Annotated in this window: 104 protein-coding genes, 1 tRNA gene and 1 pseudogene (1 of these 106 running past the window's edge); 73 read left to right on the top strand and 33 right to left on the bottom strand. The window is 65.9% G+C overall.

Going from position 1 to position 115,343, the window contains the following annotated elements; all coding sequences use genetic code 11:
• The 16 genes from rsmH to lpxC form a co-directional block, all read left to right on the top strand.
• A protein-coding gene (gene rsmH, locus BG61_RS10980) for a 16S rRNA (cytosine(1402)-N(4))-methyltransferase RsmH (protein ID WP_035927429.1) crosses the window boundary here: on the top strand, window positions 1-70 show its end. It extends 884 nt beyond the left edge of the window; 70 of the gene's 954 nt are visible here — the last part of the coding sequence; its start codon lies off the left edge, out of view; its stop codon occupies window positions 68-70.
• Complete coding sequence (gene ftsL, locus BG61_RS10975; protein WP_035927432.1) at window positions 67-411, top strand: cell division protein FtsL; 345 nt, start codon at window positions 67-69, stop codon at window positions 409-411. The genes rsmH and ftsL overlap by 4 nt, the downstream gene beginning before the upstream one ends.
• On the top strand, window positions 408-2,261 hold the full coding sequence (locus BG61_RS10970; RefSeq protein WP_035927434.1) for a peptidoglycan D,D-transpeptidase FtsI family protein: 1,854 nt from the start codon (window positions 408-410) through the stop codon (window positions 2,259-2,261). Before ftsL ends, BG61_RS10970 begins: the two co-directional genes overlap by 4 nt.
• Window positions 2,258-3,802 (top strand): UDP-N-acetylmuramoyl-L-alanyl-D-glutamate--2,6-diaminopimelate ligase, encoded by a 1,545-nt coding sequence (locus BG61_RS10965; protein WP_035927437.1) that lies wholly within the window; start codon window positions 2,258-2,260, stop codon window positions 3,800-3,802. Before BG61_RS10970 ends, BG61_RS10965 begins: the two co-directional genes overlap by 4 nt.
• Window positions 3,799-5,232, top strand: coding sequence for a UDP-N-acetylmuramoyl-tripeptide--D-alanyl-D-alanine ligase (locus BG61_RS10960; protein ID WP_035927440.1), 1,434 nt, complete (start codon window positions 3,799-3,801; stop codon window positions 5,230-5,232). Before BG61_RS10965 ends, BG61_RS10960 begins: the two co-directional genes overlap by 4 nt.
• Before the next feature lie 15 nt (window positions 5,233-5,247).
• Window positions 5,248-6,417, top strand: coding sequence for a phospho-N-acetylmuramoyl-pentapeptide-transferase (gene mraY, locus BG61_RS10955; protein WP_035927442.1), 1,170 nt, complete (start codon window positions 5,248-5,250; stop codon window positions 6,415-6,417).
• Window positions 6,418-6,441: 24 nt separating this feature from the next.
• Complete coding sequence (gene murD / locus BG61_RS10950; protein WP_035927445.1) at window positions 6,442-7,950, top strand: UDP-N-acetylmuramoyl-L-alanine--D-glutamate ligase; 1,509 nt, start codon at window positions 6,442-6,444, stop codon at window positions 7,948-7,950.
• Window positions 7,947-9,257 carry a putative lipid II flippase FtsW gene (gene ftsW, locus BG61_RS10945; RefSeq protein ID WP_035927448.1) on the top strand — a complete coding sequence of 437 codons (1,311 nt, stop codon included), beginning with the start codon at window positions 7,947-7,949 and terminating at the stop codon, window positions 9,255-9,257. Before murD ends, ftsW begins: the two co-directional genes overlap by 4 nt.
• Window positions 9,254-10,396: an undecaprenyldiphospho-muramoylpentapeptide beta-N-acetylglucosaminyltransferase gene (murG, locus tag BG61_RS10940; RefSeq protein WP_035927450.1), complete on the top strand. Its 1,143-nt coding sequence runs from the start codon at window positions 9,254-9,256 to the stop codon at window positions 10,394-10,396. The genes ftsW and murG overlap by 4 nt, the downstream gene beginning before the upstream one ends.
• Window positions 10,393-11,793, top strand: coding sequence for a UDP-N-acetylmuramate--L-alanine ligase (gene murC / locus BG61_RS10935; protein ID WP_035927453.1), 1,401 nt, complete (start codon window positions 10,393-10,395; stop codon window positions 11,791-11,793). The genes murG and murC overlap by 4 nt, the downstream gene beginning before the upstream one ends.
• Window positions 11,794-11,861: 68 nt before the next feature.
• Entirely contained in the window at window positions 11,862-12,803 is a 942-nt protein-coding gene (locus BG61_RS10930) for a D-alanine--D-alanine ligase (protein ID WP_035927950.1), read from the top strand.
• Window positions 12,804-12,812: 9 nt separating this feature from the next.
• A complete protein-coding gene (locus tag BG61_RS10925; protein WP_035927456.1) occupies window positions 12,813-13,565 on the top strand; it encodes a cell division protein FtsQ/DivIB in 753 nt (250 codons plus the stop codon).
• A 27-nt stretch (window positions 13,566-13,592) separates the two neighbouring features.
• Entirely contained in the window at window positions 13,593-14,825 is a 1,233-nt protein-coding gene (ftsA, locus tag BG61_RS10920; RefSeq protein ID WP_035927459.1) for a cell division protein FtsA, read from the top strand.
• Between the two features lie 148 nt (window positions 14,826-14,973).
• Window positions 14,974-16,167: a cell division protein FtsZ gene (gene ftsZ, locus BG61_RS10915; RefSeq protein WP_035927460.1), complete on the top strand. Its 1,194-nt coding sequence runs from the start codon at window positions 14,974-14,976 to the stop codon at window positions 16,165-16,167.
• Between the two features lie 270 nt (window positions 16,168-16,437).
• A complete protein-coding gene (locus BG61_RS10910) occupies window positions 16,438-16,941 on the top strand; it encodes a peroxiredoxin (protein WP_035927463.1) in 504 nt (167 codons plus the stop codon).
• A 265-nt stretch (window positions 16,942-17,206) separates the two neighbouring features.
• A complete protein-coding gene (gene lpxC / locus BG61_RS10905) occupies window positions 17,207-18,124 on the top strand; it encodes a UDP-3-O-acyl-N-acetylglucosamine deacetylase (protein ID WP_035927465.1) in 918 nt (305 codons plus the stop codon).
• A 47-nt stretch (window positions 18,125-18,171) separates the two neighbouring features.
• On the opposite strand, the gene BG61_RS10900 is transcribed toward lpxC, so the two are convergent.
• Window positions 18,172-18,666 carry a DciA family protein gene (locus tag BG61_RS10900; RefSeq protein WP_035927468.1) on the bottom strand — a complete coding sequence of 165 codons (495 nt, stop codon included), beginning with the start codon at window positions 18,664-18,666 and terminating at the stop codon, window positions 18,172-18,174.
• A 265-nt stretch (window positions 18,667-18,931) separates the two neighbouring features.
• Between BG61_RS10900 and secA the strand changes: the two genes are divergently transcribed.
• The 4 genes from secA (at window position 18,932) to BG61_RS10880 (ending at window position 24,437) form a co-directional block, all read left to right on the top strand.
• Entirely contained in the window at window positions 18,932-21,733 is a 2,802-nt protein-coding gene (gene secA / locus BG61_RS10895) for a preprotein translocase subunit SecA (RefSeq protein WP_035927470.1), read from the top strand.
• A gap of 164 nt (window positions 21,734-21,897) precedes the next feature.
• Window positions 21,898-23,139, top strand: a complete 1,242-nt coding sequence (gene argJ / locus BG61_RS10890; protein WP_035927474.1) for a bifunctional glutamate N-acetyltransferase/amino-acid acetyltransferase ArgJ — start codon at window positions 21,898-21,900, stop codon at window positions 23,137-23,139.
• 9 nt (window positions 23,140-23,148) lie between these two features.
• Window positions 23,149-24,012: an ATP-binding protein gene (locus BG61_RS10885; RefSeq protein WP_035927476.1), complete on the top strand. Its 864-nt coding sequence runs from the start codon at window positions 23,149-23,151 to the stop codon at window positions 24,010-24,012.
• Window positions 24,009-24,437, top strand: a complete 429-nt coding sequence (locus BG61_RS10880; protein WP_035927479.1) for an NUDIX domain-containing protein — start codon at window positions 24,009-24,011, stop codon at window positions 24,435-24,437. The genes BG61_RS10885 and BG61_RS10880 overlap by 4 nt, the downstream gene beginning before the upstream one ends.
• A 50-nt stretch (window positions 24,438-24,487) precedes the next feature.
• Here BG61_RS10880 and BG61_RS10875 read toward each other — a convergent pair whose 3' ends face one another.
• From BG61_RS10875 to BG61_RS10835, 9 genes are all read right to left on the bottom strand, one after another.
• Window positions 24,488-24,679: a DNA gyrase inhibitor YacG gene (locus BG61_RS10875; protein ID WP_035927481.1), complete on the bottom strand. Its 192-nt coding sequence runs from the start codon at window positions 24,677-24,679 to the stop codon at window positions 24,488-24,490.
• Between the two features lie 68 nt (window positions 24,680-24,747).
• Window positions 24,748-25,503, bottom strand: a complete 756-nt coding sequence (gene zapD / locus BG61_RS10870; RefSeq protein ID WP_035927484.1) for a cell division protein ZapD — start codon at window positions 25,501-25,503, stop codon at window positions 24,748-24,750.
• A 155-nt stretch (window positions 25,504-25,658) separates the two neighbouring features.
• Window positions 25,659-26,279: a dephospho-CoA kinase gene (coaE, locus tag BG61_RS10865; protein WP_035927487.1), complete on the bottom strand. Its 621-nt coding sequence runs from the start codon at window positions 26,277-26,279 to the stop codon at window positions 25,659-25,661.
• A gap of 17 nt (window positions 26,280-26,296) precedes the next feature.
• Window positions 26,297-27,193 (bottom strand): prepilin peptidase, encoded by an 897-nt coding sequence (locus BG61_RS10860; protein WP_129572072.1) that lies wholly within the window; start codon window positions 27,191-27,193, stop codon window positions 26,297-26,299.
• A 31-nt stretch (window positions 27,194-27,224) separates the two neighbouring features.
• Window positions 27,225-28,430, bottom strand: coding sequence for a type II secretion system F family protein (locus BG61_RS10855; protein ID WP_035927492.1), 1,206 nt, complete (start codon window positions 28,428-28,430; stop codon window positions 27,225-27,227).
• A complete protein-coding gene (locus BG61_RS10850; RefSeq protein WP_035927495.1) occupies window positions 28,427-29,635 on the bottom strand; it encodes a GspE/PulE family protein in 1,209 nt (402 codons plus the stop codon). The genes BG61_RS10855 and BG61_RS10850 overlap by 4 nt, the downstream gene beginning before the upstream one ends.
• 83 nt (window positions 29,636-29,718) lie before the next feature.
• Window positions 29,719-31,008 (bottom strand): HlyC/CorC family transporter, encoded by a 1,290-nt coding sequence (locus BG61_RS10845; protein WP_035927498.1) that lies wholly within the window; start codon window positions 31,006-31,008, stop codon window positions 29,719-29,721.
• 184 nt (window positions 31,009-31,192) lie between these two features.
• Window positions 31,193-31,269 (bottom strand) — tRNA-Pro (locus tag BG61_RS10840).
• Window positions 31,270-31,308: 39 nt separating this feature from the next.
• Window positions 31,309-32,301, bottom strand: a complete 993-nt coding sequence (locus BG61_RS10835) for a polyprenyl synthetase family protein (protein WP_035927500.1) — start codon at window positions 32,299-32,301, stop codon at window positions 31,309-31,311.
• Between the two features lie 315 nt (window positions 32,302-32,616).
• Between BG61_RS10835 and rplU the strand changes: the two genes are divergently transcribed.
• The 4 genes from rplU to proB all read left to right on the top strand — a co-directional run bounded on the left by rplU (window position 32,617) and on the right by proB (window position 35,724).
• Window positions 32,617-32,928, top strand: a complete 312-nt coding sequence (gene rplU / locus BG61_RS10830; RefSeq protein WP_035927503.1) for a 50S ribosomal protein L21 — start codon at window positions 32,617-32,619, stop codon at window positions 32,926-32,928.
• A gap of 18 nt (window positions 32,929-32,946) precedes the next feature.
• The gene (rpmA, locus tag BG61_RS10825; RefSeq protein WP_035927505.1) at window positions 32,947-33,207 is read left to right on the top strand and encodes a 50S ribosomal protein L27; all 261 of its coding nucleotides are present in this window, start codon (window positions 32,947-32,949) and stop codon (window positions 33,205-33,207) included.
• 233 nt (window positions 33,208-33,440) lie between these two features.
• Window positions 33,441-34,550, top strand: a complete 1,110-nt coding sequence (gene obgE, locus BG61_RS10820; protein ID WP_035927508.1) for an Obg family GTPase CgtA — start codon at window positions 33,441-33,443, stop codon at window positions 34,548-34,550.
• A 55-nt stretch (window positions 34,551-34,605) separates the two neighbouring features.
• Entirely contained in the window at window positions 34,606-35,724 is a 1,119-nt protein-coding gene (gene proB / locus BG61_RS10815) for a glutamate 5-kinase (RefSeq protein WP_035927952.1), read from the top strand.
• 58 nt (window positions 35,725-35,782) lie between these two features.
• On the opposite strand, the gene BG61_RS10810 is transcribed toward proB, so the two are convergent.
• Window positions 35,783-36,343 (bottom strand): CNP1-like family protein, encoded by a 561-nt coding sequence (locus BG61_RS10810; RefSeq protein WP_035927510.1) that lies wholly within the window; start codon window positions 36,341-36,343, stop codon window positions 35,783-35,785.
• Between the two features lie 125 nt (window positions 36,344-36,468).
• Window positions 36,469-37,116: an RNA pyrophosphohydrolase gene (locus BG61_RS10805; protein WP_035927513.1), complete on the bottom strand. Its 648-nt coding sequence runs from the start codon at window positions 37,114-37,116 to the stop codon at window positions 36,469-36,471.
• A gap of 227 nt (window positions 37,117-37,343) precedes the next feature.
• Here BG61_RS10805 and BG61_RS10800 point away from each other — a divergent pair, with 227 nt between their 5' ends.
• Complete coding sequence (locus BG61_RS10800; RefSeq protein WP_035927516.1) at window positions 37,344-39,080, top strand: proline--tRNA ligase; 1,737 nt, start codon at window positions 37,344-37,346, stop codon at window positions 39,078-39,080.
• 12 nt (window positions 39,081-39,092) lie between these two features.
• The gene (locus tag BG61_RS10795) at window positions 39,093-39,692 is read left to right on the top strand and encodes a MarC family protein (RefSeq protein WP_035927519.1); all 600 of its coding nucleotides are present in this window, start codon (window positions 39,093-39,095) and stop codon (window positions 39,690-39,692) included.
• 50 nt (window positions 39,693-39,742) lie between these two features.
• Here the strand turns inward: BG61_RS10795 and BG61_RS10790 are convergent, their stop codons facing one another.
• Together BG61_RS10790 and ffh are read right to left on the bottom strand one after the other, a co-directional pair.
• Complete coding sequence (locus BG61_RS10790) at window positions 39,743-40,294, bottom strand: hypoxanthine-guanine phosphoribosyltransferase (RefSeq protein ID WP_035927521.1); 552 nt, start codon at window positions 40,292-40,294, stop codon at window positions 39,743-39,745.
• A 124-nt stretch (window positions 40,295-40,418) separates the two neighbouring features.
• On the bottom strand, window positions 40,419-41,786 hold the full coding sequence (gene ffh / locus BG61_RS10785; protein ID WP_035927525.1) for a signal recognition particle protein: 1,368 nt from the start codon (window positions 41,784-41,786) through the stop codon (window positions 40,419-40,421).
• A 101-nt stretch (window positions 41,787-41,887) separates the two neighbouring features.
• On the opposite strand from ffh, the gene BG61_RS10780 reads away from it, so the two are divergent.
• From BG61_RS10780 to BG61_RS10765, 4 genes are all read left to right on the top strand, one after another.
• Window positions 41,888-42,799 (top strand): cytochrome C assembly family protein, encoded by a 912-nt coding sequence (locus tag BG61_RS10780; RefSeq protein WP_035927527.1) that lies wholly within the window; start codon window positions 41,888-41,890, stop codon window positions 42,797-42,799.
• Between the two features lie 30 nt (window positions 42,800-42,829).
• Entirely contained in the window at window positions 42,830-43,168 is a 339-nt protein-coding gene (locus BG61_RS10775) for a PP0621 family protein (RefSeq protein ID WP_035927531.1), read from the top strand.
• Window positions 43,165-43,767: a 1,6-anhydro-N-acetylmuramyl-L-alanine amidase AmpD gene (gene ampD / locus BG61_RS10770; protein WP_035927534.1), complete on the top strand. Its 603-nt coding sequence runs from the start codon at window positions 43,165-43,167 to the stop codon at window positions 43,765-43,767. Before BG61_RS10775 ends, ampD begins: the two co-directional genes overlap by 4 nt.
• Window positions 43,768-44,261: 494 nt before the next feature.
• A complete protein-coding gene (locus BG61_RS10765; RefSeq protein WP_035927536.1) occupies window positions 44,262-47,267 on the top strand; it encodes a ribonucleoside-diphosphate reductase subunit alpha in 3,006 nt (1,001 codons plus the stop codon).
• A gap of 470 nt (window positions 47,268-47,737) precedes the next feature.
• Here the strand turns inward: BG61_RS10765 and BG61_RS10760 are convergent, their stop codons facing one another.
• Window positions 47,738-49,135 carry an MFS transporter gene (locus tag BG61_RS10760; protein ID WP_035927538.1) on the bottom strand — a complete coding sequence of 466 codons (1,398 nt, stop codon included), beginning with the start codon at window positions 49,133-49,135 and terminating at the stop codon, window positions 47,738-47,740.
• A gap of 116 nt (window positions 49,136-49,251) precedes the next feature.
• On the opposite strand from BG61_RS10760, the gene BG61_RS10755 reads away from it, so the two are divergent.
• The 5 genes from BG61_RS10755 to BG61_RS10740 all read left to right on the top strand — a co-directional run bounded on the left by BG61_RS10755 (window position 49,252) and on the right by BG61_RS10740 (window position 53,648).
• The gene (locus tag BG61_RS10755; protein ID WP_035927955.1) at window positions 49,252-49,464 is read left to right on the top strand and encodes a DUF3820 family protein; all 213 of its coding nucleotides are present in this window, start codon (window positions 49,252-49,254) and stop codon (window positions 49,462-49,464) included.
• 737 nt (window positions 49,465-50,201) lie between these two features.
• Window positions 50,202-51,449: a ribonucleotide-diphosphate reductase subunit beta gene (locus BG61_RS10750; RefSeq protein ID WP_035927541.1), complete on the top strand. Its 1,248-nt coding sequence runs from the start codon at window positions 50,202-50,204 to the stop codon at window positions 51,447-51,449.
• A 100-nt stretch (window positions 51,450-51,549) separates the two neighbouring features.
• A complete protein-coding gene (locus tag BG61_RS43905) occupies window positions 51,550-51,864 on the top strand; it encodes a hypothetical protein (RefSeq protein WP_075584145.1) in 315 nt (104 codons plus the stop codon).
• Window positions 51,865-51,893: 29 nt separating this feature from the next.
• The gene (locus BG61_RS39970; RefSeq protein WP_035927957.1) at window positions 51,894-52,601 is read left to right on the top strand and encodes a histone H1-like repetitive region-containing protein; all 708 of its coding nucleotides are present in this window, start codon (window positions 51,894-51,896) and stop codon (window positions 52,599-52,601) included.
• A 306-nt stretch (window positions 52,602-52,907) separates the two neighbouring features.
• Window positions 52,908-53,648, top strand: a complete 741-nt coding sequence (locus tag BG61_RS10740; protein WP_051672420.1) for a hypothetical protein — start codon at window positions 52,908-52,910, stop codon at window positions 53,646-53,648.
• 116 nt (window positions 53,649-53,764) lie between these two features.
• Here BG61_RS10740 and BG61_RS10735 read toward each other — a convergent pair whose 3' ends face one another.
• From BG61_RS10735 to BG61_RS10690, 11 genes and pseudogenes are all read right to left on the bottom strand, one after another.
• Entirely contained in the window at window positions 53,765-54,241 is a 477-nt protein-coding gene (locus BG61_RS10735; protein WP_035927544.1) for an outer membrane lipoprotein, read from the bottom strand.
• A gap of 16 nt (window positions 54,242-54,257) precedes the next feature.
• A complete protein-coding gene (locus BG61_RS10730) occupies window positions 54,258-55,196 on the bottom strand; it encodes a carbohydrate kinase family protein (protein ID WP_035927546.1) in 939 nt (312 codons plus the stop codon).
• A gap of 116 nt (window positions 55,197-55,312) precedes the next feature.
• Window positions 55,313-55,813: a thiol peroxidase gene (gene tpx, locus BG61_RS10725; RefSeq protein WP_035927549.1), complete on the bottom strand. Its 501-nt coding sequence runs from the start codon at window positions 55,811-55,813 to the stop codon at window positions 55,313-55,315.
• A gap of 97 nt (window positions 55,814-55,910) precedes the next feature.
• Complete coding sequence (locus tag BG61_RS41260; RefSeq protein ID WP_232256024.1) at window positions 55,911-57,323, bottom strand: DUF3426 domain-containing protein; 1,413 nt, start codon at window positions 57,321-57,323, stop codon at window positions 55,911-55,913.
• Between the two features lie 363 nt (window positions 57,324-57,686).
• Window positions 57,687-57,752, bottom strand: a pseudogene (locus BG61_RS43900) (MJ0042-type zinc finger domain-containing protein); the annotation flags it as partial.
• Window positions 57,753-57,799: 47 nt separating this feature from the next.
• Entirely contained in the window at window positions 57,800-58,702 is a 903-nt protein-coding gene (gene prmA, locus BG61_RS10715; protein WP_035927551.1) for a 50S ribosomal protein L11 methyltransferase, read from the bottom strand.
• Window positions 58,703-58,717: 15 nt separating this feature from the next.
• Window positions 58,718-60,088, bottom strand: a complete 1,371-nt coding sequence (accC, locus tag BG61_RS10710; protein ID WP_035927554.1) for an acetyl-CoA carboxylase biotin carboxylase subunit — start codon at window positions 60,086-60,088, stop codon at window positions 58,718-58,720.
• A gap of 176 nt (window positions 60,089-60,264) precedes the next feature.
• Window positions 60,265-60,753 (bottom strand): acetyl-CoA carboxylase biotin carboxyl carrier protein, encoded by a 489-nt coding sequence (accB, locus tag BG61_RS10705; RefSeq protein ID WP_035927556.1) that lies wholly within the window; start codon window positions 60,751-60,753, stop codon window positions 60,265-60,267.
• Between the two features lie 81 nt (window positions 60,754-60,834).
• Window positions 60,835-61,287, bottom strand: a complete 453-nt coding sequence (aroQ, locus tag BG61_RS10700) for a type II 3-dehydroquinate dehydratase (protein ID WP_035927559.1) — start codon at window positions 61,285-61,287, stop codon at window positions 60,835-60,837.
• Window positions 61,288-61,490: 203 nt separating this feature from the next.
• Window positions 61,491-62,024 carry a TlpA family protein disulfide reductase gene (locus BG61_RS10695; RefSeq protein ID WP_035927561.1) on the bottom strand — a complete coding sequence of 178 codons (534 nt, stop codon included), beginning with the start codon at window positions 62,022-62,024 and terminating at the stop codon, window positions 61,491-61,493.
• A gap of 15 nt (window positions 62,025-62,039) precedes the next feature.
• Window positions 62,040-62,693, bottom strand: a complete 654-nt coding sequence (locus tag BG61_RS10690; RefSeq protein WP_035927563.1) for a hypothetical protein — start codon at window positions 62,691-62,693, stop codon at window positions 62,040-62,042.
• Window positions 62,694-62,875: 182 nt separating this feature from the next.
• Between BG61_RS10690 and mpl the strand changes: the two genes are divergently transcribed.
• The 16 genes from mpl to pyrF all read left to right on the top strand — a co-directional run bounded on the left by mpl (window position 62,876) and on the right by pyrF (window position 80,551).
• On the top strand, window positions 62,876-64,282 hold the full coding sequence (mpl, locus tag BG61_RS10685) for a UDP-N-acetylmuramate:L-alanyl-gamma-D-glutamyl-meso-diaminopimelate ligase (RefSeq protein WP_035927566.1): 1,407 nt from the start codon (window positions 62,876-62,878) through the stop codon (window positions 64,280-64,282).
• Window positions 64,279-64,878, top strand: coding sequence for a YqiA/YcfP family alpha/beta fold hydrolase (locus tag BG61_RS10680; RefSeq protein ID WP_035927568.1), 600 nt, complete (start codon window positions 64,279-64,281; stop codon window positions 64,876-64,878). Before mpl ends, BG61_RS10680 begins: the two co-directional genes overlap by 4 nt.
• Before the next feature lie 293 nt (window positions 64,879-65,171).
• Window positions 65,172-67,268: a ribonuclease catalytic domain-containing protein gene (locus BG61_RS10675; protein ID WP_035927572.1), complete on the top strand. Its 2,097-nt coding sequence runs from the start codon at window positions 65,172-65,174 to the stop codon at window positions 67,266-67,268.
• Entirely contained in the window at window positions 67,265-68,119 is an 855-nt protein-coding gene (gene aroE / locus BG61_RS10670) for a shikimate dehydrogenase (RefSeq protein ID WP_035927575.1), read from the top strand. Before BG61_RS10675 ends, aroE begins: the two co-directional genes overlap by 4 nt.
• Before the next feature lie 37 nt (window positions 68,120-68,156).
• On the top strand, window positions 68,157-68,879 hold the full coding sequence (gene mtgA, locus BG61_RS10665; RefSeq protein WP_035927577.1) for a monofunctional biosynthetic peptidoglycan transglycosylase: 723 nt from the start codon (window positions 68,157-68,159) through the stop codon (window positions 68,877-68,879).
• Between the two features lie 406 nt (window positions 68,880-69,285).
• The gene (locus tag BG61_RS10660) at window positions 69,286-70,245 is read left to right on the top strand and encodes an IclR family transcriptional regulator (protein ID WP_035927580.1); all 960 of its coding nucleotides are present in this window, start codon (window positions 69,286-69,288) and stop codon (window positions 70,243-70,245) included.
• A complete protein-coding gene (locus BG61_RS10655; RefSeq protein WP_035927583.1) occupies window positions 70,242-71,252 on the top strand; it encodes a 2-dehydro-3-deoxygalactonokinase in 1,011 nt (336 codons plus the stop codon). Before BG61_RS10660 ends, BG61_RS10655 begins: the two co-directional genes overlap by 4 nt.
• A 16-nt stretch (window positions 71,253-71,268) precedes the next feature.
• On the top strand, window positions 71,269-71,985 hold the full coding sequence (locus BG61_RS10650) for a 2-dehydro-3-deoxy-6-phosphogalactonate aldolase (RefSeq protein ID WP_051672418.1): 717 nt from the start codon (window positions 71,269-71,271) through the stop codon (window positions 71,983-71,985).
• Window positions 71,982-72,761, top strand: a complete 780-nt coding sequence (locus BG61_RS10645) for an SDR family oxidoreductase (RefSeq protein ID WP_035927586.1) — start codon at window positions 71,982-71,984, stop codon at window positions 72,759-72,761. The genes BG61_RS10650 and BG61_RS10645 overlap by 4 nt, the downstream gene beginning before the upstream one ends.
• A gap of 268 nt (window positions 72,762-73,029) precedes the next feature.
• Window positions 73,030-74,043: an arabinose ABC transporter substrate-binding protein gene (locus BG61_RS10640; protein WP_035927589.1), complete on the top strand. Its 1,014-nt coding sequence runs from the start codon at window positions 73,030-73,032 to the stop codon at window positions 74,041-74,043.
• Between the two features lie 72 nt (window positions 74,044-74,115).
• Window positions 74,116-75,630 carry an L-arabinose ABC transporter ATP-binding protein AraG gene (araG, locus tag BG61_RS10635; protein ID WP_035927592.1) on the top strand — a complete coding sequence of 505 codons (1,515 nt, stop codon included), beginning with the start codon at window positions 74,116-74,118 and terminating at the stop codon, window positions 75,628-75,630.
• Between the two features lie 28 nt (window positions 75,631-75,658).
• Window positions 75,659-76,675, top strand: a complete 1,017-nt coding sequence (gene araH, locus BG61_RS10630) for an L-arabinose ABC transporter permease AraH (protein ID WP_035927594.1) — start codon at window positions 75,659-75,661, stop codon at window positions 76,673-76,675.
• Between the two features lie 36 nt (window positions 76,676-76,711).
• A complete protein-coding gene (locus BG61_RS10625; RefSeq protein WP_035927597.1) occupies window positions 76,712-77,503 on the top strand; it encodes an SDR family NAD(P)-dependent oxidoreductase in 792 nt (263 codons plus the stop codon).
• Complete coding sequence (locus BG61_RS10620) at window positions 77,503-78,393, top strand: SMP-30/gluconolactonase/LRE family protein (protein WP_035927969.1); 891 nt, start codon at window positions 77,503-77,505, stop codon at window positions 78,391-78,393. The genes BG61_RS10625 and BG61_RS10620 overlap by 1 nt, the downstream gene beginning before the upstream one ends.
• A gap of 88 nt (window positions 78,394-78,481) precedes the next feature.
• Window positions 78,482-79,588 carry an aldose 1-epimerase gene (locus BG61_RS10615; protein ID WP_035927599.1) on the top strand — a complete coding sequence of 369 codons (1,107 nt, stop codon included), beginning with the start codon at window positions 78,482-78,484 and terminating at the stop codon, window positions 79,586-79,588.
• Between the two features lie 150 nt (window positions 79,589-79,738).
• The gene (gene pyrF, locus BG61_RS10610; RefSeq protein WP_035927602.1) at window positions 79,739-80,551 is read left to right on the top strand and encodes an orotidine-5'-phosphate decarboxylase; all 813 of its coding nucleotides are present in this window, start codon (window positions 79,739-79,741) and stop codon (window positions 80,549-80,551) included.
• Window positions 80,552-80,647: 96 nt separating this feature from the next.
• On the opposite strand, the gene BG61_RS10605 is transcribed toward pyrF, so the two are convergent.
• From BG61_RS10605 to thiL, 3 genes are read right to left on the bottom strand one after another with little or no spacing between them, the layout of a single operon-like run.
• Window positions 80,648-81,148, bottom strand: coding sequence for a CinA family protein (locus BG61_RS10605; protein ID WP_035927605.1), 501 nt, complete (start codon window positions 81,146-81,148; stop codon window positions 80,648-80,650).
• A 40-nt stretch (window positions 81,149-81,188) separates the two neighbouring features.
• Window positions 81,189-81,722: a phosphatidylglycerophosphatase A family protein gene (locus BG61_RS10600; RefSeq protein WP_174479717.1), complete on the bottom strand. Its 534-nt coding sequence runs from the start codon at window positions 81,720-81,722 to the stop codon at window positions 81,189-81,191.
• Complete coding sequence (gene thiL, locus BG61_RS10595; RefSeq protein ID WP_035927607.1) at window positions 81,712-82,728, bottom strand: thiamine-phosphate kinase; 1,017 nt, start codon at window positions 82,726-82,728, stop codon at window positions 81,712-81,714. Before thiL ends, BG61_RS10600 begins: the two co-directional genes overlap by 11 nt.
• Before the next feature lie 34 nt (window positions 82,729-82,762).
• Between thiL and BG61_RS41825 the strand changes: the two genes are divergently transcribed.
• The 4 genes from BG61_RS41825 (at window position 82,763) to BG61_RS10580 (ending at window position 86,791) form a co-directional block, all read left to right on the top strand.
• Entirely contained in the window at window positions 82,763-82,957 is a 195-nt protein-coding gene (locus tag BG61_RS41825) for a hypothetical protein (RefSeq protein ID WP_035927610.1), read from the top strand.
• Window positions 82,935-85,274 carry an NADP-dependent malic enzyme gene (locus BG61_RS10590; RefSeq protein ID WP_233469192.1) on the top strand — a complete coding sequence of 780 codons (2,340 nt, stop codon included), beginning with the start codon at window positions 82,935-82,937 and terminating at the stop codon, window positions 85,272-85,274. Before BG61_RS41825 ends, BG61_RS10590 begins: the two co-directional genes overlap by 23 nt.
• A 448-nt stretch (window positions 85,275-85,722) precedes the next feature.
• Complete coding sequence (locus BG61_RS10585; protein ID WP_035927615.1) at window positions 85,723-86,211, top strand: ribonuclease; 489 nt, start codon at window positions 85,723-85,725, stop codon at window positions 86,209-86,211.
• Between the two features lie 16 nt (window positions 86,212-86,227).
• On the top strand, window positions 86,228-86,791 hold the full coding sequence (locus BG61_RS10580) for a barstar family protein (protein WP_035927976.1): 564 nt from the start codon (window positions 86,228-86,230) through the stop codon (window positions 86,789-86,791).
• A 164-nt stretch (window positions 86,792-86,955) separates the two neighbouring features.
• Here the strand turns inward: BG61_RS10580 and BG61_RS10575 are convergent, their stop codons facing one another.
• Window positions 86,956-87,693 carry a 16S rRNA (uracil(1498)-N(3))-methyltransferase gene (locus BG61_RS10575; RefSeq protein WP_035927618.1) on the bottom strand — a complete coding sequence of 246 codons (738 nt, stop codon included), beginning with the start codon at window positions 87,691-87,693 and terminating at the stop codon, window positions 86,956-86,958.
• 143 nt (window positions 87,694-87,836) lie between these two features.
• Entirely contained in the window at window positions 87,837-88,250 is a 414-nt protein-coding gene (locus BG61_RS10570) for a VOC family protein (RefSeq protein ID WP_035927620.1), read from the bottom strand.
• A 460-nt stretch (window positions 88,251-88,710) separates the two neighbouring features.
• Between BG61_RS10570 and tkt the strand changes: the two genes are divergently transcribed.
• Together tkt and gap are read left to right on the top strand one after the other, a co-directional pair.
• Window positions 88,711-90,765 (top strand): transketolase, encoded by a 2,055-nt coding sequence (gene tkt, locus BG61_RS10560; RefSeq protein ID WP_035927626.1) that lies wholly within the window; start codon window positions 88,711-88,713, stop codon window positions 90,763-90,765.
• A gap of 65 nt (window positions 90,766-90,830) precedes the next feature.
• Complete coding sequence (gene gap, locus BG61_RS10555) at window positions 90,831-91,841, top strand: type I glyceraldehyde-3-phosphate dehydrogenase (RefSeq protein ID WP_035927628.1); 1,011 nt, start codon at window positions 90,831-90,833, stop codon at window positions 91,839-91,841.
• 81 nt (window positions 91,842-91,922) lie between these two features.
• On the opposite strand, the gene BG61_RS10550 is transcribed toward gap, so the two are convergent.
• Window positions 91,923-92,618, bottom strand: a complete 696-nt coding sequence (locus BG61_RS10550; RefSeq protein WP_035927632.1) for a FadR/GntR family transcriptional regulator — start codon at window positions 92,616-92,618, stop codon at window positions 91,923-91,925.
• A 237-nt stretch (window positions 92,619-92,855) separates the two neighbouring features.
• Between BG61_RS10550 and BG61_RS10545 the strand changes: the two genes are divergently transcribed.
• Genes BG61_RS10545 through BG61_RS10535 form a run of 3 tightly spaced genes read left to right on the top strand, consistent with a single transcriptional unit; the run spans window position 92,856 to window position 95,742 of the window.
• On the top strand, window positions 92,856-94,172 hold the full coding sequence (locus tag BG61_RS10545; RefSeq protein ID WP_035927979.1) for a C4-dicarboxylate transporter DctA: 1,317 nt from the start codon (window positions 92,856-92,858) through the stop codon (window positions 94,170-94,172).
• 37 nt (window positions 94,173-94,209) lie between these two features.
• On the top strand, window positions 94,210-95,220 hold the full coding sequence (alc, locus tag BG61_RS10540; RefSeq protein ID WP_035927635.1) for an allantoicase: 1,011 nt from the start codon (window positions 94,210-94,212) through the stop codon (window positions 95,218-95,220).
• A 6-nt stretch (window positions 95,221-95,226) separates the two neighbouring features.
• Window positions 95,227-95,742: an ureidoglycolate lyase gene (locus tag BG61_RS10535; RefSeq protein ID WP_035927637.1), complete on the top strand. Its 516-nt coding sequence runs from the start codon at window positions 95,227-95,229 to the stop codon at window positions 95,740-95,742.
• A gap of 101 nt (window positions 95,743-95,843) precedes the next feature.
• On the opposite strand, the gene fur is transcribed toward BG61_RS10535, so the two are convergent.
• A complete protein-coding gene (gene fur / locus BG61_RS10530; protein WP_035927640.1) occupies window positions 95,844-96,272 on the bottom strand; it encodes a ferric iron uptake transcriptional regulator in 429 nt (142 codons plus the stop codon).
• A 155-nt stretch (window positions 96,273-96,427) separates the two neighbouring features.
• On the opposite strand from fur, the gene BG61_RS10525 reads away from it, so the two are divergent.
• The 13 genes from BG61_RS10525 to BG61_RS10465 form a co-directional block, all read left to right on the top strand.
• Window positions 96,428-97,273 (top strand): outer membrane protein assembly factor BamE, encoded by an 846-nt coding sequence (locus BG61_RS10525; RefSeq protein WP_035927642.1) that lies wholly within the window; start codon window positions 96,428-96,430, stop codon window positions 97,271-97,273.
• A 115-nt stretch (window positions 97,274-97,388) separates the two neighbouring features.
• On the top strand, window positions 97,389-98,186 hold the full coding sequence (gene dapB / locus BG61_RS10520; protein WP_035927645.1) for a 4-hydroxy-tetrahydrodipicolinate reductase: 798 nt from the start codon (window positions 97,389-97,391) through the stop codon (window positions 98,184-98,186).
• Between the two features lie 20 nt (window positions 98,187-98,206).
• Window positions 98,207-98,872: a MotA/TolQ/ExbB proton channel family protein gene (locus BG61_RS10515; protein ID WP_035927648.1), complete on the top strand. Its 666-nt coding sequence runs from the start codon at window positions 98,207-98,209 to the stop codon at window positions 98,870-98,872.
• A 5-nt stretch (window positions 98,873-98,877) separates the two neighbouring features.
• Entirely contained in the window at window positions 98,878-99,306 is a 429-nt protein-coding gene (locus tag BG61_RS10510) for an ExbD/TolR family protein (protein WP_035927651.1), read from the top strand.
• Window positions 99,307-99,635: 329 nt separating this feature from the next.
• The gene (leuS, locus tag BG61_RS10505) at window positions 99,636-102,230 is read left to right on the top strand and encodes a leucine--tRNA ligase (RefSeq protein ID WP_035927653.1); all 2,595 of its coding nucleotides are present in this window, start codon (window positions 99,636-99,638) and stop codon (window positions 102,228-102,230) included.
• A gap of 82 nt (window positions 102,231-102,312) precedes the next feature.
• Complete coding sequence (locus BG61_RS10500; protein WP_035927981.1) at window positions 102,313-102,864, top strand: LPS-assembly lipoprotein LptE; 552 nt, start codon at window positions 102,313-102,315, stop codon at window positions 102,862-102,864.
• A gap of 9 nt (window positions 102,865-102,873) precedes the next feature.
• Entirely contained in the window at window positions 102,874-103,974 is a 1,101-nt protein-coding gene (gene holA / locus BG61_RS10495) for a DNA polymerase III subunit delta (protein ID WP_035927657.1), read from the top strand.
• A 137-nt stretch (window positions 103,975-104,111) separates the two neighbouring features.
• Window positions 104,112-105,383: a glutamate-5-semialdehyde dehydrogenase gene (locus tag BG61_RS10490; RefSeq protein WP_035927660.1), complete on the top strand. Its 1,272-nt coding sequence runs from the start codon at window positions 104,112-104,114 to the stop codon at window positions 105,381-105,383.
• A 28-nt stretch (window positions 105,384-105,411) separates the two neighbouring features.
• The gene (locus BG61_RS10485; protein WP_035927663.1) at window positions 105,412-105,828 is read left to right on the top strand and encodes a CopD family protein; all 417 of its coding nucleotides are present in this window, start codon (window positions 105,412-105,414) and stop codon (window positions 105,826-105,828) included.
• Between the two features lie 642 nt (window positions 105,829-106,470).
• Window positions 106,471-108,819, top strand: a complete 2,349-nt coding sequence (locus BG61_RS10480) for a type I secretion system permease/ATPase (protein ID WP_063740971.1) — start codon at window positions 106,471-106,473, stop codon at window positions 108,817-108,819.
• A gap of 98 nt (window positions 108,820-108,917) precedes the next feature.
• Entirely contained in the window at window positions 108,918-110,093 is a 1,176-nt protein-coding gene (locus BG61_RS10475; RefSeq protein WP_370818046.1) for an HlyD family type I secretion periplasmic adaptor subunit, read from the top strand.
• Window positions 110,094-110,099: 6 nt separating this feature from the next.
• Window positions 110,100-112,238 (top strand): TolC family protein, encoded by a 2,139-nt coding sequence (locus BG61_RS39715; RefSeq protein ID WP_081868032.1) that lies wholly within the window; start codon window positions 110,100-110,102, stop codon window positions 112,236-112,238.
• A gap of 600 nt (window positions 112,239-112,838) precedes the next feature.
• The coding region (locus BG61_RS10465) for an ESPR-type extended signal peptide-containing protein (RefSeq protein WP_035941649.1) at window positions 112,839-115,343 on the top strand (2,505 nt) is incomplete at its 3' end.

The raw sequence follows: 115,343 nt of genomic DNA, 5'->3' as shown, positions 1-115,343 counted from the left end.
GGCTGAAGTCGCTGCCAATCCGCGCGCCCGGTCCGCCGTGATGCGCGTCGCGGAGCGGATCGCGCCATGAACCGTCTCAATATCTTCCTGCTGATCGTCGTGCTCGGGTGCGCGCTTTCCGTCGTCAGCGCGACCAACCAGCAGCGGCAGATCTTCATCGAACTGCAGCGGGCTCAGTCGCAGGAGCGCCAGCTTCAGCAGGATTATTCGCAGTTGCAGTATCAGCAAAGCGCGTTGTCGAAAACCTCGCGCATCGAGCAGTTGGCCACTAACTCCCTGAAGATGCAGCCCGTGACGACCGGCCGCACGCAATATCTCACCTACGATCCGGCGACCTCGAAGGCCGCCGACGCCCCCATGCCGCCGCCGCTGCCGGCGTCGGCGCCTCCTGCGCGCGGGGCCAAGCGATGAAGAAGTCCCCGAAGCAGAAGGGAGTTGCCTTCACGCCCAATCCGATCCTCTCGGTGCGCCTGCCCATGTGGCGCTCGAAGTTCGTCGTGTTCCTGCTGTTCATGGCGTTCGTCGCGCTTGCCGCGCGCGCGTTCTGGATTCAGGGCCCGGGCAACGCGTTCTTCAAGAAACAGGGCGAGAGCCGCTATCAGCGCACGCTGGAATTGCCGGCCACGCGCGGCCAGATCAAGGACCGCAACGGTCTCGTGCTCGCGACGAGCCTGCCGGTGAAGGCAATCTGGGCGATTCCGGAAGCGGTGCCGAACGATCTCGGCGCGGACAAGCTCACCCAGCTCGCGAAGCTGCTCGACATGACCGAGAAGGAACTGCGCGCGAAGCTGTCGGTGGACAAGACGTTCGTCTACGTGAAGCGCCAGGTGCCGCTCGAAACCGCGCAGAAAGTCGCGGCGCTCGACATTCCGGGCATTTATTCACGCGGCGAATACAAGCGCTTCTATCCGGAAGGCGAAATCACCGCGCATCTGATCGGCTTTACTAATATTGAAGACAAGGGTCAGGAAGGCGTCGAGCTCGGCGACCAGCACGTGCTCGCTGGCACGCCGGGCATGCGCCGCGTGATCAAGGACCGGATGGGGCACATCGTCGAGGATGTCGACGAGCAGGTCGTGCCCCATAACGGCACGGACGTCGATCTGTCGATCGACAGCAAGATCCAGTACATCGCGTACACGAACCTGAAGGCGGCAGTCGAGAAGTCGAAGGCGAAGGCAGGCGCGGCAATCGTGATCGACGTGAAGACGGGCGAGGTGCTCGCGCTCGTCAACTATCCCACTTACAACCCGAACGACCGCTCGCGGATGACCGGCGAGCAGTTGCGTAACCGCATCCTCACCGACACGTTCGAACCCGGCTCGATCATGAAGCCGTTCACGGTGTCGCTCGCGCTGGACCTGCATCGCGTGACGCCGAACACGCTTGTCGAAACGGGCGGCGGCGTGTTCGTGCTCGACGGCGCGCGCATCACCGACGACGCCGGTTTCGGCACGCTCACCGTCGGCGGGGTGATCCAGAAGTCGAGCAACATCGGCGCGACGAAGATTGCGATGCAGCTGAGGCCCGAAGAGATGTGGAACATGTACACGAGCATCGGGCTCGGGCAGGCGCCGAAGGTCGGCTTTCCGGGCGCGGTGACCGGGCGTCTGCGCCCGTGGAAGAGCTGGCGGCGCATCGAGCAGGCGACGATGTCCTACGGCTACGGCCTCTCGGCGTCGCTCTTTCAGCTCGCGCGTGCCTACACGGCGATCGCCCACGACGGGCAGGTGCTGCCTGTGTCGATTTTCCGCACGCCGGGCGAGCAGCCGGTGCAGGGGCCGCAGGTGTTCTCGCCGACCACCGCGCGTGAAGTGCGCGCGATGCTGGAAACCGTGACGGCGAAGGGTGGCACCTCGCCCGATGCGGCGGTGCCGGGCTACCGGGTCGGCGGCAAGAGCGGCACGGCGTACAAGCATGCGGGCCGCGGCTACGACAAATCGAAATATCGCGCGTCGTTCGTCGGCATGGGTCCGATGCCGAATCCGCGCATCGTGGTGGCGGTTTCCGTCGATGAACCGACGGTCGGCAGCCACTTCGGCGGCCAGGTCTCGGGTCCGGTGTTTTCGGCGATCGCCGGGGATACGCTGCGCGCGCTCAACGTGCCGCCCGACATGCCCGTCAGGCAGATGGTCGTGAACGACGAATCCGGCGCGGCCTCGCAGCCTGCCGCGACGGCTCCCGCCCAAAACGGGCAGAACACGCCGAAGAAGCTCGCCGTGTCGAGCAGCACGAAGAGTCACCCTGGAGTCGTGCGATGAGCGCGTCGAGCAGGCAACCGAAGGCGCGCAAGGACGTCGCGCAGGCCGTGCAGTGGCTGCGCGCGCACACCGGCGCGGGCGCGGAGCTGCACGCGGACACGCGCTCGCTCAAGAGCGGCGACGTGTTTCTCGCCTACGCCGTGGACGGCGCGGACAACCGCCAGTACATCGATACGGCGCTCGCGAACGGCGCCGCGGCCGCGCTGTATCAGCCGGAGAACTTCGGCGCCAAGCCGGACGCCGCGAAGACGCTCGCCGTGAAGTCGCTGAACGAACTCGCCGGGCCGATCGCAGCCGCGTGGTACGGCGAGCCGACCGAGTCGATGCTGACCGTCGGCGTGACCGGCACGAACGGCAAGACCTCGTGCAGCCAGTGGCTCGCAACCGCGCTGACCGCGCTCGGCAGCCCGTGCGCGATCGTCGGCACGCTCGGCATCGGCATGCCGGGCAAGCTCGTCGCGAGCGGCTTCACGACGCCCGACGCGCCCCAGTTGCAGCGCAATCTCGCGCAGCTGAAGGCGGCCGGCGCGCAGGCCGTCGTGATGGAAGTGTCTTCGCATGCGCTGCATCAGGGGCGCGTGAACGGCACGAACTTCGACATCGCCATCTTCACGAATCTCACGCAGGACCATCTCGACTATCACGTCACGTTCGACGCGTACGAAGCGGCCAAGGCGCGCCTCTTCGCGTGGCCGTCGCTCAAGGCGGCGGTGATCAACCGCGACGACGCCGCCGGCCAGCGCCTCATCGAGTCGCTGCGCGGCACGGTGCGCACGATCGCCTACGGCGTCGGCACGCCGGCCGAAGCCGCGCCGCGCGCCGACGCAACGCTCTTTGCCACCAACGTCCGCGCGACCGCGAACGGCACGGCGTTCCATCTCGCGTCCGGCTGGGGCGAGGCCGACGTCGAAGTCGGCACGCTCGGCGCCTTCAACGTGAGCAACCTGCTCGGCGTGCTCGGCGCGCTGCTCGAAACCGGCGTGCCGCTCGACGCGGCGCTCGCGCAGATCGCGAAGCTCGAACCGGTGAACGGGCGCATGCAGCGTCTGGGGGGCCGGCTGCAGAACGACGAGCCGCTCGTCGTGATCGACTACGCGCACACGCCCGATGCGCTGGAAAAGACGCTGGACGCGCTGCGCCCGATCGCCGAGGCGCGCGCCGGGCAGCTCGTCTGCATGTTCGGATGCGGCGGCGACCGCGACGCGACCAAGCGTCCGCTGATGGGCGCGATTGCGGAAAAGCTCGCTGACCAGGTGGTGATCACGAGCGACAACCCGCGCAGCGAAGACCCGCTCGCGATCATCGACCAGATCGCGGCCGGCATGAGCGATGCGTCGCACGCGCGGCGCATCGAGGACCGCGCCAGCGCCATCCTTCAGGCGATCCGCACGGCGGCCCGCGAAGACGTGGTCGTGCTGGCCGGCAAAGGGCACGAGGCAACGCAGGAGATCATGGGCAAGAAGCGCGCTTTCTCCGATCAGGATCACGCGCGCCTCGCGCTCGCCGCCCGCGCCACGCAGACACGCGGAGGTGGCGAATGACGATATTCACGTTGCGCGAAGCCGCCGCGCTGATCCCGGGCGCCATCGTTGAGGGTGATGAAAACGTCGCGTTCGACCGCGTCTCGACCGACAGCCGCACGGCCGCCGCCGGGGATCTGTTCGTCGCGGTGAAGGGCGATCGTTTCGACGCGCATGATTTCCTCACGCAGGTTGCCGGGCGCGGAGCGTCGGCGGCGCTCGTGTCGCGCATGCCCGCCGGGTCCGATGGGTCCATCGGGACGCTGCCAGTCATCAAGGTAAAGGACACGCGCGCTGCGCTCGGTGCGCTTGCACACGGATGGCGCAAGCGCTTCACGATGCCGCTCGTCGCCGTGACGGGCAGCAACGGCAAGACGACCGTCAAGGAAATGATCGCGTCGATCTTCGCGGCCGCGGTGGGCGAAGCCGCGCGCATGGCGACCGCGGGCAATTTCAACAACGACATTGGCCTGCCGCTCACGCTGTTTCGCCTGAACGCGACGCACCGGCTCGCCGTCGTCGAACTCGGCATGAACCATCCGGGCGAGACCGAAGTGCTCGGCCGGATCGCGGCGCCGACGGTCGCGGTCGTGAACAACGCGCAGCGCGAGCATCAGGAATTCATGGCGACCGTGGAAGCGGTGGCGCTCGAGCATGCGTCGGTGATTCACGCGCTCGGCGAGACCGGCACGGCCGTCTTTCCCGCCGACGACGCGTACGCGAGCATCTGGCGCGTCGCCGCGACGGGCAATCCGATCATCGATTTCGCGCTGTCCGACGACCCGTCGAAGGCTGCGGTGACCGGGCGCATCGCGGGAACGAACGTCGAGATCACGACGCCCGAAGGTCCGCTCACGGTCGCCCTGCGCGTGCTCGGCGAGCACAACGCGCGCAACGCGCTCGCGGCCACGGCGGCGGCGCTCGCGGCGAGCGTGTCGCTCGATGCGATCCGGCGCGGCCTCGAAGCGTTCGAGCCGGTGAAAGGGCGCCTGCAGGTGAAGCGCGCGGCGTTTGCGCCAATCGAAGGCGCGACCGTGATCGACGACACCTACAACTCGAACCCCGATTCGATGCGCGCGGCCATCGACGTGCTGGCCGCACAGCCGTCGCCGCGCGTGCTGGTCATGGGCGACATGGGCGAAGTCGGCGATCAGGGGCCGGCGTTTCATCGCGAGGTGGGAGCGTACGCGGCCGAACGCGGCATCGACGCGCTCCTCGCGCTCGGCGACGCCAGCGCCGATTCGGCGAAGTCGTTTCATGCGGTGTCGAACAGGTCGGCGAAGCATTTCACCGATGCCGCCGCACTCATTGCAGCAGTGACCCACGCCGGTTTCGGGCCCGGCGCTACGTTTCTCGTGAAAGGCTCGCGTTTCATGCAGATGGAACGCGTGGTGGACGCCGTGACGAGTCCACAACAACCCGCGGCGGGCGTTGCGCCCGCGGCGCACTGAAAGAGAAGGACCAGCATGCTACTCGCACTCGCGCAATGGCTCCAGAATGACGCCAGCTTCATGCGCGTGTTCACATACATCACGTTCCGCGCCGTGGGAGCCACGGCAACGGCGCTTCTGATCGGCCTCGTCTGCGGCCCATGGGTGATCCGCAAGCTCACCGCGATGAAGGTCGGCCAGGCCGTGCGCAAGGACGGCCCGCAGACGCACCTGATCAAGTCCGGCACCCCGACCATGGGCGGCGTGCTGATCCTGCTCGGCATCGCGGTATCGACGCTGCTCTGGGCCGATCTCACTAACCGCTTCGTGTGGATCGTGATGCTCGTCACGTTCGGCTACGGCGTGATCGGCTGGGTGGACGACTACCGCAAGGTGGTCCACAAGGACCCGCGCGGCATGTCGTCGCGCGAGAAATACTTCTGGCAATCGGTGATCGGCCTGTTCGCCGCCGTGTATCTCGCGTTCAGCGTCTCGGAGGCGAGCAACGCGCGCGTGTTCGACCTCTTCATGGCGTGGGTGCGAAGCGGCCTCTCCATGGGCCTGCCGGCGCGGGCCGACCTGATGCTGCCGTTCGTCAAGGCGATCAGCTATCCGCTCGGCGTGTGGGGCTTCATCGCGCTCACGTATTTCGTGATCGTCGGCGCGAGCAATGCCGTGAATCTCACCGACGGCCTCGACGGTCTCGTCATCATGCCGGTCGTGCTGGTGGGCGCTTCGCTCGGCGCGTTCGCCTACGTGATGGGCAGCTCGGTGTACTCGAAGTACCTGCTCTTTCCGCACATTCCCGGCGCGGGCGAACTGCTGATCTTCTGCTCGGCGATGGGCGGCGCGGGGCTGGCCTTCCTCTGGTACAACACGCACCCCGCGCAGGTGTTCATGGGCGACGTCGGCGCGCTCGCGCTCGGCGGCGCGCTCGGCACGATCGCCGTGATCGTGCGCCAGGAAATCGTGCTCTTCATCATGGGCGGCATTTTTGTCGCGGAAACGCTCTCGGTGATGCTCCAGGTGTTCTGGTTCAAGTACACGAAGCGCCGCTACGGCGAAGGGCGGCGCGTCTTCAAGATGGCGCCGCTGCATCACCACTATGAATTGTCGGGCTGGACGGAAACGCAGGTGGTCGTGCGTTTCTGGATCATCACGCTGATGTTGTGCCTGTTCGGTTTGTCGACGCTCAAGCTGCGTTAATTGTTGTCAGAGAAAGGTAAAGCGATGTTTGGCGAGAAGTTCGTGGATCGGCAAAGTCCGATGGTGCTCGTGCTGGGGCTCGGTGAATCCGGCCTCGCGATGGCGCGCTGGTGCGCCAGGCACGGTTGCCGGCTGCGGATCGCCGATACGCGCGAGGCGCCGCCGAACCTTGCCGAACTCGCCGTTCAAGGGATCGACGCGGAGTTCGTCGGCGGCGCGTTCACGCCGGCGCTGCTGGACGGCGGCATCGAGATCGTCGCGATCAGCCCGGGGCTTTCGCCGCTCGCCGCGGACCTGAAGCCGCTGATCGACGCCGCGAAAGAGCGCGGCATTCCGGTGTGGGGCGAACTCGAACTGTTCGCGCGGGCGCTGAAGTCGCTCGGCGTGAACGGCTACGCACCGAAGGTCGTCGCGATCACCGGCACGAACGGCAAGACCACGACCACCGCGCTCACGGGCCTCCTCTGCGAGCGCGCGGGCAAGACAGTGGCCGTCGCGGGCAACATCAGCCCGGCGATGCTCGACAAGCTGCTTGACGCCATCGACAACACCGCGCTGCCCGACGTCTGGGTGCTGGAACTGTCGAGCTTCCAGCTCGAAACCGCGCACACGTTCGCGCCGGATGCCGCCGCCGTGCTGAACATCACGCAGGACCATCTCGACTGGCACGGTGGCCTCGACGCCTATGCCGCCGCGAAGGGCCGCATCTTCGGCGCCGGCACCGTGCGCGTGCTCAATCGCGATGACGCCCGCACGATGGCGCTCGCGCAGGGCTCGACGAAGGTGGTGACCTTCGGGCTGAACGAGCCCGCCCGCGTGGGCGATTACGGACTTCTGCGCGACAACGGCATCGTCTGGCTCGCGCAGGGCCACGACCGCGACGCGAGCGACGAGCCCGCGCCCACGCGCCGCCGCAAGCATGAGGCGGCAGCGGCGCCGGACCTGTTCTCGAAACGCCTGATGCCCGCCGACGCGCTGCGTATCCGCGGTCTGCACAACGCGGCGAACGCGCTCGCGGCGCTCGCGCTCGCACGCGCGATCGACCTGCCGCTCGCGGCGCTGCTGCACGGCCTGCGCGAGTATCGCGGCGAGCCGCACCGGGTGGAGGTGATCGCGCAGATCGACGGCATCGATTACGTCGACGACAGCAAAGGCACGAATGTCGGCGCGACGGTCGCGGCGCTCGACGGCCTCGCGCAACGCGTCGTGCTGATCGCGGGCGGCGACGGCAAGGGGCAGGACTTTTCGCCGCTCGTCGCGCCCGTCGCGCGCTGGTGCCGCGCGGTGATGCTGATCGGCCGCGACGCGCCGCGCATTCGCGCCGTGCTCGAAGAAACCGGGGTCGAATTGCACGATCACGCGACGCTCGAAGCCGCGACGCAGGCCGCCGCGCAACTCGCGCAGGCAGGCGACGCCGTGCTGCTCTCGCCCGCGTGCGCGAGCCTCGACATGTTCAGGAACTATGCACATCGCGCGGACGTGTTTCGCCACGCGATCGAAGAAATCGCCGCCGTGCGGGGAGTGATGCTATGAGCTGGTCCGAACGCTTCGGGTCGAAACTGTCCGGCAAGCAGAGCGCGGTCGCGAACGACAGCGCCGCGCTCGGCGGCCGCGTGAGCCGCACGAGCAACCTGGGCGAGCGTTCCGCGGCGCGCGCGGACGGCATTTCGAGCGCCGTGAACGGCGTGCGTCCGATCCGCTCGCGCATGCTCGACTACGACCACTCGCTGCTCTGGGTGACGATCGCGCTGCTCGGGCTCGGCATCGTCATGGTGTATTCGGCGTCGATCGCCATGCCGGACTCGCCCAAATACGCGCAGTACCGCGACTATCACTTCCTCGTGCGCCACCTGATCTCGGTGACGACCGCGATCGTCGGCTCGATCATCGCGTTCAAGATTCCGATATCGGCGTGGGACAAATATGCGCCGAAGCTCTTCCTGATCGCGCTCGTGATGCTGGTCATCGTGCTGATTCCGCACATCGGCAAGGGCGTGAACGGCGCGCGCCGCTGGATTCCGCTCGGCATCACGAACATGCAGCCGTCGGAAATCATGAAGCTCGCGGTGACGATCTACGCCGCCAACTACACGGTGCGCAAGCAGGAGTTCATGCACAGCTTCGGCCGCGGCTTCCTGCCGATGGCGGTCGCGGTCGGCGCGGTCGGCGCGCTGCTGCTGCTCGAACCCGACATGGGCGCGTTCATGGTGATCGCCGCGATCGCGATGGGCGTGCTGTTCCTCGGCGGCGTGAACGGCAAGCTGTTCGGCGGGCTCGTCGCGACGGCGGTCGGCACGTTCGCGCTGCTCGTGTGGGCGTCGCCGTGGCGCCGCGAGCGGATCTTCGCGTATCTCGATCCGTGGGACGACCGCTACGCGCAGGGCAAGGCGTATCAGCTGACGCACTCGCTGATTGCGTTCGGGCGCGGCGAGTGGTTCGGCGTGGGCCTCGGCGGCAGCGTCGAGAAGCTCAACTATTTGCCCGAAGCGCATACCGACTTCATTCTTGCGGTGATCGGCGAGGAACTGGGCTTTGTCGGCGTGATCGTCGTGATCCTGCTGTTCTACTGGATCGTGCGGCGCGCGTTCGAGATCGGCCGCCAGGCGCTCGCGCTCGACCGCACGTTCGCGGGCCTGATGGCGAAGGGCGTCGGCATCTGGTTCGGCGCGCAGACGTTCATCAACATGGGCGTGAACCTCGGCCTTCTGCCGACCAAGGGCCTCACGCTGCCGCTCGTGAGCTACGGCGGCTCGGGCATCCTGCTCAACTGCGTCGCGCTCGCGGTGCTGATGCGCGTGGACTACGAGAATCGGGTGCTGATGCGCGGAGGGAAGGTATGAGCGCTGCTGGCGCGTCCACTTCGCGCACGCTGATGGTGATGGCGGGCGGCACCGGCGGACACGTGTTCCCGGGGCTCGCGGTCGCCCACTGGATGCAGTCGCGCGGCTGGCGCGTGGTGTGGCTCGGCAACGCGGCGGGCATGGAAGCGACGCTCGTGCCGAAGCACGGCATTCCGATGGAGTACGTGCGCTTTGGCGGCGTGCGCGGCAAGGGCCTGAAGACGAAGCTGATGCTGCCGGTGAACCTCCTGCGCGCCTGCTCGGAGAGCCTCGCCGCGCTGCGCCGCGTGAAGCCGGACGTCGTGCTGGGCATGGGCGGCTACATCACGTTTCCGGCGGGCCTGATGACGAAGCTTTCGGGCTGCCCGCTCGTGCTGCACGAACAGAATTCGATCGCGGGTCTCGCGAACAAGGTCCTCGCGCATCTCGCGAAACGCGTGCTCGTCGCGTTTCCGAACGCGCTGCCGAACGCGGAATGGACGGGAAATCCGATTCGTGCGGAACTTGCGCGCGCGTTGCCACCCAAAGAACGCTACGCCGCTCGCAGCGGAGCCCTCAATGTTCTGATCGTTGGCGGCAGCCTGGGGGCGGCGGCATTGAATGAAACCGTGCCGAAAGCCATCGCCATGCTCGATCCCGCGGCGCGTCCGCGCATCGTGCATCAGGCGGGCGCGAAGCATATTCAGGCACTCGAAGCGAACTACGCCGCGGCGGGCCTGCAGCGCGGCGACGATCTGCAACTGGTGCCGTTCATCGAGGACATGGCGAGCGCGTACGCCAGCGCCGATCTCGTGATCTGCCGCGCGGGCGCGATGACGGTGTCGGAGATCGCGGCGGTCGGCGTGGCGGCGCTTTTCGTGCCGTTCCCGTTCGCCGTGGACGATCACCAGACCACCAACGCCGCGTTTCTCGCGAAGAACGGCGGGGCACAACTGATACAGCAGCGCGACCTGTCGGCGGAAAGCCTCGCCGGCTGGCTGCGCAGCCAGACGCGCGACTCGCTCGCCGACATGGCCGCGCGTTCCCGCGAACTGGCGAAACCCGACGCAACGGAGCGCGTCGCGAGGGTATGCGCCGACGTCGCCGGCGCGAGCATGGGCATGGGCGAAAGCGCCGAGGCGCTGAAGGATTCGAAATGAAACACATCGTCAAGCATATTCACTTCGTCGGAATCGGCGGCGCCGGGATGAGCGGCATCGCGGAGGTGCTGCTCAATCTCGGCTATCACGTGAGCGGCTCGGACCTGTCGAAGAATGCCGTGACCGAGCGCCTTGCGGCGCTCGGCGCGCGGGTCGAGATCGGGCATCACGAGCAGAACATCGAAGGCGCGAACGCCGTGGTGGTATCGACCGCCGTGCGCTCCGACAATCCGGAAGTGCTCGCCGCGCGCCATCGCCGCATTCCGATCGTGCCGCGCGCCGTGATGCTCGCGGAACTGATGCGCCTGAAGCAGGGCATCGCGATCGCCGGCACGCACGGCAAGACGACCACGACGTCGCTCGTCGCGAGCGTGCTCGCCGCGGGCGGGCTCGATCCGACCTTCGTGATCGGCGGGCGGCTCATCAGCGCGGGCGCGAACGCGCGGCTCGGCACGGGCGACTTCATCGTCGCGGAAGCGGACGAATCCGATGCGTCGTTCCTGAATCTTTTCCCGGTGATCGAAGTCATTACGAACATCGATGCCGATCACATGGACACCTACGGCCACGACTTCGCGCGCCTGAAGCAGGCGTTCATCGAGTTCACGCACCGGCTGCCGTTCTACGGCATCGCGGTGCTCTGCGTGGACGATCCGAACGTGCGCGAGATCCTGCCGTTCGTGTCGAAGCCGATCATCCGCTACGGGCTCGGCGCCGAGGCGCAGGTGCGCGCGGTGAACGTGGAGGCGCGCGGCGGCCGCATGCATTTCACGACGCTGCGCGAGGACGCGCCGCCGCTCGACGTGACGCTGAACCTGCCGGGCACGCACAACGTGCAGAACGCGCTCGCCGCAATTGCGATTGCAACTGAACTTGAAGTGGCGGATGCCGATATCCAGAGGGCGCTCAGCGAATTCAACGGCGTGGGCCGGCGCTTCCAGCGCTACGGCGAAGTGAGCGTCGCGGACGGCGCGTACACGCTGATCGACGACTACGGCCATCACCCGGTCGAAATGGCGGCGACGGTGGCGGCGGCGCGCGGCGCGTTTCCCGGGCGGCGTCTCGTGCTCGCGTTCCAGCCGCACCGCTACACGCGCACGCGGGATTGCTTCGAGGATTTCGTGAAGGTGCTGTCCACCGTCGATGCGCTCGTGCTCACCGAAGTCTATTCGGCGGGCGAGGCGCCGATCGTCGCCGCCGACGGCCGCGCGCTCGCGCGGGCGATCCGCGTCGCGGGGAAGGTCGAGCCGGTGTTCGTGGAGACGGTCGATGAAATGCCGGACGCGCTCGCGACCGTCGCGAGGAACGGCGACGTGGTGATCACGATGGGCGCCGGTTCGATCGGCGGCGTGTGCGGGCGGATCACGCAGGAACAGCAATCGCAAGAGCAGAAATGAACGACGTGACGGGCGAAGCAGCGGGCAATCAGGCGGGCAATGAAGCGGGTAATCAGGCGGACAAGAACGTGAACGGGATCGATCCGAAGGTATTCGGCAAAGTGGCGGTGCTCCTCGGCGGCAATTCGGCCGAACGCGAGGTGTCGCTGAATTCGGGGCGGCTCGTGCTGCAGGGTCTGCGCGACGCGGGCGTCGACGCGCATCCGTTCGACCCGGCCGAGCGTCCGCTTTCCGATCTGAAGGCGGAGGACTTCGTGCGCGCGTTCATCGCGCTGCACGGCGGCTATGGCGAGAACGGCCAGTTGCAGGGGGCGCTCGATTTCTACGGCATCCGCTACACGGGCAGCGGCGTGCTCGGCTCGGCGCTCGGCATGGACAAGCTGCGCACGAAGCTCGTGTGGCAGCAGACCGGCGTGCCGACCCCGCCGTTCGAAACCGTCATGCGCGGCGACGACTACGAAGCGCGCTCGCAGGAGATCATCGCGAAGCTCGGCTTGCCACTTTTCGTGAAGCCGGCGAGCGAAGGATCGAGCGTCGCGGTGATCAAGGTGAAGAGCGCCGGGACGCTGGTGCCGGCGCTCGTCGAAGCGGCGAAGTTCGACAAGATCGTGATCGTGGAGAAGAGCATCGAAGGCGGCGGCGAGTTCACCTGCTGCATCGCGGGCGACCTCGATCTGCCGGTCATCAGGATCGTGCCGGCGGGCGAGTTCTACGACTACCACGCGAAGTACATCGCGAACGACACGCAGTACCTGATTCCCTGCGGCCTCACGCCTGCCGAAGAAACACGCATGAAGCAACTGACGCAGCGCGCCTTCGACATGCTCGGCTGCACCGACTGGGGCCGCGCCGACTTCATGCTCGACGCGCAAGGCAATCCGTATTTCCTGGAAGTGAACACGGCGCCCGGCATGACCGACCACTCGCTGCCGCCGAAGGCGGCGCGCGCGGTCGGGATCAGCTACAAGGATCTCGTCGTGAAGGTGTTGTCGCTCACGCTCAAGGACTGAAGCCGAAACATGTGGAACAACGTTCGCCAACTCAACCTCGCCGCCAACGCGCTGCACGTGCTGCTCGTGCTCGTGCTGCTGGCCGCGGCGGGTTACTGGGCGATCCAGCGTCCCGAGTTTCGCCTGCGCGAGATCCAGATCGACGGCGACACGGCGCACATAAACTCGCCAACGGTGCGCGCGAGCGTCGTGGGCCGGTTGAAGGGCAATTTCTTCACGGTGGATCTCGACACGGCGCGCACCGCATTCGAGCAGATGCCGTGGGTGCGTCACGCGAGCGTGCGCCGTGTGTGGCCGAACGCGCTCGCGGTGACGCTCGAGGAATACAAGCCGCTCGGCACGTGGGGCAGCGATCAGCTGGTGAGCGTGGACGGCGAGCTTTTCACGGCGAACCAGGGCGAGCTCGACGACGACCTGCCCGCGTTCGACGGACCCGAGGGCACGGCGAAGGAAGTGGTCGCGCGGTATCACGATTTCACGAAGTGGTTTGCGCCGATCGATGCGCATCCCGAAGAGGTGCTTCTGTCGCCGCGTTTCGCGTGGACGGTGAAGCTCTCGAACGGCACGCAGATCGAACTCGGGCGCGAGCGCAATCAGGACACTTTATTCGACCGCAGCCGGCGCTTCGTGGCGGCGTGGTCGTCGGTGACGGGGCGGTGGGGGAATGACATCGAATACGCCGATTTGCGCTATCCGAACGGTTTCGCGATACGGGCCGCCGGCATGCGTTTCATCAGCGACACCGACAAGGCGAAGAAGTAAGCAGACATCACAGGCAATGAGCACGCTATGAGCAAAGACTACAAAGACCTGCTGGTCGCCCTCGACATCGGGACGTCGAAGGTGGTGGCGATCGTCGCCGAACTGAAAGGCGAGGGCCACTACGAGGTGATCGGCCTCGGCCAGAGCGACTCGAAGGGGTTGAAGAAGGGCGTCGTGGTCAACATCGAGGCCACCGTGCAGTCGATCCAGCGCGCGCTCGAAGAAGCGGAGCTGATGGCCGACTGCAAGATCACCAACGTGTTCACGGGGATCGCGGGCAGCCACATCCGCAGCTTCAATTCGAGCGGCATGGTCGCGATCAAGGACAAGGAAGTCACGCAGACCGATGTGGCGCGCGTGATCGAAACGGCCAAGGCGATCAACATCCCGACCGATCAGCAGGTGCTGCACATCCTCACGCAGGAATTCATCATCGACGGCCAGGAAGACGTGCGCGAGCCGATCGGCATGAGCGGCATCCGGCTCGAAGTGAAGGTGCACATCGTGACGGGCGCGGTGAGCGCGGCGCAGAACATCGTGAAGTGCGTGCGCCGCTGCGGGCTCGAAGTGAACGACCTGATCCTGCAGCCGCTCGCCTCGTCGCTCGCCGTGCTGACGGAGGACGAAAAGGAACTGGGCGTCGTGCTCGTGGATATCGGCGGCGGCACGACCGACATCGCGATCTTCAGCGAAGGGGCGATCCGTCACACGGCCGTGATTCCGATCGCGGGCGACCAGATCACGAGCGACGTCGCGATGGCGCTGCGCACGCCCACGCCCGACGCGGAAGACATCAAGGTGAGCTACGGCATCGCGAAGCAGGCGCTGGCCGACCCGGACGAAATGATCGAAGTGCCGGGGCTCGGCGAGCGCGGTCCGCGCACGCTGTCGCGCCAGGCGCTGGCGGCGGTGGTCGAGCCGCGTGTCGAGGAACTGTTCTCGCTCGTGCAGCAGGTGGTGCGCGAGTCGGGCTACGAGGAACTGCTCTCGAGCGGCGTGGTGCTGACTGGCGGCGCGTCGATGATGCCCGGCATGGTCGAGCTCGGTGAAGACATCTTCCTGAAGCCGGTGCGCATCGGCGTGCCGGAATACGCGGGCGGTCTCGCCGATGTGGTGCGCAATCCGCGCTATTCGACGGCGATGGGCCTGCTCGTCGAGGGACGCTCGCAGCGCATGCGCGGGCGCAAGGTCGCCGTGCAGTCGGGTTCGATGGGACAGGTGTTCACGAGGATGAAGGACTGGTTCCTCGGCAATTTCTGATTACAGGTTTGACGAGAGTTGCAACGCGTGCCTTCGATGGTCACGTGGCAAAAGACGAATTCGCGCCGGTGCCGGCGGCTGGCGCGCGACAGGGGGTTGCCCGATCTCCTGCCGAATAACGCCGATTTTCATTCTTGACGGAGGCAACATGGATTTCGAAATGCTGGAAACGGAAACCAACGGAACGATCATCAAGGTCGTCGGTGTTGGTGGCGCTGGCGGCAATGCCGTGCAGCACATGATCAACCGCGGCGTGCAGGGCGTCGATTTCATCGTGATGAACACCGACGCGCAGGCGCTCGCACGTTCGCGCGCAACCACGGTGATCCAGCTCGGCAACACGGGGCTCGGCGCCGGTGCCAAGCCGGACATGGGCAAGGCGGCGGCGGAAGACGCGCGTGAGCGCATCGCCGACGCGCTGCGCGGCGCGCACATGGTATTCATCACGGCGGGCATGGGCGGCGGCACGGGCACGGGCGCGGCGCCGGTCGTGGCGCAGATCGCGAAGGAAATGGGGATTCTGACGGTCGGTGTCGTCAGCAAGCCGTTCGAGTTCGAAGGCGGCCGGCGCATGCGCGTGGCGGAGGCGGGTTCGCAGCAACTGGAGGATCACGTCGACTCGCTGATCGTCGTGCTGAACGACAAGCTGTTCGAGGTGATGGGTGACGACGCCGAAATGGACAAGTGCTTCCAGTGCGCTGACGACGTCCTGAACAACGCGGTTGCCGGCATCGCGGAAATCATCAACGTCGACGGTCTCGTGAACGTCGACTTCGAAGACGTGAAGACGGTGATGGGCGAGCAGGGCAAGGCGATGATGGGCACGGCGACGGTTGCCGGCGTCGATCGCGCGCGTCTCGCCGCGGAACAGGCGGTCGCGAGCCCGCTGCTGGAAGGCGTGGACCTGTCGGGTGCGCGCGGCGTGCTGGTGAACATCACGTCGAGCCGTTCGCTGCGTCTGTCCGAAACGCGCGAAGTGATGAACACGATCAAGAGCTACGCAGCGGAAGACGCAACGGTGATCTTCGGTGCCGTCTACGACGACGCAATGGGCGACGCCCTGCGCGTGACGGTGGTGGCAACGGGGCTCGGGCGCTCGGCGAAGAACAAGCAGGCCGCACCGATGACGCTCCTGCGCACCGGCACCGACAACCAGCCGATCTCGCACGCGCAGCACAGCTATGCGCCGCAGCAGTCGCACGCGACGGATTACGGCGCGCTCGATACGCCGGCGGTGTGGCGTTCGTCGCGTGAAACGGCGGCTTCGCACGTGCAGGCGCTGCAGGAAAAGGGTGTCGACACGTACGATATTCCGGCGTTCCTGCGCAAGCAGGCGGACTGACGCCGCGGCGGTACCGATACGCGCCGCATGCATTTTGCTACACGGAAAGTGCGGCTTGCCGCATGCGTGGAGCAGAACGCGCGACGTGACGGATCTGGCTGCCTGGGGCGACTGTCCAGGGCCGCGTCCATTGCCGGACGCCGGGCCATGGCCAGCCGACCTCCGCGAATTGGCGAGCGGTACGGCAAATTTGAAGCGGATCGCGTCGCGGCTCGCGCGGCATAAGATGTATCGTGAGGGTGCACAGCACTGACGAGAGAAGGACCGAACATGATCAAGGTGGGTGAAACGTTGCCCGACGCGCGCCTCTTCGAGTTTGTCGAAGTGGCGGGCGAGGGCTGCGCCGTGGGACCGAACGGGTTCTCGGCGCGCGAGCGGACTCAGGGCAGGCGCGTGGTGATCTTCGGATTGCCGGGCGCGTTCACGCCGACCTGTTCCGCGAAACACGTGCCGGGTTATATCGAAGCGGCGGAGCGCCTGCGCGCGGCCGGCATCGACGAAATCTGGTGCGTTTCCGTCAACGACGCGTTCGTCATGAACGCGTGGGGACGCGATCTTCAAGCCTCGGGCAAGGTGAAGATGATCGCGGACGGAGCCGCGCGCTTCACTCAGGCACTCGGTCTGGATCAGGACCTGTCGGAGCGTGGCATGGGAATCCGTTCCCAGCGTTACGCGATGGTGGTCGACAACGGCGTGGTCAAGACGCTCAATGTCGAAGCGCCCGGCAAGTTTGAAGTCAGCGACGCTGAAAGCATCCTCGCGACGTTGCGCTGATTGCAGCGGTGTCACGTTGCGGTAACGCAACGGTCACGACACCCTCGCAACGCAGCCGCAACTGGGGCCGATGCCCGGAAATGCCTCCATTCCGGTCATCGGCCCGCTCTGCCTCCTTGATCCGCTTACCTGGGTAACACAGGGAAACAGACTGATACGTTCCCTATCAGGACGAACCGAAACGAATGGAGTATAATTCGGCCTATTGAATGCATATTAACGATTAATTCTCTTAATAGAGAATTCAAATCGAAGCGAAAAGATCATGTTGAAGCAGAGAACAATCAAAACCATCGTCAAAACCGTCGGCATCGGCCTGCATTCCGGCCGCAAGGTGGATTTGACGCTCCGTCCGGCGCCCGCAGGCACCGGAATCGTGTTTACGCGTATCGATTTGCCCACGCCGGTGGAAATCCCGGCTTCGGCAATGGCGATCGGCGACACGCGTCTCGCGTCCGTGCTGCAGAAAGACGGCGCGCGTGTTTCGACGATCGAGCATTTGATGTCGGCCTGCGCGGGTCTGGGCATCGATAATCTGTATGTCGATGTTACTGCTGAAGAAATTCCGATCATGGACGGAAGTGCCGCTTCGTTCGTGTTTCTGATTCAGTCGGCGGGAATCGAACAGCAAAATGCGGCGAAGAAATTCATCAAGGTGACGAAACCCGTCGAGATTCGCGACGGCGACAAGTTCGCGCGCCTCGATCCGTATTTCGGTTTCAAGCTTAGTTTCACGATCGATTTTCGCCATCCGGCGGTCGATAAAACCGGCCAGGCGCTGGAAGTCGATTTTGCGAACACGTCGTATGTGCGCGAAATCGCGCGCGCGCGCACGTTCGGTTTTGCGCACGAGGTCGAGATGATGCGCGAACTGGGTCTCGCGCGCGGCGGCAGCATGGACAACGCGATCGTGCTGGACGAATACCGCATTCTGAACAACGACGGCCTGCGCTACGACGACGAGTTCGTGAAGCACAAGATGCTCGATGCGATCGGCGACCTGTATGTCGTCGGCCATCCGCTGCTTGCGTCGTACACGGCGTATAAGGGCGGTCATGCGCTGAACAACATGCTCCTGCGCGAGCTGCTCGCGCACGAAGAAGCGTATGAAGTCGTCACGTTCGAAGACACGCAGAACGCACCGCGTGGTTTCGGATTCGACACGCAGACTGCGTTTGCCTGAAACGGGCTGAGATCAGAACGCTGGATGAGCGGCCGCGCGAGCGCCGCTCATTTTTTTTGCGCGTTCGATTGATGGCGCGCCGCCATTCTGGCGAGCGCCTGCTGAAGCGGAGACGGATCGAGCGAGTCGGCAAGCGTCTTGAGCGCCGCCGCACCCGCGGGCGACACGCGCGCGTGTTTGGGCGGGGCGCTTTCCGCCATCGGCTGCGGACGCACGCGGATCTTCAGCGAATTCACCGCCCAGCCGCGCTGCTGCAAATCGGAAAGCAGGCGCGGCTCGATGTGCCGCAGCCGCGCGGCCAGCGCGTTGTGTCCCGTAAACAGCGCCAGAACGCCGTCCTTGACGAAACCGGGTTCGACGCTCGACGCAAGATAATCGGGCAGGAGCGCCGACAGGTCCCGCTGCAGGGCCGCGATCTGCTCGACGCCCGCGCGCAGGGCGAGAAAGGCGTCGGTGCGGCCGAGCACGTCGGAAATCGCCTGCGGCTTGCGCGGGTCGAACCGTTGCGGCGGCGGCCTTGAATTCGGCGAAAAACGGCTCATTTTTTGATCGGCGGGGGCGCGATGGCGACCAGTCGATTGTACCGCGCGAGGCCCGCCCGCAAACGGTGTCGGCGAGGAAGCTTTCAGACCGTTGACAATCGCCTCCGGCGGGGCTGGCCGGCTCGACGCCGACACAGGCTCGGCCGGGCACGCGTGCTAAAATCCCCGATTCGATTTCACCCATGGACTTAAGCCGCCGAGGTCCGCCGTATTCGGGCGCATCCAGCGTGCGCCCAGCCGACACCGCGACGCAGACACTGATCCGATGACCACCGGTTTCCTTCAAAAGATTTTTGGCAGTCGCAACCAGCGGCTGGTCAAGCAATATCAAAAGACCGTTGCGGCGATCAATGCGCTCGAGCCGACGATCGAAAAGTACACGGACCAGCAACTGCGCGCGAAGACCGACGAATTCCGCCAGCGGGTCGCGAGCGGCGAGTCGCTCGACGTGTTGCTGCCGGAAGCGTTCGCCGTCTGCCGCGAGGCCAGCAAGCGCGTGCTGAAGATGCGTCACTTCGACGTCCAGCTGATCGGCGGCATGGTCCTGCACTACGGCAAGATCGCGGAAATGCGCACCGGCGAAGGCAAGACGCTCGTCGCGACGCTCGCCGCGTATCTGAACGCGCTGTCCGGGCGCGGCGTGCACGTCGTGACGGTGAACGACTACCTCGCGCAGCGTGACGCCGAGTGGATGGGCCGCCTCTACAACTTCCTCGGGCTGTCGTGCGGCATCAACCTGTCTCAGATGGAGCATGCGCAGAAGCAGGACGCCTACGCATCCGACATCACATATGGCACGAACAACGAGTTCGGCTTCGACTACCTGCGCGACAACATGGTCTACGAGACCAATGCGCGCGTGCAGCGGCCGCTCAATTTCGCGATCGTCGACGAAGTGGACTCGATCCTGATCGACGAGGCGCGCACGCCGCTCATCATTTCCGGCCAGGCCGAGGATCACACCGACCTCTACGTGCGCATGAACGCGCTGCCGCCGCTGCTCGAGCAGCAGATCGGCGAGGAGAAGGCGGACGGCACGGGCGTCGAAAAGCCGGGCGACTACACGCTCGACGAAAAGGCGCGCCAGGTGTTCCTCACCGAACAGGGCCACGAGAAGGCGGAGCGTCTGCTCGCCGAGTGGGGCCTGATCGGCGAGGGCGAGAGCCTGTACGCCGCACAGAACATCACGCTGATGCATCACGTGTACGCCGCGCTGCGCGCGCACACGCTGTTTCATCGCGACCAGCATTACGTCGTGCAGGGCGGTGAAGTCGTCATCGTCGACGAGTTCACCGGGCGCATGATGACGGGCCGCCGCTGGTCGGACGGCCTCCATCAGGCGGTCGAGGCGAAGGAGCACGTCAAGATCCAGAACGAGAACCAGACGCTCGCGTCGATCACGTTCCAGAACTACTTCCGCATGTACGCGAAGCTCTCCGGAATGACCGGCACGGCCGACACCGAAGCGTACGAATTCAACGAAATCTACGGCCTCGAAACGGTCGTGATCCCGACCAACCGGCCGCCGAAGCGGGTCGACAAGCAGGACCAGATCTACAAGACCGCGAAGGAGCGCTACGACGCGGTGATTCGCGACATCCGCGAGTGTGTCGAGCGCGGGCAGCCCACGCTCGTCGGCACGACGTCGATCGAGGCGTCGGAACTGCTGTCGACGCTGCTCACGCAGGCCGGCATCAGGCACGAGGTGCTGAACGCGAAGCAGCACGCGCGCGAAGCGGCGATCGTCGCCGAAGCGGGCCGCCCGAGCGTCGTCACGATCGCAACCAACATGGCCGGCCGCGGCACGGACATCGTGCTCGGCGGCAATGTCGAGAAGCAGGCATCGTTCATCGAAGCCGATCTCTCGATCCCCGAGGACGAAAAGCAGCCGCGCATCCAGAAGCTGCACGACGAATGGCAGGCGCTGCACGATCAGGTCAAGGCCGCGGGCGGGCTGCACATCATCGGCACGGAACGGCACGAGTCGCGCCGGATCGACAACCAGTTGCGCGGCCGCGCGGGGCGTCAGGGCGATCCGGGTTCGTCGCGCTTCTATCTGTCGCTCGACGATCCGCTGTTGCGCATTTTCGCCGGCGACCGCGTGCGCTCGATCATGGACCGCCTGAAGATGCCGGAAGGCGAGCCGATCGAGGCGGGCATCGTCACGCGCTCGATCGAAGGCGCGCAGCGCAAGGTCGAGGCGCGCAACTTCGATATCCGCAAGCAGCTGCTCGAATACGACGACGTTTCGAACGACCAGCGCAAGGTGATCTACCAGCAGCGCAACGAACTGCTCGAAGCCAACGACGTGCAGGAAACGATCGCCGCGATGCGCCACGGCGTGATCACGGAAATCGTGCGCAGCTTCGTGCCGGCGGGCAGCATCGAGGAACAGTGGGACGCGCCGGAACTCGAAGAAGTGCTGCGCAACGAATGGTCGCTCGATCTCGCGATCCAGGAAATGATCAACGAGTCGAACTCGATCGACGCGGACGAAATCCTGGAAGCCGTGCTCGCCGCCGCCGACGAAGCCTATGAGGCGAAAGTGACGCTCGTCGGCCGCGAATCGTTCAGCGCGTTCGAGCGCTCGATCATGCTCCAGACGCTCGACAGCCGCTGGCGCGAGCATCTTGCCGCGCTCGATCACCTGCGCCAGGGCATCCATCTGCGCGGCTATGCGCAGAAAAACCCGAAGCAGGAATACAAGCGCGAGGCGTTCGAACTGTTCGCCGCGATGCTGGATTCGGTGAAGCAGGAAGTCACGCGCGTCGTGATGAACGTGCAGATCCAGTCGCCGGAGCAGCTGGAAGAAGCCGCCGAACAGTACGAAGAGAAGGGCAGCCACCTCGAGAACGTCGCGTTCACGCACGCCGATTTCGCCGAGGCGGCCGCCGCGCCCGCCCCTGCCGACGCCACCACGCAAATGGTCAACCAGGCCATGGCCTACGGCGACGACACCACGGTCGCCACGCGCGTCGCCGACGACGTGCCGAAGGTCGGCCGCAACGATCCGTGCCCCTGTGGCAGCGGCAAGAAGTACAAGAACTGTCACGGCAAGCTGGTGTAATTGCACGCGGTTCATGGGCAGGGGCAAGCGACGCAGCAATGCGTCGTTTGTCTTTGCAGATTCGGTTTTTCCTGGCGTCGAATCGTTTTTCTGAGACGGCGCCCGTTCATTCATCCCGTGCCGGGCCGCAAGCCGGCGCGCGCCACATTCAGCGAGTCGCGAACATGGCTGTCAATTTCCCCTCGATCGATCCCGCACAGATTCATCCCGTCGCCGGCGTCACGCTAGGCTGGGCCGAAGCGAACATTCGCAAGCCGAATCGAAAGGATCTGCTCGTCATTCAGCTCGAAGAGGGCGCGACCGTGGCGGGCGTGTTCACCCTGAACCGCTTCTGCGCGGCGCCGGTGACGGTGTGCCGCGAGCATCTCGCGGCCGTGCGCGCGGGCGGCAAGGGCATCCGCGCGCTCGTCGTGAACACCGGCAACGCGAATGCGGGCACGGGCGAGCCGGGCATGGCGCACACGCGCGAAACCTGCGCGGAGCTTGCGCGCCTTGCCGGCCTCGATGCGCAGCAGATCCTGCCGTTCTCGACCGGTGTGATTCTCGAGCCGCTGCCGGTCGACCGGCTGAAGGCGGGCCTTCCCGCCGCGCTCGCGAACCAGAAGGCCGCGCACTGGTACGACGCCGCGCAGACCATCATGACCACCGATACGCTTCCGAAAGCTGCATCGCGTAAAGTGCAGATCGACGGGCACACGGTTACGCTCTCGGGCATCAGCAAGGGCGCGGGCATGATCAAGCCGAACATGGCGACCATGCTCGGGTTTCTCGCGTTCGACGCCGCAGTCGCGCAGCCGGTGCTCGACGAACTGGCGAAGCACGTTGCCGACCGCTCGTTCAACTGCATCACGATCGACGGTGACACGTCGACGAACGACTCGTTCATCCTGATCGCATCGGGCAAGTCGAGCCTGCCGGCGCTCACGTCGACGGACTCGGCCGCCTACGCCGCCTTGCGCGACGCCGTGACGGCCGTCGCGCAGGAACTCGCGCAACTGATCGTGCGCGACGGCGAGGGCGCGACCAAGTTCATGACGATCACCGTGGAAGGCGGCAAGGACGTGGCCGAATGCCGCCAGATCGCGTACGCGATCGGCCATTCGCCGCTCGTGAAGACCGCGTTCTACGCTTCCGACCCGAACCTCGGCCGCATTCTCGCCGCGATCGGCTACGCGGGCGTGACCGACCTGGACGTCGACAGGATCGACCTGTATCTGGACGACGTGCTCGTCGCGAAATCGGGCGGGCGCAATCCGGCGTACCGCGAGGAAGACGGGCAGCGCGTGATGAAGAAAAGCGAGATCGCGATTCGCGTGCTGCTCGGCCGGGGCGGCGCGCAGGCGACTGTCTGGACCTGCGACCTTTCGCACGATTACGTGAGCATCAACGCCGACTACCGCTCGTAAAGCACTCTCATGGACAAACTCGAACAGTTCCTGACTCGCGCCGAAGCCGTTCTTGCGCGCATCGAAGGCATGCTGCCGCCGGCGGCGCCGCAAATCGACTGGGAGGCGGCCGTCGCGTTTCGCTGGCGCAAGCGCCAGGGCCGCGGCTATCTGCAGCCGGTGCCCGCCATTTCGCTCATTTCCTTCGACGACCTGCAGAACATCGATCGCCAGAAGGCGCTGATCGATCAGAACACGCGCCAGTTCGTCGCGAAACTGCCGGCGAACAACGTGCTCCTGACGGGCGCGCGCGGGACGGGCAAATCGTCTCTCATCAAGGCGTGCCTGAACGCCTATTCGAGGGACGGCTTGCGGCTGATCGAAGTCGACAAGGACGATCTGCACGATCTGGGCGACATCGTTGATCTGATTTCGGCGCGGCCCGAACGCTTCATCGTGTTCTGCGACGATCTGTCGTTCGAGGAAGGCGAGTCGGGCTACAAGGCGCTGAAAGTCGCGCTCGACGGCTCGGTCGCCGCGCAGTCGGACAACGTGCTGATCTACGCGACGTCGAATCGCCGGCACCTGATGCCCGAATACATGAGCGACAACGAAAGCTACAAGCACACGTCCGATGGCGAAATCCACCCGGGTGAAGTGGTCGAGGAGAAGATTTCGCTCTCCGAACGCTTCGGGCTGTGGGTGAGCTTCTATCCGTTCAAGCAGGACGATTACCTCACGATCGTCGGACACTGGCTGAAGCATTTCGGCGTCGATCAGGCCGAGATCGAGAGCGCGCGGGGCGATGCGCTCGTCTGGGCGCTGGAGCGCGGCTCGCGTTCGGGGCGCGTCGCCTGGCAATTCGCTCGCGACTGGTCAGGGCGCAAGGCATGAGCGCGGCGTCGGGTGAGACCGTCGTGAACGGCCGGAAAGTCACGGAAGTCGCCGTCGGCGTAATGGTGCAGCCGGACGGGCGCTATCTGCTCGCGCAGCGCCCGCAAGGCAAGCCGTACGAAGGCTACTGGGAATTTCCCGGCGGCAAGATCGAGCCGGGCGAGAGCGTCGAGGCGGCGCTCGGGCGCGAACTGCACGAGGAACTGGGTATCGACGTGAAGGCCTGCGAGCGCTGGCGCACGCTGGAGCACGACTACCCGCACGCCTACGTGCGGCTCTTTTTCTGCAAGGTGACGCACTGGAACGGCACGCCCGCCGGACGGGAAGGCCAAGCGCTCGCCTGGCAGCATTTGCCGGTGGAGGTGGCGCCGCTGCTTCCCGCGGCGATTCCCGTGCTGGAGTGGCTCGCGGCCGAATCGGCGTGAGCGGTTTCGGTGGCTGGTGGCGCGGCGCCTGAGCGCCAGCCGCTTCGGCGCTAGTTCAGGCCGCCGTGCGAATCGTCATCGGGCGGCGTTTCCTGCGGATTGCCCGCGATCTTGTACTTTTCGGTTGCCCAGGCGCCCATGTCGATCTGCTTGCAGCGCTCCGAGCAAAACGGACGAAAGCGGTTTTCGGGCAACCAGCGCACTTCCTTGCCGCAGGTGGGACATTTGACGACGGTGACCATACTGTCAGACGTTATTGAAAATTGCCGAACCGCATAGATGAGGCCGGCCGGCGGGTTTCAAAGACCTATCAGAGACTGCACAACGTGAGGTGAAACGGCACGTCGACATCGACGGCACGCGGACGCAGATCGCCGTCCTGCACCGTGAAGCGCACCCACAGCATGTACTTGTTCGCACTCGCCTCCGGGATCACCCGCACCTCCGGCGACACGCGCACCTGCATCAGCTGATACGTCCGGCCCGAGAGCATCTGCTGGTAGCTGCCCTGCATCGCCATCACCTTCGACGCCTGTCCCGATTCGCGCGCGAGACGCAGCACGATGGTCGCCGCGTCGCGCAATGCCAGCATCGGCATCACCCACTTCGCGATGTCCTGGCGGCGCTGCTCCACCGGCAACTGCTGCCACGCGAAATACGACGGCAGGTCGAACTTGCAGGTTCCGCCCGGGATGATCGTGCGGCTGCGGATACTGGCGAGCCATTCGTTGTCGGCGAGATGCTGACCCGTCTTGCCCTGCATCTGCGAGAGCCCGGCGAGCGTCTGCTCGATTTCGCCGAGCACCGCCTCGAGTGCTTCCTGCTCGATGCCGGGATTGCCGCGGAACGGTGCGAGCGTCTGACGCTGGCGCTCCAGTTCCTTCATCAGATCGGCTTTCAGATCCGTGCGCCCCGCAACTTCGGCGATTTCGAAGAGCGTCGTCAGCGCGACGTGGTGCTCCCTCGGATCTTCCTGAGTCAGAAAGAACGTGAAGCGCTCGAACAGATCTTCGAGACGCAGCAGCGTTCGGATTCGCTCGTTGAAGGGGTACTCGTAAAGGATCAAGCGCGCTCGCCTCGGCGTTGGTCGGTTGCTTCGTGGACAGAAAGTCAGGGGACATTCTAATGCCGCAACAGTACCCTAGCAAATCCATGCAAAAAGGGGTTGCTGGCGCGCATTTTCTTCGCCGTTCGACGCCGTTCTTAAGCGTTACATTCGCTTCAGGTATGGGTGTTGCTGTCGCCCGCGAGCGCGAGATAGCGCGCGTGCAGCGCCTGGACGCGTTCGTCGAGCGATTCGAGCGTCGCGTGTTCGTCGTTGACGGCGACATCGTCCGCTGCCGCGAGGCGCGCCTCGCGCGTCGCCTGGCGCGCGATGATCGCAAGCACCTGTTCGCGCGAGAAGCCGTTGCGCCGCATGACACGCGCGATCTGCGTCTCGACCGGGCAGTCGACCACCAGCACGCGCTGCACACGCGCGGCCCAGCTGCCCGATTCCACCAGCAGGGGCACGACCACGACCTGATACGGTCCGGACGCAGCGCCCCGCTGGCGCTCGGTCTCCGCGCGGATCAGCGGATGTGTGATCGCTTCGAGGCGCGCCTTTGCGGTGTCGTCCGCGAACACGTGCGCGCGCATCTTCGCGCGGTCGAGCGAGCCGTCTGCGGCGACGTACTCGCGGCCGAACTCGCTCTCGATCAACGGCATCGCGACCCCGCCCGGCGCGGTGATCTGGTGCGCGATGAGATCGGTGTCGATCACCGCGACGCCGCGCGCCGCGAAGAGGTCCGCGACCGTCGTCTTGCCGCTGCCGATACCGCCAGTCAGGCCGATGCTGTACATCCGTGGCTCCCCCGAATTCATCCAAACAGTGCGTAGAGCGGCGTACCGAAAAAGAGCGTCGCAACGCCTCCTATGGCGAGAAACGGCCCGAAAGGCAGCGGTTCCTCGAAACGCATGGTGCCGCGCCATGTCGCGATCAGGCCGACCAGCGCGCCGGCGATCGCCGACACGAGCACGATCTGCGGCAGCGCCATCCAGCCGAGCCACGCGCCGAGCGCGGCGAGCAGCTTGAAGTCGCCGTAGCCCATGCCCTCGACGCCGCGAACCAGCCTGAAGAGCCAATATACGCACCACAGGAACAGATAGCCCGTGATCGCGCCGATCACCGCATCGCGCAGCGACACGAAGCCGCCCTCGCCGAGATTGACGATCAGCCCGGCCCACAGGAGCGGCAGGGTGAGCGTGTCGGGCAGATATTTCGTGTCGAAGTCGATGACGCTCGTCGCGAGCAGCGTGGCGCACAAGCCGAACGCGGCGACCGCGAGCCAGTCCGGTCCAAACGCATAGAGCGAAACGGCTGCGAGGAGCGCCGTCGCGAGTTCGATCAGCGGGTAGCGCGCGCTCACCCGCGCGCCGCATTTCCCGCAGCGCCCGCGCAGCAGCAGGTAGCTGATGACGGGAATGTTTTCCCATGCGCGCAGGACGTGTCCGCAATGCGGGCACGCGCTGCGCGGCACGGCGAGGTTGAACGGGGCGGGTTTGGCATCCTTGCCTCCTTCCGCCGATTCGATCTCCGCTCGCCACGCGCGCTCGAGCATGATTGGCAGCCGGTGCACGACGACCGTCAGAAAGCTGCCGATCACGAGTCCGAACACGATTGCGAAGCCATACTGCGCCGCCGCGGGCAGCGCGGCGAACGCCAGCAGGACGTGGCTCGCGGGGCCCGCGGCGGAAAGGTCGAACGAAGGCGTCATGGACGGTGTCGGAATGAATTCGGCTGGCATGCTACACCACGTTGCCCAGTTGGATGATGGGAAGATACATCGCGATCACGAGTCCGCCCACGAGCGCGCCGAGCACGACGATCACCACCGGCTCGCAAAGGCTCGCGAAAGCGCCGATCTTCTCGTCGACCTGGCGCTCGCCGAGGGTCGCGAGATCCATCAGCATCGAGTCGAGCGCGCCGGATTCCTCGGCGACGGCGATCGGCTGCACGACCTCCGGCGGGAAGCAGCCGAGGGCGCGCATCGCGGCGGCGAGCCGCTCGCCATGCCTGAGGCGTGTGGCGATTTCGAGGGTCGCGCGGTCGAAGATCCGGTTGCCGGTCGCGTTCCCGAGCGAATCGAATGCATCCGACAGCGGCGTACCGGCCGCGAGCAGCGTGCCGAGCGCGCGGCTCCAGCGGGCGACGGCGAGCGAGCGCAGCAATGCGCCGACGAGCGGCAGCGCAAGTGTTGCCCGGTCGAACGCTGCGCGGGCGGACGGCACGCGCCTGAGCACGCGCGACGACGCGACGCCGAAGCACACGCACGCGATCGCGAACGGCACGCTCCAGCGGGCGACGCCGTCCGACAGCGCGAGCACGAAGCGTGTCGGGGCCGGCAATGCTGCGCCGAAGCCGTCGAAGATCGTCTTGAAAGTCGGCACCACGCCGACGAGCAGCCCCGCCGTGATCAGCAGCGAAAGCAGCAGTACCATCACCGGATACGTCAGCGCGCCTCGCAGCCGTGCGCGCTGCGAGGCGGCGCGTTCGCGGTCGTCGGCGAGGCGCGCGAGCACCGTCGGCAGCGCGCCCGCCAGTTCGCCGACCGCAACAAGCTGGCAGTAGAGCGGCCCGAAACAGGCAGGATGCCGGGCGAGCGCGTCGGAAAACGGCACGCCCTGCGTGATGTCGCGCGCGACGTGCCGCACGATGCGCGGCAGGCCGCCGCGCACGGGCGTCTGTGCGATCAGCTCCAGCGCGGGCGCGAGCGGCAGCCCCGCGCGCAGCAGGCCCGCGAGCTGCCGCGTGAACAGGGTGATGTCGGCGTTCGTGGCTTTCGGCGGCGGCGCGTCGCCGAGGGCGGTGAGTTCGAGCACGGTCCAGCCATTGCGCTTGAGCGCCGCGCGGGCCGTTGCGGGATCGGCGGCGATCGTCCTGCCGCGTTTGGGTGCGCCGTTCGCGTCGACGCCGCGCCATTCGAAACGCGTGTCCGCAGTTGCACGCGTCATGCGATCTCCGTCGCTTCGACGGCTTCCGCGACGCTCGTCACGCCGTCGCGCACGCGCTGAAACGCGGCGTCGCGCAACGCCGGCATGCCCTCGGCCTGCGCCTGACGTGTGACGGCGTGCGTGGCGGCGCGCGCGACGATCAGTTCGCGCAACGGATCGGAAACCGGCATCAGCTGATGCACGCCGACGCGGCCGCGATAACCGATGCCGTGGCACGCCGGGCAGCCGCGCGGCTCGAACGGACGGGTGCCGTCGTCGAGCGCGAGTTCGGCCGGCGCACGGCACGCTTCGCAGAGCTTCCTCACGAGCCGCTGCGCCGTGACGAGCCGCAGCGCCGACGCCAGGTTGTACGGCGCGACGCCGATATCGATCAGCCGCGCGATCGCGGCGGGCGCGTCGTTCGTGTGCAGCGTGGAGAGCACGAGGTGGCCGGTCTGGGCGGCTTTCACGGCGACGTCGGCCGTTTCGGCATCGCGGATTTCGCCGACCATGATGACGTCTGGGTCCTGCCGCATGAACGCGCGCAACGCGACCGCGAACGTGAGTCCGGCCTTCTCGCGCACGCTGACCTGATTGATCCCGCCGAGCTGGATTTCCGCGGGGTCCTCGACCGAGCAGACGTTGCGGGATTCCGCGTTGAGCATCTGCAGGAAGCAGTACAGCGACAGCGTCTTGCCGCTGCCGGTCGGCCCTGTGACGAGAATGAGGCCGTGCGGCGCGTGGATCGCGGATTCGACGACACCGCGCTGCCGGGCGTCGAGCCCGAGCGCCGCGAGCGACAGGTCGGGCGGCAGCGCTTCGAGCCGGCGCAGCACGAGCTTTTCGCCGAAGAGCGTCGGCAGCGAGTTCACGCGATAGTCTTCGAGCTGCCCGTTCGGAAGCGGCAGCCGCAGCCGCCCGTCTTGCGGCACGCGCCGCTCCGCGATGTCCATCCGCGCGAGCACCTTGATGCGCGTGATGAGCGCGTCACGCAGATGGAGCGGCGGGCGTTGCAGCACGTGCAGCGCGCCGTCGATGCGCAGCCGGATGCGCCACTCGTGCTCCGCCGGTTCGACGTGGATGTCCGAGGCGCCGCGGGCCGCGGCTTCGCGCAGGGTGTCGGTGAGGAGCATGACGGCCGGCGCGTCGTCCTGCGGCGCTTCGATCGGCCGCTGGGGCAGACGCGCGAACGTGTCGCGGGAAGGCGAGGGTGAGCGTGAAGGCATGTGGGCATCGGCGTCGAGCCGTCCGTGTTCTGGATGACCCGATCATCGCGCGCCCCCGCGCGCCTTCCAATTCGGCCGGACGGCTAACGCTGCGGCCGAAGCGAGCCGGCGGCGGGCCGGAAGATCTTGACCGTGCGGATCGCCTGGTCGTCGCTGCGCATCACTTCGAAAGTGACGCCTGCGATCTGCACCGACACGTCTCCGTCGGGGATCTCCTCGAGCGTCTCGAGGATCAGGCCGTTGAGCGTTTTCGGACCGTCGGTCGGCAGCGTGAGTTGCAGCCACCGGTTCAGCTCGCGCAGCGGCATGCTGCCCGGCACGATGCACTCGCCGTGGTCGTCCCAGCCGCCGCGCGACGTGGCGCCGCGCGGGATTGTGGTCGTGAACTCGCCGATCAGTTCCTCGATGATGTCTTCGGGTGTGACGAGCCCCTGCAGTTCGCCGTATTCATTGACGACGATCGCAATCCGCTGGCGGCTCTCCTGGAAATACTGCAACTGCTGGAACACCGGCGTGCCCGCGGGAACGAAGTACGGCTCGGCGAGCAGTTCACGCAGCGTCTCGCGCTCCAGTTCCTGGTTGTGCAGCGCCGCCAGCGTCTTGCGCACGTGCAGGATGCCGAGCACGCGGTCGATGTCGCCCTGATACACCACCAGCTTGTTGTGATAGCAGGTCTCGAGCTGGTGGAGGATCTGCTCGAACGGCGAATCGAAGTCGAGCGCTTCGATGCGCCGGCGCGGAATCATCACGTCGTCGACGGTGATGTTCTCCAGATCGAACAGGTTCAGCAGGATGCTGCGGTGCTTGGTCGGCATGAAGCTGCCGGATTCCAGCACGATGGTGCGCAGTTCCTCGGTGGAAAGGCGCTGGTCGCGCGCCCCTTTCGTGTTGATCCGCAGCGTCCCCAGCACGGCGTTCGCGAACAGGTTGACGAACCAGACGAGTGGCCGCGCGATGCGCATCAGCGGCGCGAGAATCAGGCTCGCCGGCAGCGCGACCTTTTCGGGATACGTTGCGCCGACGATCTTCGGCGTGATTTCCGCGAACACGATGATGAGGAACGCGACGAGGCCCGTCGCTATCGACAGCACGACGTTGTTGTGGCCGAACGTGTGCAGCGCGATCGACGTGGTGAGCACGGGAATGATCGTGTTGATCACGTTGTTGCCGATCAGGATGACGCTCAGAAGCTGATCGGTTTTGGCGAGCAGGCCTTGCGTCGTGCGCGCGCGCAGCGACCCCTGGTTGGCGAGGTGCTTCAGGCGATGGCGGTTCAGCGCCATCATCGAGGTTTCGGAAATCGAGAAGAAGCCGGAGAGAAAGAGAAGCAGAAAAATGGCGCAAATTTGCGCCCATAAGGGAAGGTTGTCCACGCGACCGATGAAAGAAGGGGAGGGATGAAAGCGACTATAGCAGACGAGGCCGCGAAAGCCCGCCACGCTGGCCGATGCGCGGGCGGCGGCCGTATATACGGCCTCTCGCGCCTTTTCCCGATCTGCAGCGGACCGGAAAGAAAAAAGCCGCACAGCGGACTGTGCGGCTTTTCATCTTCAATTCTGGTCGGGGTGAGAGGATTCGAACCTCCGGCCTCTACGTCCCGAACGTAGCGCTCTACCAGGCTAAGCTACACCCCGAATCTTTACTGCTGGACTCTTACGGCGCTTCAGTCTTGTTTAAGACTGTCTTGCCGTCGAGTAAGAACATAATTCTAGCAGGCTTTCTTTGTAAATGGAATCGGGAAACGATGAAATTGCGTTCGCGGCCGCCTGGGCTTCCTTGCGCGCGCATTCCAGCGTGTGATCGAGCGCGCCCGAGCCCGTGATCGCTTCGAAAATCGTCTCGAAGCGGTCCGTGCCGCCTTGTTCGATCGCTTCGCGCGCGAGCGCGGCCTGCTCCGGCGTGCCGTGCTCCATCAGATAGATGAGCGGCAGCGTTGGCTTGCCTTCGCGCAGGTCGTCGCCGGCGTTCTTGCCCATCGATTCCGCCGTGCCCGTGTAGTCGAGCCAGTCGTCCATGATCTGGAATGCGGTGCCGATGCGGCGTCCGAACTCGGCGGCGGCGGCTTCCGTCCTCGCGTCCGCGCCCGACAGCACGGCGCCCAGCTGCGCGGCGGCTTCGAAGAGCTTCGCGGTCTTGTAGCGGATCACCTGCATGTAGCGCGCTTCGTCGACGTCCGGATCGTGCATGTTCAGGAGCTGCAGCACTTCGCCTTCCGAAATCACGTTCGTCGCGACCGACAGAATCTCCATCACGCGCATCTTGCCGACGCCCACCATCATCTCGAACGAGCGCGAGTAGAGAAAATCGCCGACCAGCACGCTCGCCGCATTGCCGAAGAGCGCATTGGCCGTCTTGCGGCCGCGGCGCAGGTCGGATTCGTCGACGACGTCGTCGTGCAGCAGCGTGGCCGTGTGAATGAATTCGACGACGGCCGCCAGTTCATGGCGATGCCCGGTCGTGTCGCCGAGCGCTCCCGCGACGAGCAGCAGCAGCGCGGGCCGCAGCCGCTTGCCGCCGGCGCCGATGATGTACTCCGAAATCTGGTTGATCAGCATCACTTCTGATGCCAGGCGCTGCCGTATGACGCGATTGACCTGCTGCATGTCCTCGGCAATCGGGGCAAGCAGGATGGCGGCGTTGGGGGATGAAGTGGCGGTGGACGACATGATCGGCAAATAGGGTAGTGCCGCGAATTATAAGGCGAATCGGCCCATCAGACGGAGTTCCGCGGGCAATGCGACGTTGCGCGAGGCGGGATCGCCTGCGTCGGGGACCGATTTTGCGACTGACGGCGCTATCCTCCGCGGAATGAGGGGCGCAATGAACGGACGATTGGGATGCACACTGCCGGGCGCCGTTCGGCGGAAGTCGTGCCTCGCGTGAAAAGGTCAATGCGCTTTGACGGCTCCCCTAACTCTCTGTATAATCACGCGTTTTCCCCGCACGGTGCGCGGAAAAATGAATTCAGAGTGAGGTTCTCAATGTACGCGGTCATAAAAACCGGTGGCAAGCAGTATAAGGTTGCCGTCGGCGAAAAATTGAAAGTAGAACAGATACCGGCAGACATTGACGCTGAAATCACGCTCGACCAGGTTCTCGCAGTAGGCGAAGGTGAATCGATTAAGTTCGGTGCACCGCTGGTGAGTGGGGCTTCCGTCAAGGCTACCGTCGTGTCCCAGGGTCGTCACAAGAAAGTGACCATCTTCAAGATGCGCCGCCGGAAGCACTACCAAAAGCACGCTGGCCATCGCCAGAACTATACCGAACTGCGTATCGACGCGATCAACGCGTAAGCGGCAAGGAGTAATCACATGGCACACAAAAAAGCAGGCGGGTCTTCCCGCAACGGCCGCGATTCCGAATCGAAGCGCCTCGGCGTGAAGGTTTACGGCGGCCAGGCAATCAATGCGGGCGGCATCATCGTTCGCCAGCGCGGCACGCGCATGCACCCGGGCGAAAACGTCGGTATCGGCAAGGATCACACGCTGTTCGCCCTGACCGACGGCCACGTCCAGTTCACGACGAAGGGCGCAGCCAGGAAGCATCTGGTCAACGTCGTCCCGGCAGCCTAAGGCAAGACTGGCACGGGCTTCAGGACCGACAAAAGGCCCCGCGAAGTTCGCGGGGCCTTTTTTATTTGGTTTGATTTATCGGTGACTGGCATCGGCCTGTCACGGCAAAATAGCACACAGAGTGAATCGGCTGGAGTCGGCGTGTCGACCGGAGTCAGGGCTTTAGCGCTTGCTCCGTTCCCATCGCGCTGACTCCGGTCCCACACAGCGTCAAACACGGGACGGAGCAACGCATGAAGTTCATTGACGAAGCGAGAATTGAAGTCATCGCCGGCGACGGAGGGGATGGCAGCGCGTCGATGCGCCGCGAGAAGTTCGTCCCGTTCGGCGGACCGGACGGCGGCGACGGCGGCCGGGGCGGCAGCGTATACGCGGTCGCGGACCGCAACATCAACACGCTGATCGACTACCGGTACGCGAAGAAGCACCAGGCGCGCAACGGCGAGAACGGCCGCGGCTCGGATTGCTACGGCAAGGGCGGCGACGACATCACGCTGCGCATGCCCGTCGGCACGGTGATCGCGGACATGGACACGGGTGAGCTGATCGCCGACCTGACCGAGCACAACCAGGAAGTGCTGATCGCCAACGGCGGTGCGGGCGGCCTCGGCAACCTGCACTTCAAGTCGAGCACGAATCGCGCGCCGCGCCAGAAGACGGAAGGCAAGCCCGGCGAGCGGCGCATGCTCAAGCTCGAGCTGAAAGTGCTCGCGGACGTCGGCCTGCTCGGCATGCCGAACGCGGGGAAATCGACGTTCATTTCGTCGGTGTCGAACGCGCGGCCGAAGATCGCCGACTACCCGTTCACGACGCTCGCCCCGAATCTCGGCGTCGTGCGCGTGGGGCCGAGCAAGAGCTTCGTGATTGCGGACATTCCCGGCCTGATCGAAGGCGCGGCGGAAGGCGCGGGCCTCGGGCACCGGTTCCTGCGTCACCTGCAGCGCACCGGCGTGCTGCTGCATCTCGTCGATCTGGCGCCGTTCGATGAAGCCGTCGATCCGGTCGCGGAAGCGAAGGCGATCGTCAACGAACTGCGCAAGTACGACGAGGCGCTGTTTCAGAAGCCGCGCTGGCTCGTGCTCAACAAGCTCGACATGGTGCCGGAGGACGAGCGCGAAGCGCGCGTCGCCGATTTCCTCGAGCGCTACGAGTGGGACGGCCCCGTATTCGAGATCTCGGCACTGACCGGCCAGGGCTGCGAAGCACTGACCTACGCGATCTTCGATTACATCTCGCAGAATTCGGACGCGTCGCGGGCGGCGGAAGCGGAAGACCTCGCCGCCGACGTCCGGTTTCGCGACGAGGCGGCCGCCGCACCCAGGCCCGCGCGGGAAGAAGAGTAATCACCTCCCTGCGCGTTCCCGCGCAGGGTTCGCCACTCCGAGGAGAATGCGCACGATGCGTTCTGTCATCGCTCTTTCGAAGCGTCTGGTAGTGAAAGTGGGATCGAGCCTCGTCACGAACGACGGCCGCGGTCTCGACCATGCGGCGATCGCCCGCTGGGCGTCGCAGATCGCCGCCTTGCGCCAGCAGGGCAAGGAAGTCGTGATGGTCAGCTCGGGCGCGATCGCGGAAGGCATTCACCGCCTCGGCTGGACGCAGCGCCCGCGTGAAATCGACGAATTGCAGGCCGCCGCCGCGGTCGGCCAGATGGGGCTCGCGCAGGTCTACGAGAGCAGTTTCGGCGCGCACGGCATCCGTACCGCGCAGATTTTGCTCACGCACGCCGATCTCGCGGACCGCGAGCGCTATCTGAACGCGCGCTCGACGCTTCTCACGCTGCTGCGTCTGGGCGCCGTGCCGATCATCAACGAAAACGACACCGTCATCACCGACGAAATCAAGTTCGGCGACAACGACACGCTCGGCGCGCTGGTGGCGAACCTGATCGAAGGCGACGCGCTCATCATCCTCACCGACCAGCGCGGCCTTTTCACCGCCGACCCGCGCAAGGACCCGACGGCGACGCTCGTCGAGCAGGCGGACGCCGGCACACCCGAACTCGAAGCGATGGCGGGCGGCGCGGGGTCGAGCCTCGGCCGGGGCGGCATGCTCACCAAGATCCTCGCGGCGAAGCGCGCTGCGCACAGCGGCGCGAACACGGTGATCGCAAGCGGCCGGGAGTCCGATGTCCTCACGCGGCTTGCGTCAGGCGAGATGATCGGCACGCAGCTGATAGCACGGACCGCGCGCATGGCGGCGCGCAAGCAGTGGATGGCCGACCATCTGCAGGTGCGCGGCCACGTCGTGATCGACAATGGCGCGGTCGAAAAGCTCACCGAAGGCGGCAAGAGCCTCCTGCCGATCGGCGTGATCGACGTGAAGGGCGCCTTTGCACGCGGCGAGGTGATTGCTTGCGTGAGCGCGCAGGGGCGGGAAGTCGCGCGCGGCATCACGAACTACAGCAGTTCGGAGGCGCGGCTGATCCATCGGCGCCCGAGCGGGGACATCGAATCCGTGCTCGGCTACATGCTGGAGCCGGAGCTGATTCACCGCGACAATCTGGTGCTGGTGTGAAAAAAAACCCGCCGACTCGAAAAGTCGGCGGGTTTTTGATTGAGCGGCGGACCGGAGCTTACCGGTATAGCTGCGATGTCGCTGGCCGCTTGTACTGGATGTTGCTCACGATCTGCTTGGCCGTTCCCGTCGGCAGCTTGTTCGCGCAAAAATAATCCTGATAGAGCGCCGCGTGATACGCATTCAGCTCGCCGTTCTCGATGCGGCGGAAATCATTGGCTACCGTGCGGTCCCAGGCGTTCTGGTCGTCGTTGATGCTGGCATAGAGGCGCCACTCGTAGTTGTCGCAGCGGATGCCTTCGTAATTGACGTTGCGCGCGCCCGCCGGGCTCGTCACGACCACCGTGTAGCGCACCACGCCGTCGCTGCCGACGGAAACCGAGTTCCTGTCGATCGCGAAAACGAGCGGCGTATTCTGGGAAACGTTGAACGGCAGCAAGTCCGACGCATTCGGCAACGGCGGCAGATTCTCCACCTTGTTCTCGGTCCACTCCGACTTGCGGTCCAGGAGATAGGTGAACTCGCTGTCGTCCTTGTTGGACGGGCCTTTGGAACTGGAACAACCGGCGAGCACGGCAAGCACTGCCGCGGATGCCGCAAACAAGGCGATGGCTTTCAATTAGGTCTTCCCGGAAACAGCCGCGCGGCCCGGACGCAGCGCGCCGTGCGGAAAAAAAGCGGGACACGTCGCCGTGTCGCCGCCTGGAATCATGCTGAGCAGAAAAGTGTGCAAAAAGTGCCCTGCTAGTCGCGCAACGGCCGTTGCGCGAAGATATGCACTTCTTCGACCGAGCATTCTGCCTGAACCGCGGCACCGGCCGCAGAAACAGGAGGGGCTTCGATCGTCATCGTCTGGATCACGCGTGGATAGCGGGGTCCGTGATGTGCGGCGCGCTCATTTCGCTCGCTTCTCGATGCGGTACGCCGCAAGAAGCGCGACAGCTCGGTGAGCGCCAGTTGATAAACGTCGCGCTTGAACTCGATCACCGCGTCGAGCGGGACCCAGTACTCGTTCCAGCGCCAGGCATCGAATTCCGGATGATCAGTAGCACGGAGGCAAATGTCACAGTCACGGCCTACCATTCGCAGCAGAAACCAGATCTGTTTCTGGCCACGATAATGGCCGCGCACCTCGCGCTTGATGAACTTGTCCGGCACCTCATAACGCAGCCAGTCGCGGGTGCGACCCACGACCTTGACGTGCTCCGGAAGCAAGCCGGTCTCTTCGTGTAACTCCCGATACATCGCTTGCACAGGGGTCTCACCGTACTTGATGCCCCCTTGCGGAAACTGCCAGGAATGTTCACGCAGCCGCTTACCCCAAAACACTTCGTTGCGCGCGTTCAAGAGGATGATGCCGACGTTCGGGCGAAAGCCTTCACGATCCAGCATACAACCACCTTCGAATCCTTTAAAATTGCTTTGATTATAAACAGATAACGGGCCTGGCGCACCGGCACGAACCCGAATCCGGGTACGCTTTTCGCCACGCGTTCCGGCCGGTGGCAGAATCTTCTTTGCACCAGCCGTCCCGTCATTCACTCGTTCTGCACGCCCGTGCGCCGCCTTGAAGCATCTGGGGCACTGCGGCGCGCTTTCGCTTTTGGAAAATTTCTTCAATGAAAGCATCACGTTTCTTCATCGGCACCCTGAAAGAAGCCCCCGCCGACGCCGAAATCGTCAGCCACAAGCTGATGATGCGCGCCGGCATGATCCGCCGCGTCGCGGGCGGGATCTACGACTACCTGCCGATCGGCCTGCGCTCCATCCGCAAGGTCGAGGCGATCGTGCGAGACGAGATGAACCGCGCCGGTGCGCTCGAACTCCTGATGCCGGCCGTGCAGCCGGCCGAGCTGTGGCAGGAATCCGGCCGCTGGGTGCAGTACGGTCCCGAATTGCTGCGCCTGAAGGACCGCCATGAGCGCGAATTCGTAATCGGGCCGACGCACGAGGAAGTCGTGACCGACATCGCGCGGCGCGAAATCAAGAGCTACCGGCAATTGCCGGTGAACTTCTACCAGGTGCAGACGAAGTTCCGCGACGAAATCCGTCCGCGCTTCGGCGTGATGCGCGGGCGCGAATTCATCATGAAGGACGCGTATTCCTTCGACAAGGACGCCGCCGGCCTCGCCGAGTCGTATCGCAAGATGTTCGACGCCTACGTGCGCATCTTCACGCGCATCGGGCTCGAATTCCGTGCCGTTGCGGCCGATAACGGGTCGATCGGCGGCAGCGGCTCGCACGAATTCCACGTGATTGCGGACACCGGCGAGGACGCGATCGCGTATTGCCCGGATTCGGACTACGCGGCGAACGTCGAAGCGGCCGACGCACTGCCGCTTTCCGCCACGCGAGCCGCGCCCGCGGAAGAAATGAAGAAGACGCCGACGCCCGGCAAGGCGAAGTGCGAGGCGGTCGCGGATTACCTGAATATCCCGCTCGAGCGCACCATCAAGTCGATCGTGCTCGCCACCGACAACGAAGGCGCCGAGCCGACCATCTGGCTGCTGATGCTGCGCGGCGACCACTCGCTCAATGACATCAAGGCGCACAAGCAGCCCGGGCTCGCGGGCTACCGCTTCGCCACCGAGCAGGAAATCATCGAGTGGTTCGGCACGCCGCCGGGCTACCTAGGCCCGGTCGGCACCAGGAAGCCGGTGAAGGTGATCGCGGACCGCACGGTCGCGAACATGAGCGACTTCGTGGTCGGCTCGAACGAGGTGGACTATCACACGACGGGCGTCAACTGGGGCCGCGATCTGCCGGAGCCGGTGGTGGCGGATATCCGCAATGTCGTCGAAGGCGACCCGTCGCCTGACGGGCGGGGCACGCTCGCGATCTGCCGCGGCATCGAAGTCGGCCACGTGTTCCAGCTCGGAACGAAGTATTCGGATTCGATGGGCGCGACCTATCTCGACGAAAGCGGCAAGCCCGCCCCGATGCTGATGGGCTGCTATGGCGTCGGCATCACGCGCATCCTGGGCGCGGCGATCGAACAGAATTTCGACGACAAGGGCATCATCTGGCCGGAGGCGATCGCGCCGTTCGAAGTCGTGCTGTGCCCGATGGGCTACGACCGCAGCGATACCGTGCGCGAGCAGGCCGACAAGCTCTACGCGCAACTGCAGGAAGCGGGTATCGACGTCATTCTGGATGACCGCGGCGAGCGCCCGGGCGTGATGTTCGCCGACTGGGAGCTGATCGGCGTGCCGCACCGGCTCGTGATCGGCGATCGCGGGCTCAAGGAAGGCAAGCTCGAATACCAGGCGCGCCGCGACACGGAAGCCACGCTGCTGCCCGTGGACGAGGCCGCGCAACTGGTGATCGGGAAGGTGCGTGCCGCGCTGGCCCGCTGACCGACTGCCGACGTGCAATACAACTTTCTGTCGGCGACGGTTCTGCTGATCCTGATCACCGATCCGCTCGGCAACATTCCGATCTTCATCAACGCGTTGCGCGGAGTGGCGTCGGAGCGGCGGCGGATCGTGATCCTGCGGGAAGTGGCGATCGCATTCGGCATCCTGCTCGTGTTCATGCTGGCGGGCGACCGCTTCCTGCGCGCGATGAGCCTCACGGACCTGTCGCTGCGGCTCGGCGGCGGGATCGTGCTGTTCCTGATCGCGCTGCGGATGATCTTTCCGCACCCGGACGGCCCGATGGGCGGCGACTCGCGTGGCGGTGAGCCGCTCATCGTGCCGCTCGCGATTCCGGCGCTGGCCGGCCCGTCCGCGCTCGCGACGGTGATGCTGCTGACCTCGCAGGCGCCCGGCAAGATGATCGAATGGATCGGCGCGCTCACGGTGACGATGATCGTCTGCGCGATCGTGCTGGTGCTCGCCGAGAAGATTCAGCACTTCGTCGGCGAGCGGGCGGTCACCGCGTTCGAGCGGCTGATGGGACTGGTGCTGGTCGCGATCTCGGTCGAGATGATCCTGGCCGGGATACGGACCTTCGTGCACGAGCTATGAAAAAAGCGGCCAGCCGGCCGCTTTTTTTTATTCCGACGACGCGCGAAGCGTCACGCGCCTTCGGTCAGCGCGCGGATGGCGGGCAGGTTGCGCCAGTAGCCCTTCGCATCCATCCCGCAGCCGAACACATACCGGTCCGGAACCTCGAAGCCGCAGAAGTCCGGACGCAGAGGCTTTGATTTGGGAATGATCTTCTCGCAGAGCACGGCACAGAGGAACTGCTTCGCTCCCATCAGCATGATGCGGTCGCGGATCGCGGCCATCGTTTCACCTTCGTCGAGGATGTCGTCGAGCACGAGCACCACGCGATCCTTCACCGATTCGGCCGGCGCCACGCGCCACTGCATTTCGCTGCCGCCCTTGATCGCGTTGCGATAGCGCGTCAGATGGATGTAGTCGAATTCGAGCGGAAAATCGAGGTGCGGCAGCAGCATGCCGGTGAAGACCGCCGCGCCGCCCATCACGGAGAGGACGAGCGGAAACTCTTCGCTCGTCGCCGCCCGGATGGCTTGCGCCATGCGCCCGATCGACGCGTTGACCTCGCCTGCCGACACGATCTCTTCGGAGTGGCTGAAAATATGGAGAGCTTCTTCGCGATTCATAAATGGGGAAAGCAGCGCGGTGGCCTGAATACCTAGTGTGGGAAAAAACGGCGGCGAGCGCCATATGATAAACCCGCGTTTTACCGCAGCTTCGCGGCAAAACGCGGGTTTGACAGTGCGTTGCTCAACGCATGCCCGGCATCATGCCCTTCATGCCGCGCATCATCTTCTGCAGGTTGCCGCCCTTCAGCTTCTTCATCATGCCGCGCATCTGCTCGTACTGGTTCAGCATGCGGTTGACTTCCTGCACCTGCACGCCCGCGCCGGCGGCAATCCGGCGCTTGCGCGCGGCCTTGATCAGCTCGGGCTTCGCGCGCTCCTGGATGGTCATCGAATTGATGATGCCTTCCATGCGGCGCATCTGCTTTTCGGCCACGCCCATGTCGGCGCCCTGCGCGGCCTGCTGGAACTGCGCGGGCAGCTTGTCCATGAGCGACGACAGCCCGCCCATCTTCTTCATCTGCGCGAGCTGCGCCTTGAAGTCGTTCAGGTCGAAGTCGCCGCCTTTCTTGACCTTGTCGGCGAGCTTTTGCGCTTCTTTCGCGTCGACACCGCGCTGCGCTTCCTCGACGAGCGCCATGATGTCGCCCATGCCGAGGATCCGGTTCGCCATCCGGTCCGGGTAGAAGACTTCGAGGCCGTCGAGCTTTTCCGCCACGCCGACGAACTTGATCGGCTTGCCCGTCACGTGGCGCACGGAAAGCGCCGCGCCGCCGCGCGAGTCGCCGTCGAGCTTGGTGAGCACGACGCCGGTGAGCGGGAGCGCGTCGTTGAACGCCTTCGCGGTGTTGACGGCGTCCTGGCCAAGCATCGCGTCGACGACGAAGAGCGTTTCAGTCGGCTTCAGCAGCGTGTGCAGCTCGCTGATCTCGTTCATCATCGCCTCGTCGATGCCGAGGCGGCCCGCCGTGTCGACGATCAGCACGTCGTGATAGTGGCGCTTCGCCCAGTCCACGGCCGCGCGCGCGATGTCCGCGGGCTTCTGGTTCGGCTCCGACGGGAAGAAGTCGGCGCCGACCTGCTCGCTCACCGTCTTCAACTGCTGGATGGCGGCGGGGCGGTAGACGTCGACGGAAACCGTCAGCACCTTTTTCTTGTACTTTTCGCGCAGGAGCTTGGCGAGCTTGCCGGTCGTGGTGGTCTTGCCGGCGCCCTGGAGGCCGGCCATCAGGATCACCGCGGGCGGCGTGACGGCGAGATCGAGCTCGACTGCCTTGCCTTCGTAATCGCCGCCGATTACCGCCGTCAATTCGCGCTGTACCACACCCACAAGCGCCTGGCCGGGCGATAAACTGGAGAGTACTTCTTCGCCGAGCGCCTTTTCCTTCACCTTCGCGATGAATTCGCGCACCACCGGCAGCGCGACGTCCGCTTCGAGCAATGCCAGCCGCACTTCGCGCAGCATTTCCTGCGTATTGGCCTCGGTGAGCCGGGCCTCGCCGCGCAGCGTCTTGACGACGCGCGCCATACGTTGTGTGAGATTGTCGAGCATGGGGAGCGGTAGAGTGCGGCCTCGCTGCGGCGCCCGTTCCCGCGCCTGCTGGCGGGAGGGGAAGACGTCGTGGGTTCGGGGCCTAGTGTAAACTTCGAACAATGGATATTGTACTGTATGCCCTCACTGCGCTTCTCTACGGCGGACTTGCCGTAGCGGGCTGGCGCGCGCATCGCCACACGGTGGTCGAACCCGCGCTCGCGGGCATGCCGGCGGGCGCGCCGGTGCCGCGCGCGCGGGCGTCGAAGGCGTCGGGCATGAGCGGAATCGGGCGCGCCCTGTTGTTCGTCGCGCTTCTGGTGCACGGCGTTCTGCTGCACACCACCATCTTTCCGCAGAACGCGATGGTGTTCGGCTTCGCGTTCGCGCTGTCGGCCATGTTCTGGCTCGGTGCGGGCATCTACTGGATCGAGAGCTTTTTCTTTCCGCTCGACGGCCTGCGGCTCCTGGTGCTGCCGCTCGCGTGCGTGGCGTCGATCCTGCCGGTCCTGTTCGGCGGCGTGCGGGTGCTCTCGTACTCCGCCGCGCCGATGTTCAAGCTGCACTTCCTGATCGCGAACATCGCATACGGGCTTTTCGCGATCGCCGCGCTCCACGCGATCCTGATGCTGATGGTCGAAAAGCGACTGCAAGGCATGCGCGGCGTGGCGGCGCGCCACACCAGCAACGGCTGGCTTTCCAGCTGGCTCGACACGCTGCCGCCGCTCCTCACGCTCGAAAAGCTGCTGTTCAGGCTGATCTCGGCGGGCTTCGTGCTGCTGACGCTGACGCTCGTCTCGGGCATCGCGTTCAACGAGCAGCTTGTCGATCGGGCCTTCCGGCTCGATCACAAGACCGTGTTCGCGTTCCTTTCGTGGCTCATGTTCGGCGCGCTCCTGACCGCGCGCCGCGTTTCCGGCTGGCGCGGGCGCGCCGCGCTGCGCTGGGTGCTGGCGTCGTTCGCCGCGTTGCTGCTCGCCTACGTCGGCAGCCGCTTCGTGTTCGAAGTGCTGCTGCATCGCGCGGTCGTCTGAGCCGGATTGCCTTCCTCTATTAGTAACGTCATGCGACAAATTCTTCTTCTGATCTTCCTGTTCTTCGCGAGCCAGTGGCTCTTCAGGAAGCTGCGCCGCGCGAACGAGCGCGCGCAGGCCGAGGCGCAGGGCGCGCGCACGGCAGGCGGCGCGTCCAATGGCGGCAGGAGTGGCGGCAATGGTGCCGGGAACGGCGCGGGCACGGCTGGCCGCGGAGCGCCGCAACTGGCCGACCCGCTCGTGCGCTGCGTCGAGTGCGGCGTGCACACGCCGCGCAGCGAATCGCTGGTGGTTGCCGGCCAGCGCTTCTGCTGCGCCGATCACGCGCATCGGCACGCGGCTCGCCCGACGGGCCGCGACGCACGATGACGCCAGCGCCGCACGCCGGGGCAGCGGCTGCGGTCGACGAGAACGGCTGGCTCCTCGCGGCCACGCGCCTGCCGTCGCCGAACTTCGAGGCGCGGCCGGGCGCGATCGAGCCGACGCTCATCGTCGTGCACAACATCAGCCTGCCGCCCGACGATTTCGGCGGCAGCGCGATCCGCGACTTCTTCCAGAACCGCCTCGACCACGACGCGCATCCGTACTTCGACCAGCTGCGCGGCATGCGGGTGTCGGCGCACTTCGTGATCCGCCGCGACGGCGAGGTCGAGCAGTACGTCGCCTGCAACGAGCGCGCGTGGCACGCGGGCGTCTCGAGCTTTCTCGGACGCGAGCGCTGCAACGACTTTTCGATCGGCATCGAGCTCGAAGGCAGCGACCGCAGCCCGTTCGAGACGGCTCAATACGATGCGCTCGCGGAGCTCGTGCGCGTGCTTGCCGCGCGCTATCCGATCGACGCGCTCGCCGGCCATTCCGACATCGCGCCCGGCCGCAAGACCGACCCCGGCCCGCATTTCGACTGGCCGCGCCTCGTGCGCGCGAGCGGGCTCGCGCCACATTTCTTTCCCTTCCAGAGCAGGGCGTAAGGGCATGCTCGTTGCGTCGCAGCACGGGGAACGCCCCGGGCCTTGCCTCGCTTTGGCGAGGCAAAAGTCAACCCCGGGTTAGCTTTCGAAAGCAAATAAATCTTTTTGAGACTGTGCGGAAGTTCACTATACTTGGTACCCAGAGACGTGTTTTACACTACATCTTGTGTTGTACAGGCGGCGCCCACTCCTGGAGTCCGGCGCCGCTGGCTTTCCGGTGTAAAGAGAAGTTGGCTGGCCCGGGGCGGTGCGATCCGCCTGGATTGCACCGAGTGCCAGCGGAAGAACCGTGAAGAAGGCAGGCAAGTGAAGTGATTCGCGTCGACTGAAGCCACGCCCCGAGCCTGGGGCGAACACGGCCGACACCGCGCAACGCACGTTCCCGGCCGGCCGATCTCACATTCGATCCTCCGCGTGCCTGATGCACCGCACGCGGCATAAGTCATAAATCCGCGGACCACATCCGCACCATTCGAACACCAGGAGTTTTGCACATGCAAACCACCGACAACGCCACGACCTCCTACCAGGGCGCATCCGCACTGCCGGCCGGCGGCCAGCCGCAGCCGGGCGCGCAGGCGCTCGCCCCCAGCACGACGCTTGCCGACTACAAGGTCATCCGTCGCAACGGGACTGTGGTGTCGTTCGAGCCTTCGAAGATCGCGATCGCCGTGACCAAGGCGTTCCTCGCCGTGAATGGCGGCCAGGGCGCAGCTTCCGCGCGCGTGCGCGAGCTGGTTGAGCAACTGACACAGAGCGTCGTGCGCGCGCTCGTGCGCAGCCGTCCGAACGGCGGAACGTTCCATATCGAAGACATTCAGGACCAGGTCGAACTCGCGCTGATGCGCGGTGGCGAGCACAACGTCGCGCGTGCCTACGTGCTCTACCGCGAGAAGCGCACGCAGGAGCGCGCCCACGCGCCGGAAGTGCAGGCGAATGCGCTCGGCATCAGCGTGATCGACGGCGGCGTGAAGCGTCCGCTCGACCTGAACGCGCTGAAGGCGCTGATCGTGTCGGCGTGCGCCAACCTGGGCGACGCAGTCTCGGCCGACCCGATCGTCGCGGAAACGGTCAAGAACCTGTACGACGGCGTGCCGATGAGCCAGGTCTACGACTCGGCCATCCTCGCCGCGCGCACGATGATCGAAAAGGACCCGGCGTACAGCCAGGTCACGGCACGCATCCTGCTGCACACGATCCGTCGCGAAATTCTCGAAGAGGAAGTCACGCAAGCCGAAATGGGCGAGCGCTACGCCGAGTACTTCCCGCTCTTCATCAAGCAGGGCGTGGAAGCGGAACTCCTCGACGACAAGCTCCTGCAGTACGACATGAAGCGCCTCGGCGCCGCGCTCGACGCGGACCGCGACCTGCAATTCGGCTATCTCGGCCTGCAGACGCTCTACGACCGCTATTTCCTGCACACGGAAGGCAAGCGCATCGAACTGCCGCAGGCGTTCTTCATGCGCGTCGCGATGGGCCTCGCGCTGAACGAAATCGACCGCGAAGCGCGTGCGATCGAGTTTTACAACGTGCTGTCGAGCTTCGACTTCATGTCGTCGACGCCGACGCTCTTCAATTCCGGCACGCGCCGCTCGCAGCTGTCGTCGTGCTACCTGACGACGGTGGCCGACGACCTCGACGGCATCTACGAGGCGCTGAAGGAAAACGCGCTGCTGTCGAAGTTCGCGGGCGGTCTCGGCAACGACTGGACGCGCGTTCGCGCGCTCGGCTCGCATATCAAGGGCACGAACGGCAAGTCACAGGGCGTGGTGCCGTTCCTGAAGGTGGTGAACGACACGGCGGTCGCCGTGAACCAGGGCGGCAAGAGAAAGGGCGCGGTGTGCGCGTACCTGGAGACGTGGCACCTGGACATCGAGGAATTCCTCGAACTGCGCAAGAACACCGGCGACGACCGCCGCCGCACCCACGACATGAACACGGCGAACTGGATTCCCGACCTGTTCATGAAGCGCGTTCATGAAGGCGGCGACTGGACGCTCTTCTCGCCGGCCACCTGCCCGGACCTGCACGACCTGTTCGGCGCGGCGTTCGAAAAGGCTTACACGGCTTACGAGGACAAGGCGACGCGCGGCGAGATCAAGCTCTTCAAGCGGATCCCGGCGGCGCAGCTCTGGCGCAAGATGCTCGGCATGCTGTTCGAAACCGGCCATCCGTGGATCACGTTCAAGGACCCGTGCAACATCCGCTCGCCGCAGCAGCACGTGGGCGTCGTGCACTCGTCGAACCTGTGCACCGAAATCACGCTGAACACGAGCGACACGGAAATCGCCGTGTGCAACCTCGGCTCGGTGAACCTCGTCGCGCACATGGCCAAGCAGGCGGACGGCACGCTCGTGCTCGATCACGACAAGCTGAAGCGCACCATCAGCGTCGCGATGCGCATGCTCGACAACGTGATCGACATCAATTACTACGCGGTCGCCAAGGCGCGCAACTCGAACCTGAAGCACCGCCCGGTCGGCATGGGCATCATGGGCTTCCAGGACTGCCTGCACCTCCTGCGCACGCCGTACGCGTCGCAGGAGGCGGTGGAATTCGCCGACCGCTCGATGGAAGCCGTCTGCTACTACGCGTACTACGCGTCGACGGAGCTGGCCGAGGAGCGCGGCCGCTACTCGAGCTACCGCGGCTCGCTATGGGATCGCGGCATTCTCCCGCAGGATTCGCTGAAGTTGCTGGCAGAAGAGCGCGGCGGCTACGTGGAAGTCGACCAGAGCGAATCGATGGACTGGACGTCGCTGCGCTCGCGCATCGCGACGCACGGCATGCGCAACTCGAACTGCATCGCGATCGCGCCGACGGCGACGATTTCGAACATCATCGGCGTGTCCGCGTGCATCGAGCCGACGTTCCAGAACCTGTACGTGAAGTCGAACCTGTCGGGCGAATTCACGGTGGTGAACGACTATCTGGTGCGCGACCTGAAGACGCGCGGCCTGTGGGACGAGGTGATGGTCTCCGACCTGAAGTACTTCGACGGCACGCTCTCGCGCATCGACCGCATTCCGGCCGACCTGCGCGCGATCTACGCCACGGCGTTCGAACTGGACGCGAAGTGGGTCGTGGAAGCCGCGGCGCGCCGCCAGAAGTGGATCGACCAGGCTCAGTCGCTCAACATCTATATGGCGGGCGCGTCGGGCAAGAAGCTCGACGAGGTCTACAAGCTCGCGTGGCTGCGCGGCCTGAAGACGACGTACTACCTGCGCACGATGTCGGCGACGAGCGTCGAGAAGTCGACGGTCGCGCACGGCGCGCTGAATTCGGTGCCGTCCGGAGACTCGGGCCATGGCGCGGGCGGCGCTTCCGGGGCGGGCTTCGGGATAGGCGGGATGAACGGCGGGGCGTCGGCGGGCGGGTTCAACGCGGCTGCGGTGGCGCCGGCGGCGGCTGTCTCCGCGGCCGAGCCGGAGGCCGACGGTCCGGTCTGCATGATGCGTCCGGGCGATCCGGGCTTCGACGAGTGCGAAGCCTGCCAGTAAGCGGGCTGGGCGGTTCGAAGTAGACGATGACCGGCGGTTGCCGGTCATCCTCGCCATCGCTGCCATCCTCGGATGGCGGTCAGTATCGGCGGGCAGGGCGGGCCGGTATCGGAGTGTTTCTCATGCGCTCGAAGTGGAGCGGCATGACGGGATGCTTCCGGTACCGGCCCGTTTTTCTTTTGTTGCCGGACTTTGCGGCGTGCCGCTCCCGACGGCGCGAGAGGGTAGGTACGGCCGAGGCAGCCGTGATGCATCGCCGCAATATCGAAGTGAAGATGGCGAGCGGTGGGAAGGAAGAACCGGTGAGCACCGCAGCGGGCGCTTCCCGGCGGTACGGCAAAGGCGTGGACCGGCAGGCCGAGGCTCGTCACGCGGCTTCGGCCGTGCGCGCCGCTACGACTTCACCGCGGGCTTCACCATCGGCCTCACCGCGGGCCTCACCACGATGAAGCCCGCGAGGAGCCGCCAGCTCACCCGCGCGTGCCGCGCGAAATCTCCGACCCCGCCTCGTGTGACAGCCTCGCCGTGACCGGTATCGAGAGGAGCGAGAACATCCCCACGACGAAGAACGCCGGCCAGAAATCCGACCAGAGCACGTTCGGATGGCCCTGCAACTGCTGCGACACCTGCAGCGTGAGCCCGGCGATCGTCACGCCGAGCCCGAGCGACACCTGCTGGATGAAGCTCGCAAGGCTCGTCGCACGGCCGACGTCGCGGCTTTCGATCTCCGCGTAGGCGAGCGAGTTCAGGCTCGTGAATTGCAGCGCAGGGAAGAAGCCGCCGAGCAGCACGACCGCCCAGATCACCCACGTCGGCGTGCCCGGGAAGAACAGGCCGCACGCGGCGATCGCAATGCCCGAGAACACGGCGTTCACCATCAGCGTGTGCCTGAAGCCGAAGCGGTGCAGCACGCGCGAGGCGAGCGAGCGCATGAACATGCCGCCGAACGCCGACGCGCAGGTGATCGAGCCGGACTTGAAGGCGGTCATGCCGAGGCCTTCCTGCAACGCGAGCGGCAGCAGGAACGGCACGGCGCCGAGTCCGATGCGAAAGAGCGAGCCGCCGAGCACGCTCGCCTGGAAGGTCGGCACGCGGAAGAACTTCAGGTCGAGGAGCGGGCGCTCGGCGCGTCGCGAATGGAGCCAGTAGAGCGCGACCATGGCCGCGCCCACCGCGCACATCGTCCAGGCGATGCGGTCGGAGACGAGCTCGCCGCCTACGAGCGAGAGCCCGAGCAAAAGCAGCGTGCCCGCGCTCGCCGACAGGAAGAAGCCGAACCAGTCGAGCCGTCCCGGATGCTCCTCGCGCGAATTCGCGATGTAGCGGTTCGTCAGATAGATGCCGACGATGCCGATCGGGATGTTGATGAAGAAGATGAGGCGCCAGTGCAGGTAGGTCGTGATGAAGCCGCCGAGGAGCGGCCCGACGGCGGGGCCGAGCATGGCGGGCACGCTCAGGTAGTTCATCGCGCGGATGAACTCGGAGCGGCGCACCGAGCGGAAGATGATGATGCGCCCGACCGGCACCATCATCGCGCCGCCGACGCCCTGCACGAAGCGCGCGACCGTGAAGGTGGCAAGCGAGCTGGACGCCGCGCAGAGCAGCGACCCCACGACGAAGATGCCGATCGCGGTGCGAAAGACGGTGCGGGCGCCGAAGCGGTCGGCGACCCAGCCGCAGATCGGGATGAAGACGCCCAGGCCGAGCACGTAGCTCGTCACCGCGATCTTCAGCGTGACCGGATCGCGTCCGAACGCGCGGGCCATTTCCGGAATCGCCGTCACGATCACGTTCGCATCCACGCTTTCCATGAACATCGCGCACGCGACGATGAGAGGGGCGACGAAAGCTTTGATGGCGAGCGGCATGGAAAATCGATGGGCGACGCTTTCACTGCGGGAGCGGCGATTATGGCATCGATATGGAGCAGCCGCTGAGGGATCCGCGATACTCTGCGGCGCATCACACCCACGGACCGAACGACATGGACCCGCAAGACCTGCAACGCCTCGTCACGCAGACGATGCCCTACGGAAAGTTCAAGGGCAGGCTGCTTGCCGACCTGCCCGGCCACTATCTCGCGTGGTTCGCGCGCGAGGGCTTTCCCGCGGGCCAGCTCGGCCGCCTGCTCGCGCTCATGCACGAGATCGATCACAACAATCTGCGCTCGCTGCTCGACCCGTTGAGAAGTCGCTAGGGGCTGTCGCGCTCTGTTTCGAGCGGCGTCGCGCGTGCCGCGAAGCGCCTTGGCATGGCGTCGGAGAACCGGTTTGCGTGCCTGGGTTTGTGCACAATACGTAGTGGTTTATCGGATCGAAAGCCCAACATTTTGTGGATTTACGAGACACGCGATGCTAAACTTCGGCAACGAATCCGGGCCGTCGAAGCAGTGCCGGCGGCGGGTTCAGCCGGTCGTTGCCGGCGTCGAATGAGTGGTCGTGGCGGCGTTTCTTCGCCGCGCTTCGCGAAGCGGATTCGACGTGTTCGCGACGCGCGCGGGTCGGCATCGATGGCTGCGGGTCGCATCGAACCGCGACGTGAATGGTCGAGATGAGCGTCGATGAAAGTCGATGAGGGTGGCGCGGGGTCGGGTCTGCTGCGGGCATCTTCGGGTCGCATGCGCGACCCGCTCTTCGAGTGCATCGCGACGCCTCGCCGAGCACTTTCACGCGTCGCTCTCACCCATGCAGCGCAACGCATTCAAGGCAGTCAGCAACGCGGCGAGTCGAAGCGGAAGAGCCCGAAGACGAGCTCGATGAACACTGCTTCGATCACGCAGCAAGAGACATCGCGAGAGGCTTCACACACATTGCGTTGAGCAAAGTGTTGTATGCAAGTAGCAACGCGAATCGAAAACGAGAATTTTCATGAGCAAGCTCTTTTATCGCTCATGAAAAGATGGTACAAACCGATCTAAATTGATGGTGAGAATTTATGCTCAACTGGGATGACGAGACCACTGCCGTAGCTCCCTCGAGCGCTTCGCAACAGAACGTGTTGCGCAACGCCGCGGGTACGGTTGCCGGCATGCACGAAGCATCGCGTGCCGCCCAGCAAGTCGCTCCTCACGCAGCCCTTCACGCTTCATCGGCGCACAACATCTTCTCGAGCGACTTCGTCGCTCCCGCCGCTGCCTCCGCCGGTGCAGTCGCCGCCGCGAGCGAAGCGCGCGTGAACATCGCCGACAAGCGCATCATCAACGGCAAGACCGACGTCAATCAGCTGGTGCCGTTCAAGTACAAGTGGGCGTGGGAAAAGTATCTGGCAGGTTGCGCCAACCACTGGATGCCGCAGGAAGTGAACATGTCGCGCGACATCGCCCTGTGGAAAGACCCGAACGGCCTCTCGGACGACGAGCGCCGCATCGTGAAGCGCAACCTCGGCTTCTTCGTGACGGCCGACTCGCTCGCCGCAAACAACATCGTGCTCGGCACGTACCGCCACATCACGGCGCCCGAATGCCGCCAGTTCCTGCTGCGCCAGGCGTTTGAAGAGGCGATCCATACGCACGCGTATCAGTACATCGTCGAGTCGCTCGGTCTCGACGAGAGCGAAATCTTCAACGCGTATCACGAGGTCGACTCGATCCGCGCGAAGGACGAGTTCCTGATTCCGTTCATCCAGACCCTGACCGATCCGGCATTCACGACCGGCACGCTCGAAGCGGACCAGAAATTGCTGAAGTCGCTGATCGTGTTTGCGTGTGTGATGGAGGGTCTCTTCTTCTACGTCGGCTTTACGCAGATCCTGGCGCTGGGTCGCCAGAACAAGATGACGGGCGCCGCGGAGCAGTATCAGTACATCCTGCGCGACGAGTCGATGCACTGCAACTTCGGCATCGACCTCATCAACCAGATCAAGCTGGAAGAGCCGCAACTGTGGACGCCGGAGTTCCGCTCGGAGATTCGCGAGATCTTCAAGCAGGCGGTCGAACTCGAATATCGCTACGCCGAAGACACGATGCCGCGCGGGGTGCTCGGCCTGAATGCGTCGATGTTCAAGAGCTACCTGCGCTTCATCTGCAACCGGCGTTGCCAGCAGATCGGGCTCGACCCGCTCTACCCGAACGAGGAGAACCCGTTCCCGTGGATGAGCGAGATGATCGACTTGAAGAAGGAACGCAACTTCTTCGAGACACGCGTGATTGACTATCAAACGGGCGGCGCGCTGACCTGGGAATAAGAACAAGCCAGGACGTGTTGCAGACGGAAATCGATGGGATGCAGGGCCGCAGCGACCACCGCGCGCCCTGCAAACAAGGTTTTAGGAGAACGGTCGCCTGATGCAAAGTGCGCCTTGTGGCCCAACGGCCCAAAAAGATGACAGGCGTTTTGCGGACCCTTCAATGGGACGGGCAAACTTCCCCCCGGAATATGCCAGCGGCCTTGCCGCCGGCTCGATCAAGCGATTGCCGGCACCAGCTTGTGGTGCCGACTCAATTTGGCGCGCGGTGCCTCGGGGCACGGCGCGCCTTGCCGTATTCATTAGCGTAAGCAGGCGGGATCAGCGTACGCCGATGAATAATCCGCTTCGCAGCGTGCGCCGTGAGAAGCCCATGCGGGAAGCGGGTTTTGACGAAGGGTGTTGTTTGAACTGACTCTCATCTGAAACCTGAAGGAGAAAATGATGGCACTTGCCAAGAAAAAACCCGTCGCTAAGAAAGCTGCAGCGAAGCCGGCCGTGAAGAAGACGGCTGCCAAGAAGGCAACGGCAGCGAAGAAGGTCGCCCCGGCGAAGAAGGTCGCAGCGAAGAAGGCAGCTCCGGCCAAGAAGGCCGCCGTGAAGAAAGTAGCAGCGAAGAAGGCACCGGCGAAGAAGGTTGCAGCGAAGAAGGCAGCGCCGGCCAAGAAGGCAGCAGCGAAGAAGACCGTAGCCAAGAAGGCGCCGGCGAAGAAGGTCGCGGCCAAGAAGTCGGCACCGGCCAAGAAGGCAGCGGCGAAGAAGGCCGTAGCCAAGAAGGCGCCTGCGAAAAAGGCTGCTGCGAAGAAGGCCGCGCCTGCCAAGAAGGCTGCCGCGAAAAAGGCGCCTGCGAAAAAGGCTGCTGCGAAGAAGGCTGCCCCTGCCAAGAAGGCTGCCCCTGCTGCGAAAAAGGCCCCCGCTGCGAAGAAGGCCGCTGCGCCTGCAACGAAAGCTGCCCCCGTCGCTGCCAAAAAGGCTGCCGCTCCGGCACCGAAAAAGGCTCCGGTCAAGAAGGCCGTCCCTGCGAAGAAGACTGTCGCTGCAGCTCCGGCGACCACCGCAACCACTCCGGCAGCTCCGGCTCCGGCTGCAGCGGTCAAGACGGCGCTGAACCCGGCAGCGGCATGGCCGTTCCCGACGGGCAGCCGTCCGTAAGTCACCGCGGCCAGGCAGGACCTCGACACACTCGATGTGTCTCACGACCGGGTAGGGCTACCCGGTCCGAACCCGTCGCCGGGTCTGCCGGCGGCGGGTTTTTTATTGTGCGCGGCCGGCGCATTCGTATGACGGGAAAGCCGATTGGCGGCACCGGCTGTGCGGGTCAGCACCTATTCTCCGGACGAATGTGCGTCAACGCACAGTGAAGCTCCTTTTGTCTGACTAGCCTTGAGGCTCATTTTGGCGACCCCTGCCGTGGGCGGGCCAGAGGAAATCCAGCGGGATCTGACATCGGAGGCTGCCGTGTGTGCGAAGAAATTCATGCGCGTCGACGAGCCGGTCAAGGTGTATCGGCAAGTGATCTCCGAGCACCATCTTGGTGTGATCAACGCCGCGATCGACCGGGGCGCGTCCTCACGCGGGCGCGAGGTGCTCGACACGCTCCCCGGCGGCGTGTGCTCGCCGCAGGCCGTGGCGGATCTGCTGCGCAGGATCGATGCGTTCAGGATGATCGAGAACGAGGCGCGGCGGGCGGCGCGGTTGCGCGCCACGCAACTCGTCGGCCGCGCGCTGCGCGAAGAGCCGTTCCACACGATGCGCTGCGTAGGGTCCGCGGAGCATGCGCACAGCCACCGGCGGCATTTCGATTCGCACCTGCTCACGCTCCTCGTGCCGCTGCAGCTCGCCGACCCGTCGCGCTTCAACGGCGACCTGCTGTTCTATACGAAGCGGCGCCAGTCGGTGTCGCTGCTTGCGAACGTCGCGTACAAGTTTTGGCACGGCTTCCTGCGCAATCTGCCGTTCGCGTGGCGTTGCGCCCTCACGTGCCGCGATCTGACGAGAGGCCGCTGCGAGCGGGTTCCGTGCGCGGTCGGCAACGTGTACGTGTTCAACGGCTTCGTCACGCAGCATTGCAATCTGCACGTCGAGAGCGGCGAGCGCCGCTCGCTTCTCATCCACTATTTCGATCCGGGCCTGTCGATGGGACTGAGCGTCGCGATCCGCACGGTGCGCGGCATGCGCGACCGGCTCCATCGGGCCTGAGCCCGGCGCGCGGATGCAGAAAAAAAGCGCATGCACCTTCCGGTGCATGCGCCCTGCGATCCGAGCGCAACCAGCGATCCACGCCGGCTGCGCCGCTTCCTTTCCCGCGAGTGCCGCTAGTGTGTCACGCGCGTCACGCCGCCGCTCGAGAGCAGGCGAACCCGCTCGCCCGCCTGGAACACTTCGCCCGTTGCCGTTTGCGTGATGGCGCGCATGTCGCCGTTGTCGAGGCGCACGGTGATTTCCAGACCGTTCTTCACCGCGGCGGTATTCTCCACCGCGTTGCCCGCCACCGCGCCCGCGATACCGCCGACGATACCCGTCAGGATCGAGCCACGCCCGCCGCCGATCGCGCTGCCCGCCACCGCGCCCAGCGCGCCGCCGCCGATGGCGCCGAGGCCGCTCGGCTGGCCGTTGTTCGAGCTGATCTTCACGCCGCGCACGCTTTCGACCGTGGCCATGCGGACCGTTTCCTCACGCTGCGCCTGCGATGCCGTATAGACGTCGGGAGAACTGCTGTTGTAGGCGCAGCCTGTCATCCCGACTGAGCTGACGAGCGCCGCTGCCAGCACGATACGACTTATGGTTTTCATTCCCTTGCTCCACTAATTACGACAGGCTGGTTCCAAATGCCTGTTTGAAACGGTCTTCGATTTCGGTGCGCGTCGGCGCGTAGGTCTGTGGTCCCTGGTGCTCGATCTTGAGCGAGCCCATCAGGCTGGCGAGACGTCCGGTCTTCTCCCAGCCAAGTCCGTTTTCGATGCCGTACAACAGGCCGCCGCGGAAGGCATCGCCGCAGCCGGTCGGATCGACCACCTGCCGCGCCTTCACAGCCGGAATTTCCGCGACGCCATCTGAATGATAGATCTGCGCGCCGTGTTCGCCGCGCGTCACCACCATCGCGTCGACACGCTTCAGGATGTCTTCCACCGACCAGCCCGTCTTGTTGCTCAACAGCTTGGCTTCGTAATCGTTGACCGCCACGTAGGAGGCAAGTTCAATCATGTGACGAAGCTCCACACCTTCGAGAATCGGCAGTCCCTGGCCCGGATCGAAGACGAACGGGACGCCCGCCGCGGCGAACTGGTCCGCGTGCTGGCGCATGCCATCGGCGCCGTCGGGAGCGACGATGCCAAGCGTGATGCCGGTGGTTTCGTCGGCCCGGTTCAGGTGTGATTCCATCATCGCGCCCGGGTGGAATGCCGTGATCTGGTTGTTCGCGAGATCGGTCGTGATGAAGCATTGCGCCGAGTGCTGGTCGGGCAGCACGCGCACATATTCCTTCGACAAACCGAGTGCGTCGAGCCGGTCGATGTAGAGCTGCGCGTCGGCTTCGCCGAGCGTCGCCATGATCTTCGGGTCGCCGCCGAGCAGCTTCAGCGCGTACGCGATGTTGCCCGCGCAGCCGCCGAAATTGCGGCGCATCGTCGGCACCAGGAAGCTGATGTTCAGCATGTGCACCTGGTCGGGCAGGATGTGGTCGCCGAAGCGGCCCTGGAAAGTCATGATGTTGTCGTAGGCGAGCGAGCCGCAAATGAGCGTAGCCAAGGCGAGCGTCCTTTGAATGGAGACGGAAGGAAAATTTTGCGCATTCGTCAGGCGCCGAGCGCTGCTTCATCGCCTGACGAATGCGCGGACCGCGAGCGGTCCGCGCAAGAAACGTCTTACTTCAGTGCGGCGATCGCTGCGTCGTAGTTCGGCTCGTTCTTGATTTCGGGAACGAGTTCGGCGTGCAGCACCTTGTTGTCGGCGTCGACCACCACAACGGCGCGCGCCGTCAGGCCCTTGAGCGGGCCGCTCGTCACGTCCACGCCGTAGGCCTTGGCGAATTCACGGCCGCGGAACGTCGATGCCGTCACGACGTTCTCGATGCCTTCGGTCGTGCAGAAGCGCTTCGCCGCGAACGGCAGGTCGCCCGAGACGACCACGACGACCGTGTTGTCGAGCTTGGCGGCGGCTTCGTTGAACTTGCGCGTCGAGGTGGCGCAGGTCGGCGTGTCGAGGCTCGGCACGATGTTGAGCACCTTGCGCTTGCCGGCGAACTTGGCGAGCGTCACGTCGCCGAGATCCGCGCCGACGAGGGTGAAATCAGGGGCCTGCTGTCCTGCGGACGGAAACGTGCCGGATACTTCGATCGGGTTGCCGCCGAGGGTGACTTGACTCATGTTGCGCTCCTGGATTGCGTCGGATGTTCAGAGGAAAGCGCGCGGCCGGGGAGCGGACGCGCGCCGTGGAGAAACGGGTTGGAACGTGGCACCGGGCTCAGGGATAGAACACCTGCACCCGGTAGTTTGCCGCGACGACGTCGCCGGTATCGAGCCTGACGACTACCGCCTGCGTGCTGCGAGGCGCGAGGCCCGCGCCGAATATCGTACCCGGACGCGCGTAATCCTGGGGCCACAGCACGCGGCGGATCGCGACGTTGTTCTTGTCGTCGAGCAGCGTGACCTCCAGCGCGGGATAGGCGAGCGCGACGTCGAAGCGGTTGCTCAGCATGAGCTTCAGTTCGAGCTTGTGCGGGCCGTCGACCTGCCGAAGCCCGGAGTTCTCGATCTGCAGGCCGTCGATGTCGCGCGGCGGCGCCACCGTGCAGCCGAGTTCCTCGCAGACATCGGCGTAGAGCGACTGCGAGGCCGGGAGGAAAACCATCACGGTTTCGCGATGCCACCACGCGAGCTGCACGATCAGCGCGAGCGCCAGCACGACGGCGATCACGATGCCCGCGATCCGCCGGGAACGCGGCGAGCGCAGCGTCCCGGGCGTTTCGCGCGTGAGCGGGAACGGCTCGGCCTCGCCGTCCGTCGTGCTCGGCAGGCCCGATGCGCCCGCCGCCGATGCGGCGAAGTGTGGCTCGGGATCGGTTTGCCACGAGCCTGTCGCGGGACGCGGAGGCGGTTCGGCTTTCGCCGGCGAAGCGGGCGAGGGCGATGCTTTCGGCGCGCCCCGGGCCGGGCCGACGAACGGTTCGCTGCGGCCGTGCGCGCCCGGCTCGACAAAAGGCTCGACGAAAGGCTCGACGAAAGGCTCGGCGCGGGTGTCGGGTTCGGCGGCTGCGGGGCGCGGCGAGGCGGCGGATTCAGGCCTGGCTTCGGCGGCAGCCGATACGCGTTCGGCAAACGGGCCGGTGCGCGCGCGCACGAACGGCTTGTCCGCGGCTTTGGCCGCCGGCGCGACGAAGGGCTCCGCGCGCGTGTCGTCTTGCGGTTCGTCGTGAGTTTTGAGCGACGGCTCGATGCGCGTCTGCGGCGATGGTGGCGCGGACGGCTCGGCGCGGCGCTCGGCGGCCGGTGGCACGCGAGGCTCGGCGGCGTGTTCGACGGGACGCCCGGCGCGCGCTTCGACAGGCTCCTTGGCGTGCTCTGCGGCGTGATGTTCGACGTGCGGTGCGGCGCTGCCCGTGACGAACGACTTCGTGCCCGGCTTGCCGAGCGCTTCGAGGCGCGCCTCTGGCGACGCGCCGTTGGCCGCGGGCTGCACTGCGGGATGCGTCGAGGCCACGGTGGCCACGGCGGGCGCCGCTTCGATCGGTGCGCCCGTGACGTGCTGCGCATGCCCGTTCAGCGTGGACGGCGCCTCATGCGATGCGTCGTGAGTCGGCGGCGCCGGTTCCAAAGCGCCCGCGGAGATCGGCGCGGTGGATGCGCTCTTCGGCAATCCGTCCGCAGCGGATGGCACTGATGCCTCTGCGCGCGCTACATCGCCGGGTGGTACGGCGCGTTGCGGGGAAACGGCGGGTTTTTCCTGCGCTCGCGGCTGAGCGCGTTCGCTCGAAGCGCTTGTCGCGGATGCCGCGGGGCTATTCAGCGCGTCAGCGCGAAACCCTTGCGCCTGCGCCGCCGACGCAACGGCAGGGGTTGCGCCATGCTTCGCTGCACCCGGGCGCAATGCCGGAGCAGGCGTCTGAATCGCAACCGTCTCGTCGCGAGCGGTCGCATGTTGCTCGCGCACGGGCGCTTCATCCGCGGCGACTTCGAACTGGTGATGGGCGGCGTCGAAGACTTCCTGGCAATGGCCGCAGCGCACGCGGCCGTCGTGCGGCGCGAGCAGATGCGGATCGAGGCGGAAAACAGTTTCGCAGTGGGGACAGCGGGTTGCCAGCGCCATGTTTGAGCCGAAGGCCGGACGGCCGGTTCGTGGTCGATGGCGCTATTCTAAAGGCTTTCGCGCCGCGTCCCCGCGAGGCACACCCAGCCTTCGTGCTCGCGCCAGACGCCGATGTCGATCCAGCGCTCGTACACGGCGGCGACTTCGGCGGCCTGCCGCGCCAGCACGCCCGACAACGCGATGCGTCCGCCCGGCTTCACCTTCGCGGCGAGCATCGACGCCATCAGTTTCAGCGGATTCGAAAGAATGTTCGCGACGACGATGTCGAACTCGCCGGCGGGGCAATCGTCGGGCAGGCCGTAGGTGACGTCCGCGTGGTTGCGCACGCTGTTCTGGCGCGCGGATTCCACGGCCTGCGGATCGATGTCGATGCCGATCACCGGATTCGCGCCGCATTTCTTCGCGAGGATCGCGAGAATGCCGGAGCCGCAGCCGTAGTCGAGCACGGACTGATTCTGCCGCACGGACTGCTCGAGCCATTCCATGCAAAGGCGCGTGGTCGGATGGCTGCCGGTGCCGAACGCGAGGCCCGGATCGAGTTCCAGAACCAGCGCGTCGGGATCGGGCGCGTCGTGCCAGGACGGCACGACCCAGATGTGCTCGCCGATATGAATCGGGTCGAATTGCGACTGCGTGAGCCGCACCCAGTCCTGCTCCTCGACGTCGCGCACGGAAAACGGCGGCGTCGCGGCAAGGCCGATTTCGTTCGCCGCCGCCGCGAGCAGCACGGTCGGATCGGTGTCTTCTGCCAGCAGCGCCACGACGCGCGAACGCTTCCACGCGCTCGTCTCGGGCGTGAGTCCGGGCTCGCCGAAGAGCGGCTGCTCGTCCGGCGTGTCGGCATCGGCGTCCTCCACCGAGACCGACAGCGCGCCGACCGCAAGCAACGCGTCCGACAGCGCTTCCGCGTGCTCGCGATCCAGCTCGGCAATCAGTTCCCGGTAGCTCATGCGCTCAAGCCTCTGTTAAGCCTCTTCGGCGGCGACCGCCGCCTGCCGTGCGGCCAGCTTGTTTTCGAGATAGTGGATGCTCGTGCCGCCCTCGACGAACTTCGCGTCGATCATCATTTCGCGATGCAGCGGGATGTTGGTCGAAATGCCTTCCACGACCATCTCGGACAGCGCGATGCGCATGCGGTTGATTGCCTGCTCGCGGGTCGCGCCGTACGAAATCAGCTTGCCGATCATCGAATCGTAGTTCGGCGGCACGAAATAGCCGTTGTACGCGTGCGAATCGACGCGGATGCCGGGGCCGCCCGGCGAGTGCCACGACGTCAGCCGGCCCGGCGACGGCGTGAACTTGAACGGATCTTCCGCGTTGATCCGGCACTCGATGGCATGGCCGCGGAACTGGATGTCCTTCTGGCGGAACAACAGCTTCTCGCCGGCGGCGATGCGGATCTGCTCCTGCACGATATCGACGCCGGTGATGAGTTCGGTCACCGGATGCTCGACCTGCACGCGCGTGTTCATTTCGATGAAATAGAACTCGTTGTTTTCGTACAGGAATTCGAACGTGCCCGCGCCGAGATAGCCCATCTTCTTGCAGGCCTCCGCGCAGCGGTCGCCGATGCGGTCGATCAGCCGCCGCGGGACGCCCGGCGCCGGCGCTTCCTCGATCACCTTCTGGTGGCGGCGCTGCATCGAGCAGTCGCGCTCGCCGAGCCAGATCGAGTTGCGAAACGAATCCGACAGCACCTGGATTTCGATATGGCGCGGATTCTCGAGGAACTTCTCCATATAGACCTGCGGGTTGCCGAACGCGCGGCCCGCTTCCTCGCGGGTCATGTTGACCGCGTTCACGAGCGCCGCTTCCGTGTGCACAACGCGCATGCCGCGCCCGCCGCCGCCACCCGCCGCCTTGATGATCACCGGATAGCCGATCGCGCGCGCGATCTTCACGATTTCCTTCGGATCGTCGGGCAGCGCGCCTTCCGAACCCGGCACGCAGGGCACGCCGGTCTTGATCATCGTCTGCTTGGCGGACACCTTGTCGCCCATCAGGCGGATCGTTTCCGGGCGCGGGCCGATGAACGTGAAGCCCGACTGCTCGACGCGCTCCGCGAAGTCGGCGTTCTCCGACAGGAAGCCGTAGCCGGGATGAATCGCCTCGGCGTCGGTGACTTCGGCCGCGCTGATGAGCGCGGGCATGTTCAGGTAGGAGAGGTTCGACGGGGCCGGTCCGATGCAGACGGCCTCGTCGGCGAGCTTCACGTACTTGGCTTCCTTGTCGGCTTCCGAATAGACGATGACCGTCTTCACGCCCAGCTCGCGGCACGCGCGCTGGATGCGAAGCGCGATTTCGCCACGGTTTGCAATGAGGATTTTTTCAAACATAGCAATTATTCGACTCGTCAACGGGCACGCTGTGCGGCCCTGGAGGATCGGCTGCGCGTTCGCACTTCGGCACTTCGTGCGAGGCCGCGCGAGGCGCATGCTGAGTGTCGCCCGCTTCCGGCACGCGCGCCCGGGCGGCAGGCGCGGCACGCGGCGCGAGGCATGAGTCCGGTGGCTCAGTCGCCGATCACGAAGAGCGGCTGGCCGTACTCCACCGCCTGGCCGTTCTCTACGAGGATTTCCTTCACGACACCCGCCTTGTCCGATTCGATTTCGTTCAGCAGCTTCATGGCTTCGATGATGCAGATCGTCTGGCCTTCCTTGACCGTGTCGCCGACCTGCACGAACGGCTCGGCGCCCGGCGACGGCGCGCGGTAGAACGAGCCGACCATCGGTGAGGTCACGACATGGCCCTGCGGCGCGGCAGCCGCGGCGGGTGCGGCGGCCGGCGCGGCGGAAGCGGCGACGCCCGCCTCGGTCGCCGCGCTGTAGTGCGGCGCGGACGGCATCTGGCCCTGCGGCATGTACTGCTGCGGCGCCTGCATGTACACCGGCGCCGCGTTCTTGACGATGCGAACCTTTCCTTCGCCTTCCGTCACTTCCAGTTCAGAGATACCGGATTCCGAGACGAGGTCGATCAGCGTTTTGAGTTTACGAAGGTCCATCGAAAAATCCCCTTTCAATACTTGGAGACCGGAAATGCGTCCGGTGCTTGACTTGATTTATATGGGTGCTGCGTGCCGGGCTCAGCGGTGAGCCGGCGTGGCGAGCCGCTCGAGTGCGAACTCGAGCGCAAACAGATAGCCTTTCCATCCGAGCCCGCATACGACGCCTTCGGCCAGATCGGACAAGTAAGAGTGATGCCGGAACGCCTCCCGACGATGCACGTTGGACAGGTGAATCTCGACGAACGGCAAGCCGACGCCCGCCAGCGCGTCGCGGATCGCGACGCTCGTGTGCGTGTAGGCGGCGGGGTTGATCAGCACGAAGTCGACCTTTTCGGTACGCGCCTGCTGGATGCGGTCGACGAGCGCGCCTTCATGATTGCTCTGAAACGACGTGAGTTCGGCGCCGGCCTCGTCCGCGCGGCGGGCAAGGGCCTGATCGATTTCTGCGAGCGTTACGCGGCCGTAGACATCCGGTTCCCGGGTGCCGAGCAGATTGAGATTGGGGCCGTGCAGCACCAGCAGTCGAGTCATAGTCGCTTCAGTTTGTGCGAATTGGGCGCACTTTAGCGCCGTTTAGAGAATTTTGTCCAGTTTTGCCGCGCGGGCGCGCAAGCGAAGCCGGAAGAAATTACACACTATGACACGTCGTCGGACACATGTTCTCTCAAAATTAAGAGAACGACGCCGATCGTGCCGCCTTCGTGCAACAATCTCGCCGTCTATTCATTAGGTTCTTACAGGGCGTCGAGCGTCTGTTTCAGCTCTTTGAGATCGACTTCGCCCAATTTTGTCGAACGAACGACACCTTTTGCGTCGATTACGACGGTAAAAGGCAGGCCGCCCGCGTTGTTTCCGAAGCTGCGCGCAAGATCGGCGCCGCCGAATCCGGCAATGTAGACCGGATAGTCGACGGGCACTTTCTTGAGGAATTCGTTCACGTTTTTCTCGGAATCGACGCCGAGGCCGATGAACGTGATGCCCTTGCCTGCATATTCGCGATGCATCGCGGCGAGCGCGGGCATCTCCTTCACGCACGGCCCGCACCACGACGCCCAGAAGTTCACGACGACCGGCCGTCCCCTGAACGAGGCGATGGTCTGCGGCGTGCCCTGCGCGTTTTGCAGCGACGCGCGCCACAACTGGTCGACGGCATTGGCGCTCGTCGCCGCTTCGCTGGCGCCGCCCGTCATCAGATGCCCGGCGTAGAAGCCGCCTCCGGTGGCGGCGATCGCGACCACGACGGCCGCAAGAATGCGTTTCGAGTTCATTGGATGGATGGATTCTCAGCCGGCGATGCCGACGGGCGGCGGTGTTTCGGGGCCTTCGAGCAGCGCGCGCACCGCTGCCGTGTTCGCGCGGGCCAGCTTGCCGCGTCCGTCGGCGCGCACGGCGCCGCGCAGGTCGTTGGCGTCGTAGAGCGCGATGTGGATGCCGACCGGTTCCTCGGCGCGCGTCGGGCGGTTCAGGAAGCTCAGCGTTTCGACATAGCCGCGTCCGGCGAAATGCCGGGTCTCCGACACGTCGTACTGCACGTTCGCATTCAACAAATAGATGGCGACTTCCTTGGGGTTGTCGCAGAAGCATTGCAGATGGATGTCGGAGTGCTCGCCGGCCGTGCCGTTCAGCACGGCGCCCGTCAGATACGGATTGAACATCGCGAGGCGCTGCATCCAGTCCAGCGCGACTTCGCGCATCCGGCGCAGCACGGCCGGCTGGCTGTCGCTCTGGAAGATGGCCTGGTACTCGCGGATTTCCTCTTCGATCTGGTCGTTATCCGGCAGCCATTCGCCGCCAACCCTTGCTTCGCCGACAACCTGCCGCGCCGCCTTGCGCTTCGCGGTGGAGTAGTCGAGCCCGTCTTCGGCGATCATCCGCGCGGCCGCGATCGCGATTTCCTCGCGCACGCGCTGCGGATCGAAATGTGATTTGCGCACCATCCCGGAATGATACTAGAGATCAAAAACGCGCCCGGTTACGGTGGACGGCCCGCGCGGAAAGCCGGAGCGCTGAGCGCGCTCGGTTACAATATGCGCCTTCGAGCACCTTCGCGGACGGTTTTTTCGAAGCCGCCGTCCAACGTTTTTCCGTGACCGGCGCCTGCGCGGCGCGACAACGCTTTATGCACATCCACATCCTCGGCATCTGCGGCACCTTCATGGGCGGACTCGCCGTCCTCGCCCGCGAGGCGGGCCACAAGGTCACCGGCTGCGACGCCGGCGTCTATCCGCCGATGAGCACGCAACTCGAGGCGCAGGGCATCGAACTGATCGAAGGCTACGGCGTCGAGCAGCTTTCCCTCGCGCCCGATCTCTTCGTGATCGGCAACGTCGTGACGCGCGGCAATCCGTTGATGGAGGCGATTCTCGACCGCGGGCTGCCCTACGTGTCGGGGCCGCAGTGGCTCGGCGAGCATGTGCTCGCGGGCAAATGGGTGCTCGCGGTGGCCGGCACGCACGGCAAGACGACGACGAGCTCCATGCTCGCGTGGCTGCTGGAAGAGGGCGGGCTCAATCCGGGCTTCCTGATCGGCGGCGTGCCGCTGAACTTCGGCATCTCGGCGCGGCTCACCGATTCGAGCTTCTTCGTGATCGAAGCCGACGAGTACGACACCGCCTTCTTCGACAAGCGCTCGAAGTTCGTCCACTACCGGCCGTGCACCGCGGTCCTGAACAACCTCGAATTCGATCACGCCGACATCTTCCCCGATCTCGCCGCCATCGAAACGCAATTCCATCATCTCGTGCGCACGGTGCCGGGCGTCGGACGCATCGTCACGAACGGGCGCGAGGCTGCGCTCGAACGCGTTCTGTCGCGCGGCGTGTGGTCGGGCGTGGAGCGCTTCGGCGTGGAAGGCGGCTGGCAGGCGCTGCCCGCGGCCGACGGCGCGCCCGTCGACGAGCAGTTCGCGGTCTACTGGGAAGGCGAGCGGCTGGGCGTCGTGGACTGGCAGGTGCAGGGCGAGCACAACCGCATGAATGCGCTCGCGGCGATCGCGGCGGCGCGTTCGGTCGGCGTGCCGCCGTCGCAGGCGGTGAAGGCGCTCGCGAGCTTTCGCAACGTGAAGCGCCGCATGGAAGTGAAGGGCAGCGTCGACGGCGTGACGGTCTACGACGACTTCGCGCACCATCCCACGGCCATCGAGACGACCGTCGCGGGACTGCGCACGCGCATCGCGGGCACCGGCGGGACGGCGCGCATCCTTGCCGTGCTCGAACCGCGCTCGAACACGATGAAGCTCGGCACGATGAAGGCCCAGTTGCCCGCGAGCCTCGCGAACGCCGATCTGGTGTTCGGCTACGGTGCGCGCGAAGGCCGCGACAAGCTCGGCTGGGACCTCGCCGAAGCGCTCGCACCGCTCGGTGAGAAAGCGCGGGCGTTCAACGAAATCGAGCCGCTGGTCAAGGCGGTCGTCGCCGCCGCGCAGCCGGGCGATCACGTCCTCGTGATGAGCAACGGCGGATTCGGCGGCGTGCATCAGAAACTGCTGGACGCGCTTTCGGCGCGACCCGCCGGGGGCGTCGCGTGATTCTCTACCTGCACGGCTTTCGTTCTTCCCCTCAATCGTTCAAGGCGCGCGTGATGCGCGCGCGCCTCGCGGAACTCGGGCGGCTCGACGAATGGCAGTGCCCGGTTCTGCCCGTGTCGCCGCGCGAGGCGATCGCGCTCGCCGAGAAGATCGCGGCCGGATCGGCCGACGCGCACGTCACGGTGATCGGCAGCTCGCTCGGCGGCTTTTACGCGACCTATCTGGCGGAAAAGCACGGCTGGCGCGCCGTGCTGCTCAATCCGGCGGTCGTGCCGCAGCGCGATCTGAGCCACTACCTCGGGGAGCAGCCGCTCTGGCATGGCGGCGGGAGTATCGTCGTGGAGCCGCATCATCTGGATGAGCTGCGCGCGCTCGCCGTCGAATCGGTCACGCGGCCGCAGCGCTACTATCTGATAGCGGCAACCGGCGACGAGGTGCTCGACTACCGCACGATGCTCGACCATTACCCCGGCGTGCGCACGACCCTGATCCAGGGCGGCGACCACGCGATCAGCGATTTTCCGAAGTATCTGGATCAGGTGCTCGCGTTTTGCGCGCCCCGGCCGCCGGAGCCGGTCGCGACGGCTGCGGCCTGAGAACGGACGGCGCGGCACGTTTTTTCACCGCGAACGAGCGACGCGGGCAACCGCACACCAGAGCCCGTCCCGGCCGAAGATCGCGCCGTTTCGTGCCCGTTCGGAGCCGATTCGCACCGTTTCATGCCGATCAGCGCCGATTCGAACCGTTTCATGTTACTGCTGCGGCGACGCAGCGCTTTCGTCGCCGGCAGGTGGCAAGCAAAACGGAAGAGTCGGCGCGCGTTGCCCTAAGCTTATGAACTCCGGCAGGTTTTCCGCGTTGCCGGTCCACAGTCTTACGAGAGTATTGAGTGAACGTTTTCTTCGAGGAATCGGGTAGTTTCAAGGCCGGCGCGGTGCTGTCGAAGCAGGGCGACGCGTTCCAGGTCGAGTTGCCGGGCGGCCGGCGCGCGAAAGTGCGGGCGAAAGACGTGCTGATCGAGTTCGAGAAGCCCGGCGCCGGCGACCTGATGAAGGAAGCCGATACGATCGCACAGGAAATCGATCTCGATTTCCTGTGGGAGTGCGCGCCCGACGACGAATTCCCCGTCGCCGAACTCGGCGCCGACTATTTCGGCGACAAGTTCGGTGCGGTGGAGCGCGCGGCGCTCGTCTTGCGGATGCACGGCGCACCCGTGTACTTCCGGCGCAAGGGCCGGGGGCAGTACCAGCGCGCGCCGCAGGAGCAGTTGCAGATGGCGCTGGCGTCGCTGGAGCGAAAGCGCCAGCAGGCGCTCGTGCAGGCGGGCTACGAAGAGGAGCTGAAGGCGGGCAAGCTGCCCGAGGCGTTCGCCGGCCGTGCGATCGGCCTGCTCACGAAACCCGACAAGAACTCGATCGAATACAAGGCGCTCGAAGCCGCCGCCGCGGCGCGCGGCATTTCCCAGGCGCGCCTGATGCTCGAATGCCGCGGCATTCCGTCGGCGCGGGCGCTGCACGAGGCGCGCTTCCTGTCTGAATTCTTCCCGCACGGCGTCGGTTTTGCGGCGGTGGAGATTGCGCCGCTGCCCGAAGACCTGCCCGAAGCGGAGGTCGAAGCGTTCTCCATCGACGACGTCACGACCACCGAGATCGACGACGCTTTCTCCGTCGAGCATCTTTCCGACGGCCGCGTGCGCGTCGGCATTCACATCGCGGCGCCGGCGCTCGGCATCGCGCGCGGCGACATGGTCGACGCGATCGCGCGCACCCGGCTTTCCACCGTCTACATGCCCGGCGACAAGATCACGATGCTGCCGGACAGCGTCGTCGATGCGTTCACGCTCGCCGAGGGCGGCCTGCGCCCGACGTTGTCGCTCTACATCATCGTGAACCGCGAGACGCAGGAGATCGTGGCCTCCGAGACGCGCGCCGAGCGCGTGTTCGTGAAGAGCAACCTGCGCCACAACCATCTCGACGAATTCGTGACGGAGGAAAGCCTCGCCAACGGCAGCGGCGAGTATCCGCACAAGGAAGACATCGCCGTGCTGTGGCCGCTCGCGCAGGCGCTCTTCGAAAAGCGCCAGGAGGCGCGTGCGCAGTACGGCCTGAGGCGCGAGGTGCAGCGCAACAACGACTTCAACTTCTACGTGGAAGGCGAGCACATCACGATCACGCCGCGCCGGCGCGGCTCGCCGCTCGACCTGATCGTCGCGGAACTCGCGATTCTGGCCAATTCGTCGTGGGGCGCGTTCCTCAACGACCACGGCGTGCCCGGCATCTACCGCTCGCAACGCGGCTTCGGCGGACCCGGCCCGAAGCGCACCCGCATGCAGACCACGCCCGCGCCGCACGAAGGCCTGGGTGTCGCGCAGTACGCGTGGAGCACGTCGCCGTTGCGCCGCTATGTCGACCTCGTCAACCAGTGGCAACTGATCGCGTGCGTGCAGCATGGCGTGACGGCGAAGCTCGCCGCGCCGTTCAAGCCGAAGGACGCGGATCTGTACGCCGTCGTGCAGGGCTTCGACGACACCTACACCGCCTACGCCGATCACCAGCGCCGCATGGAGTATTTCTGGTGCCTGCGCTGGCTCACGCAGGAAAACAAGAAGCACGTGGCGGCGTCGGTGGTGAAGGACGATCTCGTGCGTCTCGACGACATCCCGCTGATGCTGCACGTGCCCGGCCTGGGCGTCCATGCGCGCGGCACGAAGGTGATGCTCGAGGTGATGTCGGTCGATGAACTCACGGTGGAGGCGTCGTGCCGTCTGCTGCACGTGATCGACGCGCCGTCGGCCGCGGCGGAGGCGCTCGAAGAGGAAGCCGAGGAGGAGATCATCGAAACGGATGATCTCAGCGCCGAAAGCGAAGCCGAAGCGCAGGCCGAGGCACAGGCCGAAGCACAGGCCGAGCCCTCGTCCGGGAACGGCGCCGACGCGCCCGAACAACCTTCTCCCGATGTAGCCGAGCCCACGGAGCCGACGCGATGAACGCCGCACGAACCGACCGCTATGCGGTGATCGGCAATCCGGTCGAACACAGCAAGTCGCCGTGGATTCACGCGCGCTTTGCCGAGCAGACGGGCGAGCCGGTCGAATACGGCCGCATCCTCGGCACGGTCGGCGCGTTCGAAAAGGACGTGCGCGCGTTCATCGAGTCGGGCGGGCGCGGCATGAACGTGACTGTGCCGTTCAAGCTCGACGCCCACGTGCTCGCCGATTCGCTCACGCCGCGCGCCGCGGCCGCGGGTGCGGTGAACACGCTCGCGTTCGGTGCCGACGGCGTGCGCGGCGACAACACCGACGGCATCGGCATCGTGCGCGACATCGAGCAGAACCTCGGCGTGAAGCTCGAAGGCGCGCGGATTCTGCTGCTCGGCGCGGGCGGCGCGGCGCGCGGCGTCGTGCTGCCGGTCTTCGAGCGCAAGCCGGCCGCGCTCACCATCGTGAATCGCACGGCCGCCAAGGCGGATCAGCTCGTCGAGCGCTTCGCCGAAGCCGCCAGCGCTTGCGGCGTGCGCTTTTCCGGCGGCGGCGCCGGGCGCGTCGAAGCGCTCGCCTACGACGTGATCATCAACGCGACGGCCGGCAGCCTCGACGCCGCGCTCCCCGATTGCGACGCCGCCGCCTTCGGCCCCGCCACGCTCGCCTACGACATGATGTACAGCCCCAAGCCGACCGTCTTCATGCAGCACGCGCAAGCGCTCGGCGCGCGCGCGGCCGACGGCCTCGGCATGCTGGTCGAGCAGGCAGCGGAGTCGTTCTTCGTCTGGCGCGGCGTGCGGCCGGACGGCGGCGCGGTGCTGCGCGAACTGCGCACCGTGCTGTCGGCGAAAGCCTGACCCGCGCCTGACGAAAGCGCCGTCCGGACCCGCGCCGATGACAAGAACGAAAACCCGGGTCCGGCTCGGACCGTCGCGCTGGATCCTGTACGGCGTCTCGGTGCTCGCCATCGCACTGCTCGCGACGCAGCTCTACTTTTTCGTGCAGATCGGCATCTGGACGGTCGTCAATCCGGCTTCGACCGCCTTCATGCGCTCCGACGCCTGGCGCCTCGCGCAGGACCGCCCGGACCTGTCGATTCAGCGCACCTGGGTGCCCTACGACCAGATTTCGCGCAACCTGAAGCGCGCGATCATCGCGTCGGAGGATGCGAACTTCGTCAACAACAACGGCTACGAAACCGACGCCATCCTGCAGGCGTGGGAAAAGAACAAGGCGCGCGGGAAGATCGTCGCGGGTGGTTCGACGATCTCGCAGCAGCTCGCACGCAACCTGTTCCTGTCGCGGGAAAAGAGCTACGTGCGCAAGGCGCAGGAGCTCGTCATCACGTGGATGCTCGAATTCTGGATGGACAAGCAGCGCATCTTCGAGATCTACCTGAATTCGGTCGAGTGGGGCAACGGCGTGTACGGCGCCGAAGCGGCGGCGCGCTATTACTACAAAACTTCTGCGGCGAAGCTTTCTGCCACGCAAAGCGCGCGGCTCGCCGTCATGTTGCCGCGGCCCAGATATTTCGACGAGCATCGGGGATCGGCGTATCTCGCGCAGCGCACCCGGGTGATTGCACGGCGCATGGGCGCAGCCGAACTCCCCGAGTGATTTTTTAGCGCGCTTCGCTAAACATATAAGGCCCTGATTCGTCAGGGCTTTTTTGTGTTAGCTTGCATTTTGCTTACGTCAATTCTCCCATTATATGAACACATCAATCACATATTGAAGATTTGAGATAGCCGGAACTAAAATCCGTCCACAGCCTGAATGGCACCCATGCGCACCGCCGGAACCGCTTTCCCGCGGCGCGACGAAAAAAGAACGGAGACAAGCCATGCAACCGATCACCCGCCTGCGCGCGCAGGTCCCGCCGCCCGACCCGACGACGTCCGCCTCCGCGTTTGCCGCACGCCCGAAGCATCGCGCCTGACGGCGCTTCGCTTCGTCTCGTTTTTTCGTGCGTCGCGTTTTGCCCGACCCGTCAACCAGCATCGAGCCCCTAGCATCGAGCGCCATGACCAAGCCACTGAATTCCGAAGTCGAAAGTGCCGCTGCACCCGTCGCGTCCATCGCATCCGCTGCATCCGCCGCACCCGCTGCCCCCCCGGCACCGGTGAAGAAGGCGAACGGCCGTGATCCCGACGCGATCGCGCTGCCGAGCACGCTTCTCGATATCACGCCGCAGCAAGCCGGCACGCAGACGCTCTTGCGCGGCCTCGCGATTCTCGAAGCCGCCGCGAACGGCGCCCGCGACCTGCGCGCGTTCGGTGCCGCGCTCGGCACGACGCGCAGCACGACGCACCGGCTCGTCAGCTCGCTCGTGCAGGCGCGCTATCTGCGGCAGGTGCAGGGCGGATATCTGCTCGGACCGAAGCTGATCGAGCTCGGCACGATCGCGCTGGAACAGATGCCGCTCACCGCGGTCGCGCGCCCGCATCTCGAAGCGCTCGCGCAGCATACGCACGACACGATCCATCTCGGCGTGCGCGACGGCGACGACGTGCTCTATATAGACAAGATCCCCGGCACGCGCGGTCTCGAAATGCGCTCGCGCGTGGGGCATCGCATGCCGCTCGCATCGACCGGCATCGGCAAGGCGATGATGCTCGACCTGCCGCCCGACGCGTGGACGAAGCTCTTCGACGCGTCGCACCGCGCGCTCGCCGGCGCGAGCTTCAAGCCCGACAACCGCCCCGACGCCGATACGTTCCGCCAGCGCATGACGCGCTACTCGCAGGGCGGCTTCACGTTCGACCTCGAGGAAAACGAGGCGTCGATCCGCTGCGTCGCGGCGCCGGTGCGCGATGCGTCGGGGGCGATCGTCGCGGCACTGTCGGTGGCGAGCACGATTCCGTACATGCCGCACGAGCGCATGGAAGAACTGATTCCCGTCGTGCAGCGCGAGGCGCGCGCGATTTCGGAGGAACTCGGCTGGCGCGTTCCGCAGCCCGCCACCCGCAGGATCAAGCGATGACCCAGGCCGTGCCCGCACCCGCCGCCGTTTCCGCCGCAGCCGGCGCGCCCGCGCTGATCGCGCTCGACTGGGGCACCACCTCGATGCGGGCCTATCTGCTCGGCGAGGACGGCGCGGTGCTGCAGGGGCGCGAGTCGTCGGCGGGAATCATGAAGCTGCCCGCGGGCGGCTTCGACGAAGTCTTCGACGAGACCTGCGGCGCCTGGCTCGACCTCGCGCTGGCGCTCCCGGTGATCGCCGCGGGCATGGTCGGAAGCGCCCAGGGCTGGCTCGAAGCGCCCTACATCCAGACGCCCGCCGATGCGTCCGCGCTCGTCGGCGGCATCGTGAAAGTACAGGCGAAGCGCGGCGTGACGGTGCACATCGTGCCGGGCGTCCTTCAGCCGGGCATGCTGCCCAACGTGATGCGCGGCGAGGAGACGCAGATCTTCGGCGCGCTCGCCGGCGACGCATCGCTCGAAAGCGGAGCACAGGGCGCGCTGATCGGCCTGCCCGGCACGCATGCGAAATGGGCGTTCGTGTCCGGCGGGCGCATCGAGCGCTTCTACACCTTCATGACGGGCGAGACGTTCAGCGCGCTGCGCGATCACACAATCCTTGGCCGCACGATGCGCGCGACCGAGCATCCGGAATCGGAGGCGTTCGTGCGCGGCGTCGATACCGCGAAGGACGCCGGCCACGCCGGCATGCTCGCGACGATCTTCAGCACGCGCACGCTCGGCCTCACCGGCCAGCTCGCGCCGGAGCAGCAGGCCGACTATCTGTCGGGCCTTCTGATCGGTCACGAATTGCGCGGCCTGAACGAAGTGCTCGCCCGCGAACAGGCGAATCTCGCCGGCAAGACGCTGCGCCTGATCGGCAACGACGCGCTGTGCGAGCGGTATCGCGTCGCGCTCGCGCGCTTTGGCTGCAACGACGCGAAAACCGTCGCGCTGGCCACCGAACGCGGCCTCTTTCGCATCGCCGCGCAGGCGGGACTCGTGAAGTCCGCGGCCCGCGCGGGTTAAGTCACAGGAGCCACACATGCAGCCTCATATCAACCTGCCCGCGCCGTACGGCCCGCATCCCGGACTCGACGCGGCGTTCAGCGCCTGTCCGCTGATCGCGATCCTGCGCGGGGTCACGCCCGCCGACGCCGCCGACCACGGCCGCGCGCTGTACGAAGCCGGGTTCCGGATCGTCGAGGTGCCGCTCAACTCGCCGCAGCCGTTCGACAGCATCGCCGCGATCCGCCAGGCGCTGCCGGCCGATGCGATCGTCGGCGCGGGAACGGTGCTGCATTCGAGCTTCGTCGATCGGGTGAAGGCGGCCGGCGGCGAACTGATCGTGATGCCGCACAGCGACGCCGACGTCGTGCGCGCGGCAAAACTGCAGGGGCTCGCATGCGCGCCGGGCGTCGCGACGCCGAACGAGGCGTTTCTCGCGCTGAAGAACGGCGCCGACGTGCTCAAGATGTTCCCCGCGGAGCAGCTCGGGCCGCACGTGGTGAAGGCGTGGCGCGCGGTGATCGCGGCGGAGGTGCCGCTCGTGCCGGTCGGCGGTGTCACGCCGGACAACATGGGGCCGTATCTGGCGGCGGGCGCGAACGGCTTCGGCCTCGGCTCCGCGCTGTACAAGCCGGGACAGAGCGCGGCCGTGACCGGCGCGCACGCGAAGGCGTTCGTGAACGGCCTTCAGGTCGCGCGAAGCAGTGCTTTGCGGAACGAAACCCGAGGTGAAACCCGGGGCGAGCGGGCATGAACCGGCTCGCCGGCAAGGTCGCGATCGTCACCGGCGCCGGGCGTGGCATTGGCGCCGCCATCGCGCTCGCCTTCGCGCGCGAAGGCGCGGCGGTCGTGCTGGCGGAACTCGACATCGACACGGCGCGCGCGAGCGCCGGGCGCATCGCGCGCGAAACCGGTTCGCAAAAGGTGCTCGCGGCGGAGACCGACGTGACGCGGGGCGCATCGGTGCAGGCGGCGGTATCGAAGGCCGAGGAGGCGTTCGGACCCGTCGACGTGCTGGTCAACAACGCGGGCATCAATGTGTTCTGCGATCCGCTCACGATGACCGACGACGACTGGCGCCGCTGCTTTGCCGTGGACCTCGACGGCGTCTGGAACGGCTGCCGCGCCGTGCTGCCGGGCATGGTCGAGCGCGGCGCGGGGAGCATCGTGAACATCGCCTCGACACACGCGTTCAAGATCATTCCCGGCTGCTTTCCGTACCCGGTCGCGAAGCACGGCGTCATCGGGCTCACGCGCGCGCTCGGCATCGAATACGCGCCGAGGAACGTGCGCGTCAACGCGATCGCGCCGGGTTACATCGAAACGCAACTGACGCTCGACTGGTGGAACGAACAAGGCGATCCGGCCGCGGCGAAGCAGGCGACGCTCGACCTGCAGCCGATGAAGCGCATCGGCCGCCCGGAGGAAGTCGCGATGACGGCGGTGTTCCTCGCATCGGACGAGGCGCCGTTCATCAACGCGAGCTGCATCACGGTGGATGGCGGGCGCTCGGCGCTGTATCACGATTGAAGTGGGAACAGGAAAAACATGACGCACTGGCCGCGGTGCGGCATGGGGCCGGAGGAAGTGCTGAAGCGCCAGTTCGGGTCGAGTGCCGCGGTGCGGCATGGGACCGGAGTAAGCGCTAAAGCGCCAACTCTGGTCGAGTGCCGCGATGCGGCATGGGACCAGAGTAAGCGCTGAAGCGCTAACTCTGGTCGACAAAAGACGCGGCCACACACCTTCGTAGCGCTCTGAAAAAGCGCAGGACTTGGATACACACGTCAGGAGACACAACATGAAACGCAGGATGTTCCTCACGCTGGTTGCCGCGACCACGGCCGCGAGCGCCACGCTGATCGCGGCGCCGGTTGCGCAGGCCGCCGACCAGCAGATCAAGATCGGCTTTCTCGTGAAGCAGCCGGAAGAACCGTGGTTCCAGGACGAGTGGAAGTTCGCCGAGGTCGCCGCGAAGGAAAAGGGCTTCACGCTCGTGAAGATCGGCGCGCCGTCGGGTGAAAAGGTGATGAGCGCCATCGACAACCTCGCCGCGCAAAAGGCGCAGGGCTTCGTCATCTGCACGCCGGACGTGAAGCTCGGGCCGGGCATCGTCGCGAAGGCGAAGGCCGACGGGCTCAAGATGATGACGGTCGATGACCGCCTCGTCGACGGCGCCGGCAAGCCGATCGAGTCGGTGCCGCACATGGGCATCTCGGCGTACAACATCGGCAAGCAGGTGGGCGAAGGCATCGCAGCCGAGATCAAGAAGCGCGGCTGGAACATGGCGGAAGTCGGCGCGATCGACGTGACCTACGAACAGCTGCCGACCGCGCACGACCGCACGGCGGGCGCCGCCGACGCACTCGTCGCCGCGGGCTTCCCGAAGGCCAACATCATCATGGCGCCGCAGGCGAAGACCGACACGGAAAACGCGTTCAACGCGGCCAACATCGCGCTCACGAAGAACACCAAGTTCAAGCACTGGGTGGCGTTCGGCCTGAACGACGAAGCCGTGCTCGGCGCCGTGCGTGCGGCGGAAGGCCGTGGCTTCAAGGCGGACAACATGATCGGCGTGGGCATCGGCGGCTCGGATTCGGCGTTGAACGAGTTCAAGAAGCCGAACCCGACCGGCTTCTACGGCACCGTGATCATCAGCCCGAAGCGCCACGGCGAGGAAACGACGGAACTGATGTACGCGTGGATCAAGGACGGCAAGGAGCCGCCGAAGCTCACGCTCACGAGCGGCATGCTCGCGACGCGCGACAACGTCGCGCAAGTGCGTGAACAGATGGGCCTGGCATCGGCGAAGTAAGCCGCGGGCAACGTGAGACAGGGTCGCCCGCGCTGACCGGCGGGGCGGCCCGGAAGAACTTCAGGAGGCGATGTGTCAGCGACGCTGCGTTTTGACAATATCGGCAAGGTGTTTCCAGGCGTGCGCGCGCTCGACGGCGTTTCGTTCGATGTCCACGCGGGCGAGGTTCACGGCCTGATGGGCGAGAACGGCGCAGGTAAATCGACCTTGCTCAAGATTCTCGGCGGCGAGTATCAGCCGGATTCCGGACGGGTGCTCATCGACGGCAACGAAGTGCATTTCGCGAGCGCGGCGGCGTCGATCGGCGCCGGGATCGCGGTGATTCACCAGGAATTGCAGTACGTGCCCGATCTCACCGTGGCCGAAAACCTGCTGCTCGGCGCGCTGCCGAGCACGTTCGGCTGGGTGAACAAGCGCGAGGCGAAGAAGCACGTGAAGGAGCGCCTGCAGGCGATGGGCGTCGACCTCGACCCGAACGCGAAGCTGCGCAAGCTCTCCATCGCGCAGCGCCAGATGGTGGAAATCTGCAAGGCGCTTTTGCGCAACGCGCGGGTGATCGCGCTAGACGAGCCGACCAGTTCGCTCTCGCACCGCGAAACCGAGGTGCTCTTCAAGCTCGTGCGCGACCTGCAGGCGGACAACCGCGCGCTCATCTACATCTCGCACCGCATGGACGAGATCTACGAGCTGTGCAACACGTGCACGATTTTCCGCGACGGCCGCAAGATCGCGTCGCACCTGTCGCTGGCCGAGGTGCCGCGCGACACGCTGGTCGCGGAAATGGTGGGCCGCGAAATCAGCGACATCTACGACTACAAGCCCCGCGAACTCGGCCCGGTGCGCTTTTCCGTCGCGAACGTGGAAGGGCACGCGCTGAACGGCCCGGCGAGCTTCGAGGTGCGGCGCGGCGAGATCGTCGGCTTCTTCGGGCTGGTGGGCGCGGGGCGCAGCGAACTGATGCACCTCGTCTACGGCGCCGAGCGCAAGAAAGGCGGGACGATCGCGCTCGACGGCCAGCCGATCCGGGTGCGCAGCACCGGCGAGGCGATTCGGCACGGCATCGTGCTGTGTCCGGAGGACCGCAAGGAAGAGGGCGTGATCGCGATGGCGACGGTCGCGGAGAACATCAACATCTCGTGCCGCCGTCATTACCTGCGCGCGGGATTCTTCCTCGACCGCAAGAAGGAGGCGCAGACCGCCGAGCGCTTCATCAAGCTGCTCAAGATCAAGACGCCGACCCGCAAGCAGAAGATCCGCTTCCTGTCGGGCGGCAACCAGCAAAAGGCGATCCTGTCGCGCTGGCTCGCGGAGCCCGACCTCAAGGTCGTGATTCTCGACGAACCGACGCGCGGCATCGACGTCGGTGCGAAACACGAAATCTACAACGTCATCTATCAGCTGGCCGAGCGCGGCTGCGCGATCGTGATGATTTCTTCGGAACTGCCGGAAGTGCTCGGCGTATCCGACCGGATCGTCGTGATGCGGCAGGGGCGGATCGCGGGCGAGCTGCCGCGCGAGATGGCGAACGAACAGTCGGTGCTGAGTCTCGCGCTGCCGCAGTCGGACACGACCGCGAAAGCAGCCTGAACGGGTATCAAGGAACACGGAGCGAATCATGCAAGCAAGAGAAAACATCGTCAGCCAGGCGGGCGAATCGGTCGCGAACGCACTGATCCCGCAGAAAACCGACAAGCAGAAGTGGTGGCAGCAGATCACCGAGTACAGCCTGATCGTGATCTTCGTGGTGATGTTCGTCACGATGTCGATGACGGTCGATCACTTCTTCTCGATCGAAAACATGCTCGGCCTCGCGCTGTCGATCTCGCAGATCGGCATGGTCGCGTGCACGATGATGTTCTGCCTCGCCTCGCGCGACTTCGATCTGTCGGTCGGCTCGACCATCGCGTTCGCGGGCGTCCTCTGCGCGATGGTGCTCAACGCGACGGACAACACGTTCATCGCGATCATCGCGGCGGTCGCGGCGGGCGCCGTGATCGGCTTCGTGAACGGCGCGGTGATCGCCTACCTGCGCATCAACGCGCTGATCACGACGCTCGCGACGATGGAAATCGTGCGCGGCCTCGGCTTCATCGTGTCGCACGGGCAGGCGGTCGGCGTGTCGTCGGATACGTTCATCGCGCTCGGCGGCCTCTCGCTCCTCGGCATCTCGCTGCCGATCTGGGTGACGCTCGGGTGCTTCATCGTGTTCGGCGTTTTGCTCAATCAGACGGTGTACGGCCGCAATACGCTGGCGATCGGCGGCAATCCGGAGGCGTCGCGGCTCGCGGGCATCAACGTCGAGCGCACGCGCGTCTGGATCTTCCTGATCCAGGGCGCCGTGACCGCGCTCGCGGGCGTGATCCTCGCCTCGCGCATCACCTCGGGCCAGCCGAACGCGGCGCAGGGCTTCGAGCTGAACGTGATTTCCGCGTGCGTGCTGGGCGGCGTGTCGCTGCTCGGCGGCCGCGCGACGATTTCGGGTGTCGTGATCGGCGTGCTGATCATGGGCACCGTCGAGAACGTGATGAACCTGCTCAACATCGACGCGTTCTACCAGTACCTCGTGCGCGGTGCGATCCTGCTGGCGGCAGTGCTGCTCGACCAGCTGAAAAACCGCGGCGCGCGCGACTGATCCGCAGCTAACCATTCGTCAGAAGGAAACGCAAAGATGCCAGCTTCAATCGACAGCGCGCTTGCGCGCTACCCCAGCCTCGCGAACAGGACGGTGCTGGTCACGGGCGGCGCGACCGGAATCGGTGCGGCGTTCGTCGAACACTTCTTCGATCAGGGCGCGAAGGTCGCGTTCTTCGACATCGACACCGACGCGGGCGAAGCGCTCGCCGACACGCTCGGCGCGGACCTCGCGGCGGGGCGCCACCGCCCGATGTTCCTGCGCGTCGATCTCACCGATATCGACGCGCTGCAAAAAGCGATCGCCGATGTGCGCAGCGCATTGGGCCCGATCGGCGTACTCGTGAACAACGCGGCGAACGACAAGCGCCACACGATCGAAGAAGTGACGCCGGCGTTCTACGACGCCGGCATCGCGGTGAACATCCGCCATCAGTTCTTTGCGGCGCAGGCGGTGGTCGAGGACATGAAGCAGCTCGGCGGCGGCTCGATCATCAATCTCGGCTCGATCAGCTGGATGCTCAAGAACGGCGGCTATCCGGTCTACGTGACGGCGAAGGCGGCCGTGCAGGGCATGACGCGCGGCCTCGCGCGCGATCTCGGGCGGTTCAACATCCGCGTGAACACGCTGGTGCCCGGCTGGGTGATGACGGAGAAGCAGAAGCGTCTGTGGCTCGACGACGCCGGCCGCCGCGCGATCAAGGAAGGCCAGTGCATCGACGGCGAGCTGCTGCCCGCGCATCTCGCGCGCGCGGCGCTCTTTCTCGCCTCCGACGACAGCCGCATGATGACCGCGCAGGACGTGATCGTCGACGGCGGGTGGGCCTGATGAGCGCGGCATCCGGGCAGGCGCGCGCGCGGCTCCTGATCGACAGCAAGTGCACGCTGGGCGAGGGCGCGACGTGGTGCGCGGCGAGCGGCCGCCTCTACTGGACCGATATCGAGGGCGCGCGGCTGTGGCGCTACGATCCGGGCGAGCGCAAGAGCGTCTCGTTTGCCATGCCCGAGCGGCTCGCGTGCCTGGCGCTCTGCGCGGACCCGCACTACCTGCTGCTCGGCCTCGCGTCGCGGCTCGCGTTCTTCGATCTCGCGACGGGTGAAATCGAGACGATCGCCGAGGTCGAGCCCGGCCTGCCGACGCGCGTGAACGACGGCCGCTGCGACCGCGAGGGCCGCTTCGTGTTCGGCACGAAGCACGACGTGGAGAAGGCCGAGGCGATCGGCGGCTTCTACCGGCTGAACCGCGATTTGTCCATCGAGCGTCTGCCGTTGCCAAATTGCGCGATTTCGAACAGCATCGCGTTCAGCCCCGACGGCACGAAGATGTACTACTGCGATTCGCCGACCCGGCAGATTCGCGTATGCGACTACGCGACGTTCGCGAACGACCGCGTGTTCACGGAGCTGACCGACGCGACCGGCGAGCCCGACGGCTCGACAGTCGATAGCGACGGCGGCCTGTGGAACGCGCAGTGGGGCGGCGCGCGTGTCGTGCGCTACGCGAGCGACGGCCGCGAGTCCGCGCGCATCGAGGTGCCGAGCGCGCAGCCGAGCTGCGTCGCGTTCGGCGGCGCGCGGCTCGGCACGCTGTACATCACGAGCGCGCGCGTCGGCCTGAACGACCGGGCGCTGCAAGGCGACCTGCGCGCCGGCGGCGTGTTCATCGCGACGCCGGCGGCACGCGGCGTCGCGGAGCCGGTCTTTTCCGGCCGCACATGAAGAAAAGCCCGAGGCGGCGCGCAAACGACGCGCCGCCCGTCCCGTCCCGGCACAGCCGGGTATGTCGCCTCTCGATGGAGCACGAGTCATGACTGTTGCGCGTTCAGCGGAAAGAATGAATCCTGCATCGACGTCTTCCAACGCGGGGGCGAACGCACGCCGTTCGAAACTTGCCGCGGCCGCCGAGCCGCCGATACGGCCCGGGCCGGGCACGGCGGCGGTCGCGATGGGGGGCGCTGCCATCGACGGCTGCATCACGCTCGCCAATTCGCACCTGCGGCTCGACGTGGCGCCGGCGCTCGGCGGCGGCATCACGCGCTTCGACTGGCGCCACGAAGGCGCGCTCGTGCCGATCTTCCGCCCGTGCGCGGAACCGCGCCCCGATACCGATCCGAACCAGCTCGCGTGCTATCCGCTGCTGCCCTATTCGAACCGCATCGGCAACGGGCACTTCAATTTCTCGGGCCGCGCGATCGACGTGCCGCGCAACCGCGACGACGAGCCGCTGCCGCTGCACGGCGACGGCTGGCTCGGCGCGTGGCAGGCCGAGGAGGAAGAGCCGTCGCGTGTGCGGCTCACGCTCGACCGGCGCGCGGGCAAGCCGTATTCGTACCGCGCGGCGCAAACCTATCTGCTCGACGGCGCGACGCTCGTCGTCACGCTCGACGTCGAGAACACCGGCCGCGACGCGCTGCCGTTCGGCCTCGGCCTGCACCCGTTCCTGATGCGCGAGGCGGACACGGAACTGTCGGCGGCGGCGGGCGGCCTGTGGCTCTGCGGCGACGACTGGCTGCCGGTGCGGCACGTGCCGGCGCCGCCCGCGTGGCAGTTCGGTGTCGCGTATCCGATGCCCGCGACCATGGTCAACAACGCGTTCACCGGCTGGAGCGGGCGCACGAGCGTGATGTGGCCGAAGCGCCGCCTGTCCCTGACGATTTCCGCCAACACGGATTACTACGTGCTGTACGCGCCGCCGGGCGAGGACTACTTCTGCTTCGAGCCGGTCGATCACCCGATCAATGCCGTGAACCTGCCGGGCGGCGGCGAAGCGCACGGCATGACCGTGCTCGCGCCCGGCGAGAAGCTGGCGCGCGAGTTCCGCTTCACCGTCGAGCGCACGGGCGAGGCGGCGCGGCGCTCCCGTCCGCGAGACGCGGCGGGCGCGAAGCCACGGGCGAGGGCGGCGGCGCGCTGAAGGCAGAGGCGTGCGGCGGGCGCAAAACCCGTGGCGCGGGCGGCGGCGCGCCAAAGGCAGAGGCGCGCGGCCAGATGGCCGATGCCGGGGCGGGCTGCGGCGCCGCGCACGTTAAAATGCGTGGCATCGTCACCTTCCTCCCGGGCTCCCATGTCTTTCATCGAATCTCTCAACGCCGCGTGGACGCGCACGCAATCGCTGCTCTGCGTGGGCCTCGATCCCGAGCCGTCGAAATTCCCCGGAGCGCTCAAGGGCCGGCCGGACGCGATCTTCGACTTCTGCCGTGCGATCGTCGATGCGACGGCGCCCTATGCGTCGTCGTTCAAGCCGCAGATCGCGTATTTCGCGGCGCACCGCGCCGAGGACCAGCTCGAGCAGCTGATCGCGCACATCCACGAGACGCACCCGGGCCTGCCGGTGATCCTCGACGCGAAGCGCGGCGATATCGGCAGCACCGCCGAGCAGTACGCCCGCGAAGCGTTCGAACGGTATCGGGCCGACGCCGTGACGGTGAATCCGTACATGGGCTTCGACTCCATCGAGCCGTATCTCGCGCATGAAGGCCGGGGCGTGATCGTGCTGTGCCGGACCTCGAACCCGGGCGGCTCCGACCTGCAGTTTCTGGAGGCGGGCGGGCGTCCGCTCTATCAGGTCGTCGCGCAGCTCGCGGCCGACAAGTGGAACGCGAGCGGGCAGCTGGCGCTTGTCGTCGGCGCGACGTTTCCGAAGGAAATCGAGGTGGTGCGCGGGATTGTCGGCGAGATGCCGCTGCTGATTCCGGGCATCGGCGCGCAGGGCGGCGACGTCGAAGCGACCGTGCGCGCCGGGCGCACCGCGAACGGCACGGGAATGCTGATCAATTCGTCGCGCGCGATCATCTACGCCGGCAGCGGCGACGATTTCGCTCCGGCCGCCGCCGAAGCGGCAAGGAAAACGCGCGATACGATCAACGCGTACCGCTGAGCGCAGGCGCCCGGCTCGCGAAGCGGTTCATCGTCCAGCGCGCAGCGAGAGCACGGCTGCGGCGCGAAGCGGGCCGTCCCGCCTGTTCTGCTTGTTCTATTTCTCGCGCCGGTCGAGCAGTTCCAGCAGCCCGCGCAGCGCGTGAACGGCGGCCTGCGTGCGGACCTGCTCCCGGTCGCCCTTGAAAAGCTGCGTCTCGACGGCCGTGTGCAGCCGGTTGCTCCATGCAAACGAAACGGTGCCGACCGGCTTCGCGTCGCTGCCGCCCGCCGGCCCCGCGACACCCGTAATCGCCACCGACACCTGCGCGCGGCTGTTGCGCAGCGCGCCTTCCGCCATCGCCTTCGCGACCGGCTCGCTCACGGCGCCATGCTGGTCGATGAGCGCCGCCGGCACGCCGATCATCTCCGTCTTCGCCAGATTCGAGTACGTGACGAAGCCGCGCTCGAACCAGTTGCTGCTGCCCGAGATATCGGTGATCGCGGTGGCGACCATGCCGCCCGTGCACGATTCCGCGGTGGCGAGCATGAGCCGTTCGTCGCGCAGCTTGTTGCCCACGCGGATCGCGAGTTGGTGAACGACGGTATCGGTAGCCATGGCGGTGTCTCGAAAGGCGCGGCGGTGGAATGAAAGCTCGTCAGACCGTCATGCGCCAGAGCGCGATGACGAGCAGGGTGAAGAACGCGGCGACGATGTCATCGAACATGATGCCAAAACCGCCTTTCAAATGGCGGTCGAAATGACGGATCGGCGGCGGCTTCACCATGTCGAAGAAGCGGAACACGATGAACGCCCACAGCTGGCCGACGAACGTGGCCGGCGTGACGAGCAGCAGCACGAGCCAGAACGCGATGATCTCGTCCCACACCACCGGCGACGGATCGGCCACGCCCATCTTCGTCGCCGTGAAGCCGCAGAACCAGCAGCCGGCCGCAAAGCCGATCACGATCAGCGCGCCCCATTCGGCGACCGTCAGATATTGCGTCAGCGCGACGAACGACACCCATGCGAACAGCGTGCCGACGGTGCCGGGCGCGATCGGCGACAGCCCGCTGCCGAACCCGAGCGACAGGATGTGCAGCGGGTGCGTCAGCATGAAGCGCGCGCTCGCCCTGCGCGGTTTCGGAGCGGGATCGAGGGGGTCGTCCGCGATCGACGGGTCAGTCTGCATGAAAATGGTCGAAGCCTTGCAAGGTCAGGGAAAGCGGAGCGCCCCCGGCATCGCGCCACGCAATGGACGGCGCGCGCCCGGCGGCAGGAACGGGCTCGATTGTACCGATGCGCGTAACCGGCACGCCCACGCGCTCGCCGATCCGCGCGATCTCCGGCGCCGCGCCGGCGGGCGCCGTGAAGCACAGCTCGTAATCGTCGCCGCCGGCGAGCGCGCATGCGCGGCGTGCGTCGACCGGCAGTCCCGAGAGCACGGCCGAGCACGGCACGGCGTCCGCGTTCACGACCGCGCTCACGCCCGAGCGCTTCAGGATATGCATGAGGTCGCCGGCGAGGCCGTCGGAGATGTCGAGGGCCGCGTGCGCGACGCCGCGAAGCGCGAGGCCCAGCGCGACGCGCGGCTCCGGGCGCTCCAGCGCGCGCTTGAGGTACGCGGCCGACGCGTCGTCTTCCACGCGCCATTCGCCGCGCAGGACGCCGAGTCCCGCCCGCGCATCGCCGAGCATGCCGGATACCCAGATGTCGTCGCCGGGCCGCGCGGCGTCGCGTCGCAGTGCAGCATGCGACGGCACGTCGCCGAACACGGTGATGCAGATATTGAGCGGACCGCTCGTCGTGTCGCCGCCGACCAGCTCGCAGTCGAAGCGCTCCGCGAGCGCGAAGAGGCCGTCGCTGAAGGCTTCGAGCCAGCGTTCGTCGGCGCGCGGCAGCGCGAGCGCGAGCGTGAACGCGCGCGGCGCCGCGCCCATCGCGGCCAGGTCCGACAGGTTCACGGCGAGCGCCTTGTGGCCTAGCGCATGCGGATCGACGTCGGCGAAAAAGTGCCGGCCTTCGACCAGCATGTCCGTCGATATCGCGAGCTGCTGGCCCGCGGGCGGGGCGATGAGCGCGCAATCGTCGCCGATGCCGAGCGCCGCACGCGGCGCAAGCGGCGCGTCGTTGCGCACGCGGGGCGTTGCGGCCCGGCGCGCGAAGAAACGTTCGATCAGTGAAAACTCGGAGAGCATCGTGAGCCCGGAAAGGCGAATTAGGAATCTTGGAATGGACATCGGCGCGCAAAAAATGCAGACGATCCCTGCGCGTTGCATCTCGTTGAACGCAATTGACACCGCCGGAGCCTTGTCGGCACTACGCTTTCAGCCAGATCAAGTCGCGACAGTTGCACCCGAATTGCATGGATTGCAACCCGAGTTGGCGCGGGAATGGCGCTACAATGCGTTCGAACTTCTATTCTAATCTCGCACTGCTAGCCCGCCTCATGACGACACCCGCCAATACCAAATTGCGCGAAGCTGCGCTCGATTACCACGAATTCCCGACCCCCGGCAAGATCGCCATCGCGCCGACCAAGCAGATGATCAACCAGCGCGACCTCGCGCTGGCGTATTCGCCGGGCGTCGCGTTCGCGTGCGAAGCGATTGTCGAAGATCCGCTGAACGCCGCGCGCTTCACCGCGCGCAGCAACCTGGTCGGCGTGGTCACGAACGGCACGGCGGTGCTCGGGCTCGGCAACATCGGGCCGCTCGCGTCGAAGCCGGTGATGGAAGGCAAGGCGGTGCTCTTCAAGAAGTTCGCCGGCATCGACGTGTTCGACATCGAGCTGAACGAGATGGACCCGCACAAGCTCGTCGACGTGATCGCCGCGCTCGAACCCACCTTCGGCGGCATCAATCTGGAAGACATCAAGGCGCCGGACTGCTTCATCGTCGAGCGGGAATGCAGGAAGCGCATGAAGATCCCGGTCTTCCACGACGACCAGCACGGCACCGCCATCGTCGTCGCGGCGGCGATCACCAACGGGCTGAAGGTGGTCGGCAAGCACATCGGCGAGGTGAAGCTCGTCGCGTCCGGCGCGGGTGCTGCGGCGCTCGCGTGCCTGGACCTGCTCGTCGATCTCGGCATGAAGCTCGAGAACATTTATGTGACGGATCTGGCGGGCGTCGTCTACAAGGGCCGCGTCGAGCTGATGGACCCGGACAAGGAGCGCTTCGCCCGCGAAACCAGCGCGCGCACGCTCGTGGAGGTGATCGACGGCGCCGACGTGTTCCTCGGCCTGTCGGCCGGCGGCGTGCTGAAGCCGGAAATGGTGAAGGGCATGGCGGACAAGCCGCTGATTCTCGCGCTCGCCAACCCGACGCCCGAAATCCTGCCGGAAGTCGCGCTGCAGGTGCGTCCCGACGCCGTGCTCGCCACCGGCCGCACGGATTACCCGAACCAGGTCAACAACGTCCTCTGCTTCCCGTTCATCTTCCGTGGCGCGCTCGACGCGGGCGCGACCACCGTCACGCGCGAGATGGAAATCGCGGCGGTGAACGCGATCGCGGAACTGGCACGCCAGGAGCAGAGCGATATCGTCGCGACGGCTTACGGCATCCAGGATCTGTCGTTCGGTCCGGAGTACCTGATTCCGAAGCCCTTCGATCCGCGCCTGATCGTGAAGATCGCGCCGGCCGTCGCCCGTGCGGCGATGGATTCGGGCGTGGCCACGCGTCCGATCGAGGACATGGACGCCTACGAGCAGCATCTGCAACAGTTCGTCTACCACAGCGGCACGACGATGAAGCCGGTGTTCCAGCTCGCGCGCAGCGTGGAGCCGGAGAAGAAGCGCATCGTGTTCGCGGAGGGCGAGGAAGAGCGCGTGCTGCGCGCGGTGCAGATTGCCGTGGACGAGAAGATCGCGAGGCCGATCCTGATCGGCCGGCCGGCCGTCATCGAGCAGCGCATTCAGAAATTCGGCCTGCGGCTCACGCCGGGCGCGGATTTCAGCGTGGTCGACACCGATCACGACGAGCGCTATCGCGACTTCTGGCAGACCTATCACTCGATGATGGCGCGAAAGGGTATCAGCGCGCAGATGGCGAAGCTGGAAATGCGCCGCCGCACCACGCTGATCGGCGCGATGCTGGTCAAGAAGGGCGAAGCCGACGGCATGATCTGCGGCACGATCAGCACGACGCATCGGCATCTGCATTTCATCGACCAGGTGCTCGGCAAGAAGGAAGGCGCGACGGTGTACGCCGCGATGAACGCGCTGATTCTGCCGGGCCGGCAGATTTTCCTCGTCGATACGCACGTGAACGTCGATCCGACGCCCGAGCAACTCGCAGAAATCACGATCATGGCCGCCGAGGAAGTGCGCCGCTTCGGCATCGCGCCGAAGATCGCGCTCCTGTCGCATTCGAACTTCGGCACGAGCAACGCGCCGACCGCGCAGAAGATGCGCGACGTGCTCGCCATTCTGAAGGAACGCGCGCCGGAGCTGGAAGTGGACGGCGAAATGCACGGCGACGTGGCGCTCGACTCGAACCTGCGCAAGGACATCATTCCCGAGTCGACGCTCGAAGGCGACGCGAACCTGCTGATCCTGCCGAACATCGATGCGGCGAACATCTCGTACAACCTGCTGAAGGTGGCGGCGGGCAACAACATCGCGATCGGGCCGATCCTGCTCGGCGCGGCGAAGCCGGTGCATGTGCTCACCGCGTCGGCGACGGTGCGGCGCATCGTCAACATGACGGCGCTGCTGGTGGCGGACGCCTACGCCACGCGCTGATCCGGCGGGCTCGCGACGAGCCCGGCCGGCCAATCCGCGGCGGCGCGCGCCGTCGCGGCATTTCCCCGATCTCTGGCCTCGATCCCCAGAACGAAAAAAAAAGCGTGCCGGACATCCGGCACGCCCGAGGCATGCAAGGGGATTTGCGTCTCCTCCAAACAGCAATGGCGACGGCGATCGCCGCGAAACCGTCCGCAAGAGAGGCGATGCCTGCTTCGGGCTTCTGAGCCTTGCCTGGGTCGAATTATTATCGTGAGTGAGATAAAAATCTCTCAGATTCGGGCTAAAAAAGAGTTTCGGACAAGTTTGCCGATCGCCCGCGACGCAAGGCTCCAGGGGCCGGAGCGCTTCCATTTCCCGGCCGAGCGTTGATTCCGGGGGGCATTAGCGATACCCTTACGTCTTTCATGGGCGTCGAATTCTTGGTTTTTCGCGGGGACATTGCTTCGTGAAGCGCACGTGGTTTCTTCACTGCCTCATCGCGCTTTGCGTGGCTCTGGGCGGCTGTGGGAAAGGCGAACACGGCCGCGAGACGCTTGAGCCGGCGGCCGCTGCGAGTGCCGCGGCCGGGGTCCAGGCGCTTTCGATCCAGCCGGACGCCTCGGTTGCGCCGCGTACGCAGGAGGCCAGGCAGGGCGAAGCGGACGGTCTCGGAACCGTCACCCGCTCGCAGTTGCCGAAACAGGCCGTCGAGACGCTGCAGCGGATCGAGGCAGGCGGTCCGTTCCCGTTCGAGAAAGACGGCGTCGTATTCGGCAACCGCGAGCGTTTGCTTCCGCCGCACCCGCGCGGCTACTACCACGAATACACCGTCCCCACGCCGCGAGCCCGCAACCGCGGCGCACGCCGGATCGTGTGTGGTGGACCCCGGCGGCAGATCGATGACTGTTATTACTCCGGCGATCATTACGCCAGTTTTAAACGCATTGCGGGATAACTTCGGGATGAACGGAATGAGCGACAACATCTACGCGCACGGCAACGGTGCGGCGGGTGATCTTTTCGCCACCGGCGATGGCAACCTGTTCCAGCGAGTACTGCGGCTGCGCACGACTGAACACGACAACAGACCCGACGACGAACCGAACCCGGCGCTGTCTCCATTGGACGAGGGGTCTATGAGTCTTTTCAGGACGGTGCGATCGAACATCGTGCAGTCGATACGCGCGTTTCGCGTGCAGGAACTGGCCGACGAGGCGAACCGGCTCGGCCAGCACTTTCTGTATGCCTATTGCGGGCAGGCGCAGAGCAAGCAGGAAGTGCTCGAAACCATTGCGACTTCGTTCCTGTTTCCCAAGCATTTCGGCAAGAATTACGACGCGCTCTACGATTGCCTGACCGATCTCGTGCAGAAGGCAGGTTCGCAGCCGGGCTTCGTGATCGTGCTCGAAGCGCTGCCGATCGCGCAGAAGTTCGACAAGGAAGGGCGCGAGACGCTGCTCGACGTGTTCCGCGAAGCCGCCGAATTCTGGGCCGAGCGGCGCGTGGCGTTCCGGGTGTTCTACTCGTTCGCCTGAGTTGTCTGCCTGACGGGCGGATGTCGTTCGCTTCAGCAGAAAGCCGGTCATCGATTCGATGACCGGCTTTTTTGTTGACCGTCTCCGTCGCCGTCTTGCCCGTCTGGCCGTGCCGCCGGACGCCTGCCTGCGCTAGCTGCGCATTTCGCCGGCGACGCCCGAACTCACCACCCGCCCCACCGCGCCGCAAACGCCGCCAGCACCGCGATCCCCGCCGTCTCCGTGCGCAGGATGCGCGGCCCGAGCGAGAGCGCCGCGAAACCCGCACCGACGATCGCCGCTTCCTCCGCCGCCGAACACCCACCTTCGGGGCCGATCAGCAGCGTCACCGGCGCGGCGGGCGCGGCCGCCGGCAGCGACGCGAAATCCACGTCGGCACGCGGCGAAAGGAGCAGGCGCAGTTCGCCGTCGACGGCAGCCGGCAACTGATCGAGCCACGCGTGCAGGTCGCGAGGCGGCGCGACATCCGGAATCCGGTTGCGGCCGCACTGCTCGCACGCCGCGCGCACGAGCGCCTGCCAGTGCGCCTGCCGCTTTTGCGCGCGCTCGCCCGCGAGACGCACGACGCCGCGTTCCGCCGTCAGCGGCGCCACCGCCGCCACGCCCAGTTCGACGGACTTCTCGATCAGCCAGTCCATCTTGTCGCCGCCCGCGATGCCTTGCGCAAGCGTCACCCGGTACGGCGGCTCGGCTTCGCGGTCGATATGCTCGCCGATCCGCGCGAGCACCGTGCGTTTCGCGATATCCGTCAGCTCGGCGCGATACTCGCCGCCCGCGCCGTTGAAAAGCGTGACGGGCTCGCCCGCTTGCAGGCGCAGGACGTGGACGTGTCGCACGACGTCGTCGGGAAGGGGAAGGGTGTCGCCCGCGGCGAGCGGGCCGTCGACAAAGAAGCGTGGCATGTCATGGATCGCCGGCGGCCGGCTCGGGGTGCGCGCCGGCCAATGGCAAGGCGGGCGTGAAAGGGTTGAGTGCGCAATGCGCAGTGCACATTGCGCGTTGCGGGTGCGGCGAAACATCGCAGCGTTGCGCCGCCGGCACCGGTCTAGTTCAGGTGCCGCGCGATCGCCCAGCGATAGCCGTCCGGGTCCTCGAACTGCGCGAAGCGGTCGCCCCAGAACTGGTCCTGCGGCTCGATCAGCGGCTTCGCGCCGACGGCGAGCGCGCGGGCATAGGTCGCGTCCACGTCGTCGACATACAAATAGAACGACTGCGGCGCCATCATGCCCGAACTCTTCGGCGTACGCGCCTGCGAACCGTAGGCGCCCTCGGGCGCGAACATCAGGATCAATTGTCCGCGATAGGTCATTTCGACGTGGATGATCGCGCCGTCGTCGTGGACACTGTCCCGCACGACGAACCCCAGCGCCTGCTCGTAGAAGCCGGTGGCGACGCGCGCGTCGCGCACGGTCAGGTAGGGCGTCAACCAGGGCACGTCGGCCGGGCGAGGATCGGTCATCGGGAATACTCCTTGGAGCCAGAGCGGGGAGCATGCATTGTGCCATGACGTTTCGACGGAAAACGCCGTCCACGCGGCGCTCGCCGGCATGCTCCGCACGCGCCGGCGGGCGGACGCTGTCCGCCCGCAATCACGCGCAAACATGGGGGAAAGCGCCCGGCGCGCGCCGTTTCACCCCTTCGATACGCCGCCGCGGCAGACGTTCACGCACGCGTGCCACGATGCAGGGACCGTGCCCGCTGTCCACGGCACGGCGCGTGTGCGGCGACGCGCGGGCGGTCCGCCGATGTACCGGCAGAAGACGCCATTCGCGTAATGTCAATCAGGCCTGTCTGTTAGAATGACGGTCCCCCGATCCTCCTCGTTTCTCGTCGTTCCGGGTCCTGAACACGTGGTTTCGCGGCCGCCCGGCGTCATCCAGAAACACCCAAGGATCATTTCAGGACTTACCGAACCCGACATGACGACCCCGACCTCCAGCCAAACCGCCCTGATGGCCAACGCGATTCGCGCGCTGTCGATGGATGCCGTTCAACAAGCCAATTCCGGCCATCCGGGCATGCCGATGGGCATGGCGGAAATCGGCGTCGCGCTCTGGTCGCGCCACCTGAAGCACAACCCGAAGAACCCGCACTGGGCCGACCGCGACCGCTTCGTGCTGTCGAACGGGCACGGCTCGATGCTGCTGTATTCGCTGCTGCACCTGACCGGCTACGATCTGCCGATGTCGGAGCTGAAGAACTTCCGCCAGTTGCACTCGAAGACGCCGGGCCATCCGGAAGTGGGCATGACGGCGGGCGTCGAGACGACCACCGGGCCGCTCGGCCAGGGTCTCGCGAACGCGGTCGGCATGGCGCTCGCCGAGGCGCTGCTCGCCGCCGAGTTCAACAAGGACGGCGCATCGATCGTCGATCACCATACATACGTGTTTCTCGGCGATGGCTGCCTGATGGAAGGCATTTCGCACGAGGCGTGCTCGTTCGCGGGCACGCTCGGGCTGAACAAGCTGATCGCGCTCTACGACGACAACGGCATCTCGATCGACGGCCACGTCGAGCACTGGTTCCACGACGACACGCCGAAGCGCTTCGAGGCCTACGGCTGGAACGTGATCCGCGCGGTGGACGGCCATGACGTCGACGCGGTCGACGCGGCCATCGCGCAAGCGAAGAAGTCGGACAAGCCGACGCTGATCTGCTGCCGCACGGTGATCGGCAAGGGCGCGCCGACGAAGGCGGGCGGCCACGACGCGCACGGTGCGCCGCTCGGACCGAAGGAAATCGCCGACACGCGCGCCGCGATCGGCTGGCCGTACGAGCCGTTCGTGATCCCGCAGGAAGTCTATGCGGCGTGGGACGCGAAGGAGCAGGGCGCGCACCTGGAAGCGCAGTGGAACAAGGCGTTCGACGCCTACCGCGCGAAGCATCCGGGAGAGGCCGCCGAATTCACGCGCCGCATGAACGGCGATCTGCCGGCGAGCTGGGCGGCGGACGTGAAGAAGATCATCGAAGGCGCGAACGAGCGGGCCGAAACGGTTGCCACGCGCAAGGCGTCGCAGCAGGCCCTCGAAGGGCTCGCTGCCGCGCTGCCGGAACTGCTCGGCGGTTCCGCCGACCTGACGGGCTCGAACCTCACGAACTGGAAGGCGTCCAGGCCCGTGCGCGCAGCCGGCGACGCGGAAAACGCCAACCCGGACGCGAAGGGCATCCAGTGGGGCAATCACATCAACTACGGCGTGCGCGAATTCGGCATGAGCGCGGCCATCAACGGCATGGCGCTGCACGGCGGCTACCGTCCGTTCGGCGGCACGTTCCTCACGTTCTCGGACTACAGCCGCAACGCGCTGCGCGTCGCCGCGCTGATGAAGTCGCGCTCGATCTTCGTGTTTACGCACGACTCGATCGGTCTCGGCGAAGACGGCCCGACGCACCAGTCCATCGAGCACGTGTCGAGCCTGCGCCTGATCCCGCAACTCACGACGTGGCGTCCCGCCGACACGGTCGAGACGGCCGTGGCCTGGACCGAGGCGATCGGGCATCAGGGTCCGTCGACGCTGATCTTCAGCCGCCAGAACCTGCAGTTCTCGCCGCGCAACGACGTGCAGATCGCGAACATCGCGAAGGGCGGCTACGTGCTGCGCGACTGGAACGACGACATCCCCGCGCGCAAGATCATCCTGATTGCGACGGGTTCGGAAGTGCAACTGGCCATGGAAGCCGTCGAGAAGCTCGCGCAGGAAGGCATCGGCGCGCGCGTCGTGTCGATGCCGTCGACCAATGTTTTCGACAGGCAGGACGCCGAGTACCGTGAGCGCGTGCTGCCGAAGGGCGTCGTGCGCGTGGCGATCGAAGCCGGCGTGACGGATTTCTGGCGCAAGTATGTAGGTCTGGAAGGCGGCGTGGTCGGCATCGATTCGTTCGGCGAATCCGCACCGGCCGGCGCGCTCTTCAAGCATTTCGGCTTTACCGTCGAGCGCGTCGTCGAGACGGCCCGGGCCGCGCTCGCCGGCGTCTGAGTTCAACCGAAGCCCCAGGCGCCCCGCGAACTGGAAGTATTTTTTCAGCCATCAGGAGATAGACCATGACGATTCGCGTTGCAATCAACGGCTACGGCCGGATCGGCCGCAACACGCTGCGCGCCCTCTATGAAAACGGCAAGAAGCATGACATCGAGATCGTCGCGATCAACGATCTCGGCGACGCCAAGACGAACGCGCACCTGACGCAATACGACACGGCGCACGGCAAGTTCCCGGGCGATGTGAAAGTGGACGGCGACTACCTCGTCGTGAACGGCGACAAGATCCGCGTGCTCGCCAACCGCAACCCGGCGGAACTGCCGTGGGGCGAGTTGAACGTCGACGTGGTGATGGAGTGCACCGGCTTTTTCACGACGAAGGAAAAGGCGAGCGCGCACATCAAGGGCGGCGCGAAGAAGGTGATCATCTCGGCGCCGGGCGGCAAGGACGTCGACGCGACCATCGTCTACGGCGTGAACCACAACGTGCTGAAGGCGTCGGATACGGTCATCTCGAACGCATCGTGCACGACGAACTGCCTCGCGCCGCTCGTCAAGCCGCTCAACGACAAGATCGGCCTCGTGAACGGCCTGATGACGACCATCCACGCGTACACGAACGACCAGGTCCTGACCGACGTGTATCACGAAGACCTGCGCCGCGCGCGCTCGGCCACGCACAGCCAGATCCCGACGAAGACGGGTGCCGCATCGGCGGTGGGCCTCGTGCTGCCGGAACTGAACGGCAAGCTCGACGGCTACGCGATCCGCGTTCCGACGATCAACGTGTCGGTGGTCGACCTGTCGTTCATCGCCGCGCGCGACACGACGGTCGACGAAGTCAACAAGATCATGAAGGAAGCGTCGGAAGGGGCGTTGAAGGGCATCCTCGGCTACAACGACGCGCCGCTCGTGTCGATCGACTTTAACCACAACCCGGCGTCGTCGACCTTCGACGCGACGCTGACCAAAGTGTCGGGCCGGCTGGTGAAGGTGTCGAGCTGGTACGACAACGAGTGGGGCTTCTCGAACCGCATGCTGGACACGGCTGTGGCGCTCGCGAACGCGAAGTAAATCGGCGAGCGCTCTGCCGCTCGACACGCGCAGACTAAAAAGCCGCTCCTCGGAGCGGCTTTTTTTCGTCTGATGCTTTCGTCAGGCCTTCAGCGGCACCGGAAAATGCACGCCCGCGCGCTGCGCCGCATTCACGATATGCGTCTCGATCGCGCGCCCCGCGTGCTCGCTGTCGCGCGCCTTGAGCGCTTCGACGATCGCCGCGTGCTCGTGATACGTCGACAGCACGAGTTCGCGCCGGTAGAACGGCAGCCGCTGGCTTTCCTTCATGATGTCGGCGCTGCCGCGCAGGATCGATTCGATGGCCGCGTTCCCGGCGAGACTCACGATGCGCATGTGGAACGCGAAGTCGAGCTGCGCTGCCTCCTCCAGTTCCGACGCGGTGAGCGCACCCTGCAGCGAGTCGAGGTTGTCCTGCAGCCAGGCGATGTCGATGTCGCCGATCGAATGCGCCGCCAGCCGCGCGACGAAGCCCTCCAGCGCGAAGCGCATCTGATAGGTGTCGGGCAGCGATGCCTGGTCGGCGAAGCGCCACGCGTGCGAACTGGTCGCCTGCGCGCTGCTCACGTAGACCCCCTTGCCCGGCCGGATATGCAGCATGCCGAGCGCTTCGAGCGTCGACAGCGCCTCGCGCAGCGACGCCCGGCTGATCGCGAGTTCCTCTGAAAGCTGCCGCTGCGCCGGAAGCAGGCTCCCCACCGGATAGACGCTGGATTCGATCCGTTCGCGAATGGTCGCGATGGCGGCATCGGTGACGGTGTGCGGAACGCTTTTCATAAGACGAATCAAGTTAGCCCGGTCTGACCGCCATTGTAGGCGCAGCTTCGCACGGCGTCTTGCACTCTTTGCCAGCTATCGTCGCAGTTCGTTGATAACGCGGGTAAACCGGTACCGCGCCGTCCTTGACTGGACTATATCGGTTTCCTACTATTCCTCATCACAGCACTGGTCCGACCAGTCGGAACAGTTGCCGGATAGTCCCGATAGAGAGAGTTGACGACGAGGAGAACGGTCGTGTTGAGATTCCTGAATTCGCTGTTTGGCAGGGTAATGATTGCGCTGGTCGTGGGTGTCGTGGTGGGGGCGCTGTTTCCGCATTTCGGCCAGTCGCTCAGGCCGCTCGGCGACGGCTTCCTCAAGCTCATCAAGATGGTGATAGGGCCGATCGTGTTCTGCGTCGTCGTGAGCGGGATGGCGAGCGCGGGCGATCTGAAGAAAGTCGGGCGCGTCGGCCTGAAGGCGGTGATCTACTTCGAAATCATGACGACGCTCGCGCTGGTGATCGGCGCGCTACTCGCCTGGTTCACGCGTCCCGGCGCGGGCATGAACGTCGACCTGCATTCGCTCGATGCCGCCTCGCTCACCACCTACACGGAACACGCGAAGGGCCTGAAAGACACGGCCGGCTTCCTGCTGAAGATCATCCCCGATACCGCGATCGACGCCTTCGCGAAGGGCGACATCCTGCAAGTGCTCGTGTTTTCCGTGCTGTTCGGCGCGGCGCTCTCGCTGCTCGGTGCGAAGGGACGCGTCGTGTCGGGGGTGATCGAGGAACTGTCGCATGTGTTTTTCCGCATCATGGGGTTCATCATCAAGCTCGCGCCGCTCGGCGTGCTCGGCGCGATCGCGTTCACGACCGGCAAGTACGGGGTCGATTCGCTGAAGCAGCTCGGCATGCTCGTCGTGGTGTTCTACGCGAGCTGCTTCCTGTTCGTATTCGTCGTGCTCGGCATCGTGATGCGGCTGGCGGGCTTTTCCATCTTCAAGCTCGTGCGCTACCTGCGCGAAGAATTGTCGATCGTGCTCGGCACGGCTTCGTCGGATGCGGTGCTGCCGCAGATCATGCGCAAGCTCGAATGGATGGGCGTGAAGGATTCCACCGTCGGGCTCGTGATCCCGACCGGCTACTCGTTCAACCTCGACGGCTTTTCGATCTATCTCACGCTCGCGGTCATCTTCATCGCCCAGGCGACCAACACGCCGCTCTCGATCCACGACCTGATCGTCGTCGTGCTCGTGTCGCTCGTGACCTCGAAGGGCGCGCACGGCATCCCGGGCTCCGCGATCGTGATTCTCGCCGCGACGCTCTCCGCGATTCCCGCCATCCCCGTGCTCGGCCTCGTGCTGATCCTTCCGGTCGACTGGTTTGTCGGCATCGCGCGTGCCGTGACCAACCTGATCGGCAACTGCGTCGCGACGGTCGTCGTGGCTGTCTGGGAAAAGGATATCGACCGGGCTCGCGCCAAGCGCGTGCTCGATCAGGACGCCGACTTCCTCTTCGTGCCGGCGCCGAAAAACGCGGGCACCCACGAAACCGCGCACGCGGCGTAACCCTCACCACTCAACCGATTTCAAGGAACCGACCATCATGGCAAACCCGATCCTCGACGCCGACGCTCCCGCCTTCACGCGCCGCTACATGAATCTCGCCGATCCGCGGCTGGGCGCTGCGGCACTCTTCGCGAGCGACGAATTCTTCGCGCCGAAGGAGCGCATGCTCGATCCGCAGCCGGCGGTGTTCATCCCCAGCAAATACGACGACCACGGCAAGTGGATGGACGGCTGGGAGACGCGCCGCAAGCGCACGACGGGCCACGACTTCTGCATCGTGAAGCTGGCGCGGCCGGGCACGATTCACGGCATCGACATCGATACGAGCCACTTCACCGGCAACTTCCCGCCGGCCGCATCGATCGAGGCGTGCACGAGCGACAGCCCGAACCCGCAGGAAGACGGCGACTGGCGCGAGATCGTGCCCGCGACGACGCTGCAGGGCAACCGCCACCACTATCTCGACATCGCCGACGCGCGCGCGTACACGCACCTGCGCGTGAACATCTACCCGGACGGCGGCATCGCGCGGCTGCGCGTGTACGGCCAGCCGAAGGCCGACTGGTCGCGTGTCGCGCGCGGCACGCTGCACGACCTCGCCGCGATTGAAAACGGCGCGTACCTGGTCGCGGCGAACAACCAGCACTTTGGGCCGGCCTCGCAAATGCTGATGCCGGGGCGCGGCGTGAACATGGGCGACGGCTGGGAGACGCGCCGCCGCCGCGAGCCGGGCAACGACTGGGCGATCGTCGCGCTGGCGCACCCGGGCGTGATCCGCGCGATCGAAGTCGACACGGCGCATTTCAAGGGCAATTTCCCCGACCGCTGCTCCCTGCAGGCGGCCCGCGTCGCGGGCGGCACCGACGAGTCGCTTGTCACGCAGGCGATGTTCTGGCCCGTGCTCCTGCCCGAGCAGAAGCTGGCGATGGACAACGTGCATCGCTTCGAGCAGGAAGTCGCGGCGCTCGGCCCCGTGACGCACGTGCGTTTCAACATCTTCCCGGATGGCGGCGTGTCGCGGCTGCGCATCTTCGGCGACATCGAGTAAGACGCCATGAAATCGCTCACGCTGGAACTCCTGACGCGCGAGGCGTTCGCGCCGTTCGGCGACGTCATCGAACTGGACGGCGCCCGCCATTTCCCGATCAATGGCGGCACGACCGAGCGCTTCCACGATCTGGCCCGCGTCGATGTGGGCCGCGACGGCGGCGGCCGCCCGCTCATCAACGTGTTTCGCGGGCAGCCGCGGGTGCAGCCGGTCGAAATTTCGATGATGGAGCGGCATCCGCTCGGCAGCCAGGCGTTCCTGCCGCTTGGCGGCGTGAAATGCCTGATCGTGGTGGCGCCGGCGGGCGAGTTCGATCCGGCGGGGCTGCGCGCGTTTCACACGCGCGGCTGGCAGGGCGTCAACTACGCGCGCGGCGTCTGGCATCATCCGCTGATCGTGCTGGAGCGCGAGGGCGATTTCATCGTCGTCGACCGGGGCGGCAGCGAGCCGAACTGCGACGAAATCGACCTGCCCGAGCGCTACGTGCTCAGCGGCGCCTGCGCGGACAAGCAGGTCGCATGAAGCATGAAAAAACCGCCGCCCATCGAGCCGATGGGCGGCGGTTTCTTTTTTTGTCGCGCCGCGACCGCGTGTCAGGTGGTGTCAGCGGGCGTCGGCGGATGTCAGTGCTTGCGATGCGGGCAGTTTTCCTTCGTGCACGCGCCATACAGCGCGAGCGCATGCTCGTGCAGCTTGAAGCCGCGTTCCTTCGCGATCGCCTGCTGGCGGCTCTCGATTTCACCGTCGAAGAACTCTTCCACACGGCCGCAGTCGAGGCACACCAGATGGTCGTGATGCGTCCCCTCGTTCAGTTCGAAAACAGCCTTGCCGGATTCGAAATTGCTGCGCGTCAGCAAACCGGCCTGCTCGAATTGCGTCAGCACCCGATACACAGTCGCGAGACCGATATCCAGCTCTTCGTGAAGCAGGTTCCGGTACACGTCTTCGGCCGTCAGGTGGCGCACGGGGCTGTGCTGAAAGATCTCCAGAATCTTGAGGCGCGGCAGGGTCGCCTTGAGCCCGATATTTTTGAGATCGGAGGGATTGGTCATGGCTAGGCATCCCTAGAGTACAATTCAAGGTTCTCATAGTAATGCGTTTTTACCGTTCCGGTCATCTTCGAACGAAATAGCGCGGCCTGAAAACGCCTCGCGTGAAGGGTGAAATGTTTCCAAAATCTTTATTGAATCGCCGGGAGAGCCGTCGTATGCGGGGAACCTTGATCGCTGCCGCACTGGCCGCCGCACTCGCCGGCTGCACGGCCTACGACAGCGTCACGCAGCGTATCGCGCAGAGCATCACGCCGTACCGGATCACCGTCGTGCAGGGCAATTTCGTGTCGCAGGAAGCCGCGAGCCAGATGCAGATCGGCATGTCGCGGGACCAGGTGAAGGCGCTGCTCGGCACGCCGCTCCTCACGGACATGTTCCACGCCGACCGCTGGGATTACGTGTTCTATTTCAAGCGCGGCTCGACGTCGGTGGTCCAGCAGCGTGACTTCGTCGTTCACTTCGCGGGCGACCGCGTGACCAGTTGGGCGGGCGGCGAAAACCTGCCGTCGAACCTGGAACTGCTCGCCGAAATCGACGGCGACAAGGGCCGCAAGCTCGCAGCGGCGACGGCCGCGCCGGCGGTCGTCACGGCGTCTGCGGCGACCGCGGCGTCGGGCGCGCCGGCCGCGTCTGGCGCGACCGCGGCGGTCACGGCTCCGCCCGCCGAGCCGTCCATCGATCCGGACACCTCGGCCGCGTTCGCGGGCGACGCGAACCAGCAGGCCGCGCAGGCCGCCAATCGCGCGACCACGGCCGTGCAGTCGCCCACCGGCCGGGTTCAGTCGTCCTCGCGCGTGCATGTGCCGCAAACGGCGGGTCAGGCGCCGGGCATCGCGAGCCCCGGCAATTCGCAGATCCAGCTGAAGCGTCAGCCGCAGCAGATCAACATTCCGGACAGCAGCGCGGTCGGGCCGGGCAGCACGTCGCCGGCGCCGGCACCCGCCAATGCGGCCGGCCAGACGCAGTTCTACCTGCCGTCGCAAGGCAATCCGAGCAACTGAAGCAATTCAATCGGGAACGGGCAGGGGTGTCCTGCTGTCCCTCTCCGTGGAAGGGCGCGCCGTGCGCGCGTGCCGTTCCGATCCACGCCATCACACGCCATCACGTGAGACAGCCATGAAAATCGCCATCGCTGGCGCATCCGGCCGCATGGGCCGGATGCTGATCGAAACCGTTCTCGACGATGCGAACGCCACGCTCGCCGGCGCGCTCGACCGCCCCGGCTCGCCGCAGCTCGGCCAGGACGCGGGCGCGTTCCTCGGCCGCGCGACGGGCGTCGCGCTGACCGACGACGTCGAGCGCGTGTTCGCCGACGCCGAGTTCCTGATCGACTTCACGCGGCCCGCGGGCACGCTCGAGTACCTGGAAGCGGCCGTGCGCCACGGCGTGAAGATGATCATCGGCACGACCGGCTTCGACGATGCCCAGAAGGCGCAGCTGCGCGCGGCGGGCGAGAAGATCGGCATCGTGTTCGCGCCGAACATGAGCGTCGGCGTGAATGTGACCCTCAAGCTGCTCGAATTTGCGGCGAAGCAGCTCGCCGAGGGCTACGACATCGAAATCATCGAGGCGCATCACCGTCACAAGGTCGACGCGCCGTCGGGCACCGCGCTCGCGATGGGCGAGGTCGTCGCCCACGCGCTCGGCCGCGACCTGAAGGACTGCGCCGTGTACGGGCGCGAAGGCGTGACGGGCGAGCGCGATCCGTCGACGATCGGTTTTTCCGCCATCCGCGGCGGCGATATCGTCGGCGACCACACGGTGCTCTTCGCGGGCATCGGCGAGCGCATCGAGATCACGCATAAATCGGCGAGCCGCCTTTCGTACGCGCAGGGCGCGCTGCGCGCCGCGCGCTTCCTCGCCGAGCGCGACACGGGCTTCTTCGACATGCAGGACGTGCTCGGCCTGCGCTGAGCCGTCCCGAAAAACTGGCCATGGCGGACACCGGCGTAATCCACTACCTGCAATCCGGCGACGGCGTGACCCACGGCGTCGCCGGGGTGCTGCTCGCGATGTCGGTGGCGAGCTGGTGTTTTCTCGTCGTGAAGGCGTGGATTCTCGCGCGCGCGAAGCGCCAGGGGCCGCGCGCGCTGCAGCGCTTCTGGCAGGCCGCGACGCTCGCCGACGGCATCGCCGTCCTGCGGGCGGCGGACCGCGAGCGCGTCTTTCTGCCGCTTGCCGAAGCCGCGTGGCGCGCCGCCGAGACCGACGTGCCCGGCGCGCTGCTTGCGCGCGTGGAGCGCAGCGAACGGGTCCTGCGGGCGCTGCGGCAGGCGTTGCTCAGCTCGCAGCGGCGCCTCGAATTCGGCCAGGTGCTGCTCGCGTCGGTCGGCAGCACGGCGCCTTTCGTCGGACTGCTCGGAACCGTCTGGGGCATCTACCACGCGCTCGTCAGCATCGCGGCGAGCGGCCAGGCGATGATCGAGAATGTCGCGGGGCCGGTCGGCGAGGCGCTCATCATGACGGCGTTCGGCCTCGTCGTGGCGATTCCGGCGGTGCTCGCGTACAACGTGCTCGGCCGGCTCGTGCGGCAGATCTCCGAGGAACTCGACGGTTTCGCACACGACCTGCACGCGTACGTGTGCGGCGAGAGGGAGTGACCAACATGGCGTTCGGCGGACTCGAAAAGAAACCGAACGGCTCGCCGATGGCGGACATCAACATGACGCCGCTCATCGACGTGATGCTGGTGCTGCTCGTGATCTTCATCATCACGGCGCCGCTCTTCACGCACGCGATCCGGCTCGATTTGCCGAAGGTGTCGTCGCAGGCCGTGCGCGAGACGCCGGACACGATCACCCTTTCAATCGACGACGAGGGGAAGCTCTACTGGAACGACAAGCCCGTCACGGCCGACGAGATGCGCTCGCGGTTCGCCGAGGCGGGCAAGCGCGCGTCGCGGCCCGAGATTCACCTGCGGGCGTCGAGCGCGACACGCTACGAGGTGATCGCGCAGGTGATGGGCGCCGCGCAGCAGGCGGGGCTCGACCGGATCGGGTTCGTCACGCAGCCGAAGGCCGGGAAAGCGCAATAGCCGCGCGGCGGGCCTGCGCGCCGACCGCTCGGGCCTCCGCTTTGTACTCGTTCCCGCGGCGCTTTCACGCCGATCGCGGCCAAAACCCGCGCAAACCTGTCGCCAAATGTCAGCAACGCCGACGGATACGCCCGCGTGGCGAGCCGACCACGCGTGAGCCGCGCGCCGCCGGACGGTATAATCGCCCTTTGCCTGATCGGCGCGTCCGTCAAGACACAAGACCCGAGCCCCAGGGCGAGCAACCCCGCGCCCGACGCGTCCGAACCGGCGCGTCCGACCGCGGCGGGGCCAAGCCAGTATCCAGCATCAGCCGAACAGCCAACCACACCATGCACGATAAATACGTACCCGCCGACGTCGAATCCGCCGCGCAGAGCGACTGGCGCGCGAAAGACGCGTACCGGTCGACGGAAACCACGACCAAGCCCAAGTTCTACTGCGTCTCGATGCTGCCGTATCCGTCGGGCAAGCTGCACATGGGCCACGTGCGCAACTACACGATCAACGACGTGATGTACCGGTATCTGCGGATGAACGGCCGCAACGTGCTGATGCCGATGGGCTGGGACGCCTTCGGCATGCCCGCCGAGAACGCCGCGATGGCGAACGGCGTGCCGCCCGCGAAGTGGACGTACGACAACATCGCGTACATGAAGAAGCAGATGCAGTCGATGGGGCTCGCCATCGACTGGTCGCGGGAAATCGCGACCTGCTCGCCCGAGTACTACAAGTGGAACCAGTGGCTGTTCCTCAAGATGCTGGAAAAGGGGATCGCGTACAAGAAGACGGGGACCGTGAACTGGGACCCGGTCGACCAGACGGTGCTCGCGAACGAGCAGGTGATCGACGGCCGCGGCTGGCGTTCGGGCGCGCTCGTCGAGAAGCGCGAAATCCCGATGTACTACCTGCGCATCACCGATTACGCCGACCAGCTGCTCGCCGACCTCGAAGGCCTCGGCTGGCCCGAGCGCGTGAAGGTCATGCAGCAGAACTGGATCGGCAAGAGCTACGGCGTGAATTTCGGCTTTCCGTATGAAATCGACGGCGAGGCGAAGCTCCTGCGCGTGTTCACCACGCGCGCCGACACGATCATGGGCGTGACGTTCGCGGCCATCGCCGCCGAGCATCCGCTTGCCACGCGTCTTTCGCGCGACAACGCCGGATTGCAGGCGTTCATCGAGGAGTGCAAGCGCGGCGGCGTCGCGGAAGCCGACATCGCGACGATGGAAAAGAAGGGCATGCCGACCGGCTTTTACGTCACGCATCCGCTGACGAAGGAAAAAGTCGAGGTGTGGATCGGCAACTACGTGCTGATGACCTACGGCGAAGGCGCGGTGATGGGCGTGCCGGCACACGACGAGCGCGATTTCGCGTTCGCGAAGAAATACCAGTTGCCGATCAGGCAGGTCGTCGCGCTCGAAGGCAAGACGTATTCGACCGACGCCTGGGAAGAATGGTATGCGGATAAAGCCGCCGGCCGGCTCGTGAACAGCGGCAAGTACGACGGCCTCACGTTCGAGCAAGCCACCGACGCCATCGCCGCCGACCTGAAGGCGCCCGGCTTCGGCGACAAGCAGGTCACCTGGCGCCTGCGCGACTGGGGCATTTCGCGACAGCGCTACTGGGGCACGCCGATTCCGATCATCCACTGTCCGGGTTGCGGCGACGTGCCGGTGCCGGAACAGGATCTGCCGGTCGTGCTGCCCGAGGATCTCGTGCCGGACGGCACGGGCAACCCGCTGGCGAAGTCCGAGGCATTCGTGAACTGCGCGTGCCCGAAGTGCGGCGCGGCGGCGAAGCGCGAAACCGACACGATGGACACCTTCGTCGACTCGGCCTGGTATTTCTCGCGCTACGCGGCGCCGGACGCGAAGAAGATGGTCGACGAGCGCACCGATTACTGGATGCCGATGGACCAGTACATCGGCGGGATCGAGCACGCCATTCTTCACCTGCTGTACTCGCGTTTCTGGACGAAGGTCATGCGCGACATGGGTCTCGTCAAGTTCGGCGAGCCGGCGAAGAACCTGCTCACGCAGGGCATGGTGCTGAACGAAACGTACTATCGCGAGGACGCGGCGGGCAAGAAGACCTGGTACAACCCGCTCGAAGTCACCGTGTCGCACGACGACAAGGGCCGCCCGGTCGGCGCCGTGCTGATCGCGGACGGCCAGCCGGTCGAGCTGGGCGGCGTCGAGAAGATGTCGAAGTCGAAGAACAACGGCGTCGATCCGCAAACGCTCATCGACCAGTACGGCGCGGACACCGCGCGGCTTTTCGTGATGTTCGCCGCCCCGCCGGAGCAGTCGCTCGAATGGTCGGGCACGGGCGTCGAAGGCGCGAGCCGGTTCCTGCGCCGCGTGTGGCAATACGCGCACGGCCAGGCGGAGGCGCTCAGGCAGCACGCGAAGCTCGAGGTGTCGAAGCTGAACGACAGCGAGCGCACGCTGCGCCGCGAAATCTACACGGTGCTCAAGCAGGCCGATTTCGACTACGGCCGCCTGCAGTACAACACGGTGGTGTCGGCGGCGATGAAGATGCTCAATGCCGTCGAAGGCGCGAAGGACGCGGGCGCAGGCGTGCTCAACGAGGCGTTCGGCGTGCTCCTGCGCGTGCTGTATCCGGTCGTGCCGCACGTCACGTTCCAGCTGTGGTCGGAACTCGGCTACGCGAGCGAGTTCGGCGGATTGCTGGATGCGCCGTGGCCGAAGGTGGATGAAGGCGCGCTCGAGCAGGCCGAGATCGAGCTCGTGCTGCAGGTGAACGGCAAGGTGCGCGGCGCGCTGACGGTCGCGAAGGACGCGCCGCGCGAAGACATCGAAAAGGCTGCGATCGCGCACGAGATGTTCGCGAAGTTCTCGGAAGGCCGCGCGCCGAAGAAGGTCGTCGTGGTGCCGGGGCGCCTCGTCAACGTGGTGGTTTGACGCCGCCTTGAAAACCATGGGAGTCGATGTGAGCGGGAAAGTCGTCGAAGGGGACGCGCGTGAAGCGCCGGAGGGTGCGGGCATCAGCAGACGGTCGTTTCTGGCGCTCGCCGGCGGCGCGCTGGCGCTGTCCGCATGTGGCTTCCAGTTGCGCGGCCAGCAGGACTACGCGTTCAAGCGGCTCGCCGTTACGGGCGGCGCGCCACCGATGGTCGCGCGGCTCGAACGCGTGGTGCAGGGTGGCAGCGACACGGTGATCGTGAAGCCGGCCGAGAGCCCCGAAGCGATCCTGTCGCTCTCCGAGGGGCGCGCCCAGCGCACGCTCAGCCTGAATTCGCAGGGCGTCGTGCAGGAATACGAGCTCGTGTACAACCTGACCTACTCGCTCAGGGGCGCTGACGGCACGCTGCTGATTCCGCCGAGCGTGATCGCGCTGAATCGCGCGATGACCTACAGCAACCAGTTCGCGCTCGCGAAGCAGCAGGAAGCGGATCTGCTCTATCGCGACATGCAGTACGACGCCGTCGACCAGCTGACGCGCCGGCTCGCGGTCGTGCGCTCGCTGCATCCGGCTCCGGGCGAGCAGACGCCGGGCATCGCGCCGCGTGCGCCGCTGCCCACGCCGCCGCTTTAACCGCCGCCCATGCAACTCAGGCTCGACGCGCTCGACGCGCACCTCGCCAAAGGCCTCAAGGGCCTGTACGTCGTCTTCGGCGACGAGCATCTGCTCGCCCAGGAAGCGTGCGACCGCATCCGCGCGGCGGCCCGGGCGGGCGGGTTTACGGACCGGTCGGTGTTCACGGTCGAGCGCTATTTCGACTGGAGCAGCCTCATCGGCGCGAGCCAGTCGATGTCGCTTTTCGGCGACCGTCAGCTCGTCGAGCTGCGCATCCCGAACGGCAAGCCCGGCAAGGAGGGCGCCGACGCGCTGAAAACGATGGCGTCCGCCGACAATCCCGACGTGCTCACGCTGATCACGCTGCCGCGGCTCGACGCCGCGACGCAGAAGGCCGCGTGGTTCGCCGCCATCACCGGTGCGGGCGTGGCCATCAAGGTCGACCCGATCGAGCGCGCGCAATTGCCGATGTGGGTCGGACAACGGCTCGCGCAGCAGGGCCAGCGCGTCGCGCCCGGAGAGGAAGGGCGGCGCGCGCTGCAGTTCATCGCGGATCGCGTCGAGGGCAATCTGCTCGCCGCGCATCAGGAAATCCAGAAGCTCGGGCTGCTGTATCCCGCCGAGAGCGTCCTCACCTTCGAACAGATCCATGATGCCGTGCTGAACGTCGCGCGCTATGACGTGTTCAAGCTCAACGAAGCGATGCTGACGGGCGACGTCGGGCGGCTCGCGCGCATGCTCGACGGCCTGAAGGGCGAGGGCGAAGCGGCCGTGCTGGTGCTCTGGGCGCTCGTGGAGGAAGTGCGCACGCTGCTGCGCATCAAGCGCGGCGTCGCGGCGGGCAAGCCGCTCGCCACGCTGTTGCGCGAAAATCGCGTCTGGGGGCCGCGTGAGCGGCTGATCGGCCCGGCGCTCGCGCGCGTGACGGAAAGCGCGCTCGAAAAGGCGCTGTCGCTCGCGGCGAAGCTCGACCGGCAGGTGAAAGGGCTGTCGGGCAGCACCGGACAGAAGGGGAGCGAACCCCCGCCGAATCCGTGGGACGGCATGTTCGAACTCGCCATGACCGTCGCTCATTCAGGCGGCGGGACGCCAGGCGGCGCGGCGGCGCCGGGCCGACCTCGTCGCTGAAACGCGCATCGGCTTAGAATGACCTATCCGGCGTCCCGTTTGCGGCGCATTTGGCTCCCGCACCGAAGCGCCCCGTTGCGGCGCTCGTGCAAAGACCGCTCCCTTTCCGGGCGGCGGCAGGACAGTTGAGACCCACGATGAACATCGACCAGTACATGACCGATCTCGGCCATCGCGCGCGCAGCGCGTCGCGCGCGATGGCGCGGGCGTCGACCGCTGCGAAGAACGCGGCGCTCGAAGCGGTGGCGGACGCGATCGTGCGCGAGCGCGACGCGCTGAAGGAAGCCAACGCCCGCGATCTCGCGCGCGCCCGCGACAAGGGCCACGACGCCGCGTTCATCGACCGCCTGACGCTTTCCGACAAGGCGCTGAGCACGATGGTGGAAGGCTTGCGGCAGGTCGCGAAGCTGGCCGACCCGATCGGCGAGATCAGCGGCCTGAGGTATCGTCCGAGCGGCATCCAGGTCGGCCAAATGCGCGTGCCGCTCGGCGTGATCGGCATCATCTACGAATCGCGGCCGAACGTGACCATCGACGCCGCGGCGCTCTGTCTCAAATCCGGCAACGCGACCATCCTGCGCGGCGGCTCCGAGGCGATCGAGTGCAATACGGCGCTCGCGAAGCTGATCGGCGAAGGGCTGGCATCGGCGGGGCTCCCGCAGGACGCGGTGCAGGTGGTGGAGACGCCGGACCGCGCGGCGGTCGGCAAGCTCGTCACGATGACCGAATACGTCGACGTGATCGTGCCGCGCGGCGGCAAGGGCCTGATCGCGCGCCTGATGGAAGAAGCGCGCGTGCCGATGATCAAGCACCTCGACGGCATCTGTCACGTCTACGTCGACGACCGCGTGGACATGTCAAAGGCGCTGGCCATCTGCGACAACGCGAAGACGCATCGCTACGGCACCTGCAACACGATGGAAACGCTGCTGGTGGCGCGCGGCATTGCGGCCGAAGCGCTGCCCGCGCTCGCCCGCGCGTTCCAGGCGAAGGAAGTCGAGTTGCGCGTGGATGCGGCGGCGCGCGCGGTCCTGGAAGCAGCGCAGGTGAGCGGTCTCGTCGACGCCACCGGGGAAGACTGGCGCACCGAATACCTCGCGCCGGTACTCGCGATCAAGGTGGTCGAGAACGTCGACGAGGCGATCGGGCACATCAACGAATACAGTTCGCACCACACCGATGCGATCGTCACCGAAGACCACGACCGCGCGATGCGTTTCCTGCGCGAAGTGGACTCGGCAAGCGTGATGGTGAACGCATCGACGCGGTTCGCCGACGGCTTCGAATTCGGCCTTGGCGCGGAAATCGGCATCTCGAACGACAAGCTGCATGCGCGCGGGCCGGTCGGGCTCGACGGCCTCACCTCGCTCAAATACGTGGTGCTCGGCCACGGCGAAGTACGTCAATAAAGTCAATAAGAACGAAGGCCGTCAACCGATGCTCTGGATCAAATCGCTGCATATCGTACTGATCGCTTCGTGGTTCGCGGGCCTTTTCTATCTGCCGCGAATTTTCGTGAATCTCGCGATGGAGAAGGACCCGGCCGCGATCGCGAGACTGCTTCTCATGGCACGCAAGCTGTTTCGCTTCATGACGTTCATCGCCGTGCCGGCGCTCGCGTGCGGGCTGTGGCTGTGGCTCGTGGTCGGCATCGGGGCGGGGCAGGGCTGGCTGCACGCGAAACTGACCATCGTGGTGTTGCTGATCGCGTATCACGCGTATTGCGGGCGCCTTCTCGCGACGTTCCAGCGCGGCGAAAACCGTCGCTCCGACAAGTGGTACCGCATGTTCAACGAACTGCCGGTGCTGGGCCTGCTGGGCGCGACGCTGCTCGTCGTCATCAAGCCTTTCTGAGGCACGTCTTCACGCGAGCCGCCGGAGCCACTTCCGGCGGTTCGTCCGTTTAGTCGGTGTTCCCCGTCCAATCGTGAAAGTTCGTCTGATCGCGCAATGCGATCGGAATTCGGACGACTCTCGTAGTCAGCCGACTTCAGATATGGACAATCCCCTGCGCATTTGAGCCGATTCCGGATTCGAAGCCACTGTGGCTTCGAATCCGGCGAAGTGCCGTTCCCGCGCGCGTGTTTTCGTCTGATGCGCGGGCCCGGGGCGCGAGGCTCGTGCATGCAGGTCCGATACGCGCATTCATACAGATTCGTTACGGATTTCTTATGAATTGCGATTAAGACGCTTCTTATACGTCGATCGTAGCGCACTACGGATAATGCGCTTCCCGCAGAGCGGCGTTCGCGGGTCGAACCGACGACCGCGGTTTCGCGGGGAACGGATCGCGGATCGCACGCCGCGATGAGTCGATCCGCGCCGCATGCAACCGACGCATCACCTGCACACCGGACACGGGGCGTCAAGCCTTGTCCGGTGTGCTCAACCGCGCAGCAACAAGCCATGAAAAGTGAAGCTCCGGGCGCAAGTTCGCCCGCTCAACCGGCCACCGGGCCAGCAGCTCTGCCGTTAGCCAGGAAAGTCGACGATACCTTGCTCAAGAGCCTTCTCTGGATGACGGCTCATCACGGCAAGCCGGCCAGCGAGGACGCGCTGGTCGCGGGACTGCCGGCCGGCCGCTTCATAGCGCCGCAACAGGCGCAGCTCGCGCTGGAGGGCGCCGGGTTCGCTGCGGGCGTCGTCGAGCGGCATCTGCACGAGATCACGCCGATGCTGTTGCCGGTCATCCTCTTTCGGAAGGACCACGGCGGCTGCATTCTGATCGGACGCTCGCCGGAGCGGGTCAAGGTCGAGCGAACCGGCACAGAAGGCAAGGACAAGGCAGACACCGAAGACGAATACGAGACGGCTTACCTGGTGGTGATGCCCGAGGTGGGTTCGCAGATCCTGACGATCGGCGCATCGACGCTCAAGGAGCACTACGCGGGCTTCGCGATGCTGGTGAAGCCGCTCGGCAAGGTCGATGCCCGCGCGGGGCAGCCGGAAGCCGAGAGCAAGGGCCACTGGCTGCTGAGCACGCTGTGGCGCTACCGCCGCTATTATTCGAGCGCCGCGCTCGGCGCGCTGCTCATCAACGTGCTCGCGCTCGCGAGCACGTTCTTCACGATGAACGTCTACGACCGCGTCGTGCCCAACCAGGCGTTTGTGACGCTCTGGTCGCTCGCGATCGGCGTCTCCGTCGCGATGCTCTTCGAGTTCATCGCGCGCATCGTCCGCGCGCATGTGCTCGACGTTGCCGGCAAGAAGGCCGACCTCGTCATGGGCGCGCTCCTGTTTCGCCGTGCAATGGCGATCCGCATGGAGCACAAGCCCGCGTCGTCGGGCTCGTTCGCCAACCAGTTGCGCGAATTCGAATCGGTGCGCGATTTCGTCGCGTCGGCGACGCTTGCGACCATCTCCGACCTGCCGTTCACGCTTCTGTTCGTCGCGGTGATCTTCATGATCGGCGGCCCGCTCGGCTTCGTGCCGCTCATGATGATTCCGCTGATCGTCGGCGTGAGCATCGCGATCCAGTGGCCGCTCGCGAAGACGATGAAGGAGAATCTGCGCGAGTCGTCGCTCAAGCAGGGCCTGTTGATCGAGGCCGTCGAAGGCATCGAGACGCTGAAGGCGACGGGCGGCGAGCGCTATATGCAGGAGCGCTGGGAACTGTTCTCCGCGCTCGCGTCGAGCACGTCGATGAAGTCCAAGCGGCTCTCGACGCTTGCCGTGAACTTCGTGACCTGGATGACGCAGTTCGAGACGGTGATCATGGTCGTCGTCGGCGTGTACCTGATCGCGGACGGCAAGCTGACGCAGGGTGCGCTCATCGGCTCGGTGATCCTCGGCAGCCGCGCGCTCGCGCCGCTCGGGCAGGTGGCCGGGCTCGCCGTGCGCTTCCAGCAGGCGAAGGCGGCGCTCGATTCGCTGAACAAGCTGATGGCGCGGCCGGTCGAGCGCGATCCCGAGGTCGAGTATCTGCACGATCCTGCGATCACGGGCGCGCTGGAACTCAGCGGCGTGGGATTTCACTACCCGTCGCCGAACGGCATGCCGGTGCCCGACTTCCTGAAGAACATCAATATCAGTATCCAGGCCGGCGAGCGAATTGCGATTCTCGGGCGCGTGGGAAGCGGCAAGTCGTCGCTGCTGCGCGTGATGGCGAACCTCTATCGGCCGACCACGGGGCAGATGTTCAGCGCGGGCATCGACGTGGCGCAGATCGATCCGGCCGACTGGCGCGCTGCGGTCGGCTATGTCGCGCAGGACAGCCGGCTCTTTTACGGCTCGCTGCGCCAGAACGTGATGATCGGCAGGCCCGATGCGAGCGTGCACGAACTGCTGCGCGTCGCAAAGCTCACGGGCGTCGACGCGATCGCGGCCGCGAGTCCGATGGGCTACAACATGCAGATCGGCGAGAACGGCGACGGGCTGTCGGGCGGCCAGCGCCAGCTGGTGGCACTGGCCCGCTGCCTGATCGCACGGCCCACGCTCCTCCTGATGGACGAGCCGACGAGCGCCATGGACACGCAGACGGAGGCGGCGTTCATCGCCGATCTCGCGCAGGCGACGCATGGGCAGACGCTCGTCGTGGTCACGCACCGTCCGTCGCTGCTGCAACTGGTCGACCGGGTGATCGTGGTGGATGCAGGGAAAATCGCCGCCGACGGTCCCAAGGAGGCGGTGCTTGCCGCGCTGCGCGCGCCGGCGAGCGCGGCCGCCCAGCCCGCGGCGCAGACGCGGTCCGCTCAGGCGCTTCAGCCTGCTCAACCCGCTCAACCCGCTCAACCCGCTCAACCCGCTCAACCCGCTCAACCCGCTCAACCCGCTCAATCCGCCCAGGCGCCGCAGCCGCATCAACCGTCCCGGCCGTCTGTCGAGGCCACGGAGAACGCCCAATGAATCTGCCCCAACTGTTCCGCAAGCGCGGTGGCGCATCCGTACCGGTTGCGGGCGGCCGTCGGGCGGCCAGCCGCATCCATCCCGCCGACGCTGCTTACATGAACGACCTGCGCGAGTCGCAACTCGCCCAGTCGATTCCGGGCACGCGCGCCGTGCTCTATCTGCTGGCGGCCGTGATCGCCGGTGGCCTCGTGTGGGCGAAATTCGCGCGCGTCGAGGAAATCACGCACGGCGAGGGCAAGGTGATTCCGGTGAGCCGCGAACAGCTCATCCAGAGTCTCGAAGGCGGCATTCTCGCCGATCTGCACGTGCGTGAAGGCGACGTGGTGGAGAAGGGTCAACTGCTCCTCAATATCGACCCCAAGCGCGCCGATTCGGCCTACTCGGAAGGCCGCTCGAAACTCGTCGGCCTGCGCGGCACGGTCGCGCGGCTGCGCGCCGAAGCGTTCGGACAGGCGCTCGCGTTCCCGCCCGACGTGCTTGCCGACAAGAGCGTCGTGCAGAGCGAGACGCTCGCGTATCAGGCGCGGCGCAAGGCGCTTTACGACAGCGTCGCGTCGCTCGAGCGCAGCTACGGGCTGGCGATGAACGAGATCAACATGACCGAGCCGCTCGCGAAGCGCGGTCTCATCTCCGAAACCGAGGTGCTGCGCATGAAGCGCAGCGCGAACGATCTGCAGGCGCAGATCGTCGAGCGCCGCAACAAGTATCAGGCCGATGCGAACGAACAGCTCTCGCGGCTCGAACTGGAACTGGCGCAGACGAAGGAGAACCTCGTCGGCCGCGCTGACGTGCTGCAGCGCACGACCATCGTCGCGCCCGTGAAGGGCACCGTGAAGGACATCAAGGTGACGACCGTCGGCGGCGTGATCCAGCCCGGCGCCCAGATCATGAGCATCGTGCCTTATGCGGACCAGCTGATCGTCGAGGCGCGGGTCAAGCCGCAGGACGTGGCGTTCCTGCGCCCGGGGCTTCCTGCGACGGTCAAGATATCCGCCTACGACTTCGGCATCTACGGCGGCCTGAAGGGCCACGTCAAGCTGATCAGCCCCGACACGCTGCAGGACGATCACGCGGCGCCGGGCAAGCCCGATGCCATCTATTACCGCGTGCAGGTGCTGACCGAAAACAGCGAGCTGGTCGCTGGCGGAAAGCGCCTGCCCATCATCCCGGGCATGACCGGAACCGTCGAAATCCGCACTGGGGAGAAGACCGTTCTGTCTTATTTGCTGAAGCCCATTTTCAAGGCGCGCGAAGCGTTTCGCGAGAGATAAGCAGCCATGCAAAAGCGAAAATCCGCGGCGCGCAATGCGCTTTCATATGAGCGACGCGCACCCGACGCGCGTGGCCGGGGCGCGCGCCTGCGCGGGTCGGGGGTACTCGTCGGTGCCGGAGTGATGGCGCTCGCGTGCGCTCCATCGCGCTCGCAGGCAGCTTCCGCCCTCGATGCAATGCCGTGGGTGCCCACTCATGTGCCCGTCACGCAGCCCGGAGCGATCGCGCAACCCGCGGCGCCGGTGAGCGCGAGCGCCGGCGCTCTTCCCCCCGCGACACCGGAGCGCGCGGCTGTCAGCGTCGATGAAGTGCATCGCCAAGCGGATCCTTCACCGGCGCTTCGCGCCGTGGCGGCTCCGACCACAACGGAATCGGCCAGTGCGGACATGCGCACGGTCGCCCGACCTCCGCAGGCGTCGTCGCTGGCGGGCGCGGGCGAGGCCGCTCGGCAGCTATCGGCGGCTGCGCCGGAGGAACGCAACCTCGCCGCGGTGCCGTCATCCGCGCCGGTCTCGCCGGAAAAGCCGGTTGCGACCCGGAAGTCGTACTACGCGTTCACGCCGGGTCTGTCGTTGCCGGAATCGACGAGTACCGTCGAGCAGCCGAGCGCAAAGCACTTCTCCAGCACTGCGGCCGGCGTGCAGAGCCCCATCGCTCGCGATTCGGGCGCCACGGTTCAGCGGACGCAAGCGGGCCCGCTCCCCACGAGCCGGCTCCCGAAATCCGGGCTCGGGAACTCGGCGGCCGAATCGCTCAAGTCGCTCGCATCGGACCCCGTCGTCCGGGGCGAGGACGTGACGTTCGCATTCCCCGACGCCCCGGTACCGGCGAAAAAGCGAGCACAACGCGGCAGCGGCGCCGTCGAGGAGGCCTATTCGCAATGGCTCGGCGACAGCGCGATCGGCGTGCGCGACGTCGCAGGCGGCCCGCCGGTGCCCGAGCAGGCGGTGCGTAGCGCGTTGCGCCAGGCGGCGGATCTTGCCGCTGAGCGCAGTGCGGAAGTGCGCCAGGCGCGCGCGGACTGGGAGGCGGCAGGCTACGACACCGACGAGGCAAAGGGCCGCCGCTGGCCGCAAGTGCAGATCGGCGGCTACTCGCCTTCCATCAGGGATTCCGGCACACGCTACGACGACTACAACCGCGCCTACGCCAACGTCAACATCTCCACCAGGGTCTACGACTGGGGCAAGACCAGCAAGACGATCGAAAGCCGGAGCAGGACGGCGGACGCGGCGCAATACAAGTACCTTGCGACGGCCCAGGCGAATGCGTACGACATATCGTCGAATCTCGTCGAGCTGGCGAAGAACCGCGCCGCGTACGCGATCGGCGTCAATTACGTGAAGCGCATGCGTGCGCTCGTCGACATGCTGGTGGAGATCGTCAAGGTTGATCCGGGCCGCTCGAGCGAGTTGACGCAGGCGAAGGCGCGTCTCCTTCAGGCTCAGACCACACAGGATGCGGTCGCGACGCGAGTGCGTGAGCTGGAGCTCGCGGTGCGCAAGCTGGTCGGCGATCAGCCGACGCCGATGCCCGGCGGCATTCACTGGCAGATGAGAGTCGCCGCCGTGGAAGACGCCGTGGCGGCGATCGCACAGAATCCGACCGTCGCGCAGGCTGGCGCCGAGCAGGCCGCCGCCGATGCCTACGCGAAGGCGGTCCGTGCGTCCGGCTTGCCGGAGGTGAACTGGGTCATCACCAAATCGACGGGACGCGACACGTTCGGCTCGCGCCAGCCGTGGCAGACCATGCTGCAGCTTTCGTGGTCGCCGTTTCAGGGCGGCAGCCAGCGCGCATCGGAACGCGCGGCGCTGGCGCGGGCGGACTCGAGCGGCGAGAAGAAGGAGCAGTTGCGCCTCGATGCCGAATACAACGTAAGGCAGGCTCATCACGACGCGCTGGCGCTCGCCGAGCGAGCGCGTCTCTACGCCGAGGTAGCGGATGAGTCCGAGCTCGTGCGCAAGCAGTTTTTCGAGCAGTGGTATCACCTTGGACGACGCACGCTGCTCGATGTGCTGCTCGCGGAGAGCGACTTCTATAACAATCAGGTAGCCGAAGTGACGACGCAGTTCGACGCTTATCAGTCAGTGCTCAAGCTGCATCTCAGCAGCGGCACGCTGATGGAGTGGTTGAACGGAACGTGACGCCTGGCGCGGATCGCGCAGACTGAAGCGGGAAAGAGAAAAGCCATCGATGCAAATGCATCGATGGCTTTTCTCTTTGCGGAATCGACTCATCGCTGAAGTGGGCGATGCGATGCGCAACGATGCGCAAGTGACCCGGTGTCGATGGGACATTTGAGTTGCTTGAAAGCAACGTCGGAACACATTAAGACGTTTCCCGGTATCTCGAAAATGCCGGAGCGCAGCGGAACCGTATACCCGCGCCCGTTGCCCCGCTTGCCTTTGCCGATCGTTTTCACGGGGCGATGACCCCGCAAAGGACCATGCTCCTCTCAAAGATTCTTTCCCGCGCGCGCGGTGACACGAAATTAGGAGTTTTCGTGTTAAGCGCCACCCCGCCAATACCTATAGTTCGCCAGCGTTCCGAAATGGGCAGGTTCCGCCGTGAACGGCTTGTTTCTTCGCTGTGCTCAGTGAAGGCGCTGTGCATGGCAAAGAGCGTCGAGTGCTTTCAATCGAGTATCGAAAAAGTACTTGGTCATCCGTAACAAGGGATGGCGACCGATCGCTGTGCTGTGCCGTGAGGCGAATTTTCTTAATTTTGTTGGGGTTAGCAATAGTATGAACAAGACATACAAGTCTGTATGGAACGAAACGACAGGGACCTGGGTCGCCGTCTCCGAGCTGGAAAATGGGCGCAGCAAGAGCAAACGTGCAAGGACTGCGATCTCGAAGGCGATTCTCGCTCAGGTTGCAGCGGGCGGGCTGAGCCTCGCGGGCGCGTCGGCGGCTATGGCCGGTCCGATCGTCGAAGGGACGGCTACCGGCACGAATGCCACCGCAATCGGTTCGGAGTCTCTCGCCGACGTCGCTGACGGTGTCGCGATCGGCACCGGTGCATCGGCAAATGCCGACACGGGAGCAAACGCGTCGAAGACGGGCGCGGTCGCGATCGGCAACGCCGCTGAAGCCTATGGTTCGGGCACGGCCGTTGGCACTGGCGCGAGCGCGGGCTCGGACAGCCTGGCAATCGGCAGCGGTTCGAGCGCATCGCTGAAGAGCATTGCGATCGGCGCGAACGCACGCTCGTTCAACACGTCGGCGGTTGCGCTCGGCGAAAGCGCGTCGGCAGGGGCCGCGAAGTCGCTCGCCCTCGGCGCGAACAGCAATGCAATGGCAGCAGGCGCTGTCGCGCTGGGTAGCGAGTCTGTCGCCAATCGCGCGAACACGATCTCGGTGGGCAGCGCGGCGATCAAGCGCCAGATCGCCAACGTGGCCGACGCCACGCAGGACAACGACGCAGTCAACCTGAGCCAGTTGAAGAAGGTCGGCTTGACCACGGACTCGAGCGGCAACGCGACGAACGCATTCGTCGCGTACGACGCGGGTTCGTCGAATGCCACCGTGACGCTCGCGGGCGCATCGGGCACGAAGATCACGAAGCTGAAGGCCGGCGACGTCGCTGCGTCGAGCACGGACGCGATCAATGGATCGCAGCTCTACAACGTGGCATCGAGCGCGGCGGACGCGATCGGCGGCGGCGCGGCCGTGGGCGCGGACGGCAAGATCAGCAAGCCGACCTACACGATCGGCGGCGAGCAGGTCACGGGCATCGAAGCCGCGCTGAACAAGGCGGCGTCTGGCGGGACCGAGTCTGTTCAGTATGACTCGACGGCGCACGACAAGGTCACGCTGGGCGGCGCAGGCAAGCCGGCAGTCAAGCTGACGAACGTGGCGGACGGCACGGCCGACTCCGACGCGGTCAACGTGAAGCAGATGAACTCGCAGATCACCAAGATCACTGAGACCGTCACCCCCGCCGTCGATACGCTGAAATACATGTCCTTCTCGCAACAGACGGGCGAGAACGCGCTTGCACGAGGTGTCAATTCGGTTGCGGTCGGCGGCAATTCCTATGCGACGGGTGACCAGGCGCTCGCGTTCGGTGCCAGCGCACGCTCGACGTCGGACAACTCCGTTGCGGTCGGTTATGGCGCACAGGCAAGCCGTAATAACTCCGTTGCACTTGGTGCGAACTCGGTCGCCTCGGGTGAAAATCTGGTGTCGGTCGGTAGCACGACGCTGAAGCGCCGCATCGTCAATGTGGCCGATGCTACAAGCGACAATGACGCGGTGAATCTCGGCCAGGTCAAGACGCTGCTGGCCCAGCCCCAACAGGCACCGGTGAGCCGCGCCGCGGTGATGCGGGCCGCTTCAAGCCTGACACCGGACAAGCTGATCGCGTCGGGTCCCACCGTCAACACAACAAACTCTATCGAAGCACTGGGTACGGACGCGATCGCGGTGGGTCTGACCGTGACTGCGAACGGCAAGCGCTCGGTGGCGGTCGGTTCGAATTCGGCGGCAACTGCCGAAGGCGCGGTGTCGGTCGGTTACGGCACGATTGCGGGCTCGGTTAGGTCTGCGGCGTTCGGCCATCAGGCGAACGTGGTGGCTGACCGCGGTCTGGCGCTGGGCTACCTGGCGACCGTCAACACGAGCGGCGTAGATGCGATCGCCATCGGTTCGGAATCGCAGGCGAACAGCGACAGTTCGATCGCCATCGGCCGCCAGAGCATCGCCGACGGCAAGTTGAGCGCCGCACTCGGTAACGAGACCACGGTTTCCGGCGACGGGTCGTTCTCGCTCGGTAACAGGAACTCGGTGACGGCGGCGAACACGTTCGTTCTCGGCAACAACGTCACGAAAACGACCGGCACGAACACGGTCGTTCTCGGCTCCGGCAGCGACGGCTCGCTGAGCAACGTGATCTCGGTCGGCGCGAAAGGCTCCGAGCGCAAGATCGTCAACGTGGCATCGGGCGCGGTTAATGCCACCAGCACGGACGCGATCAACGGTTCGCAGTTGTACAACACGGCATCGACGACGGCGGCAGCGCTGGGCGGCGGCGCAGCGGTTGGCGCGGACGGCAAGATCAGCGCACCGACGTACAACGTCGGCGGCAAGGACTACGCGGACGTAGGCAAGGCGCTGGATGCAGTGGCGGCAAGCTCCGGCGGCAGCGCAGCGGATGCGGTGAAGTACGACACGTCAGCACATGACAAGGTGACGCTCGGCGGCACGGCAACTGCGGCGCCGGTGGTGCTGGCCAACGTGGCGGCGGGC

It is taken from the genome of Caballeronia glathei, assembly GCF_000698595.1.
Taxonomy (GTDB): Bacteria; Pseudomonadota; Gammaproteobacteria; order Burkholderiales; family Burkholderiaceae; genus Caballeronia; species Caballeronia glathei.
This window is presented reverse-complemented; position numbering and strand designations above follow the sequence as displayed.

Coding starts and splice junctions, on each gene's coding strand:
- BG61_RS10650 (WP_051672418.1), top strand. CDS start 71,269: ATGCAGCCTCATATCAACCTGCCCGCGCCGTACGGCCCGCATCCCGGA.
- tpx (WP_035927549.1), bottom strand. CDS start 55,813: ATGAGTCAAGTCACCCTCGGCGGCAACCCGATCGAAGTATCCGGCACG.
- BG61_RS10525 (WP_035927642.1), top strand. CDS start 96,428: ATGCGGGGAACCTTGATCGCTGCCGCACTGGCCGCCGCACTCGCCGGC.
- gap (WP_035927628.1), top strand. CDS start 90,831: ATGACGATTCGCGTTGCAATCAACGGCTACGGCCGGATCGGCCGCAAC.
- BG61_RS10775 (WP_035927531.1), top strand. CDS start 42,830: ATGCGACAAATTCTTCTTCTGATCTTCCTGTTCTTCGCGAGCCAGTGG.
- BG61_RS10855 (WP_035927492.1), bottom strand. CDS start 28,430: ATGACGCGTGCAACTGCGGACACGCGTTTCGAATGGCGCGGCGTCGAC.
- BG61_RS10765 (WP_035927536.1), top strand. CDS start 44,262: ATGCAAACCACCGACAACGCCACGACCTCCTACCAGGGCGCATCCGCA.
- BG61_RS10790 (WP_035927521.1), bottom strand. CDS start 40,294: ATGAATCGCGAAGAAGCTCTCCATATTTTCAGCCACTCCGAAGAGATC.
- tkt (WP_035927626.1), top strand. CDS start 88,711: ATGACGACCCCGACCTCCAGCCAAACCGCCCTGATGGCCAACGCGATT.
- BG61_RS10575 (WP_035927618.1), bottom strand. CDS start 87,693: ATGCCACGCTTCTTTGTCGACGGCCCGCTCGCCGCGGGCGACACCCTT.
- ampD (WP_035927534.1), top strand. CDS start 43,165: ATGACGCCAGCGCCGCACGCCGGGGCAGCGGCTGCGGTCGACGAGAAC.
- BG61_RS10600 (WP_174479717.1), bottom strand. CDS start 81,722: ATGCAGACTGACCCGTCGATCGCGGACGACCCCCTCGATCCCGCTCCG.
- leuS (WP_035927653.1), top strand. CDS start 99,636: ATGCACGATAAATACGTACCCGCCGACGTCGAATCCGCCGCGCAGAGC.
- BG61_RS10960 (WP_035927440.1), top strand. CDS start 3,799: ATGACGATATTCACGTTGCGCGAAGCCGCCGCGCTGATCCCGGGCGCC.
- ftsZ (WP_035927460.1), top strand. CDS start 14,974: ATGGATTTCGAAATGCTGGAAACGGAAACCAACGGAACGATCATCAAG.
- BG61_RS10475 (WP_370818046.1), top strand. CDS start 108,918: ATGAACGACCTGCGCGAGTCGCAACTCGCCCAGTCGATTCCGGGCACG.
- BG61_RS10510 (WP_035927651.1), top strand. CDS start 98,878: ATGGCGTTCGGCGGACTCGAAAAGAAACCGAACGGCTCGCCGATGGCG.
- BG61_RS10780 (WP_035927527.1), top strand. CDS start 41,888: ATGGATATTGTACTGTATGCCCTCACTGCGCTTCTCTACGGCGGACTT.
- BG61_RS10860 (WP_129572072.1), bottom strand. CDS start 27,193: ATGACGCCTTCGTTCGACCTTTCCGCCGCGGGCCCCGCGAGCCACGTC.
- BG61_RS10655 (WP_035927583.1), top strand. CDS start 70,242: ATGACCCAGGCCGTGCCCGCACCCGCCGCCGTTTCCGCCGCAGCCGGC.
- BG61_RS39970 (WP_035927957.1), top strand. CDS start 51,894: ATGGCACTTGCCAAGAAAAAACCCGTCGCTAAGAAAGCTGCAGCGAAG.
- ftsL (WP_035927432.1), top strand. CDS start 67: ATGAACCGTCTCAATATCTTCCTGCTGATCGTCGTGCTCGGGTGCGCG.
- BG61_RS10735 (WP_035927544.1), bottom strand. CDS start 54,241: ATGAAAACCATAAGTCGTATCGTGCTGGCAGCGGCGCTCGTCAGCTCA.
- aroE (WP_035927575.1), top strand. CDS start 67,265: ATGAACGCCGCACGAACCGACCGCTATGCGGTGATCGGCAATCCGGTC.
- BG61_RS10645 (WP_035927586.1), top strand. CDS start 71,982: ATGAACCGGCTCGCCGGCAAGGTCGCGATCGTCACCGGCGCCGGGCGT.
- accB (WP_035927556.1), bottom strand. CDS start 60,753: ATGGACCTTCGTAAACTCAAAACGCTGATCGACCTCGTCTCGGAATCC.
- thiL (WP_035927607.1), bottom strand. CDS start 82,728: ATGCTCTCCGAGTTTTCACTGATCGAACGTTTCTTCGCGCGCCGGGCC.
- BG61_RS10515 (WP_035927648.1), top strand. CDS start 98,207: ATGGCGGACACCGGCGTAATCCACTACCTGCAATCCGGCGACGGCGTG.
- ffh (WP_035927525.1), bottom strand. CDS start 41,786: ATGCTCGACAATCTCACACAACGTATGGCGCGCGTCGTCAAGACGCTG.
- lpxC (WP_035927465.1), top strand. CDS start 17,207: ATGTTGAAGCAGAGAACAATCAAAACCATCGTCAAAACCGTCGGCATC.
- ftsA (WP_035927459.1), top strand. CDS start 13,593: ATGAGCAAAGACTACAAAGACCTGCTGGTCGCCCTCGACATCGGGACG.
- BG61_RS10970 (WP_035927434.1), top strand. CDS start 408: ATGAAGAAGTCCCCGAAGCAGAAGGGAGTTGCCTTCACGCCCAATCCG.
- accC (WP_035927554.1), bottom strand. CDS start 60,088: ATGTTTGAAAAAATCCTCATTGCAAACCGTGGCGAAATCGCGCTTCGC.
- alc (WP_035927635.1), top strand. CDS start 94,210: ATGGCAAACCCGATCCTCGACGCCGACGCTCCCGCCTTCACGCGCCGC.
- BG61_RS10590 (WP_233469192.1), top strand. CDS start 82,935: ATGCGTTCGAACTTCTATTCTAATCTCGCACTGCTAGCCCGCCTCATG.
- BG61_RS10880 (WP_035927479.1), top strand. CDS start 24,009: ATGAGCGCGGCGTCGGGTGAGACCGTCGTGAACGGCCGGAAAGTCACG.
- pyrF (WP_035927602.1), top strand. CDS start 79,739: ATGTCTTTCATCGAATCTCTCAACGCCGCGTGGACGCGCACGCAATCG.
- BG61_RS10885 (WP_035927476.1), top strand. CDS start 23,149: ATGGACAAACTCGAACAGTTCCTGACTCGCGCCGAAGCCGTTCTTGCG.
- BG61_RS10550 (WP_035927632.1), bottom strand. CDS start 92,618: ATGAAAAGCGTTCCGCACACCGTCACCGATGCCGCCATCGCGACCATT.
- murD (WP_035927445.1), top strand. CDS start 6,442: ATGTTTGGCGAGAAGTTCGTGGATCGGCAAAGTCCGATGGTGCTCGTG.
- BG61_RS39715 (WP_081868032.1), top strand. CDS start 110,100: ATGCAAAAGCGAAAATCCGCGGCGCGCAATGCGCTTTCATATGAGCGA.
- BG61_RS10490 (WP_035927660.1), top strand. CDS start 104,112: ATGAACATCGACCAGTACATGACCGATCTCGGCCATCGCGCGCGCAGC.
- BG61_RS41825 (WP_035927610.1), top strand. CDS start 82,763: ATGGACATCGGCGCGCAAAAAATGCAGACGATCCCTGCGCGTTGCATC.
- BG61_RS10690 (WP_035927563.1), bottom strand. CDS start 62,693: ATGGTGCGCAAATCACATTTCGATCCGCAGCGCGTGCGCGAGGAAATC.
- proB (WP_035927952.1), top strand. CDS start 34,606: ATGCGTTCTGTCATCGCTCTTTCGAAGCGTCTGGTAGTGAAAGTGGGA.
- BG61_RS10875 (WP_035927481.1), bottom strand. CDS start 24,679: ATGGTCACCGTCGTCAAATGTCCCACCTGCGGCAAGGAAGTGCGCTGG.
- BG61_RS10620 (WP_035927969.1), top strand. CDS start 77,503: ATGAGCGCGGCATCCGGGCAGGCGCGCGCGCGGCTCCTGATCGACAGC.
- BG61_RS10750 (WP_035927541.1), top strand. CDS start 50,202: ATGCTCAACTGGGATGACGAGACCACTGCCGTAGCTCCCTCGAGCGCT.
- coaE (WP_035927487.1), bottom strand. CDS start 26,279: ATGTACAGCATCGGCCTGACTGGCGGTATCGGCAGCGGCAAGACGACG.
- BG61_RS10760 (WP_035927538.1), bottom strand. CDS start 49,135: ATGCCGCTCGCCATCAAAGCTTTCGTCGCCCCTCTCATCGTCGCGTGC.
- BG61_RS10625 (WP_035927597.1), top strand. CDS start 76,712: ATGCCAGCTTCAATCGACAGCGCGCTTGCGCGCTACCCCAGCCTCGCG.
- BG61_RS10535 (WP_035927637.1), top strand. CDS start 95,227: ATGAAATCGCTCACGCTGGAACTCCTGACGCGCGAGGCGTTCGCGCCG.
- aroQ (WP_035927559.1), bottom strand. CDS start 61,287: ATGACTCGACTGCTGGTGCTGCACGGCCCCAATCTCAATCTGCTCGGC.
- BG61_RS10605 (WP_035927605.1), bottom strand. CDS start 81,148: ATGGCTACCGATACCGTCGTTCACCAACTCGCGATCCGCGTGGGCAAC.
- BG61_RS10800 (WP_035927516.1), top strand. CDS start 37,344: ATGAAAGCATCACGTTTCTTCATCGGCACCCTGAAAGAAGCCCCCGCC.
- mraY (WP_035927442.1), top strand. CDS start 5,248: ATGCTACTCGCACTCGCGCAATGGCTCCAGAATGACGCCAGCTTCATG.
- BG61_RS10485 (WP_035927663.1), top strand. CDS start 105,412: ATGCTCTGGATCAAATCGCTGCATATCGTACTGATCGCTTCGTGGTTC.
- BG61_RS10660 (WP_035927580.1), top strand. CDS start 69,286: ATGACCAAGCCACTGAATTCCGAAGTCGAAAGTGCCGCTGCACCCGTC.
- BG61_RS10615 (WP_035927599.1), top strand. CDS start 78,482: ATGACTGTTGCGCGTTCAGCGGAAAGAATGAATCCTGCATCGACGTCT.
- holA (WP_035927657.1), top strand. CDS start 102,874: ATGCAACTCAGGCTCGACGCGCTCGACGCGCACCTCGCCAAAGGCCTC.
- BG61_RS10805 (WP_035927513.1), bottom strand. CDS start 37,116: ATGCTGGATCGTGAAGGCTTTCGCCCGAACGTCGGCATCATCCTCTTG.
- murG (WP_035927450.1), top strand. CDS start 9,254: ATGAGCGCTGCTGGCGCGTCCACTTCGCGCACGCTGATGGTGATGGCG.
- BG61_RS10900 (WP_035927468.1), bottom strand. CDS start 18,666: ATGAGCCGTTTTTCGCCGAATTCAAGGCCGCCGCCGCAACGGTTCGAC.
- mtgA (WP_035927577.1), top strand. CDS start 68,157: ATGACAAGAACGAAAACCCGGGTCCGGCTCGGACCGTCGCGCTGGATC.
- obgE (WP_035927508.1), top strand. CDS start 33,441: ATGAAGTTCATTGACGAAGCGAGAATTGAAGTCATCGCCGGCGACGGA.
- BG61_RS10695 (WP_035927561.1), bottom strand. CDS start 62,024: ATGAACTCGAAACGCATTCTTGCGGCCGTCGTGGTCGCGATCGCCGCC.
- BG61_RS10580 (WP_035927976.1), top strand. CDS start 86,228: ATGAGCGACAACATCTACGCGCACGGCAACGGTGCGGCGGGTGATCTT.
- BG61_RS10835 (WP_035927500.1), bottom strand. CDS start 32,301: ATGTCGTCCACCGCCACTTCATCCCCCAACGCCGCCATCCTGCTTGCC.
- argJ (WP_035927474.1), top strand. CDS start 21,898: ATGGCTGTCAATTTCCCCTCGATCGATCCCGCACAGATTCATCCCGTC.
- fur (WP_035927640.1), bottom strand. CDS start 96,272: ATGACCAATCCCTCCGATCTCAAAAATATCGGGCTCAAGGCGACCCTG.
- secA (WP_035927470.1), top strand. CDS start 18,932: ATGACCACCGGTTTCCTTCAAAAGATTTTTGGCAGTCGCAACCAGCGG.
- BG61_RS10755 (WP_035927955.1), top strand. CDS start 49,252: ATGGACCCGCAAGACCTGCAACGCCTCGTCACGCAGACGATGCCCTAC.
- BG61_RS43905 (WP_075584145.1), top strand. CDS start 51,550: ATGCAAAGTGCGCCTTGTGGCCCAACGGCCCAAAAAGATGACAGGCGT.
- mpl (WP_035927566.1), top strand. CDS start 62,876: ATGCACATCCACATCCTCGGCATCTGCGGCACCTTCATGGGCGGACTC.
- ftsW (WP_035927448.1), top strand. CDS start 7,947: ATGAGCTGGTCCGAACGCTTCGGGTCGAAACTGTCCGGCAAGCAGAGC.
- dapB (WP_035927645.1), top strand. CDS start 97,389: ATGAAAATCGCCATCGCTGGCGCATCCGGCCGCATGGGCCGGATGCTG.
- BG61_RS10850 (WP_035927495.1), bottom strand. CDS start 29,635: ATGCCTTCACGCTCACCCTCGCCTTCCCGCGACACGTTCGCGCGTCTG.
- prmA (WP_035927551.1), bottom strand. CDS start 58,702: ATGAGCTACCGGGAACTGATTGCCGAGCTGGATCGCGAGCACGCGGAA.
- BG61_RS10965 (WP_035927437.1), top strand. CDS start 2,258: ATGAGCGCGTCGAGCAGGCAACCGAAGGCGCGCAAGGACGTCGCGCAG.
- rpmA (WP_035927505.1), top strand. CDS start 32,947: ATGGCACACAAAAAAGCAGGCGGGTCTTCCCGCAACGGCCGCGATTCC.
- BG61_RS10910 (WP_035927463.1), top strand. CDS start 16,438: ATGATCAAGGTGGGTGAAACGTTGCCCGACGCGCGCCTCTTCGAGTTT.
- rplU (WP_035927503.1), top strand. CDS start 32,617: ATGTACGCGGTCATAAAAACCGGTGGCAAGCAGTATAAGGTTGCCGTC.
- BG61_RS10640 (WP_035927589.1), top strand. CDS start 73,030: ATGAAACGCAGGATGTTCCTCACGCTGGTTGCCGCGACCACGGCCGCG.
- araH (WP_035927594.1), top strand. CDS start 75,659: ATGCAAGCAAGAGAAAACATCGTCAGCCAGGCGGGCGAATCGGTCGCG.
- BG61_RS10925 (WP_035927456.1), top strand. CDS start 12,813: ATGTGGAACAACGTTCGCCAACTCAACCTCGCCGCCAACGCGCTGCAC.
- murC (WP_035927453.1), top strand. CDS start 10,393: ATGAAACACATCGTCAAGCATATTCACTTCGTCGGAATCGGCGGCGCC.
- BG61_RS10570 (WP_035927620.1), bottom strand. CDS start 88,250: ATGACCGATCCTCGCCCGGCCGACGTGCCCTGGTTGACGCCCTACCTG.